Raw genomic sequence first — 115,343 nt, 5'->3', positions numbered from 1 at the left:
CGCAATGCGCGTAACAGTACCTCTCGGCGGAGACTAGAAGTTCCAACCCGAGCTCCACCCGGAAGATCGTCTAGTGAGCCAAAGTAATTGGAGATTAATGCGTCTCGAGGGTCATCCCGTTGTGTTACGCAAGCAAGTTCGAAACCCTCCGGGAATTCCATCGGCACATCTTTTAAGGAATGCACTGCCAGGTCGGCCCGTCCCTCGGTCAGCGCTGCTTCAAGCTCTTTGATGAAGAGCGCTTTTCCACCGACCTTGCTTAGTGTTCGATCGAGAATCTTGTCGCCCCGAGTTGTGATACCCAACAACTCTACATTCCACCCTAGCGATACGAGCCGTGCTCGTACGTAATCCGCCTGCCACAGCGCTAACCGACTCTCACGCGTAGCGATAGTGATCTTCTTCATGGGATATTTCCACTTGATTGCGGCGCAAAGCGATCGTTTCCGCGTGTCAGACGGGAAAATCTTCGATCCGTTGGTAGTGAACGAGTGCTTGCGCACTGGGCACTACAGTTTAGAGAAGCACCTCTCGAGCAATGATGTTTCGCTGGACCTCAGAAGACCCTTCATAGACTCTAAGGATGCGTGCGTCCCGTACGTATCGTTCTAGCGGCAACTCGCGCGTGTAGCCATACCCGCCGTGGATTTGCAGCGCATGGTCAGTAACGAAAGCAACCATTTCAGAAGCGTGTAGCTTGGCCATGGCAGATTGCATGGTGAATGGGAGTCCTGCCTCACGAAGTGCCAAAGCTTGCATCGTCATTCCCCATGAGGCCTCCAATCGAACCGTCATATCCGCAAGCATCCATTGGATGCCCTGCTTCGCGGCGAGCGGCTCGCCGCGCACTTTCCGGTCCTTTGCCCAACTGATCGATGCACTTAGCGCAGCCTCTGCGATACCCAGCGAAGTCGCCGCAACATCGAGACGGCTGTTGTCCAGCACTTTCATCGCAGTCTTGAATCCCGTACCTTCATCGCCTAATCGGTAAGTGGCGGGGATGCATACGCTCTCGAAAGAAACTTCGAACGCATGCGCGCCATGAATTCCCATAAGCTTCTCGTGCGTGGAGACCTTTACACCTTCCGTACTCGTTGGAACAACAAAGGCGCTGACACCTCGTGCTCCGGCATCTGGATTAGTCTTAGCGAAGACCACCAACAAGTCCGCTTCTCCAGCGTTAGATATGAAATGTTTAACGCCATTTAAAATGTAATTGTTTCCTTGGCGTATCGCCTTGGTCCTCAAGTCAGCGGGATTGGAACCGCCGCCCGGTTCTGTAAGCGCAAATCCCGCGAGCCACTCGCCTTGACCGCATTTCGGTAACCAATGATCGCGCTGCGCATCACTGCCTCCCAACAGAATGGCATCGGTGCCAAGATAGTGCGCGCCGATCATGGATGAGGTGGCGGCACAGGCTTGTGATATTGCGGCCAAGGAAAGCAGCATCGCGGTTGGCGAGACCCCGGGGCCGCCGAAGGACTCGGGTAGGTTCATTCCCATGACGCCGAGCGCGGCGAGCCCATGAAGATGACATGTCGCGGACGTTTCAAACTCGTCGATTTCCCGTGCGCGCGGCGCGATCACATCCTGGGCAAAGCGGTCGACGGCAGTGGCGATCGCGTAGTCATCGTCCTTTATGCCAAAACGTTGTGTGATCATTTGATTCACTCCTGAGAGGTAGATGCTTGGCGACCTAAAATGCCCGCCGCTTTCAGTCTTTTTATTTGATCTTCCGGTATGCCAAGCATCGAAAGAATTTCATCGGTGTGCTCACCCAGTCGTGGAGCACGTATGGCGCGATTGCCGGCGGCCCCGCTAAAGCGAATGGGTTGAGTCGGTAGCCGGAGACCTGGGAGAGCGGAATCGTCCACGGGTCTAAGCAGTTCGCGGGCGGCGGCTTGCGGTGACTCAAGTGCCTCTGCAATATTGCAGATCGACGCATTTGGAAGGCCACTTTGCTCGAGGCGGTCCACGACAGTACTTACAGGGAGGTCGGCTGCCCAGGCCTCGATATAAGCTCTCAAAGCCGGTTCGTTGGCAGATCTCAACTCATCGCTGGCAAAGCGCGGATCGCATGAAATTTGCGGTTTGCCAATGGTTTCCGCCAAAGTCACAAAGAGGCGCTCATTGAGCACCGCCAGGGCGAAATGCCCGTCGCGTGCCTTGAAAACGCCGAATGGCGCGGACGTCGGGTGGCGATTTCCAACGCGAGTCGGTACCTTGCCCGTGAATAGGTAGCGTGATACGGAAGTGGTGAGAAAAGCGAGAGTAGTGTCAAACATCGCGACATCGACATGTTGACCTTCGCCACTGCGTTGTGACTGCAGAATGGCCGCTAACGTCCCCCACGAAGCAAATAAACCAGCTACCACGTCCGATACTGCCTCGCCCACAAGCGTAGGCGGCCCATTTGGATCCCCAGTTGATTCCATCAAGCCGCTCATGGCCTGCATAACAATGTCGTACGCTGGGCGATGCGCAAGCGGGCCTGTTTGTCCGAAGCCCGAGATACTGACATAGATAAGCTTGGGGTTAAGCTCCCGGAGAGCAAGCGGTCCGACGCCAAGCCGCTCGGCTACGCCAGGACGAAAGTTCTCCACGATCACGTCCATACTCTCGGCAAGCTGTCGCACGATGCCCACCGCCTCCGGCGACTTCAGGTCGAGGACCAAGCTCTTTTTGTTTCGGTTGACGACGTTGAAGAGCGCGCTCTCACCGTTACGCATCGGACCAATGGCCCTGTAGTCGTCGCCCTGCGGGGGCTCGATCTTAATGACATCTGCCCCGAGGTCTGCCAACAGGGCTGTCGACAAAGGGCCAGAAAGGACACGGGTCAGGTCTAGTATGCGCAGACCGTCAAGGGGAAGCGAAGAAATCTTAGTCACTGCTGGTCCTGTGCGAGCATCAATAAAATGAATGCTCGGACAACCAAAAATCAAAATAAAGAATTTGTTTCTGATAGTCTGGATCAAAATAGTTGATTTAAAGTCCACCCAAGGTGGTTGGCGACTTGCAGACCATGTCGGAACGCGCTCAGTCTTTTTTTAGGTACTTCGCCACGTAATGATCCATATCAATTTGCGTCAGCTTGAATACTTCGTTGCGGCCGCGCGTCATGGCGGTGCGGCCTCAGCAGCCAAGTCTCTGAACGTTTCGCAACCGTCGATTTCGAAGGCTATCGCTGACCTTGAGGAGTTGTGGGGCGAACCCTTATTTGTGCGCTTGCACGCGCGCGGACTGGCGCTGACCTCAGCCGGCGCGGCTCGGCACCGAGAGGCGCACGCGCTACTCGCTCAAGCGCGAATACTGGAGGGTCCGCGTTTGACCGAACTATCCGGATTGCTTCGTGTAGGGTGTCTTTCTACTTTCGCCCCTCGTTGGCTGCCCAGCATTTTGTCGCGGCTGCGCGCAGAGCACCCGTTAATCGAAGTGGAGCTGCATGAAGCAAGTACAGAAGAGCTCGTGCGGATGCTTGAGCGAGGAGCTCTCGATGTCGCGTTGTTGTACGACTTGGGATTGGGACGTCCGGGAGTATCCATGGAACATGTGGCAGATTTGACGCCGTATGTTTTGTTGCCGACGAATCATCGGCTGGCCTCTCGAGCAAGCTTGCCCTTAAACGCCTTAGCGAATGAGCCTCTAGTGCTAATCAATTTGCAACATAGCCGAGAGTATTTCCTTTCCCTTTTCCGAGACGCTGGAGTTACGCCCACTATTGCGTATGAGACAGGGTCACTCGAGATGGTCCGGTCGCTGGTCGCAAACGGGCTTGGCGTTTCGCTATTAACGACGCGACCGACCGTAGATCGTAGCCAAGACGGTCGCCGTATCGCATGTCGACGCTTGCATGGACGTGTGACAACACAGGCTATCGTGATCGCTCAGCCTGCACAAAACAGCTTTCATAGCGCGCTTGCCCCTCCGTTTGCTGTGATCGTTCATGACGTGTTTCAAAGCTTAAAGCAGAGCGACAGCGTTGTTGGGAAATCGCCTTCAAGAGCATCGAAGCAAGCTTAAACGCACAGGCGAACACGACTATCGCCTAGACCAATGACCGAAAAGGAGACTTCATAAGGAAAACGAAAAACCTGGAGGCGGACGGCACGAGGTTCGACAATCTCTTGCGCGGCTCATGCGCGAATGGGCGACGACGTCAATTTAGTGCTGATCGCGGGTGTCACGTGGTGCCCGCAGTTTTCTTAGGCGAAAGCGGACCTCGTTTGACTATGATTTCTCGCGGATCGTCCGTCCGCTTACCCCGGCGGATTCAGCCGGTCGATGCAATAGCATGATGGAATCTTTCAGCTGGTGTCTCGTAATCCAGCGTTTTCCGGGGCCGCTCGTTCAGCCTTCTCGCCACAGCATTGAGTTTGGCCTGCGTATAAGCCGATAGATCGATGCCTTTTGGGAAGTACTGTCTCAACAGCCCGTTCGTTTTCTCGTTAGAGCCGCGTTGCCACGGATGTCTAGGGTCACAGAAATACACGGCGATGTCTGTGGCAATGGTGAACCGTTTGTGCCCCGCCATCTCGGTGCCTCGATCCCAGGTAAGCGATTTGTAGAGCTCTTGCGGAAGCTTGCCGGCGTGTTTGATGAGCGCCTTAGCCACAGTTTCACTGTCCTTGCTGTCAATCTTGACTAGCATCACATAGCGTGTGTGTCGCTCGACAAGCGTAGCAATTTGACTGTTACCGCTGCCGCACAGAAGGTCGCCTTCCCAGTGCCCCGGAACGGCGCGGTCTTCAACCGTGGCGGGACGTTCACTGATCGAAACAGCATCGCGGATACGCCCGTGATCTTCGGTCTTCTGCGTGTGATGACGTGAGCGACGCATGGCACGGGTGCGCCGCAGGTGCTCCAGCAACTCTTTTTTCAGCGCGCCGCGTGCTTGAATAAAGAGCGTCCGATAGATCGTTTCGTGAGACACGTGGAAACCCTCGTTGCCCGGCCATGTTCGCTTTAGCCATCCGGCGACCTGCTGCGGCGACCATTCCAGTTGCAGCTTTGCTGCCACAAGTTTTGCCAGCACTGGTGTCGCGACAAGTTTGCATGTCTTTGGGCGCAGCGCCCGCTGCCAGGCAAGCTCATCAGCGGAGTCGGCCCGATAGCCTTTCTCGCCGCTGTTGCGCTTGATTTCGCGGCAGATCGTAGACGGCGCTCGCGACAGGCGCTGTGCGATCGACTGAATTGACTCATCCGCTGCGAGACCTCTTGAGATTTCTTCGCGCTCGGCAAGCGTGAGCGACCGCTTCGATCGCCGTCGCAGTGGAGGCTGGATGCCTCCAGTTTGCGCCAGTATTCCCGCTACGGATGAATGGTTACGATCGAATAGCTGCGCAATATGCTGCAGCGACTCACCCGCACGCCAGCGCTCCCACATTAGCGCCTTCTGACTCTCACTGTAATAAATTCGGCGTCTCTGTTTCATCGCAACACTCCCGCCGCTCACATGGCGTTATTGTGTTGCATCGACCGGTTGAATCCGCCTCTAATACATGTCGTTGGAACAACGAGGGCTCGACCGTCAGCTACGGGTCTGAGGCGGCGCTCGTCTGCGCACGCCTATGAATCTTCGACGATCGCGTATCGCGCGGTCCGCTATGTGATCAGCAACGGTCGATCGGACTTCGACGTCGGAATCATGCAAGTAAACTTTATGTGGGAGTCGCTAGTGCAGGAGGGGCCGGGCTCAGCACCCGCAGACCGTATTAAATCTATCGCAGTTGCGCCGGAAAAGCGTGACTCGCATGCGCGGCCGGCCCCAAGAGGTTGCTCGGCCCTGCCCAACACGGCGCCGACTATTGCGAAATGATTTTGGCGCTTGCGAGGGCCACCGCCCCTGGCCGTCGGCAATCGGCCCACGATGAGTCGTTCGCCCATAGGCACTATCAGACATTCGTGCGACCGCTTCGCTCAGGTAACGGACGTCATCAGCAGACATTCTGATGCTTTAGTACTACCCGATGCCCCCGTTTAGATTTGTTCGACGCCTGCCCTCGACCAAAGGCTCACGAGCCAACGACAACGCGTGTGGGCAGGCGTTGAATACGGTTTCAAACATCCGGGACTATTTTCATGCCGTCGATGGCCGCTTCCACCAGCGCGCGCGCGTCGCCGAAGTCCGGTGCCGCGCGCGCTACGCTATCCAGCCGGTGGTCGACCAGCAAGGTCGCGAGTCCGTGTACGTAGGCCCACGCAGCGGTAATGGCGATCGCCTGAGCGGTGCCGATTCCGGCGAATGGTCCCGCTTCCTGCTGAGGTTTCGTCACCGCGTCGAATACACCTGCCAACGCACGCGCAGAGATCTGCCGCGCTTCGACGAGCGATCGTCGCTCGGAATCCAGCAGTTCGTTGCGGGACATGAGTCTGAAGAGGTCTGGATGTCCGATCGCAAAGTCGATGTAGCCGTGCGCGGTCGCCTTGCGCCTCGGCTTGCCTGGCGCTGCGCTCCGCGCCTGTTCCTCTATCTCGTTGGCAAGCCGTCTGTGCCCGGCCGCGGCCAGCTCGCTCAGCACTCCTGCGGTATCGCCGAAATGGTGTTGAGGGGCTGTGTGCGATACGCCGGCCTCCCGGGCAATCGCGCGAAGCGTTAGCCCACGCAGCCCGTCCCGTTTCAATACGGTCTCGGCCGCCTGCAACATGGCTTCGGGTAGCGAACCGTGATGATAGGGACGTGCCTTGTCAGCACGGCGAGGACGGGCGCCAGCCGAGGCGGCGCGGGATGCGATTGACTCAGTCATTCAGCTTTTGAATGTTTCCAGTGTAAAAATATATTGACGGATTTTTCGTGTCCAGTCAAAATCTTTCCATCGGAAACATTAATGACATCATCGTCGGTTGTGAATCAACGGAGGTTGACATGGGAATTTTGCTGGCCTTTTCGCCGTTCCTGGCATTCGTAGTTATCGAGCGCACAATTGGCGTGCCGGCGGGCCTCGCAGCCGGCGCAATCGTATCCGCGCTACTGCTGTTGCGGGACATGGTGAGCCCCACGCGAAAGGTAAAGGTGCTCGAAATCGGCAACTTCATTCTGTTCGCTGGATTGACGCTTATCGCGCTGTTGCCAGGCGCGACGGAATGGTCGATTGCCGCGGTCCGCCTGCGTGTGGACACCGGTCTGCTGCTGATCGTCCTCGCGTCGATCGCGATGCGACGTCCATTCACGCTGCAATACGCCCGAGAAGAGGTGTCATCCGATCTATGGGAGAGCCCGGCGTTCATGCGGACCAACTACGTGATTACGGCTGCATGGGCTGCGGCGTTCGCCATCATGGTGATCGCTGATGTCGCGCTGACGTATCTGCCCGCGTTGCCCCGCTCAGTCTCGATCGTCGCGACGGTGTTGGCGCTGGTGGGAGCGGTCAAGTTCACGGGCTGGTATCCAGAGCGGGAACGTAACGCCGTCCCGGGCCGTTAATCAAATGGGAAAATACGACATGACAAAAGATAGGCTGAGCCGGCGCGCATTCCTTTCGGTCGGGGTCGGCTTGATGGCTGCCGGAAGTCTTGGGACACCGCCAGCGTTCGCAACAACCTCCGATGCCGGGGGCGAACCGCCCGTTGGGGCACCTTGGCACAGCGACAATCCGGCGTTAAGCGGCGCATTCGAGCCGGTATTCGATGAGCGCGACGACGCAGACCTGCAGGTTCGGGGCGAGATTCCCGCCGGCCTGAACGGCGTGTTCATGCGCAACGGGCCGAATCCGCGCTTTGAACCCGATGCGCACTATGCGTATCCGTTCGACGGTACTGGCATGATCCACGCGATATTTCTCGAGGACGGACGTGCGCGATACCGAAACCGCTGGGTCGCAACTGATGAGTTGCGTGCGGAACAGCGGGCCGGACACCGGCTCTACAATTCGACGTTCAGTCCGCCGCCGCACGCGAATCTCGCGAATACGAACATCATTCATCACGGCGGCCGGTATCTGGCGCTGTACGAGGGTGGCAAGCCGTATGAGCTTGATAGTGGCATCGGCACGTTGGGGCGGTTCGATTACCAGGGCAATTTGCCTGGCGTGATGTCCGCGCATCCGAAAACCGATCCGGTCACCGGCGAATTGCTGGCGGTTTCATACGCCCTGAGCAACGGCATGTTGACTTACATGCGGGCGAGCCGGTCCGGACAGATCGATCGCGTCGTTCCTTTCCAGGCACCGTGGGCGGCTATCGTGCATGATGTCGCGCTGACCCACAGGCATCTGGTCGTGTTCGTGTGTCCGTTCGTCTTCGATTGGTCGCGGCACGGCCCTCCTGGATTGTGGGAGCCGGAGCGCGGCGCCAAGGTTGCGCTGATTCCGCGCGACGCGCAGCGCGCGGAGCAGATCCGCTGGATCGATGCACCGCCGTTCTTCCACTGGCATACGATCAATGCATTTGCGGACGGCGATCGGATCGAAGCTGTCCTGCCGTGGTATGACTCTTTCTCTTTGACGGGCCATTCGAAGCGGCTGGAGCTTCACCGGCTGGTAATCGACATTGCCAGGGGCGTAGTGCACGACGAGGCGATCGACGACCAGCCGTGCGAGTTCGGACGGGTCAACGACGCGTATCTTGGACGACGCGCGCGGTACGGATACGTAGGGCTGCGCATGCCGCGGCCCGGCGAAACGCGGCAGATCGGTGCGTTCGAGGCAATCGCACGCTACGATCTCGTCACCGGAAGCAAGACGATCCACCAATTCGCGCCCAGCGAGACGGTTTCTGAACCGGTGTTTGTTGCTAACCCGCACGGCCGGCGTGAAGAGGACGGGTTCATCGTGACGTTCGTACATGAGCTGGGTAGCAGCGCCGGACGTTTCGTGATTCTCGACGCGCGGCAGCTCGATCGCGAACCGCTCGCCGTGATCGAACTGCCTCGGCGCGTGCCGGCCGGGCTGCATGGATCGTGGATTCCTGCGTCATTGGCCTGACCCAAGCTGTCTTTTTCGAACCCGATGCACAGCGACGGGCAGGACATACTTGCGAGGAAAACGACGATGACCACAACACTGCGCCGTGAGGGTGTGATCTACGCATTGCACCATATTGGCATCCCCACTACGGAGCGGCGGCCGGGGGAACGATATGCTGCGAAGCCTTGGAGACGGGCTTTGCCACCTGAGGAGTATTGACGGAGTACGAGACCTAGCCACGCTGCGAGATGACGGCCGTTGGAGAACTGTTTTGCATCGCCGATGGCGCCTACGATTGCGGTTGCAGTGAGCGGACCTACGCCTTCGACCGCCGTGATCTTGCGGCATAACGCCGAGTTCTTCACGAAGTCCTTTATCGCAATCTCGAAACATTGATCTCCACTTTCTTCAGCCTACCTCAGACATATGCGACTCCACGATCGGGCAGGTAAGAATCGCCAGTACATCGCGGATGCCATGGCTGTAGTGAGTCCACGCGCCGGCGTTGATCAGGACGGCGTCACAGCGCTCCTCAAAGGCTTGGTGAATGCGCTCGCACATGGCTCCTTCGCTGTTTGTCTGAAACGAGTCCAGCTGTACGCCGAGTTCGGCGCCGAGAGCCTGCAAACGCCCGTCAATTTCAGCCAGCGTGATCGTTCCGTACTGCACTGGATCGCGCTTGCCGAACATGTTGTGGTTAATACCGTGAAGCATCAGAAACTTTTTCATTCGTCTCTGGCGCAGTTATTCAGCAGCCTGCGCTGAGCCCCATTTACGGCGTCACGGTTTCCACAGCGCGAACACGCCCTGCGAGAGTTCCTGCTTGAGAAAATCGATGCAGACACGCACCTTGGCCGACTGCGCCGCGCGTGCCGCGGACATCGCCCAGACGTCCGCTGGCTGCTCCCACGCGGGCAGCACACGCTCGAGCAAGCCTTCCGCAAGCGCCTGTGCCACGTACGACTGCCCGACCATCACAATGCCGTGACCATCGCGGGCCCAGCGCAGCACCACGTCGCTGTGATTCGACGCAAGCGGCCCTGTGACCTTCACCGTGCTCCAGCCACCCAGGCCGAGCAGACGCCACACGCCGAACGGCTCGTCGCGCTCGCGAAAGACGAGACAATCGTGCTGCGCGAGATCGTCGACGCTCTTCGGTCGGCCGTGCGCGTCGAGGTAAGCGGGCGCCGCGCACAGCACGCGCGGGCTGACGGCAATGTGATGCGCGATCAGCCCCGGTTCCTGTATCGCGCCCACCCGGATGTCGAGATCGAAACCCTCGTCGACGAGATTGACGCGGCGATCGACTAGTTCCAGCCAGATTTCGAGCTCTGGATAGCGCTTCTTCATTAACGACACGATGGGCGCAATGTGACTGCGCCCGAGGCGCTGGCTCGAACTGATGCGCAGCGACCCCTTGGGATTTACCCGCATACTGGACAGGTCGTCGCGCATCGCATCGACATCCTGCAGGATGGCGCGCGCCCATCGATTGACCGTTTCGCCATCGGTCGTGAGCGACACGCGGCGCGTCGTGCGGTGCAGCAGCCTCACGCCAAGGGTCTTTTCAAGCAAGGCAATGCGCTTACTGACGTGCGTTTGCGAATTGCCGAACTCGTGTGCGGCCGCCACGAAACTCAACCGGCGCGCGACTTCGCAGAACAGGCGGAGATCGCCGAGTATCGGTTCATTAAGCATGATCTGGTGATTATGGAGTGCCGGATCAAATAATAATAGTTTGAATCAGCGATAGTAACCTCCGATCATGCTTTGAAACGGAGACAAGCATGATCAATGGCAATACCGGACTCATCGCCCACATCGGCTATCCGACGCACGCCTTCAAGTCGCCGATGATCTACAACCCGTACTTCGAACACGCCGGCGTAAATGCCGTCGTCGTGCCGATGGGCTGCAAGCCCCAGCATTACCCGGCTTTCCTTCAGTCGATCTTCACGCTCGATAACATTCGTGGCGCGCTCGTCACGATGCCACACAAGGTGACCACGGTCGGCTTGCTCGACGAAGCCACGCCCATGGTGAAGATCACCGGATCGTGCAATGCAGTGCGGCGGACAAAGGACGGGCGGCTCCTCGGCGACATGTTCGATGGCGAGGGCTTCGTGCGCGGCGTGCGCCGCAAGGGGTGCAAGCTCGAAGGCGCGCGAGTGCTGGTCGTCGGCTGCGGTGGCGTGGGATCCGCGATCGCTGCGTCGCTGGCTGCGGCGGGCGTGGCCTGGCTCGGGCTCTTTGATGCGCGCGACGAATCGGCGCAAGGACTCAAGGCGCGTCTCACGACCCATTACCCGAGGCTCGAAGTCACGACGGGCAGCAACGAACCGGCCGGCTACGACCTCGTCGTGAACGCGACACCGATGGGCATGAACGACGGCGATCCGTTACCGGTCGACGTGACGCGCATCGCGCCCGAGACCTTCGTCGGCGAAGTCGTGATGAAGACCGAAATGACGGCGTTTCTCAAGGCCGTGCAGGCGCGCGGTTGCCGTTTCCAGGTCGGCTCCGACATGCTCTTCGAGCAGATCCCCGCTTACCTCGAATTCTTCGGCTTTCCGACAACGACGCCGGAAGTGCTGCGCTCGGTCGCGAAGCTGAGCTATTGAATCCATCGGAAATCAAGGAAACAACATGACGACGACACCCCAGTTCGGCTGGTGCGGACCGCTGCAAAACGCGGCATTGATGAAAGAGGCCGGGCTCGACTACATCGAGGCGCAACTTGTGCCGATGAAACTCGAAGACGACGCGGCGTTCGGTGACGCCAAGGCGCGCATCGGCGATTTGCCCTTGCCCGCGCTTGCGTTCAGCTATCTCTTTCCGCACGATGCGCGCATCGTCGGCCCAGAGAAGGACGAGCGCCGCAATCGCGCGTACTTCGATCGCGTGGCGGAAGTGCTGACGCTGGCGCGCGCGCGCGTCGTCGTGCTCGGTAGCGGCTGGACGCGCAATATCCCGGAAGGCTGGACTCAGGCTCAAGCCGAAGATGAATTCCTGACGACGCTCGCATGGTGCGCCGATGCACTGCGGGGCAGCGGCGCCACGCTGGTGATCGAGCCGCTGAATCGCAGGGAGTCGAATCTGGTAAATAGCGTCGCCGATGGCGCGCGGCTTGCAAAAGCGCTGAACCGGAGTGAAGTGCGTGGCCTTGCAGACTTTTATCACATGGACGAAGAAGCCGAGCCGCTCGATGCAGTGCGCGAGCACTGCGCATGGCTCGCGCACATTCATCTGGCCGACACGGGACGGCTGAATCCGGGCACGGGATCTTATGACTACCCGGCGTTTTTCGGGCATCTCAAAATGAGCGGCTATCAGGGCCTGCTCAGTGCCGAATGCGGTTTCAAAGGTGAACCGCTGGCATCGATGCGCGAAAGCGCGGCATTCCTGCGCGCGGCGTGGAACGCCGCATAAGGTTTGCCAATTCAACAAGGTTCGCGGCACGCGGACCGACCTCACTGGAAGAAACAATCATGGAAGTCGCCATCGACGGCGCGACGGTGCCGACCGCGCTGTCCAAAAATCGACCAAACGGCTCATACCCTTTTTGCTTCTATGTACGTGCTTGCGTTCCTGGACCGCGCCAATGTGGGTTTGGCGAAACAGGCCTTGCATGATGTAGTCGGCATTTCCGATGCGGCGTTCGCATTCGGCGCCAGCATCTTTTTCATTGCATATGTCTTGCTCGAAATCCCGAGCAATCTCGCCATGCACAAGGTGGGCGCGCGTGCCTGGATGTGCCGGATCATGGTGACGTGGGGCCTCGTGTCGGCAGCTACCATGTTCGTGCAGGGCTCGACGAGCTTCTACACATTGCGCTTTATTCTGGGTGCGTGCGAGGCGGGCTTCTTTCCCGGCGTGATCCTCTATCTTACCTACTGGTTTCCGGACTGGACCCGTGTGAAGGTCATGGGTCTCTTCTACTTCGGCGCACCGCTTGCGTTCATGCTCGGTTCGCCGCTATCGGGTCATCTGTTGCGCTTCGACGGCATGCTCGGATTGCAAGGCTATCAGTGGATGTTCATGCTCGAAGGGCTGGCGGCGACTGCGGTTGGCGTGTGGGCCTACTTCTATCTCGACGACAAGCCGGCCGACGCCAGCTGGTTCGATTCCGATGAAAAGCACGAGCTGCTTGCTTTGCTCGAGGCGGAGCAATCGGCGAAGATTTCACATGGCCCACACGGCGTTGGTTCCGCACTCTCCGATCGGACCGTGCTGTACTTTGGCCTGATCTTCTTTCTAATTCAGATGGGCGTGTCGGTGGTCGTGTTCTACCTTCCGACCTTCGTGGGCAAGCTGCTCGGTACTGGACCGAATGCGCTCGTGGGCTTCGTCGTTGCCATTCCGTGGACCTGCGCGCTCATCGCGACCTTTCCCGTGCCGAGATGGGCGGCACGCGGAAACAGGCTGGTGGTCTATGGCTGCGCGAGCCTGCTGGTCGCTGCGATCTCGATGTTCATCTCGGCGGGCGCGTCACCGCTCGTATCGATGATCGCCTTGTGTCTCGCGGTAGCGGGCCTCTGGGCTGTCCAGCCCATCTTCTGGTCGATGCTCACGAACTACCTCGGCGGCATGGCGGTTGTCTCCGGCGTCGCGATGGTCAACACTATCGGTAACATCGGCAACTTCGTCTCCCCGAACCTGAAGGCGTGGGCCGACGCGAGCTTCGGATCTAGCGTTGCCGGACTGATTCTGCTAAGCGGTGTCGTCGTATTGGCAGCGCTGCTTTTGATCGGCGCGCGGCGTTCTTCACAACCGGTACGTGTTAAGGCGCTCCACACGTGAAGCGATGGAGCGACGCGGCGGCAAGTATCGGACATGATGTGAATGGCCCGGTGCTTTTTGTCGTCGCGTCTTCGCATCCGGCAAGGCTATCTTGAGCAAGTCAACTCCGATAACGGGCGACTGCGCTGCATTCTCGCCTGGTCAATCGTCCGCAGTACCTTTGGAAGCCGTCATCGAAAGGAGCGGAGGTTGGACGGCCGAATTGGGTCGCGAAGACTCATTCAGTTTTTCTGGACGCTAACGTATCGTCACCACCGCACGGCTAACGACCGCAAGGTGACGACCAGCAGCCGCCCGGCTCCTGAAGGTCGAACGACCGCAAAGGCCGATGATCCGACGTCGACGGCGGCGAGCGAATGACCGTTGCACTCAATAAAAAAACACTTAACGCAGCGGCTTTCGCACGGCCGACTTGGGTGAAGACTCGGTCCCAACTCCAAAAATCCGACTTTCAAACGACGGCGTGCCAACGCCCGTTGGAGCGAGGTTCGTCAAGACACCGCGACCGTGCACAGGCGAGCGACGAACAACGAAACGACGTGTCGGCATTTAAAAGATGAGCTGATTGTGTCCAGCCAGTCGAGAATTCACGCGGCCGACCAAGAGCTTGGCATAATGAGATCGACGCATCCTACTATTCCTTTCATGCTCTCATCGACCGGCAGTCGCACAAAGCGAAAACCGTCGCGCGGAACACTCGCCCGCTATCAGGATCGCATTGTCGAGATTTCGGGCGAAGCCCGCGGTCAGCGCGTGATGATTCGATCCATTCACCCCGATGGACGCGAACGGCTGACGGCAGTGAAGATGACAAATCTCCTACCGCTTGAGAGTCAGCTGTTTTGATCAAGCGCCCGTGAGAGTCGCTTGCTCAGCTTTGATTGACGGCATCCTTGAAGCTCTTTCCCGCCGTGAACTTGACGGTCTTGGCTGCGGCGATCTCGATTGTTGCGCCGGTTGCTGGGTTGCGTCCGGTGCGCGCAGCGCGCTCACCGCTGCCGAAAGTGCCGAAACCGATGAGTTGGACGGCGTTGCCCGCAGCGACCTCTTTTGAAATTGTGGCTAACACCGCATTAACTGTTTCCTCCGTGGCACCTTTGTTCGTCCCTGCCTGTGTCGCGACGGCATCGATCAATTCCTGCTTGTTCATTGCGATTCTCTCCAAAGTGGTTGAGCGTCATCATACCGAACCTTGAAGGCGGGCGAACCATAGCTCGCGTATCAATCGATACACATTGGTGAGACATCCACGAGGTGTGGCGTGCTTTTGAACAGCAGTTGGTGCCTCCCTCTCCGCCTAGCTAACGGCAACGGACCTCTAAATTGGCTTGCCGCCGAGCCTCGTTCATTGCAAGCATAGCCTTCAGGCGTCTGGCATACCGCTTGACTACGTTGGGAAGTTTGGTATTTAGCCTCGCGACCCACAAATGGGCGCTCAATCCAAATTCAATGGTGATAAGTCGTATTATCACCATTGCGTTTAATGGCGGTGGCTTGCCACTGGCGACACACGTCGTCGGAGCGCGAGTCCATTCGGTCGGCTGACGGTTCTGCTCCTTAGTACTGCGTAAAGCTTATTGTTCAATAACTCAATGGGCGCCGCGCACCTACGCCACGCGGAGTTCGTCGCTCACGCCGACGTCCACCTGTTTCTGTGCGAGCTCTTCGACGTCAAGCTCAAGTACGGACAGCCGAGCAACTTGGACGGGAAGCAACGCGTAGGCGATGCGAAGCTCATGGAGGCGTGCCTTCCAGTAACGAACGCTTATCGGCAAGGGAGCTGATGCTGTACGTACTGCCGTCACCACTTCCCGTAAATGAGCGAGTTCACGATCAGCTTCTAGGGAGGTTCGCTTGAGCACGTCGGGCGAAGTAGCGGGGACGTGATGTTTTCGGTCAACTGCGATTGACTTCATACGGTGTGCATCTCCTGATCCATTGAGACCAGCGTATCGAGGCTCTCGAGGAATCAAGGAAGGATGCGGGCGCGTAACCGGCCTGGGGGTCTTGGCTGTGAACGATGGGGCCATGCCGGGATCACGCGAAGGCGTGAGCAGAGCAAGCGCTGCATCGGCTGATACCCTTCCTCTTTTTCAGGGCCCGGCGGCTTCCATGCGCGTGTGCAACGCTCGCCCCACCAGCGAATCCGCACTGCGAATCAGGCGTCGCACGCAATCGTCCACCGTTGCTTTCGGAAAGCGACCCGCGAGCGCCGCGGCAACGGGGGCATCTAGGCATCGACGACGTCAATTACCGGGATTTCGTAGCCGTAGCCGGCCTCCATCAATGCAGCGCGGACAGGGCACACTCCATCGCAAACTGCGCCTGCGTCGCCTCGTAATCTCGCGCCGCGCGGATGAGCGTTTTCGGATCGGTTGCGCTGCGCCGACCAAGAGACCAACGACTAATGCATTGGGAGCAGCAAGCAGATACAGTTCTGCTAGCGGTCTGTCAGTCCGGAGAGCGATCGCCTCCGTCGAGAAAAATGGGATGTTGCGCTTCCCATTCCCTACGGGTTTTCGCCAACTCCTCCTCGAGCAATTTTTCGTCGGGAAGCACTGTTTGGTACTCGGCAGCAAGCACCTTGTTGGGCAGGCCGTCGAGCGCATAGCGTGCGATCGCTTCGTTGGTTCTTGCACAAAGGATCAGGCCGACTGGCGGGTTTTCGCCCGGCAGTGTCCAGTGTTCCTTCGCGTAATTACAGTACATGTGCATCTGCCCGACATCCGCATGATTCAGCTCGGTCAGTTTGAGATCAATGATTACGAGACAGCGCAGTCGTCGATGGAAGAAGAGCAGATCTACACGAAACCAGCTGTCTCCGATGCGCAATCGCCGTTGCCGCCCTACGAACGTGAAGTCGCCGCCCAGCTCAAGCAAAAAGTCCTCGAGCCGGTGGATGAGGGCGTCTTCAAGGTCGCTTTCCGAATACTCGTCTTTCAAGTCAAGGAACTCGAGAACGTAAGGGTCTTTGATCGCTTCTTCGGGCTTCATCGTGTCGCCCGGAGCTGCGACGCGGCCCTTGGCGAGCATTACGCGCTTATCGTTGGACATCAACGTGCGGGTGTAAAACTGACTGCCGATCTGGCGTTCGAGCTGTCTCACGCTCCATCCACCACGCAGCGCTTCGCCTTCGTAGAACGACCGCTCTTCCGGCGATCGCGTCCGTCGCATTAGTCGCACGTAATGCGTCCAGGACAATGGAAAACGTTCAGCCAACTGCTGGAGCGAGAATTTCCGAATCGGTGATTCGGATTTTGTTCGCGAGGCGCGGGTCGTAGATTTCCGAATCACCGATTCGGTAATCTCGCTTGGCGGATAGCTCTGGTAGAAGAGGCGCATCAGTTCCAGATTGTCAGCGCCAAAGCCCCTTCCAAACTGCTTCGTCAGATCCGCTGACAGGCGTTGCAAGAGCGCCTGCCCGTACTCAGCTCGCCCCTGCCCGCCCTGCTCCGATTCGACAATCCGACGGCCGACCAACCAATAGGTCGCAGTCATCAGTGCATTGATGCTCCGCGCTGCGGCACCCCGGCCGTCTTCCAGGAGAGCGACCACATCGCTGAGCGTGTCCCTGTAGGCGCCTTCAGGCACGAGCACATCGTTCATCTTTTTTGTTTCCACGCGTCTCTTTGGAGGGGGAGCGAGCCAATCGGTCGTCAATGTTGAGTGTGCACAAAGCTGGAAAGCATACGCGATGAACGACCGTCGCACACCTCAACGCCTCTTTCTCGCCGCACTTCGCCGGACGCGGCCATCCCGTACACCCGAGTCCCTCTAATTTTCTAACGCTATTTATTGCCTATCCTAGGGGACCTCGAACCGTTCGCTGGGTGGCACCGGTTCAAGTCCGTTCCCATGCGTGCGGTTGACCTCGTATTTTACGCGCAGCTCCCGCTGTCCGCGCCGCGTGGGTGATGGTGGCTCGGCAGGCGGACAAAGGCAGCTCGTCGGAGGCGCTTCGAGATCCAGCCGAAGGGAGCACGGTACGAAATTCAGCGAACTCGCCTCTTACGAAGGCCGCTGGCTCGCAAGTGAAGGTCATGCCGGTGAAGCGAGCGGCTCCGGTCATCGATGCTGCACTTTCCGTGTTGCCATGTATGCGTCAGACAGGCCCGTATGCAACCGGCTGAGTCCTTCGCGTAAGGCCACCAATTCTTGCTGGTCGCCTTCATGTTCACGACGCAAAATCTCCCCGAGCAAGGCCGTGGCACGCGACGCAGATAACTCTCGCTGCACGCGCGCTTCCCCCAGCCGACCCACGAGCGCTGGCTTGACAACCAGTAGCCAGGCCGGAAACCAAACATAGTCCTCGATTTCGCCTGTGCCGGAAAACTCAGCGTCGAAGCGCCGACGCAGCGCCTCCAGCGAAGCGTCCTGGAGCCCGGCAATCAATGTGGCGAACCGTGACGGTGCGAGCCACGCCAATTCCGCTAACAGCGGCCACGCCGCATCGAGACCGGCTGCTCGATAGCGCGCCTCGGCCATCCAGGCGAGTGGCGACGGGATGCGCCACCACGATTCGATCGTGTTGACGGCGTCAGTGGCCGCCGCCCAGTCCCCTGCGCGAAGCCATAGCGGCGCGGCGTGACTTTCTGTGTCGGTCCCGCAAAATGCCAGCGGGGCAGCGCGCTGGGCGAGCGAGCGCCAACACGGTGTCGACCACGCATGAGCGTCCTGTGCGGGCATCACCCGCTGGGCCGCAGGCATCGCATGATCCTCGAGGTGTCGCCGCACCACGGCGAGTTCCGCGTGGTCAGTCAGGGGAAGGCTTGAACCGTTCTCGAGTTCGCGAACAAGCACGGTCATCGCAGGCAGCGCACTGTCGTCAGGGTATTCATCGGCGAGATGCGTCAGCGAGGCTCGCGCTTCTACCGCATCGCGACGCTGCAATTGCTCCACGACGTCATTGCGCAGTACCACGTCACGGCTGTCGGCAAATATATCGAGTTGTTGCATGCTTTGCTGCATCGTCGTCGCACTCAGGAATGTCGTTGATTAGGAGCGGTCAGGCTAATCCATTTCCACGCGTCGAGGAAGCGGTCGCCGTTCCTTTTCGGCGGTCTTGGCATGAATCACCTGGTGCCGGGTGCGCCTCACGACAAGTAGCCTACCGACGCGCATCTAGCATCGTGCCTCGACAGCGGCGAGCGCCGCACCGACATGCGTAGAGGCGCTTGAGCGCCGGCGTTCGGCGCCCTTCGACATCCAGCGCGTAGTCGATGAAGATCTCTGCGCCCTCGTCAATCTTGCGTGTCGCCCGGATGAAGACCCGGTCGCCCTCCTGCTCGGCTTCACAGTTGGGCGCGCAACTGTGGTTGATCCAACGCGCGGAGTTGCCGCCTTGTGCGCCATCGATCATGCGTCCGTCGTCGAGCCCGAAAAAGAAGGTATGCCCGTCTTCGGCGGTGGACCGCTCATACCGGCGCTGTGCCTCTTTCGCTGAGATGACTTCGCCTTTGTACTCGAGGATCGGATCACCCACGGAAATCGTCACGGCGGCGAACACACCGCGACCATGAATGGGCGAGTGACGGACTGCAATGCGGCGCATGGTTGAGTTGGTGTGAGAAGGTAACAAAAAACTGCGCTTTTGTGACGACAGGCATAATCGCATCATCATGTCAGCCAGTCTAGAAATGTCCGCTCCGCCTCGTCGCACGAAACTTAAACGCAAGCCGGCGCGCGGCACGTTGGTGCGCTATGAGGATCGGATTGCGGAAGTTCTGGGCGAAGCGCGCGGGCAAACGTGTCATGATTCGCTCCATTCACCCAGACGGACAGGAGCGCCGCACTGCGGTGAAATGGGTGAACCTCATACCGCTCGAGACTCAGCTTTTCTGACCAAGCGCAACCCCATCGAACGGGTGACGCGACGGCAAGCTGGCGCCTACGCCGTTGCGTGTCGCCCGGTTTCCGTTGCGCTCACGCGTGGTTGACGGCGTCCTTAAAGCTCTTCCCCGCGGGTGAAGAACTTCACCGTCTTGGCCGCCGCGATCTCGATCGACTCACCGGTCTGAGGATTCCGGCCGGTTCGGGCGGCGCGTTCGCCGGTCCCGAACGATCAAAAGCCGATCAGTTGAACGGTGTCTCCCGCGGCCACCGTTTTCGAAATCGTCTCAGACACTGCTTTGATCGCCTCTTCTGCGGTGGCATTGCTCGACCCCGACTTCGACTCAACCGCGTCAATCAGTTCCTGCTTGTTCATTGGCGTCTCTTCCTCTCTATTGAAAACGAATGTGATCTCACCGAACCGCTGCGAAAACAGGCGACCGTCGCTGCTACAAGGCTGCGTCGGTCGCATCCAGATCGAACAGATCCGAGGTGGTGCTCTGTGCGGCGAGCAGTTCGGGCAGAGCACCATTTCTAACCTTCGCCAGCGTGTCCGGCGACAGCCAGATTTCCTCCATGGCCTCGATGCCCTCTGCGATCATCCGCTGGAGAAAGAACGATTGTTTCCGCCCCGTGGCCTCGGCCAGCACCCGCAACCGCTGTTCGATGACGGGGTCGATCCGCACCGCGACCACTCGCAGCTTGTTCTCTGCCGATCTTCTCATCTGTTCGCTCCTTTTCCGACCAAGCGCACCGCGCGCCTTCGGCCTTGGATTGCGCCTACCGCAGGCGCGATCCAATCATGATCTACGGGCGAACTTTCACGCTCGCCGTTTTGCCAGCCACGGCCTTTCGGGCGGCTCGCCTGGCGGGCAGACTGGCTTCGGCGGTGGGTACACTTCGTGTTGACGGGCGCGCCGTTGGGCGCAGCGCCTTCAACTGTTCTTGAAGTGACTTCTGTGCCAATTCGAGCGCCGCGAGCTTGCCCTGGAGCATTCCGGTCTGATGGCGCGCGTCACCCTGCTGCTCCTGCAGCGCTTCGACGGTGCGACGATGCTCGGCCTCTCGCTTGTCTGCCCGCTTGGCCGCCTCGGCCAATTCTTTCTGAGCCTTCGCTGTGGCGCTGCGTTCCCGATCGATTTCCAGAAGCGCTCGCTTTTCCGACGCGCGCAAGCGCTCCTCGGCACGGCTCGCGGTCTCGCGAAGCTTCTCCAAATCACGCGAGAACGTGTCGCGCACCTTCTCCAGTTCCCGCTCGCGCGCGAGCGCCTCTTCGCTGAGACGCTCGATCTGCGCCTCGAGCGATTTACGCGTGGCGGCCTCTTGTGCCTCCTGCCGCTCCCGTTCCCGAATCTCAACCTGGGCCGCCAGCAGCGCCGCGGTACGCTGCTCCAGCGCCGTTTCCGTCCGACCGAGTTCTTCACGAGCCGCGACGAGCTTTTGCGTAGATTCCGCGCGCTGCGCCTCGACCTCATCGCGCAGCGACGTGAGTTCGGCCTGCGCGGAGGCAGCCGCTCGCGTCCACAGTGTTCCGACCAATTCGCCTGCAGCGTCGCTCAAATCGGCTGGCAAATCGGGATGCTCAATCCTGACCCGGCTCTTCTCGCGCAGCTCAACCCAGAACTCGCTGAGCACCGACGCGGGCGTGCTCATCGTGCCGCGCCGAACCAGGTTGTAGAGACGATTGGCCGTGGGCGGGACGCCGAAGCGGAAAAACAGCAGCGCGCAGACCTCGCGATAGAGCTCGCGCGTCTTGGGAAATTCGACCTTGAGGCGCTCGATATCGGCGGCGAGGCGCGTTTCGTCGGAAAGGACGTCGGACATTGACGGAGAAAGAGATTAATCCGTTAATAATATAACGTATTTCGCATTAAATCTCATTGTCAAATCGACTTAATTTGACATTAATATCATAATGTTGAGAACCCTATGCTGAGCTGTCGCCAAAACGAACATGACTTGAAAGCCCCCTATGCCAACCTCACCGCCCTATGCGTTGCAACCGACACCGCTCGAAACGATCGTCATCCCAGCGACGCTGAACGGCTCCGCGGGGCTAAATCGGGCAGTGACAGGACGCGCCCAGATTGCGGCCGATAACGACCTCGACGCGATCCGCGCAAGGCTGTCACGCTTTGTCGACACGAAAACCACCTTCGAGAATTACCGCAAGGAAGCCGAACGGCTCCTGCTCTGGTCGGTCGTCGAGATGCGCAAACCCCTCTCTTCTTTGACCCATGAAGACTGCTTGCGCTATCAGCAGTTTCTGGCCGACCCGCAGCCTGCCGGCACGTGGGTGGCCGGGGGCGGCCGCAAGCATCCACGCAGCGACGCGCGCTGGCGGCCGTTCTACGGCCCGCTGTCGCCGTCCAGTCAACGCCAGGCGACTGTCATCCTGAACGTCATGTTCTCGTGGCTGGTGCAGGCCGGCTACCTGGCCGGCAATCCACTGTCGCTCTCACGCCAACGCACGCGCCACGCGGCGCCTCGTATCACTCGTTACCTGGAGCTGAGCGTGTGGCAGGAGGTCAAGGACTTCATTGCGACGATGCCCAAGCAAACGGACCGGGAAAAAGCCCACGCGTACCGCGTCCGATGGTTATTCACCCTGCTCTATCGCGGCGGGCTGCGCATTGCGGAGGTCGGCGCAAATACCATGGGCCAGTTCTTCGTAAGACACGATGCGGACGGCGTGTTGCGCTGGTGGCTGACCGTGAACGGCAAAGGCGACAAGCAGCGGCTTGTGCCGGCCACGCGCGAGATGATGATGGAACTGTCCCGTTATCGGCAGCACCTCGGCTTGAGCGCCCTGCTATCGCCCAACGAAGACACCCCGCTCGTGTTGCCGATCGGCGCCACGGCGTCGAACGAACGCACCGAGACGTGCGCGCCGCTCACGCGCGCGGCGCTGCACGCCATCGTCAAGGACGTGTTCACGGGCGCCGCCGAACGTCTGCGGGAGCGCGACGATACAGCAAGCTCGCGGGCTGATCTGCTTGAAAAGGCCTCCGCGCATTGGCTCAGGCACAGCGCCGGATCGCACATGGCCGACCAAAAGGTTGACGTGCGCATGGTGCGCGACAACCTCGGACACGCCTCGCTAACGACGACCAGCATCTTTTTGCACGTCGACGACGATCGGCGCCATCAAGAGACCGAAGAAAAGCACCGGGTAGACTGGTGACTGAACCGGACATCATCGGAGTCTTGCGCCCGTTCAAGCGGCACGTCTCCCAAACCGGGCAAGGTCATGCCAAACTCGCTTGACCGCGCAACACGATGAACTCGCCATGGAAGCCCTTGACTTTGAAGCACAGATTTCGACTAACCGACGCGGCGTGACCTTCGTCCTAGCGGGAAAGAACGGCGCGGTCGAATGCATGATTGTGCGTGCCGCGCTGGAGGCCTGTTTCTGGCTGCCAACCGATGCGGATGATGCCAAGATGATGAAGACCTTCCACGATGGTGTCCACCGTATTCACGCCGTTGCGCATCGCAAGCTACTCGCGCGTCCCTCGACGCGCCTCGAATTAACGACGGCCGACTTCTCCCGCGGGCTGAGCGAGAGTCCTATCTGGATCACGCTAGTGGCATGTGTTGCTGGCGCAGCTGTGGAGGTCGTTCGCGGGGCAGACGATTAGTTGCAAAATTCTGCGGTCGCCGACCGCCCTCTCGCGGCCGTTCCTTTGGGAGATCGCCGCGCGACGCTCTGTGCCTTATTTTTCGGTGGGTGCGCATTGCCCTTCCCCGTTGGGCGGACATCCGGTGTCGCGGATCGATCGCGTCGCGAAACCGGATTCTTCGCGGCGGGCCAAATTGCCTATATCTTTCGGGATTCAAAACATGAGCAACCAGGTTCCCAAAGTGATCGCGCATGCACCGGGCTCACCCGGACAATTGAGCGAACTCGCCGCACAAGTCAGAGAGGCAACGGGCGCCGCCTGCGTAGCTCTGATAGTCGTCGACGCCGCCGGAAATGGTGGCTACAGCATCGCCGGCCCGCTCGACGCTCAACTCAGCATTCCGCACACGCTCGAAGAGATCGCTCTCGAGCTCCGCTCACAACTTGCGAGCTCCATCCAGTAACACGTGCTCCACGATCGCAGCCGAACACAGGGCGGATTCAACCGGTCGTCGCAACACCTTTAATCGAGGAGGTGTTGCATGGTCCGATGTGCAAAGCAAGTGTATCGGTTGACCGGTAGAGGAGCGATGTACTCGCCGGGCGCGCCATCACTTGGAAACGAGATCGAGCGTCGCTTTTGGCAACATATTGCGACAGGCATTACAAGCGAGAAGGCAGCGGAGGCGGTAGGCGCATCTCAAGCAGTGGGCTCGCGCTGGTTCCGCTATCGTGGCGGCATGCCACTATTCATGTCAAAACCTATCGCTGGTCGATACTTGTCGTTTCCTGAGCGAGAAGAGATAGCATTGCTCTCTGTTCAAGGCCTTAGAGTGCGCGAAATCGCTCGGCGTATCGGACTCAGTCCATCAACCGTTTCGCGAGAACTCACGCGCAATGCAGCAACACGCAGTGGGTATCTCGAGTATCGCGCCTCTGTTGCGCAGTGGAAGGCGGATCGATTCGCCAAACGACCGAAGCCAGCGAAGCTGGCAACTCATGAACAACTGCGTCAATATGTACAGGAACGCCTGGAAGGCAAAGTTCATGACGCTGATGGCCGTGTGATTGCTGGGCCTAGGCAGGCACCGTTTAAGGGTCGAAATAAGCCCCATCGCGGCGATCGAACATGGGTCAATGGCTGGTCACCTGAACAAAATTGCCAATCGGTTGCAGGATTTCCCGGATGATGAATCGATGCGTATTTCCCACGAAGCCATTTATCAAGCGCTTTATATTCAAGGGCACGGCGCACTCAAGCGCGAGCTGGTGGGCTGCCTGCGCACGGGGCGCGCGTTGCGCGTTCCTCGAGCAAGAGCGCGTGCTAAGGCGTGGGCGCATGTCAGTGAGCAGGTGATGATCTCTAGTCGGCCTGCAGAGGCGGAAGATCGTGCGGTGCCAGGCCATTGGGAAGGCGACCTCCTCATCGGTCTGAATCGATCGGCCATCGGGACGCTGGTGGAAAGGTCGAGCCGCTTTACGATGCTTGTGCATTTACCTCGAGAGAAAGGCTACGGGTTGATACCTCGCACGAAGAACGGGCCTGCGCTAGCCGGCTACGGGGCCGTCACGATGGCCAACGCACTTAAGAAGACTGTGACTGACTTGCCCGCTGAGTTATGGCGGTCATTGACATGGGATCGTGGCAAGGAGCTTTCCGATCATGCCCGCTTCACTATCGAGTCTGGCGTGAAAGTATTCTTCGCCGACCCGCAAAGCCCATGGCAGCGCGGTACAAATGAGAACACCAATGGCCTTCTACGACAATACTTTCCAAAAGGTACAGACCTGTCCCGATGGAACGCTCGGGAGATCCAAGCCGTTGCTAATACGTTGAACTCAAGGCCGCGGAAAACTCTTGGATGGAAAACGCCTGCGAAAGCCCTAAACGAGTACCTGAAATCTATCCAACAATCCGGTTTTGCGACGACCGGTTGAATCCGCCCAGTACGCAAGCCATGACTTCCAGCGCAAGCTGGCGGAATATGACATGCGCTGCTCGATGAGTCGCAAGGGAAATTGCTGGGACAACGCGCCGACGGAAAGCTTTTTTAACAGCCTGAAAAACGAGCGCGTCCATGCGACTCGCTACCGGACGCATCAGGAAGCGATGGCAGACTTGTTTGAATACCTGGAAGTATTTTATAACCGCAGTCGTCGTCATTCGTCGCTCGGCTTCGTATCGCCGGTTCAGTTTCTGCAGAACTGGATCAACGCTCAGCAGACCACGGATGCTGCTGCATAACTCGGGACCCGTGGAAGGCGAAAAACCGAGGGAAGCTCACGTCTCCCAGCGCCGTAGCGCTGCTTCGTGCCAGATCTGCGGCGGCGGTCCTGAACGTTCTTCTCGACGATGCCTTTCTCCCAGCCTGCCGCCCGGTTACAGAAATCCGGCTCGAACAGGTAGTGACTGCACATCGCTTCGAAGCGCGCGTTGACTCTTTGGGAGGCCATACGCCGGCAATGTCGCGCGAGAAACGCTGAATGTAAAGACCTCGGACGATGTTCAGGCTTAGAGCAAACGCTTGTTGACCATACTCCTTGCCGCTGCGCCGATAGCTTCGGCGGGCATTCTCGGTGCCCATCCAAGGATCCGTCGCGCCTTCTCGTTTGAAGTCTTTTTCGAATAGCCAAGGTCCGGGACAAACGCTCGAAGTTCCGGCTTAAAAAGTGCTAAAGCACGCAGAACTGGATCGGGGATAGTGCGTGTGGGTACGCGCTTTCCGCTCGCACCAACGCTGTCCCTGACGACGGTGCCGATCTCTTTAAGCGCAAGCGCCGGCCCATTCGAAAGCAGGAAACGCTCTCCCGCAGCGCTGGCATGCTCCATGGCGAGGATGTGCGCCCGCGCCACGTCACGAACATCGACAATGGGAATGAACAGATTGGGTACCGCCGGCATGGCACCATCGAGCATTCTCTGAATGATATGGTTGGCGCCAGAGATTTCCCTGCCCATCACCGGACCCATTACGGCTACGGGAAGCATCGTAGTGAGCTCAATAGTACCGCCCTCCGCGGCAATAAAATCCCATGCCGCGCGCTCAGCAAGCGTTTTGCTTTTACCGTACGCATCAACCCCCGAACCATCCAGGTTCGTCCAGTCTTGCTCGGTAAAGACACGATCATCGTGGCCGTGCCCCCAGCCCACTGCGTGAAATGCCGAAGTCAGAACGACGCGCTTCACGCCGGCGGCACGTGCGGCCCGCAACACCCGCAACGTACCTTCGCGCGCTGGAACAATCACGTCGCCTTCTTTCTCGACATGCCCTGGCCGCACCGGCGATGCGACATGGAGCACCGCTTCGACATCGTGGACGGCTTCTGCCCAGCCCTGATCAAAGAGTAAATCGGCGGCGAAGAAACTCAGGTTGTTGCCACGAATCATGCCGGCGTTCGCGAGGACAGTCCGCACAGCCGCTTCCTGCGCCAGTGACCGGATCGTGCTGCGAACGTCATACCCGTGTTCCAGGAGCTGGAGAATGCAATGTCCGGCAATAAAGCCCGAACCACCCGTGACGAGAACGCGCTGACGATGTTTCATTGGTTTTCCTTTGTTGCAGGTAGAGAATGCCCAGGCTGGTGCTCACGCCAACGCTGCGGAGTGGTCCGCTCCCACGAGCGGAAGGCCCGGGCAAAGGAATTGGGCTCTGCAAAGCCGAGCAGCAGGGCGATGGCGATCTCATCGAGATCGGTGTTGACCAGTAGACGACTTGCTATGGTGCGTCTTACTGACGCGAGCTGTTGCTGGTAGCTCGTTCCGGCGGCGGCGAGCTGGCGTTGAAGCGTGCGACTGCTAATGCCGAGTCGGCGCGCGATTTCACGGATGCGGGGATAGTGCCCCTCACGTAACTGCTGCGCGATGGCGACGCGCGCTTCACTGACGATCAACGGGAATCCTTCGCCTTGGGCGATGCGCGCCTCGAACCCGTTCAGCACGCGTGCAAAGGCGCCGCCATCAGCGGTCATAAAGGGCGTATCGAGCGCCGCCCGCTCGAATACCATCGCGTTGTCCGGCGCGCCAAAAACGATCGGGCATTCGTAGTGACGGCGGAGGAGCACTTCGTCCGCGGGCCTGCGCGTCAGCTCCACACGAAGGGGCAACACTCGTCCTGCAGTACCTTGGTGTGCCAACGCCCTCAGGGACGCCATGGTTGTATCGACCAGGAGGCGCGGCACGTCGCCTGTTGCCTGGAGCCAGCGATAACGTACGCTGACCTCGTCGTCCTTCGCCGCTACCTCCACGAGTTCAGGACAAGTGAGACGTTTATATCGGGCCAGCGCCGAGAGTGCATGTCGAAAGTCAGGAGCGTGGAGTGCCACGATCGCGGCAACTGCGTAACCGCGCGCGACGCCTTCTGCACCGAAACGCAGCCCCGCGGACCGATCACTTATCGCCTCGTCGGCGGCATCCCACAGCCGGAAAAAATCGCTCGTCACCCAGGTATTGGATACCGGGACACCCGCGCGCGCGCATAGCCGCTCAAGTGAGAGATCGAGGGTCGCGAGCGCGCCTGGCGGAATGGAAAAAGTGTTAGGGCCAGTCATAACTGCAGAATAGACGTTCCTGACAAATCAGAAAAATCCGATCGCGCCAAAGTGACTCTGCTCGGGACGCGTCCTGATTACATCGGCGGCTTGACCACTTTTTATGTTTTCCTTAATGGGGTTAGGCGTTTGCGCCTGCATCCACGGCAAACGTGGACCTGGTGACCAACCATGCTGCGGCGCTGGCCAGAAAAGCAGCAGCCGCGGCTCAAGACTTCCGACGGATCTTTGCACGCACTTTCACCTCGTCGGCGATTGACCATGCCTCGATTTCACATACAGCAGAAATTTGCTAATTTCTGTTTGTACGGAGGTTCTAATGTCAGAGAAGCTAGTGCCAAAGCGGCAGTACACAGACGAGTTCAAGGTCGAGGCCATTAGGCTTGCCGAATCAGTTGGGCAGCACAAAGCCGCGCGTAGGCTTGGGGTGCCCGTAGCAACCTTGGGCAATTGGAGTCGACGCAGTCGCAATGCTAAAAGTATCGGCGAAGTCGACAGTCACGAAGTGAAGAGCACGCGATCGACGCGCCCGATCAACGAACTTGAGGCGGAGAACAGCCGACTTCGGAAAGAGCTCGCCAGTGCGAGACTCGATATCGAGATCCTTCGAAAAGCGACGGCGTACTTCGTGAAGGGGTCGCGGTGAAGTACGCATGGATCGACGAGCACCGCGGCCAGTACAGTGTTACTCGGCTGTGTCACGTCTTGACGGTGTCGCGCAGCGGATATTGCCAGTGGCGTAAGCGCGTGCCAAGTCAGCGAGCGCAGGCCAACGCCGCGCTTGATCGGGAGGTGGCAGCGATTCACCGGGCCAGTCGTGGCAGCTACGGCCGTCCTCGGATCGTAAGGCAATTAAGGATCCAGGGCCAGCCGGCGAGCGCCGAACGCGTACGCCGTAGTCTGCAACGCCTAGGGCTGCGGCCGGTCTATAAACGCCCGTATCGGGTGACGACGGATTCGACACACCGCTTACCGGTTGCCCCCAACCTGCTTGATCGTCGTTTTGACGGCTGGCAGCCCGATCAGGCTTGGGTCAGCGACATCACGTTCATCAGGACCGGCGAAGGTTGGCTATACCTAGCTGCCATTCTGGATCTGGCAAGCCGACGCATCGTAGGTTGGTCAATTTCAGAGCGCATCAACGCGGAACTGGTCTGCCAGGCACTGCGCAGCGCGTGCTGGCACCGTAAGCCCGCGCTGGGGTTGTTGCTACATTCCGATCGCGGAAGTCAATATGCAAGCCGGGCGTACCGAAAACTGGCCGCTGACTTCAAGATGAACGTTTCGATGAGCCGTCGCGCTAATGCATGGGACAACGCGGCAATGGAAAGCTTCTTCAAAACCCTGAAAGTCGAGCGAATCTATCAGGTTCGCTACGAAACGCGCGCGCAGGCTCGTCTGGATATCGTCGACTGGATCGAGGGCTACTACAATCGACAACGCCTGCACACCTCTATCGATTTCTCCACTCCCGTCGATTACGAGGCTAGGATGATCGCTGCATGACTTGCTGTACGTGGAAACGAGGCAGGATCACGCCCTACGACTAAAAACGGTCAGCCATGCCGGAGTAGCGCCGTTAAGCCAGCGTGATTATTCTCATCCCATGCTATCGCGCGTTAGAAGCGAGCCGACGAAGCGCGAACAAACCGGCTAGCGTCAGCCCCGTCCCAAGATGTCGCTCAATCTGTTCGAAGGCGCGCACGACCACGTCGAGACGCGTCTCCCTAAGCTGGCGGTCGTACTCGTTGATCACCGCTGTTGCAACGGCCATTTCATCGTCGCTCAATCCCCAGCCGCTCAAATTTCCACGCGCAAGTACGTCGGTGAGAGCAGCTTCGGCGGCAACGAGGTATTTCTCGTCGAGCTCGCTATACCCGGCTGCGGCAATCAAGCCGGTTAGTGCTACTGCTTGTGAAAGGCAACGCAAAGTCGCCGCGTCTCCTTGCCGAGCGCGAGCGACTTCCAGCGCCATTCGGACTTGAATGGAGACCTTGGCGATCGAATCCGGATCGAGCGGGAGGTAAAGGACTTTTTTATGTCTAGCCGCTTTTGCCACGCTGTGGAGCGGCTTCCGCGTCTGTTTCGGTTTGGATACCATTGGTCTATATCAGACGGAGCCAAGATTTGGGAAGATCGCACTACGCGCGAACCGCAGGCTCTCATCGCCGTCAACCGTGATCAGGCGCATGGCGCCCTGTCATGGGACGTCAACTGTGCCCCGATGGGCAGTTCAAACTCCTCCACCTGTGGGCGGCTAAATTCCCCCAGGCAGGACCAGCGGATTATGCGTCGGATTCCTCAGTGACGGCAAGCCTGGTCGCTGCTTCCCGGAGGCGATAACTCTTTCCTTCAAACTCAAGAAGTTTGGAGCGATGCAAGAGACGGTCAAGAATCGTCGAGGCCATGGTGTTTTCGCGAAGGTAGCGTCCCCAATCCTGGACGATGCGGTTGGATGTGACCAGAATGCTGCGGCGATGCTTGTATCGTTGGTGAACAAGGGTCTGCAGCAACTCGGCCGCGGCATCGGGGATGCGTTTGGCGAGGAACAGATCATCAAGCACGAGGAGTTCGGGTTCAACGAGGGCCTTGAGCAGACGGTCCTGATCGGCCCGCGTTTCCACAGCATAACCATCACGAAATCGAAGTTTTATAACCAGAGCAACTTGTATCTACCGATAATGCTGTTCTATCAATAGTCGAAGCCTGATAACGTCATATTATCGGGATAGCGTTTGAGGGGTAGAATTGGGCTTTTACCAGTTACCTGAGAGGCTAACGCCAGGTGGCACAAGGCAACGACGGCTTTTCGGACCGTGAAGGCGCAAGGGCGGTTCTTCAGCTAGATGACACTGTGACGCTATGGCGTCGCGCAGCGAGTGCATCGCTCTCCAATCTGGCCGCCGTGCCGGCGCTGCCGATTCGGCCGAGCGGCGTCGAGCTCGCGGTGCTAACGGCGCTCGCCCAAAGCTACGGTCACGCGATCGTGGAAGACCAGCGGTTTTTACCGGTGCTCGACTTCATTGCGGAATGCGGTGGCGTCACGCTTGTGCAGCGGGCGCTGTGGGGCGAACAATTTGAAGACCTATGGCTTGCGGGGCAATTGTGCAAAGCGCGCCTGGCGTTCGAGATACTTTGCGGGACGTGGCCGGACGTGTTCATGCGACAAGCCCATACGACATTGACGCGACTCGGTCTACCGACGCTCGTTGCGCCGATGTTTCGTGATTTACCTCGCGCGCCGAGCGCCGGCGCAGGCGAGGGCGTCGATGAGGCGGGTCACGATGGTTGATGCCTCGAAGCCCCGCGCCCTGGAAAAGCTCACCTTCGAGCGGGGCTATACGACCAAGGATTTAACGGCGCTGCGCGCTTACGTCCAGCGTATCGAGCCGGCTTTCATCGCCCGCACTTACTACGATCGCGACGACGATCCGCACGCAGCGACCCCTGGTGCGATTGGAGCGGCATCTCAACATGATGCTCGATACGCTGGTGACGCTCGCGCTGGCACACGGTTCGACCGCACTGGCCGAGCATCTGCGGGCGTCCCTTCGACAGCACGGGCACGCCAAGCTCACGGCGGTGACCTTCCGGATGGTCACGGAGGCGGCGCAGTTAGCCGCACTCCCGCCACGTCCTGATCACGCCATCGGTGCATGGATGCGTCCGCGCATCGCCCGGCGTTTGAAAGGCGAGGGCATCACCACACTGGGCGAGCTGGTCGCCTTCTGCAATCGCCGCGGCGGCAGTTGGTGGCGGTCGATCCCGCGCATCGGTCCGGGTGGCGCCCGCGCGATCGTCAGTTGGCTGCGGCGTCAGCAGGCCGCGCTGCAACTGACGATCGAGGCCGATGTCAATTCGGCCGAGCAGCTTGGCGTTCCGTTGGTGGCGGCTGAACTCATTGAGGTGGCGCCGGCTCTCTCTTTGGACCAAGAAGCAATTCAGACCGCGAGCCGCCTCACACTCGCGCCACTCGAACGGTTGGCCGTGCCGCACGCGCTCTCCGGCGCCGATGGCAAAAACCGCTTGACCGCCTTCTGCTATATCCAGGCGAGTCACGATTTGGATGCGGTGCGCGCCTATCTGAATCGCTACCGCGATCAACCCAAGACGCTGCGCGCCTACACCAGGGAAGTTGAGCGGTTTTTACTGTGGGCGGTGGTGCTGCGCGGCAAGGCGCTGAGCGATCTGCGCGTGGAGGACTGCGAGGCGGACAAGGATTTCCTGAAAAGCCCTGATCCGCGCTTTGTGGGGGAGCGCTTTGCGCGCCACTCGCCGCGCTGGCGACCGTTTGCCGCGACCGCCAACGGCTCGGCAGTACTGTCGCCCGAATCCCAGCGCTACGCGGTTCGATTGCTGCGCAGTGCCTTCGCGTGGCTGGTGGATGTGCGCTACCTTGGCGGCAATCCATGGACGGCAGTCAATGATCCGCCGGCGGTGCGGCGCGTGAATGGCATGAAGATCGATCAGGCGTTACCGGTCAACCTTTGGCGGCGATTGCGCAACGAGCTCGATGTGCGATGCGACGACCCGCTCGCAGCACAGCCGCACGGATTCGGGGCAATAGGACAGTGGCGTGCCGTGCTCGCGGCAATCCTCTTGATGGGCGATTCGGGTTTGCGGCGCGAATAGGCCGCCTCAGCGCGTCGCGAATGTCTTAGACCTTCGGCGTACGGGACGCTTGCGCGGCCCGTGTGGGAACTCACAATCGTTGGCAAAGGACAGCGCGAGCGCACCGTCCCCGTCAGCGCCGCGACATTTGCTGCACTACGCGCGCATTGGCAAGATCGCGGCAGATGTTTGACGCCAAGCGAATCGACGGGGCACCGGGGACAATTCCCTACGGGCCGTTGCTGGCACCTGTCGTGATTCCATGGACAGACGCGTCACGCCGACGCCATCACCATGCGGGAACCGGTGACCGGCATCCCCTAATCAGCCGATTATCAACCGTCAACACTCAAACCTATTTTTGCCAACCCAGCGCCCAGCCGGAAAACTTGTCGGTCAAAGTGCACAAGAAAAACCCGCGAAGCGCGGGTCAGGTCCAACCGGCCTTATCAACTCAAATATCGCCTCCCCTCCGCACTTGGCTGGAAACAAATAGCAACCGTCCAGGGAAGAACGCGATCATCAGTGTCAGCGGGTTTTGTGATAGCGGAACAGTGATTGCTTGTCTTTCTCTATCGGATACCTGCTAAAAGTCGAACTTCCGGACCGATTGAACTCAACGCCGCTCAACCTCGAGACGATGTCATGGAAGAAAATGCTGAGAAATCCGTCAACTCCTTGGTCACCGAAAGAAGTGGGAGTGCTTACCCGTTCCCTGTCGGTGAGGAAGATGCCCCACCACCGAGAAGCGAATCTTCGTCGGCAGGCAGCGAAGGAAGTTTCCGCGATGCGTCGCAGTCTTGGGACGCTGACGCCAACACCCCTCCGTCAGCCGCGCAAGGCGTCGGAACGAAGAAAAAGCTTTCCGACGTCCAAGATGCGTTGGTCCAAAGATATCGAGTCGCGAGTGAAACAACCGATGATTTCGTGCACGACAGTCCTTGGAAAGCGATCGCCATGGCTGCATTGGGTGGTGTAGTAATAGGAATGCTGATCTCGCGGTGAGCCGAACCGATGCGCGGCCTAACGTTCCGCGCAGATCCATCATCGAAAGGCAGCCGTCTTTCATTGCGAAAGCCAAGTTGCCAACAGGTCACCGTGCTCGTTTGAGTCGTGCATGGGTGTGCACCTGGACTGTCAAGAAGGGCTTTCATACGGAAGAAGTCGGCATGCTTACCGCAAAGATTTTCGGGATTTTGGCCCTATTCTGCTCGGTTGCTGCGCTGGCGGACCAAAATGAAAGACCCAGAAACGCCGCAACGGTCGTTGGCGAGCCAACCAGAAATGAGCCTTGGCCTTTACAAGATAACGCTACCGATGTAACGACGTATTTGCACTCAGACAATCGATATCCGTCTAACCCTGCGATTGGACCAAGCATAAAGAACGACGTCTCCGGATCGGGGCAGGAACGACCTTCGCCACCAAACGAGCCTGCTTGGCCAGGCAGTGGAATGAAAAAACCATATTAAAACTATGGGGCGCGGGATGGGGCTCATTCTTCCAGCCCGATTGCAACGACGGCCAGCAACAACGTTTCGCTCCGCATCTTGATAGTGCTTGGCGGTGCCTTCCGCACCATGCCTAATCAAAGTCGGGCGATCCAATTGAGCCGCTCGCCATGACCGCTGCAGGTCTCCGAACCGAATGCGAGCGAGGGTCGCTCTTTCCTGGCTCCCGGTCCTAGATAGGCATCGGGAATGCTGTAGCCACACATCACCGACGCAAGGAGCCAGCAATGAATTCGAGGTCCCTTTTAGGCCGGGCGAGCGCATGGCCCATTCGGATGTTTAAACGATTTTCCGCGGATCGCTGTGCATCGATGGCAGCCAGCATTGCTTTGATCCTGCCTCGTTTCCACGTACAGCAAGTCATGCAGCGATCATCCTAGCCTCGTAATCGACGGGAGTGGAGAAATCGATAGAGGTGTGCAGGCGTTGTCGATTGTAGTAGCCCTCGATCCAGTCGACGATATCCAGACGAGCCTGCGCGCGCGTTTCGTAGCGAACCTGATAGATTCGCTCGACTTTCAGGGTTTTGAAGAAGCTTTCCATTGCCGCGTTGTCCCATGCATTAGCGCGACGGCTCATCGAAACGTTCATCTTGAAGTCAGCGGCCAGTTTTCGGTACGCCCGGCTTGCATATTGACTTCCGCGATCGGAATGTAGCAACAACCCCAGCGCGGGCTTACGGTGCCAGCACGCGCTGCGCAGTGCCTGGCAGACCAGTTCCGCGTTGATGCGCTCTGAAATTGACCAACCTACGATGCGTCGGCTTGCCAGATCCAGAATGGCAGCTAGGTATAGCCAACCTTCGCCGGTCCTGATGAACGTGATGTCGCTGACCCAAGCCTGATCGGGCTGCCAGCCGTCAAAACGACGATCAAGCAGGTTGGGGGCAACCGGTAAGCGGTGTGTCGAATCCGTCGTCACCCGATACGGGCGTTTATAGACCGGCCGCAGCCCTAGGCGTTGCAGACTACGGCGTACGCGTTCGGCGCTCGCCGGCTGGCCCTGGATCCTTAATTGCCTTACGATCCGAGGACGGCCGTAGCTGCCACGACTGGCCCGGTGAATCGCTGCCACCTCCCGATCAAGCGCGGCGTTGGCCTGCGCTCGCTGACTTGGCACGCGCTTACGCCACTGGCAATATCCGCTGCGCGACACCGTCAAGACGTGACACAGCCGAGTAACACTGTACTGGCCGCGGTGCTCGTCGATCCATGCGTACTTCACCGCGACCCCTTCACGAAGTACGCCGTCGCTTTTCGAAGGATCTCGATATCGAGTCTCGCACTGGCGAGCTCTTTCCGAAGTCGGCTGTTCTCCGCCTCAAGTTCGTTGATCGGGCGCGTCGATCGCGTGCTCTTCACTTCGTGACTGTCGACTTCGCCGATACTTTTAGCATTGCGACTGCGTCGACTCCAATTGCCCAAGGTTGCTACGGGCACCCCAAGCCTACGCGCGGCTTCGTGCTGCCCAACTGATTCGGCAAGCCTAATGGCCTCGACCTTGAACTCGTCTGTGTACTGCCGCTTTGGCACTAGCTTCTCTGACATTAGAACCTCCGTACAAACAGGAATTAGCAAATTTCTGCTGTACGTGAAATCGAGGCATGGTCATTAGAACGGTGACGGGGAATGGCATATGGCACAAGCAACGAGTGACACGGTCGATTCTCAAACATGTGACGAATTGGCGCCTCATTAGACGCCCATTGCATATACATGTGCAATCGAAAGCGGGTGGCGCGTGCAGTAGGTCAAAGTCGGTTTTATTCTCTGTCCAAAAATTCGAGAGGGCTACATGACACTGTCGGACTTCATTGAAGCCAGTCTCGATACGCTCGTCGGCGATTGGGCGGAATTTGCCGGGCAGATATTGCGCGAGGGCGCGCTCTGACGCTTAAGGAACTGGAAGACTCAGCCCGCCACATGCTTGGACGAGTCGCCGTTGATATGCGCCTAGCTCAAACGGGCAGGCAGCAAGAAGAGAAGTCGCGCGGGGAACAGGGCGGCGGCACGACAGAAGTTCGCGACGCGGCAGTGGAGCATGCAGACGATCGCCTCGATCAAGGCTTCACGCTCGACAACATAGTGGCGGAGTTTCGCGCCCTCAGGGCCACGGTGTTACGCCGCTGGCAGCAAATCTGTGTCGATCCTTCTACTGCGCTGAACGAAGCCATCCGCTTCAATGAAGCGATTGATCAGATACTGACCGAGTCAATCCGCCGTTATTCGGTGCGCGTGAGCCACACCCGGGAACGATTCGCGGGGGTGCTTGCGCATGATTTGCGTTCGCCACTTGGCGCAATCGCCAACTCGACAGAGTTTCTTTTGCTCGACGAGACGCTATCGGCCTCCTCTGTAGAAGCAGTCGTGGCCATCCAACGTGGTGCTACCCGCATGAGGCGCATGGTCGACGATCTTCTAGACTTTGCCCGTACACGCCTGGGCGATACCTTGCCGTTAAGTGTCGCCCCTCAGGATGCTGGACGACTGTGTCGCGACGCTTGCGACGAGGTCTGCGCCGCTTTCCTAGGGGCAAACATCGCCGCACAGCTCGACGGCGACCTTGCAGGAAATTGGGATGCTGACCGCATCAGTCAGTTACTCATTAATTTGCTCGTCAACGCCGTTCAGCATGGCGAAGGCCTCATCGATATTTCTGCGCGGGACGATGGAGATCGAGGTGGTGGTGAGTGTCTCAAATCAGGGAAAGCCCATACCGCCCCAAGTAGCGGCGCACATCTTCGACCCGCTGACTCGAACCTCTTCTCCGCCGGAGCGGCGCGGCACGGCAGCTGGCGTGGGGCTCGGTCTTTATATCTGCAAATGTATCGCATCATTCACGACTGAGTGCTGAAGTGGCAAGAAAAGCATTTATGGGTACACAACTTGCGCCTGTGCTAACGTGCCCGGCGTACTGAACCCTTAGCCGCACAAGGCAGGATCTGACTGGGAGACACTGACATAAGGCTCGCTGCATGCTTTTAACTTGCGGAGGAAACATGGAAACGAATAAGGCGGAAGGAACGGTGCAGCAGATTACCGGTAAGGTGCAAGATGCGGTTGGTTCAGTAATGGGCAACACGGGAACACAGGTCGCCGGGAAGGCGAAAGAACTCGGCGGCAAGGCACAACAACTGTACGCCGACACCGCCGACATTGTGCGCGATAAGACAACTGATAGCCCGTTCACCGCGCTTGCGATCGTGGGCGGCCTAGGTTTCTTATTCGGCGCAATTTGGGCAAGTGCAAGCTCGGCGCCGCCTCGCCGCAACACGGCAAGATATCGCGGGGACGTAGATAATTACTGATCCTTTATAAAAGTCAGCACCACGCAGCGCGGCGGCAAGGCGTCATCCCCTTGCCACCGAACAGGGGCGAAACAAATGTCAGTCCACTCTAAAATCATGCGTTGGCGCAACGTTGGTCGGTTCTGCACAGCGAGGGTGGCAGACTACAGCGAGCTGTTTCTCAGCGAACTTCAACAGGCTAAAGCCAAGGTTATGCGTGAGCTCATCGCAATGGTAATGCTTGCCATAGGGATCTTGTTCACGCTGTCATTCCTTTGTTTCGCAATTATCGCAACCGCTTGGCAGACACCCTACTTTCTTGCTTCGGTTTGGGGAATCGCCGGTCTTTGGCTGGTCGTTTCAATCGCCGCATTTTTCGTGATGCGGAAACAAAAACCAACAGCGCCATTTAGGTCGCTTCGGTCCGAAATGCAAGCTGATATCGCGGCTGTTAAGGAGTCGATGAAGTGAGCGCAAACGACGTTAGCACCTCCCAACAAACGGTTCTCGTCCGAATGGGCGCGACACGGGCTGAATTGATCGCGGCCAACCATATCAACTCGTCGATTGCCGAAGCCCGGCGCGGCGAGCGCGCACGTCCAGTTCAACAGGGACCGGTGATTCTTCAGTCGCCGTATGCGCAGCTGATTTCTGTCGTCTTGGTCGCAAGCGTTGTCCTGGGGCCGAAGCACGTGGTGAAATCGTTGTTCGGCGGAATACTCATTCCTCGGATGACATACTCGTTAAGGAACTTGTTCCGTCGTTAAGACGGAACCTGCGTCGCTAGGTATGCGCCCGCGAGAATTGAGTTGTCGGCCGACTGCCAGTGCAGGACGAAGCAAGCCGGCCCGTCCAAAGAGTTAGAGCGGTGTTTTCTTGATATCAGGGGTAGTCGATGACGCGCCTTCGAGGCCCGCGGTTCGTTCGACCTCCACCTCAGTCCCACGCACCGTGTCGTTGATGGTCTCGGTCCGATTGGATGCCTCTTTACCGACGACCACTTCCTCGACGACGCGCGCCGTCTTTGCAACCACAGGCTGTTCCGCCGTTTCCTTGATCTCGACAAACCCTTCCTTCAAGTCTGCCGCAGTCGCAGGCCGATCGACCGCCCGCCGTTCAATGCTTGCGTGCTCTTCGTGTAGCGAAACGGACTCACTGACTGGCGTCTCCGTCAGCCGTGAGTACACTCGCACTCCGCCCGTCTGGACGACGCGCTTGCCAACCTCCAGCGACTCCTGAACAACTGGGAACGCCTGTCGTTCGGCCGCGACCTGGTCGGCGGTGTAGGCTGGAGCGCTCCGATCGTAGCCGGTGTAGCCGGCACCGCGCCACTGGGCGACGCGCGAATCGATATCAACAGCGCCTGCCGCATACAGTGCGTCGCGTACACGCTCGCTTGCGGATTCGTCTTGCACGTCCACCGACAAGAGCGCGCCGCCGCGACGAACCGCTTCTTGATAATGGCCGACTTCCTCGGGGCGATCGTCGTCGCCAAAAAGATTTTTGAAGAAGTGTTCGATGCGTCCCATCGCTCCTTCGTGCTGCTCGCCGGTAGCGCCCGTCGTCACACCGTGGGTGGCTGTGTCAGTGCTAAAAGAAGAACCGGCATCGTTCGCGTGCACGCTCATGTCGGAGCGGGCGACACCTTCTGCTTCGAGGCGGGTCTGTGCAGCCTCGGCATCTTGAAAACTATCGAATATCCCAATGATGGTTTGAGTCATAGCAGCATCTCCAAAGTAAGGGCCTACGCTAAGCCAGGAATACCGCGCGTGCCGTGCTTCCGCAACCGGTGTTCCTGCGTGTGTCAATTCACGTTCGGGTCGCGTCTCCACTCGCCTTCCGCACCTTCGCGTCGTTCCACGATCAGCTCCTCGGTGTTGATGAGCACTTGATGCACCACGTCCCTTTGCGTTTCGGTGGTCTTGATGTGTACCTCTTCCTTCAAGGTCAGTTGCATCCTGACCACAGGAACGTATTCGTAGACAGGGATGATCAAGGTGTCACCCTCCTGCCGTGGTTCGCTGCGCTCGTCTACTGCACGGTTGACCGCGACGCGGCTGACTTCGACCTGTTCGCTCCTCAGCCGCATGGCGACCGGTTGCGTTTCCTCATGCACGACCTTACGCACCCGCACTGCGCCGGTTTCTGTTTTTCTGACGCCCACCGCAAGTTCTTCCTGCACAGCAGCGAGGCGAACCTCGTCAGACATGACAGCAGGTGGCGGCGGAGCGTTTGGAGGCAGTTTTGAGTTCATCGAAATTTCCATCAAGTACGATGGCCCGCTTGAACCGTGCGGGCGCGTGCGGGGGCTATATCACGATCGATTGCCGACCCGCCGCCTTCTTCAAACGGGGGCTGATGGCGAAAGCCGGTCGCGCCCGAAACGATGGCGATGATCGCGCCCACAATTAGCGCGGCGAATGAGAACCAGCTCGCCCGGGCAACGCCGCGCGCGGCGGCATCCGCTACCGCCCGCGCATTCTGCTTGGCGTCCGGGCCGGATGCCGCCGATGCAGCCGACGCCACTGCCGCCTGGAGTTGTTGTTTGGCCGAGTCGACCATTTGATTGCCGCTGCCGGACTGATTTGCAGCTGTCGCACCGACCTGCGCGCTTGAAGCGGCAACACTGCCGGCCGTACTGACTGCTCCAGAGATGAGCGAAGTCATGCCGTAGACGACCAGGAGTGTCATGACTGCCCACGAGAGCAGGCCATGCAGCCAGCCAAGCACCGGTGCGCAGCGCCCCGCATAATAGGAACCGACGAAAACCGCAATGACGGTGGTGACGATTACCCACACCCCAGAGCCAAATCCAAAGCCGTGCAACGCATCGGGCTTAGACATCGGCGAGACGAGCGAGGCGCCGACCGCCGCGCCTAGGACGCTCATGATCAAATAAACGATCATTGAAAGGATGACGCCCGCGATGATGGCCCCCCAAGACAAGCGTGGTAGTCCATCGCTGGTTGTAAGCAGTTTCATAATTGCCTCCTAATGTTTTATTTTGTCCAAGCCTAAGGGAACCGCAAACGCCGTGCCGCGTGTTGAGCGCAGGCATTCAGATCCAAGATCAAGAATGGAGGTCGCCGTGAACAACGGAACCCTGGACATGAATTCGGAGCGATCTCACATAGCGGATGAACGCCCGCCTTCAGCTTCGCGGGCGTTTTTTAATGTCGATGCCAGGGCAACACGTTGTCCTGTCCATTGCGTTATGTTGGAGGTGGAGGATCCCCCCTCCTGACTTGGCCACTTTTAACCGAGACTCCAGCGCTGACATGACACAAGATCCACGGGCCGACAACAGCACCGCCACGAGCATTTCTGAAGCGATTCACGAAAATCTGGAGAAGGTGTCGCAGTTTGCGCAGCGCGAGGATGCAAAGCGCACCGTGCTCCAAAGAGTGATTGAGCAAGTCAGCGTGTTCTTTGGTGAACCACGGTTTTTACTGACTTTCCTATGCGCGAGCGTGGCATGGATTGCCAGTGACGTCTTTTTGCATCATCTGGGCTATCGCTACTTCGACGAACCACCATTTTCATTGCTACAAGGCATTGTCACTTTCATCGGCGTCCTAATTACGATGGCGGTGCTTATTCGGCAAAATCGCTAGCGCGTATCGAGGAAGATCGCACGCATCTCGAACTCCAGATCAATCTGCTGGCCGAGCAGAAAACCACCAAGATCATAATGTTGCTTGAAGAGCTTCGACGCGATCTTCCTCACATACCTGGCCGGCACGAGCAACATGCGGAAACCCTGCAGGCGGCGAGCAATCCGGATGCCGTTCTAGAAGCGATTGAGCAACGAAAGGAGCAACGCGAATGAGTCGCTCTAACCGGTCCCGGTACCGCGTCTCATTGCAATAACGGTTCAATCGAGCAGGCACGGGAACGCCTTCGTCGAAAAGCGTTTCCGAGAGGCCACGACAACTGAGCATCTCTATGCGATGTTGTTGTAAAAAGATCGCCCAATCGAGGCACGTTATGTCTTTCTTCGCCGAGCAAAAGCGGCCTTACCGCGAACTCAAATTCGTACTTGCCGTTCGTGAAACAGTGCAGGCGTAGACGAACCACACCTTCGTTAGCCCAATGTTTTTGAAATCACGCGCAGCAGTTTTCCCACGGCAAAAGGTTTTTGTAGCAAGGCGATCAATCGCAATTCCGAAACAGGAGGTGTCGCGCTTATGGCGATCACGGGAATATGGCGAAGTCGGTCGTTCGATTTGAGATGATTGAGTAGCTCGTCGCCGTTCATCTCCGGCATTTGCCAGTCAGAAACGATGACGTCTGGCAACCAGCCTTCAGCGATTTTTAAAGCCGCAATTCCATCATGCGCGACTCTCGTTTAGTATTTGGCGTCATCGAGAATCATCAAGAGCACTTCAGCTATTGCCGGTTCATCGTCGACGAGCAAGATTTTCGGCATGTGATACTTCCTGCTATTACGGTGGACCATGCGGCTCAATTTTTTAAAGCAACAGTCAGTCCCGATTTATGCCAGCAGCGCGAGTAGACGATCGTAATCGACTGGTTCCGCCAAATGATGGTTAAAGCCTGCATCGAATGCCGCCTGACGGTCCGCTTCCTGGCTCCAGCCGGTAAGCGCGATCAGTAAGAGGGTTTCGCTCGGAGACTCGAGCCGCAGTTTTCGGGCGACTTCAAAGCCGGATATGTCCGGCAGGCCAATATCGATGAGCAGAACATCGGCTCGAATATCGGACACTCACCGCAAAGCAGCCTGGCCGCTACTTACAGTTGCGGTCACGTGTCCATCAATTCCAAGCAGCATCGAAAGGCTAACCGCTGCGTCTTCACTGTCGTCGACGATCAAAACGCGGCGCTATTCGTTGCCTGGACCTCCTGACCATGGGCGGCAAAGTACCTCACCAAACTCACTCGCCGCTACTGGAGATGCTTGGGTCCGTCGCAGATACCCCTTCCCGAACGTCGGCGCGTAAGTGCGCGACATGTTCTGGTCGCCGAAGCCATGTGCGAAAACGAGCGTGACAGGTCCCGCTCCGCCGATATGGACATTGTTGTAGCAGCCAACAGAGCGAAGGTAATGAAAAGAGTGGATAAAAATTTGCCAATCAGATGAATCAACGTTTGGCTTATATGGTTTTTTTCGGAAGTCTTAAATTCCTCAAAAACATTCATAGCTGCCAGAAGGTCTCGGCACGTTGAAAACCCGCAGCAACTCGTCCCGAAAGTCTGAGATGTCGAGCACGTGCTAAGCGCGCGTGAGCGCGACTTACAGCAGCCGCATTTCGTCTTCGTTTAACGTCAGCCGGTCGCCGAGCACCTTGAGTCGGAAATCGGTGACGATTTGCCCACATAGTCGCTTCGGCCTCAGACCTGCGGCGTTAATCGAGCGACCGCAGGTAGTCGGTGCCCCGGTCGTCGACGATCTCGACAACCGGCAGCAAGCTCCGCTCGACGGCGCTCCAGGCGAAAGGTTGCACTTCTCACCTGTTCTTGAAGAGCGGCAAGGCTTTGGGCCGGAACGCGCATCGATGGGCGCGAGTTCCGCGTTCCTTCCGGTGATGGTTGGCATCTCGATCGAGCCGAAACCGTATCGGCCAGTTCGTGCAGGGGCCGTCATTGCAATCGGGCTGGCGAATGAGCCCCATCCCGCGCCCCAATAGTTTTAATATGGTTTCTTCATTCCACTGCCTGGCGAAGCATGCTCGTTTGGTGGCGAGCGTCGTTCTTGCCCCAATCCGGGGATGTCGTTCTTTATGCTTGGTCCAGTCGCAGGGTTAGACGGATATCGATCGCCCGAGTGCAAATACGTCAACACATTGGTAGCGTTATCTTGTGAGGGCGAAGGCTGGCCCACGACGGTTGCCGCGTTTCGGGGTCTTTCATTTTCGTCCGCCAGTGCAACAACCGAGCAGACCAGGACCAAAATCCCGAAAATTTTTGCGGTAAGCACATCGACTCGTTGAGCATGAGAGCCCTTCTTGACAGTCCAGGTGCGATACGCCCGCACGTCTCAACGAGCCCGCTGACCTGTTGGCAAATTGGCTCTCTTAATGAAAGACGCCTGCCTTTCGATGATGGATCTGCGCGGAACATTCGGCCGCGCATCGGCTCGGCTCACCGTGAGATCATCATGCCTATTACTACACCACCCAATGCTGCCATGGCGATCGCTTTCCAAGGACTGTCGTGCACGAAATCGTCGGTTGTTTCACTCGCGACTCGATATCTGTTGACCAACGCATCTTGGACGTCGGAAAGCTTTTTCTTCGTTCCGAAGCCTTCCGCGGCTGACGAAGCGGTGTTGGTATCAGCGTCCCAAGATTGGGACGCATCGCGGAGACTCCCTTCGCTGCTTGCCGACAAAAATTCGGTTCTCGCTGTTGAGGCGTCTTCCTCACCGACAGGAAACGGGTAAGCACTCTCACCTTTTTCGGTGACCAGAGAGTTGACGGATTTTTCAGCAATTTTGTCCATGACATCGCCGCGAGGGTTAAACAGCGTTGAGTTTTAATTGGTTCGGAAGTTCGACTTTTCGCGGTTCCATTTGAGATGCAATCGTTGTTCCGCCTTCGGCGTTTCTAGAGGGAATCGTGCTGCGACCAAACGTACAACTGTTCACAGAATGTTCGCAAGCCGAAAATTTGATCGGCCGCAAAGTGCAATGATTGAGAAGGACCGGTTCTCGCCCTTCGGCTCACGTCAACGCTCACCCCCGCGCGCTGCAACAATTGCTTCAATGCGATCTAGCGCGAGTATGGGACGTTTGAGGACAACATCTGCACGCGCGATGACGAGTGCGCCAACTATTTCCAAGTTTTGCGGGTCAAGTCGGCCAATATCAGTGATTAGCTCAAGTATTCGCATCGCCACGGCCGCGTCGTTCTTAAATTCGTTTGCAACGATGGCTCTGCGCAGCGCTAGCACCATAACCAGGCCGTCCTCTGTCCTCATTTCCACCCTCTGTCGAGTAGTCGCAAAAAATAAAATCGTCAGCGCGTTTCAGCACATCCTCCTCGCTTCGCGGGAGTGACAGTCCGCTTCCCAAGACGAATATGAAGTGCAGATAAACACAAAAACGCATTGCTCGCCATCAATTAGTCATCCACACTGTTCGTGACCTGTCTAACGCACTCTTGCGATCGAACGGTTCGTAATGGCTGTCTTGACCCGAAACATCTGATTATAAAATCATAAAGCGACGCCCAATCTGCTGTGTCCAAACTGTTCGACCGTATGGCCGCTCAAAAAACTGGATTGCGCGCTCGCCCTTACTGCCCGGGGACGACCAATGAAAACGGTCTGCGATGTTCTCGGCGTGGCGCGCTCTGCCTTGGCAGTCAGAAAAGCCCGCTCTCCAGACTGGCAGGACGGCCGCCGCGCCCGACAGACCGACGACACGGAACTGGTCGCTGCAATCCACGAGCATGTGGCGGGCTTGCCGACTTATGGATACCGACGAGTCTGGGCATTGCTGCGACGTAGTCACGAATTGACCGGTGCGCCGTGCGTGAACGCCAAGCGGGTCTATCGCGTCATGCGTGACCATCAGTTGCTGCTCCGGCGCCTTGGCCAGCGACGCGATACCCGCCGACATGATGGACGCATTGCCGTTGACCAGAGTAACGTCCGCTGGTGCTCGGACGGCTTCGAGTTCCGTTGTGACGATGGCTCGCCGTTGCGCGTGACGTTCGCGCTGGACTGCCATGACCGGGAAGCTATTAGTTGGGCAGCGACTACTGGCGGCCATAGCGGCGACGTCGTGCGCGATGTGATGCTCGCAGCGGTCGAGCAACGCTTCGGCACGCCGCAGGCAGGCGCACCCATCGAATGGCTGTCGGACAACGGCTCTGCCTACATCGACCACCGTACGCGCAGCTTTGCCCGCGAGTTGGGTCTGGAACCGTTGACGACGCCTGTTCGTTCGCCGCAGAGTAACGGTATGGCCGAGTCGTTTGTGAAGACAATCAAGCACGATTACATTGCCTTTATGCATAAGCCTGATGTGGGGCCTATCCGCAATTCTGTGGGCGAGGCATATTATGAGAGGTAAAAGTCATGGATATGCCGATGAAGTAGAAACGCACCGTCGCTTCTCAGGCAGCGGCTCGAGGGCCGCTGCCTGCCCTTCCGGAAGGTCTGCTGGATGACCTGGTCAAAGGCCCGATGACGCCCACCGAGGTCCAGGACCTGATGCTGGCGTTCAACAAGGCACTCATCGAGCGCGCGATGGGCGCCGAGATGAAGATGCATCTGGCTACCTGGCGGGGCAGCCGAAACCCGACGGCCAGGGCAACGAACGTAACGGCGCCAGCGGCAAGACGCTCATCACCGATTATGGCCCGCTCAGGGTGAAGCGCACCGGGTATTCCGGAGACCTTTACTCCTGAGAGAATAGGGTTATGGAAAACCTCGACAAAGCAAAATGGAAGACGGCGCCGAAATATTCGGCGGAAGTGCGTGAGCGCGCGGTTCGTATGGTGTTCGAGCATCGTGCGGAGTATGCGACGCAATGGGAAGCAATCCAGTCGATTGCCGCCAAGATGGGTTGCTCACGCGAAACGTTAAGAAACTGGGTTCGTCAAGCTGAGAGCGATCGTGGTCTGCGTGCGGGCCCCAAGACGCAGGAGCATGATCGCATCCGCGAGCTTGAACGCGAAGTCCGGGAACTGCGTCAGGCCAACGAAATCCTGCGCAAGGCCTCGGCATATTTCGCACAGGCGGAGCTCGACCGCCGACCGAAGTGATGATTGCCTTCATTGACGATCACCGGTCGGCGTATGGGGTCGAGCCGATCTGCAGGGTGCTGCCGATCGCCCCGTCGACATATTACCTTCATTCGTCTCGACGCGCTGATCCGCGTCGGCTGCCGCCGCGCGCGCAGCGCGATGCACTGCTGTGTCAGCATATCCGGCGTGTATGGGAGGAGAACTTTCGGGTATATGGCGCGCGCAAGGTTTGGCGGCAGCTGTTGCGCGAAGGATTCAAGCTCGCACGGTGTACTGTCGAGCGACTGATGAAGCGGCTCGGGCTGCAAGGTGTGCGGCGCGGCAGATCGATTCGAACCACCGTCAGCGAGCGAAACACACCGTGCCCGCTTGATCACGTCCAGCGGCAGTTCAAAGCGTCACGGCCGAACGCGCTGTGGGTGTCAGATTTCACCTTCGTGGCTACCTGGCAAGGCTTCGCTTATGTTGCCTTCATCGTTGATGTGTTCGCGCGACGCATTGTAGGCTGGAGAGTGTCAAGCTCAGCGCGTACTGACTTCGTGTTGGACGCGCTGGAGCAGGCGGTACACGAGCGCTGACCAGCCGAAAGTAGCCGTTTGGTACTTCATTCGGACCGCGGGTCGCAATACGTTTCAGTTCGGTACACGGAGCGTCTAGCCGAAGCAGGAATCGAACCGTCAGTCGGCAGCGTCGGAGATTCATACGATAACGCACTCGCCGAAACGATCAACGGCCTTTACAAGGCAGAAGTTATTCATCGTCGCGGACCATGGCGTTACGTGCAGGCGGTTGAACTCGCCACGCTTGAATGGGTGGACTGGTTCAATCATCGACGCCTACTTGAGCCGATCGGCAACATCCCGCCGGCCGAAGCGGAAGCCCGCTACTATGAGCAAATCGCTGGAATGCCGATGGCAGCGTAACTCCAGCAAAAACGTCTCCGAAGTTCCCGGTGCGCTTCAGTGTTCAACGAACTGAAGACCCGGGGCTGCCAGGACATCCTGATCGCGGTGGTCGACGGCCTGAAGGGACTGGCTGAGGCGATTGGCACGGCGTACCCGCGCACGGCCGTGCAGACCTGCATCGTGCATCTGATCCGCAACAGTCTGGAGTACGCCAGCTACAAGGACCGCAAGAGCGTGGCCGCAGCGCTGCGCCCGGGTCTATGCCGCCGCGAGTGAACAGGCCGCTCAGCAGGCCCTGGAGGCCTTTGCCGAAGGCCCGTGGGGTGCGAAGTATCCGACTATCGTGCAGTCGTGGCGACGGGCGTGGGAGAACGTCACACCGTTCTTCGTGTTTCCGCCGGACTGGATTTGCCCCCGTAGTTCCGGACACCATCTCACACCAAGGTTGATGAATCGGCTTTACGTCGGAACTCGCGCGGCGAGCGGTATTTCAGCGCGCTATGCGGGTGTTTGTCGTTGTAGTGTTCGAATGCGACGGCCAGATTGCGCACGGCGGTCGCCGCGTCCGGCTTCGGCATGAACGCAACGTAATCGCGCTTCATCGTCTTGACGAAGCTTTCTGCCATGCCATTGCTCTGCGGGCTGCATACGGGCGTGGTCAACGGCTTGAGACCAATATCTGAAGCGAACGCGCGGGTCTTTTCGGCAATGTAACCCGAACCGTTGTCGCTGAGCCATTCGATTTGCGCGGGCGTTTTGCGAACGTTCCCGAAACGATGTTCGACAGCCGCCAGCATGACATCGCGCACAACGTCGCCGCTATGACCGCCTGTCGTCGCTGCCCAGCTGATCGCTTCGCGGTCACAGCAATCGAGTGCGAACGTCACGCGCAGCGGCGCGCCGTTGTCGCAACGAAACTCGAAGCCGTCAGAGCACCATCGCTGATTGCTTCTGGGCACCGCCACCGTACCTTCATGCCGACGCTCGATGCTCGGCCTCGCAGGCCTCCTGTGAAGCAACAAATCGTGCTGGCGCATCACGCGATAAACACGTTTCGCATTCACTGGAACCTCACACCGCAATTCCCGCTCGCTTCGCAGCAGGCCCCAGACGCGTCGATAGCCGTAGCTGGGCAAGTCAGCAACGAGCAAACGAATTTCGTCGACAATGCCAGCATCATCCGTTTTGCGTGCGCGCCGGCCATCCTGCCAGTCAGCAGTCCGGGCGAGCTTTACCGACACATTTGAGCGCGCTACACCGAGAACGTCACAGACCTGCTTCACTGGCCGTCCCCCGGTAATGAGGGTGAGCGCGCAATCCATTTTCGCGACTTCATGACCTCCACGGCTTCCCGGAGAATCTCGTTCTCCATGGTCTTCTTGCCCAGCAGGCGCTGGAGCTCCTTTATCTGCTTCAGCGCGTCGCTCAACTCGGACGCCGGCACAACTTCTTCTCCAGCGCTCACTGCCGACAGGCTGCCGTCCTGATGCAGCTTGCGCCACTGAAACAGCTGATTCGGATTGATGCCGTGCAGCCGAGCCACCATCGAAACTGTCTTGCCGGGCTCGAACGTCTCCCGAACCATCGCCAGCTTCTCATCAGCCGACCAGCGCCGTCGGCGCTCAGGTCCCGTCAACACTTCCATTACTTCGTTCTTGTTGTTAGTCATATACACAGTCTTATGCCTACCCGCTATTGTAAGTGGGAGACTGTGTCCGGTCTTTCACCGGGCTGTTCCATGTGCTGCGGGGATGTCATGCGGAACGACTACTTTCGCTGGGAAGCGAATGCCCCGCAGACATTCCCAATTGCCCTAACTACGCTGCATTAGCGAATTAGTGCACCCAGTAGCAGAATTAACGCACTTCTACAACGGCCCAGTCGAGTCCCGCCTGGCTAGCTTGCGCGGCGAACTTCGACACGTCCCCGAAGCTGATGCCGATGGCGCGGCTGATCTGCCGATGCGTCAGGCCCACTTGAGTCGCAGGACTTCCTTCGATTTGCGCATGCTCATCCGAGGTGTCGGCATCGGCGCTTCTCCCGCAAAAAAGGGAGCAGGTTCCAGCCTGATGGCACGCAAGTGTTTCCTCGCTTTTGCAATAGCCACGATCCGCAAATACCGTGAGCTTCTCAACCCCCATCTCCGCACGAGCAAGCTTGGGTGTCGACGCTAAATGATCGCGGTCAAACCCGTCATTGGTGACGACATGCGCGACAATTAGATGGTGCTTCGTGTCCACCGCTGTTTGCACGTTGTCGCCAACGACTACGGTGCCTCGCGTCTTCATTGATCGCGCATCGGGATCCGTGAGCCATACTTGTCCGTCGCGTGCCCTTGAGTTGGACCGCAATCTTCTTGAGAACTTGCATTTATTCCTTCAAGGCTGCGATCTTGTCTTTCAGCCGCTCTGTTCTGGCCTTCACGATCGCAGGCTCCTGACGATCAGCCGTGTCGAGCGCTTGGAGATATCGAGCAATACTCGACTCGATATCACGCATGCGCCGTTCGAGCTTGGCGTTCGTGAAGTTGCGGTCGCGATGGTTCACCGCCTTGAACTTGCTACCGTCGATCGCAACGATTACTTTAGAGAAGAGGTCCAGACGCTGGCATAGCATTACGAACTGACGGCAAACATCGCGAATACGTCTGCTGTTGTCGTCCGGAACCGAGCTATGGTTTTGAAGTCGGGCGCAAGTCGACCCGTGATCCACATAAGTTCGATGTTTCGCTGCGCCTCACGTTCAAAACGACGACTGGACTGAATGCGATTAAGATAGCCGTAGGTATAGATCTTACGCAGCACCTCAGGATGATAAAGACGGCCTGCCGGTCGACGCAGATTGAATGCGATCGAACCCGAGAGCATCAAAATCAAGTTCATTTACAAAGACATCGATTACGCACACTGGATTCGTGTCCGTCACGTAGTCCTCAAGTGCTTCGGGCAGCAGAAGCTCTGGTTACGATCGTCGCCTTGAACGAACCGCTTCACTTTGCGCACTCCCTTTGGTTACACAGCAAAAATCTAGCGTCTCAAAATGCGTTTTGACACTATCTGGACCGATTGCAGAGGTTCACGGTCCAACACCCGGAGCCAACCCCTAGCGGACTCGTTTCCTTCTGCTTTCCGCGGATGGCGTAAACGTCATGGCTGCTTTTCCCAACCTTGGAAGTTTGCCACTGGAAAGAACTAGCGTGAAAACCGCCCCCTCGCGCTCTTCCAAGCCTTTACATCATCGTCGTCGATCCAGCTTGCGGCGAGTTAACGAGCCGCGCTACAGCCGCAACGACTACGTTACCATCGTTGATCTTTACTTTGATTCGTGGCCGTCTTCGGCTGCGACCTCCATGTTGCTCGGACGGGAAAACGAAATGCCCGTTTTCCACAAGCATTTGTATCAAGTCGTCATGAGGGTTCAACGGATCGAACCGTTTGAGGTTCATGGGAACCACGCGGTCCGCATCCAAGAACGCGGCGAGTCCCGCACGCAGGTTGACTTCTTGGTCATTTGAACCGCTATAAGACGCATCTTTTCCATCCGAGTTGTTCGCTCAGTTCGGGAATAAGACCCGCTTTCGCATTGTGCAGGGACATGGTATGGTCCGTGGCGCGATCGATAACTATAGAAATAGCTACCGAGCGCGTCATCTTGACGCCCGGCAAAACGGCAAAATCATGAGACAATTAGTTGTCTTTAATCAAATAAACAGCCGCCATGTCCGACGCGATCCGCGCGCGGCGCGATCCCCCACGGTGCTCCGCCTGTGTAGTGCGCCATCTCTGTGTGCCAGAAGGGCTTAGTGCTCGTGACATCGGTAAGTTCGAACAAGTGATCTCGGCCGCGCACCTGGTACGGCGCGGCGAAGCGCTCTTCCGCGCGGGCGACGCATTTAACGCGCTCTTCGCGGTGCGCTCCGGCTCGCTCAAAACCGTTGCGATCCGTGACGGCGGGCGCAAACAGGTCACCGGCCTCATGCTTGCAGCCGACCCACTTGGGCTCGACGGTATTGGCGACGGCCAGCACACCTACGACGCAATTGCGCTCGAGGATAGCTCTGTGTGCGTCATTCCGTATTCGCTTTTTGAGCGCATATGCCGCGAGATGGAGACGCTGCAAAAACGCGTGTTACGGATGCTCGGACAGGCGATCAATCGCGAGTCGGATCACGCCCTGCGTCTCGCCATGTTGCGCGCGGACGAACGCGTTGCGCGCTTGCTGCTCGATTTGTCCGCACGGCTCGCCAAGCGCGGTTATGCAGCGGATGAGTTCACACTCCGAATGACGCGCGACGATATCGGAAGTTACCTTGGTTTAACCCTCGAAACCGTGAGTCGCACGCTGTCACGTTTTGACAAGATCGGCCTCATCGATGCGAAGGGCAAAGCCGTTCGCATCCGGGATTTCGAACGCCTGCGCAGTATTGGAGCTGGTTAGCGCCGACTGTCATAATGAGCAGGAAAATGCCGAATAAACGATTTTGGCGCTCAGCGATACTTTCACTTCGATCGGTGCTTTTCAGCGCTCATCTCTCATTGCGTTGCGCACAGGTCGATTCGAGAGCGCAAGATGATCCGGACGTCTCAAAAAATGATTGTCGCGATCACCGTATCGCTATAACTGCCTGGCGGCGGTGTCGGTTGCGGCAGCACGCGCGAATACACCGGAATGGTTTGCGTCGCGCCGTTGCCAGTGCCGCTTACGGTCGTCGATCCCGACGTGCCATCGCCCCAAGGTACCGAATACGATGGGCTCGGATACAGCCCGTAGCCGATCTTGTCGCTGCCGCCGGCGAGCGTCATGTAGCGCGTCGCGGATGTCGCGTTGACGCCGTTTCCCGCCGAAAGCGAAATGGCATACGCACCCGCATTGGTGCAGGCCACGGATAAGCTGCCCGCCGCCGTCAACGTCGAGGAGAGTAGACCCTTAGAGCCGAAGTCAATATTCGACGCCGAGATCGTGCAGTCGTTAATGACGTTCGCCGTCACGGGAAACGAGAAAGACCCGGATAAAACCGGTAGCGCGAGGCAGTCGAGAAACGTGCCGGTGGTCGGCAGCGTCTGATAGCCGACAATCGCCGTGCTGCCGAACGTGGCGCCGAAGCTGCCCGCCTGCACGCTCGATTGTGACGGCAGTATCTTGCCGTACACAGTCACGGTCGTGTTCACCGCGCCCGCGTTCACCGGTAAATCGTAAAACGCGGGAGCATAGGGACCAAAGATCGAGCCGACCACGCTTGTGCCCGCCGAATCGCTATAGAGGTTGTATTGCAACGTGCTCACGCCGTTCGTCATGTACCGCGGCGCATAGCTCGTCTGCCCGACGCCCGGCCCGAGCGCGACACACACGCGCAACTTTGCGAGCAGCCCGGAGCATTTGATGGCGATGGTCGCGCTCGCGCTCGGCGTTCCCGTCACCGGACTGTACGAGCCGAAGCTCATGCCCGTCGATATAGCCGTGCAGACCTGCGCTTGCGCGTTGCCCGCGGCCAGTGCGCAAAGCACGAACACGATCAGCGCAATCACATGACGAAGCAGTTTCATCGCGTCACCGCATGGCAGACGAACGGCCCGAGCGTTTCGAGCGACTGAGCGGTTTGCGGCGCGAACGCGATATCGGCTTCGCAGGAACCGGCATTCCATTGAGCGAACACATGATTTTGCGCCTTGAGATCGTCGATGAAGGTGAGGCCATCATAGCCCACGAGGTATTGTTTGCCGCTTGCGCTCACGATGGCGTGCGCGCCCGGCTGCAAGGGCTTGCCGTTGTCGTCGACGAGCTTGAGCTGCGCGCCGCTGAAGTGCTCGATGGAAAAGCGCGCCAGCACGCCCGCGCGCGCTTGCGGCGCGATGTTCAGGCTCGTCGCGCTGATCGACGTGGTCGCGGGCAGTCCGAGCGGGTCGATGGCGAGATGGTTCGAATCGTAGGCGAGCAGGTTCGGCACCAGCAGATGACCCGCGCCATTGGTCTTGCCGATCAGCCGGTTCTCGTGCAGCACGGGAACGTTTGCCACGCCGTTCGTATCGACCACGGCGAAGGCGTCGTCGATGCGGCGGCCCGCGAGCACGTCGCCTGCCATCAGCACGATGGAGCCGGAGCCGTCGAGCTCGGTCGCCGTGCGTCCGCGGTTCTGATACACCGAGCCGATCACATCGCCATAACGATTGCGATACGTGCCCTGCGCGAGTCCCTGCACACTGCCGTTCTGCTGGCCGCCCTGCACTTGCCAGCCGAAGCCGCCGTCGTAATCCGGCGTGCGCGAGAGCGAGGCATTCATGAGCGGCGAATGCTGGTCGAAACCGCCGCTCACGCTCGCGTTCATGCTGCTGCCGATTGGCATGCTGAGCGCGATGAAGAGCCCCGCATTGCGCGTCGTGCCGAAGTCGCGATAGACGCTTGCCGAGAGCGCGACGCGCCCGCCTATCGACGACGAATACGCGAGCGAGCCGATGCGCGCGCGGCCCGAGTAACTATCGTTGACGCCGACGTATGTCATGCTCACTGCGCCCGGCTGGCCGACGATCTGCAAGGGCACGGCCACCGTTGCGCGGTCGGTCGATGCCGGCGCGGGCGCGCCTTCGCTCGAGGCCAGATCGCCGTAATGCGACGTTGCGCGCTGCACTTGCATGTCGACGGACAAAAGCGGCGCGCGGTACTGCCAGCCTGCGCTGAACTGCGCGCCCGCGCCGGTGGTGGTCGATCCCGCGACGGGAACGCCGCCCTCGTAGCCGATGGTCTGTACCGTGCTCTTGCCCGTGCTTGCCGCCACGGAGACGTTGACCACGCCCGCTGCGCCCGCGCGGATCAGGCCGCCCACGCCCAGATTGACGATGTGACGCGTCGCTTCGGCATGTGCCTCGACCGTGAAACGTTCGGAAACACCATGGCGAAGCGACGCGGACAGCGACGGCTCGCCCGAATAGCCGAGCGATTCGAAACCATAGTTGCGGCGCAGAAAGCCGCCTTCCATCGAAAAATCGGTGAGACCGGTGGCGAGCAGACGCGCGTCGATATAGAGCGGCACCGTGGTCATCACGTTGCGGCCGAGTGCATCGCGCGTGACGATGGTTGCCTCGCCCGCGCCCGTCACCGCCGGCACCGCATTGATGACGAACGGGCCGGATGGCGCCTGACCGCTGTATTGACGCACGTTGTTCACGTAGAGATCCACGGCGGTGGGCACGGCCGCCGAGCCGCCGAGCGTCGGCACCGGATAAGTCACGAGGTCGGGACGCAGCGAAAAGTCGCGCGATACCTGCACGCCGCCGAGACGCACCGCGCGCGTCCAGGAGAGCGACGAGCTGATCGTGTCGCCAATGCGGGTGGTGATCATCGTGTCGGGGTTCGAGCGCCGCCACGACGTATCGAGGCGCGTGTAGCCCGTGCGTTCGCCGTATCGGTAAGCGGTGCCGGTGTTGCTGAAGGTGCCGCCCGGATAAAACAAGCGCTCCTCGCTGAAGAGCGCGTAGCGCGACTCGTATTGGGGCTGCGCGGTGAATTCATAGTTGATAAGCGCGCCGGTGGCCGTGGAGGTCGTCGGGCGGCGCAACGAGCCGTCGTTAAGTGTGGACGGCACACGGCGCGCGTCGCTGACACGGATATCGATGCGCTGCAGTTCCGGCCGGTACGCATACGACAGCCCGGCGATGGTCGCAAGCGCCACGCGGCCTTGCGCATCCACGGGCGTCTCCCCCGCGAGGATGCCGATCTCCGCGAGCTCACGCGGCATGGCGTGGAGCGCACCGTCCACCATGAAAAACTGCGCGACCTGATCCGTGGAGATGTCGTTGATGACCACTTCCAGATAGAGCACGCCATCGCGTTTGGGGTTCGCCGCGCTGGCCGCGCTGGCAGCACTGGCAGCACTGGCGCTGGCGGATGCCACGGGCGACGTCACCATCTGCGCGGCCCACGCGGCGCTCACCGCCATGCTGAGACTGGCGCTCGCCGCGAGCACGAACGGCAGACGCGCACGCGCGCGCCTGCCGCCGCGCCTTTTGCGGCTCTCGACATGACCGGCCTTCACGTCACGTCACTTCGCCGACGAGACGACGAGCGGGCTAGCGAGCGAGATCTGCGTCGAGACGGGCGTGCCGTTGATGGTCGCGTGCACGGTGGCGGTGGTTGCGGTGCTGGCGGCATCCGCAACAGGCCATTGGCGTGTCGCGTGCGCCAGCGCGTAACCGAGGAGTCCCGGCGCCATTTCGGTGACGCGGCCGTCCGGCCATTCGATCCGCACCTGGCTCAGTTGCGCGTGCAGCGCATCGGCATTGGCGGCGCGCAACATCAGGCGCGCGGGCGCGGCTTTCGGATCGGCGCCGGCGCTTGCGCGCTCCAGCGTGAAATCGACCTTAGGCGTGGCGGGGCCGGACGTGGCGTTCGCGAAGACGGGCACCGAATAGCGCAACTGCATGCGCACGCCAGTCGTGCGGGCGGTTTCGGCTTGCGGAATCTCGTCCACCAGCAGGCGATACGTCTCCTCGCCGCGCGGCGCTTCGCGGCTCGTGCGCAAGATGCGTACGGTTTGCTCGCCACCGGCAGGAATGCTGATGATCGGCGGGCTTGCAACGATGCCGCGCGCTTCGTCGAGACGGTCTTCGTCGAGCGTTTGCGACCAGCCGAACACGCGCACTTGCGCGGTGATGGTCTCGCTGCCGCGGTTCTGCAGCTTCATGACGGCGGCGGGTTGTTCGGGCGAAAGATCGACGCGGATGGGCGAAACCTGCAGCGCACCGGCATGCGCGGGCACGGCGAGCGCCACGGCAAGCGCCCCGGCCGCGAGCTTGAAAGAACGGAAAAAGGACATCGCCGGGGCCTCAGAATGTAACCGTCGCCGTGATGGTCGACGTGTAGGCGCCCGCCGCCGGGGCGGTTTGCGTCGGCACTCGGCCATAGACGGTGAGGGCTTGCGAGGAGCCGGTGCCGGTGCCCGAGAGCGTATCGGTGCCGATCGTTTGGCCCCAATTCTGAGTGCGCGCCGAGTCGCGATAGAGGCCGAAGTTGACTGTCGGATTGGGTGAACCCATGCCGCCCAGAAGACGCGTCGCCACGGCCGAGCCGCTTACCGAGCCCTGATCCAGCCCGATGTTGTAGGCCGTGCCCTTCGTGCAGGTCACGTTGACCGTGGTTGTTTGGTCGATGTTTGTCTGGATAATGCCCGTCGAGCCGAAATCGAGCGAATTGGCGGTGATGTCGCAATCGGCTTGAATGGTCAGCGACACGGTGAACGTCGCCGTCTTAGATGTCGCGCCCTCTGCTGCTAGGGGTAAACCGCTTGCCAGTGTGAGGACGAGCGCGATCTCACCTGCGCGACGGACCAATCGCGCGGTTCTCTCAATATTTTTCCGCATTATTTCTCCGAATATGCGTGTGTGTGCGGAGCCACCAGATTAACGGCCGCTCCCTGCTTCCTTAACGGCCAAGCAACAATCCTCTTAAGTCCGAAGCCATCGAAGTTTTCTATCGAAACTTCGTTTGCGTTACCAAAACTTGACTGTCCTAGCACTGCCGAGAGCACGCTCGCCCCCGCGTTGACCAGATCGAAGACGCTCGAAGTCAAATACCCTACGAAGCACTCATCTACTGAAGCCTCGTTGCATTAGCAACGCCGACGAGTGAGGTTTGGCAAACAACTTCGAAGCTAGCCATTACCCTAGAATGCGCCTCAGGGGCAGGAAATGAAATGGCCGTTCGGATTTTGGGAGCACGAGGCATGGCTGGGGCATTTTCCTCCATCCACTAAGTCGCTGGTCCTGACCGTCTGATCATTTTAAAGTTTGGAGCGTGGACACCCCAGCGAGCAATTAACGCTCGAACCAACTATAATCGCAACCTTCAGTGAACGACTTATCAATTTGATGAGCAAGACATTTTTATATCTGGCGATATAGGTTGTGCGCCAATTATAGGCTGGGTTATCGCTCCGAAGAGAGCAACAAAACGAGAATCAAATGGTTTTCTCTTTTAGGGTCCAAACACATCGAATTTCCGCGCGCGCATAGAAGAGGTCGTTCATCAATACGGCGATCTCTGCCAAGTTATCATGGCACTTGCTCGCGAACGCGATGTCCCGTTTCTGGTAGATGAATATCAAACGTTAAACCGTTGTCTTGACAACGCAATCGCAAAGGCGGTTATGGAGTTCGCTTATCAGCGCGGTAACGCCGATCGTAGCGCTCAAGGAAAACAGGACCGAGAAGACACAGCGGCACTTGTTCACGAACTACGCAACGCGTTGTCGAGTGCGACTATAGCGTTCGAAGCGGCGAAGAAAGGTAACTTGAATCTTAACGGCGCAACAGGCACAGTCCTCCAGCGCGGACTTGATAGTCTACGCAGCCTGATCAATCGGTCACTTGACGAACTTAAAGGAGAGACGGACAAAGGGCTTTCGAGTGAGAAGTTTCAATTGGCGGGATTTATTCAGGATGTGGCGCACGCCGCAACGTTGGCCGCGCACGTTCGTGATGTTGCTTTTACGGCTCTGCCAATCGAACAAGGTCTCGCCGTTTGGGCAGACCGCGACGAATTATATTCCGCAGTGACTAGTCTAGTGCAAAACGGTTTTAAATTCACAAAACCGATACCGAGGTGGAGCTCGTCGCCTACGCGGCAGGAGACCGCATTTTAATCGAAGTACGTGACCACTGCGGCGGACTTCCTCGTGGCAGCGCCGCAACCATGTTCCAACCTTTCACGCAACAATCGAAAGACAAAAGTGGTTTAGACATGGGGCTCTCAATCACTAAAGGGATCATTGAATCGTTTGATGGTAACTTGACGGTAACTAATCGGCCCGGTGTCGGATGCATATTCACGATTAATTTGCCGCACCATAGCATCTGAGTCAAAGAACCTCATCCCTACTGCGAACAGCACGTTGCGCTTTTCCACGACCGCAGCGCGCAAAACCTTTTCGTAGATTGTCGGAACGCGCTCCAAAAATAATCGAATAAATCCCGAGCGCGCAGGTTGGCTGTCCCCTTTGGCTGGTAAGGCCGTCAAACCAAATGAAGTGGATACCCTTAAGTTTTAGTGTCCAATGCCGTCATTGAATAAAGAGTTCCATTTTTGGCCGTGACCGGATATTGCGGTCATCTAACAATCTCCGAAACCGAGGGAGCAGCAGCCCGATCGCTTACTTGGAACAGCCGATTTCCATATGGGTGATAGAGCGATACTCCGCTGGCATGAGCAACCAATGATCGCACCGCCCTATCCTCTCGATGAAGATGCTCGACTGAGCACGCTGCGCTCTGCGTGTATTTTGGATACACCGCCCGACTCTGTTTTTGACGACATCACCCGACTCGCCTCCGACATTTTTGAAGTGCCAATCTCGCTGGTGACCCTAGTAGACAAGGACCGTCAGTGGTTCAAATCTCGTGTTGGTATGCACGTCACCGAGACGGCCCGGGAAACGTCGTTTTGCGCACATGCGATTTTAGCCCGTGAACCAATGGTGGTGCTCGATACCCACCACGATGACCGATTTCATGACAATCCATTGGTCACCGGATCGCCGTTCATCCGCTTCTATGCTGGTGCACCGCTTGTGACACACAACGGCCACGCCGTCGGAACGCTGTGCATCATTGGTACGACTCCCCGAGCGTCTTTCGGCGCTCAAGAACGATCCCATCTGTCAGCGTTAGCCAATCTGATTGCGCAGCGTATTGACACGTTGCGCTCGACGGCCTGTCGCGACAGAGTGACGGGACTGCCCAATCTGACGCGTTTTCTAGACGATTTGGCGCTCCGCGACGAACAGCACGGCGTGGCTGTACATGCGTCGACGCAGGCGGTGTTGATCGATGTCTGTACGCTGGACTATATCAACCGCATGGTCGTTGCCATCGGATTGGAGTCGATCAACGCCGTAGCGGTCGAGACAACCAAACGACTGACCGACGCGCTTGGTCCGGGCATAACGCTTTATCGAATCGGCTATGCGCGATACGGTCTCGTCACAGAAGCGTCCTGTACCGGACTTGGGAGGCTCGTTGACTGCATCACGGGCGCGTTCGAACGGCCTTTAGCTGCGGGCGTGGACCTGCCGATCGATGTCACGCCGTCTATCGGTGTCGTTCGACTTAGCGACGCCGTAAATCCACCCGACATGATCGCCGCGTTGATTTTCGCATCAGAGCGCGCTCGCGAAACTCAGACACGTGCGGTGTATTACGACTTGGAAATGGGACGTCATCGAAATCGTGCGTTCATCCTGATCAACTCGTTCAAGGATGCACTTTCAACAAATCAATTGCGTCTCGTCTATCAACCTCGCGTCCGGTTAAGCGATGGTGTTTGCGTGAGCGCGGAAGCGCTTGTGCGCTGGCGTCACCCCCAGCTTGGAGAAATCTCTCCGGGCGAATTTATTCCGCTCGTCGAGAACACGGCGCTTGTCAACGCATTGACCGATTGGGTGCTCACTGCGGCGTTAAGACAGCTTGCGATGTGGCAATCGAGTCATCCGACACTCCGTGTATCAGTGAATGCTGTCGCGTCAGACTTGACGCGCGATAATTTTGTGCCGTTGGTCGAATCGACACTTAAATCGTGCAATGTTGGCGCTCAACGACTGGAGATCGAAGTGACAGAGGGGTCGCTCATGCGCCATTGCGATCGCACCGCGTTAGCAGTCGGTCGGCTTCGCGAGATTGGCGTGGCGCTTGCAATCGACGACTTTGGATCCGGATTCAGCAACCTTGCGCAGCTTAGCCACCTCGATGTGGCAACCGTGAAGATCGACCAGGCACTCGTCAGAGCAATATCAGTCAGCCCGCGTGACGCAACAATCGTTCGGACGGTGATTCGCCTTGTCCATGAATTAGGTTACACCGCCGTAGCAGAGGGAGTTGAGACCGCCGAAATACTCGGGCAGGTCAAAGCGTGGGGGTGCGACGAAGTTCAAGGCTATTTCACTGGCCGGCCGATGGAGGCAGACATATTTTCGGCTTGGCTCGACGTCGAGCAGCATGTCATGCCGCTGTAGCAAGCTGACACGTGTGACTTCGAGTGTTGCATGCTCAGTTCCCTTCGTGATGAATCGTCAAACATAAATGTCGTCAGCTTCAATGTGCATCGATGAGTACTTAGGGCGTTAAATGGAACGGTCAGTCGAACAAGTTTTATTAACTCGGATTCGAAATTACTACGAATCTCTCTCGCGGCCGACAGCGCGAGAGAACGACGCTATCCAAGAACAGCTGTTCCGTACGCTCGTCGGACGAACGGAGATGATTGTACTTGGAGGAGTCAGCGTCGTCAGTCTCGATCTGACCTACGCCTTCTCCGATTTCCTGACGGGCATTATCCTTTTTGCTATTGCGGTGTGTGGCGTAGTGAATCGCATCGTGGTTACGCGTTGGATTCATCAAAATTTCAGCGAAGGCGTCTACACACGGCATCGGATCATATCCTCGGGGCTGATATGGTCCGTGATCATCGGGTCGACTGGCTGCGTCACAGCCATGTCAGGAGATATGTTGCTTACCGTGATGAGCGCATGTGTCATGACCGGCCTAGCTTTCGGCGCAACTTTTACCAACGCCGGTGCCCCAAAGTTTGCAAAGCTACAGGTTGTTTTGATCGTCGTCCCGTTCCTCGCGGCCTGTGCGATCTCGCCTGCACTGCATATGAAGTGGATCGCTATCCAAGGCCCCGTCTGGATTGTCGGCATGTTTATTACCGTCGACAAGGCTTATCGAGCGGCCGCGGCGCTCATCCATGCGCAGCTACGAATTGTGTTTCTTGCAACCAAAGACTCGCTCACGGGATTGAACAACCGTGCCAAGATAATGGAAATTATCGACACGCTTTCAAAGCGCCGTGTCGATGATAGCGGCATCTCAGAGGAAGTGTTTGTGCTGTTCCTAGAGCTCGACGGATTTAAGGCAGTGAATGATACTTTCGGCCATGGTGCGGGTGACGAGCTGCTGCAAGCGGTAGCAAATCGCCTGAATGCCCTTGCTGGAATTGACGACCATATCGGGAGGTTGGGCGGTGACGAGTTCGCCTTCGTTTTGGATAACAAAACTTGCTCGCAGACGTATCAGCTTGCCAATCTCATTGTCGAAGCCATTTCGACTCCATTTACTTGAGAAATAACAGCTTGGTTAAAATAGGGGTGAGTGTTGGTGGGGCGTCTCTTACGACAGGCTCTGCTGCCAGCGCGTTTGAAACAGCCGATCGGCTGCTTTACGTCGCCAAACGCGCCGGAAAAGGAACAGTGCGACTCGAATGCACGGCTTAGGGACGAGACAACGAATTTTGCGATGGGTATCCGTCAGCGCAACCCGTCTTGATTTTCCGCATGCATGATGCGAAGGTTTGGCCATTGTAATGGTTGGAGTGATGCGATGGACGACGACGCGGTGGGCCGAGCTGCTGCGCGAACGCGCACGCGACGCCCTCGCCAGGGCGAAGCGTTCTGGCGAGAGATGGTTGCAGCATGGAAGATGAGCGGCGTTGGCACTCGACATTTTTGTCGCGAACAAGGCATTGCCGTAAGCACTTTCGGATTGTGGCGCAAGAAGTTTGCGGGCGAAACGGCAGCAATGAGTCCGCTGGCCGTGACGGCCGACGCCGCGTTTGTCATTGCTCGCCTCGAAGGTGAGCCTGCAGCGACACAATCATCTGCGTCAGTCGATACGCCAGCATCGTCGACGCGTGATCGCGTGACGTTATCGATCGCCGGCGTTCGCATCGAAATGAGTGGCGTGCATGCCGAGCGCATCGTGCGCTTCGTGCTTGGCCAGCTTTGCGGTGCACGGTGCTGATCGCCGCTGATGTTCGAGCCTACATCTGCCGCGAGCCGGTCGACATGCGCAAGTCGATCGACACTCTGTCGTATCTGGTCGAACCGCTGCTTGCGCAGAAGCCGGCTTCGGGCAACTTGTTCGTGTTCGTCGGGCGTGACCGCACGAAGGTGAAGTGCCTCTATTGGGACCGTACCGGATTCGCGCTTTGGTACAAACGACTTGAACACGGACATTTCCCATCACCGGCCTCGCTCGCACAACGCGGCTTCACGCTTGCGGAACTCAATGCGTGGCTCGAAGGTATTGAGATTCCAGCGCGCAAGCCTCATCGCGCCGTCGCGGTGACGCGCGTGGCTTAAACGCTGCCCTGAATCGCGCACAGCGCTCACCGAAGCTTGTAAAACGTCGCGCGAGTTGGGCATCATGCTTGACATGCTGCCCGCCGCCGTCACTGCCGGGATCTGCCACTAGAGCTGGAGGCTCTGCAAGCCTTTGCACTCGAACAGAACCGGCTCGCGTGCGTGTTGTGGGAGCAACTGGAGAGCCTTCAGCATCAGATTGCACAACTCAATCGCGCACGCTTCGGCGCGAGCTCTGAGCGGCTGGCCGGTCAGGCCGAGCTGTTTGACGCCGCCATAGATATTCCAGTTCCTCCCGAGCCAGCGAAGTTTCAAGTCACAGGGCACGCCCGCCGGGGACGCCCTGGCTGCCAAAGGACTTACCACGCACGCGCATCGAATATGACCTGCGCGACGAACAGAAGGCCGCATTCGACGCGCTTGAGCGCATCGGCGAAGGGCGTAGCGAGACGCTGCATTACGAGCCGTCAAGGCTCACGGTCATCGAACATATCCGCTTCAAGTATGCAGCGAAGAAGGATGGCGAGTCGACCATCGTGATGGCGAGCGCTCAGCCCTCGCCGCTGCCCAAGAGTAACGCGAGCGCGAGTCTGCTCGCAAACATCCTAGTGAGCACCTACGTCGATCATCTGCCGTTGAATCGGCAAGAGATGCGCTATGCGCGCCGTGGTATTCACCTGCCGCGGGCCACGCTGTGCGAATGGACGCTGGCCGCAGCAATTGCTCGCTGCGCTTCTGCCGCCGCTGCGCGCGCACCAGTTGCAGGCGCCGCGCATGCACGTTGACGACACGACGCTACTGACCTGCCCCGGTAACTTGAGACCGAACTGATCTAGGATAACGGCGCATCCATACGGAGCGCGTCATGAAGAAGAGTCGATACAGCGATGAGCAGATTGTTCGGATCTTGCGGGAGGCGGACAGTGCGTGAAGTAGCCCCCTGAATCTCAGGACACGAAGACTCTCTTAAATTTGGGATAGTCTTGTGACTAGCTTTACGACTAGGCATAACGTGGAACACATCGAGATTCTGGCTGAACCGGAACGCCGCAGGCGGCGGACGGTGCAAGAGAAAGTCGCCATCGTGCAGGAGACACTGGCTCCCGGCGCGTCGGTATCGGCAGTAGCGCGGCGGCATGGCGTGAACCCGAACCAGGTGTTCGCGTGGCGCAAGCAATATCGGGAAGGCAGTCTGGCAGCGGTGAAGGCAGGCGAGACAGTTGTTCCGGCGTCTGAGCTGGTCGCGGCCATCAAGGAAATCAAGGAACTGCAGCGGCTGCTTGGCAAGAAGACAATGGAGAACGAGATTCTCCGCGAGGCGGTCGAGTGGGGACGGTCAAAAAACCTGATTGCGCGCTCGCCCTTGCTGCCGGGGGACGACCATTGAAAACGGTCTGCGAAGTTCTCGGCGTGGCGCGCTCTGGTGTGGCGGTAAAACGGGGCCGTGCTATCGATTGGCAGGATGGTCGCTGCGCCCGGATGCGCGATGATACGGGCTTGCTCGATGAGATTCGAATGCATGTGACGGGTCTGCCGAGCTACGGCTACCGCCGTATCTGGGCGCTGCTGCGGCGCAGCCGCGAGATGACCCGTGCTCCGTGCGTCAATCACAAACGGGTCTACCGCGTGATGCGCGAGCACCAGTTGCTGTTGCGTCGGCCTGGCGTGCGAAACGACAATTGGCGACATGATGGTCGCGTGGCCGTTGACCGTAGCAATGCGCGCTGGTGTTCGGACGGCTTTGAGTTCCGATGCGACGATGGTCAGCCGCTTCGCGTGACGTTTGCGCTGGACTGCTGCGGCCATAGCGGCGACATCGTGCGCGATGTGATGCTCGCAGCGGTGGAGCAACGCTTCGGAAACACGCAGCCCGCGCAGACCATCGAATGGCTGTCGGACAATGGCTCGGCCTACATCGACCATCGCACACGCCGCTTCGCGCGCGAGCTAGGACTGGTGCCACTGACTACACCCGTTCGCTCGCCGCAGAGCAACGGTATGGCCGAGCGGTTCGTGAAAACGATGAAGCACGATTACGCGGCCTTCATGGACAAACCTGATGTGCCTACGGCGCTCACACATCTGGCCGCTGCCTTCGAGCAATACAATGAGCGCCACCCGCACAAAGCCCTGAAATACCGCTCACCTCGTGAGTTCAGGCGGGCTGCGGTATCAGCAACTTAACGACGTCTGAGTGTCCTGAGATACAGGGGCAACTACAGTCGGGCGTTCCGCTCCCAGTCCTAAAGTTTGACAGCATCGCGTCGTTATACAAACACTGGTTGGGCACTCTCAGGTCCAACCCTCGGTTAGGGCGCGCTTCGGTGCGCCCTTTTTTTGCTTTAATCACTTCGCAGCGCCCTCCGCTATCTACGTTACATCTTCACGCAACCTCCGCTACATAAAGTCAGCGGCATCCATAAGCCCCCCTTCCAAAATTTGAAAAACTACGCTTTGGTACTTTAATAACAAGGGGCACTTCTTAAATAACACCGTGGCGACACGGAAAGAGGATCGGCCAGCGACGGCTGAAAAGTATTGGTTGACTATGGAAGGCATTTCCCCTGCTAACGGACGACTCAAACTGTTCCCGAAGCAGGTATCGTTATCAATCTTTCGCGATCTCTGCTATCCAGATAAAGTTACTTCTCCCTGTGATGCTGAAGCTTCAAAGCGAAAGCCGCGCTCTAGAAACGTTTTCGTGTGCCGATATCTTAGGGATCGACAAACCAAACCGGACGGTAAAAACATGAACAACGATCAACACGATATTGAACAGCGGGTGCGCTTGGCAGGTAGCAACATGTTTGAGTTGTTGCTATTTCGCCTTGGTGCTACCCGCGGTACAGGCGCCCGCGAACTCTACGGAATCAATGTCTTCAAAGTTCGAGAAATCGTCGCAATGCCCAAGCTCACCGAACTGGCAGGGTCGTCTGACAAGATCCTTGGCGTCGCGGATGTTCGTGGCGAAATCATCCCCGTCATCGACCTTGCGAGAGTCACCGGATGTACCCCGCGCGAAGGAAATCGCATCCTGCTGGTGACGGAGTTCGCTCGCACGACCCAAGGCTTCGCTGTGGAGGAGGTCGACGATATTGTTCGCCTGGAGTGGAACCGCGTCCTCTCGGCCGAAGGACATTCGAGCGGCAAAACCGTGACCAGCATAGCCCGACTTGACGCACACGCTGGCGGTAGACTCGCGCAGGTGCTCGACGTTGAGCAAATTCTGCGCGATGCCCTGCCTGCCAGTGAACCAGAAATCAACGAACAGAATACGGGCCGCCTTACTCTGCCGCCTGGTGCGCGGGTGCTGGCCGCGGATGATTCCGGCGTCGCGCGAGCCCTTATCGAAGAAAGTTTGAAGTCGATGGGGGTACCCTTCATCATGGCCAAGACCGGACAAGAGGCGTGGGATCTGCTGGAGAAAGCAGGCGAGAAAGCAGTTAAGGAAGGCAAGAAAGTCACGGACGACATCGCGTTGGTACTGACGGATCTCGAAATGCCGGAGATGGACGGGTTCACGCTTACCCGCAAGATCAAAGCTGCTGCTGGACTGCAGATGATCCCAGTTGTCATCCACTCGTCGCTGTCGGGCTCGGCGAACGAGCAGCACGTCAGAAAGGTTGGCGCCAACGCTTATGTGTCGAAGTTCGTTGCGGCAGAGCTCGCTGCCGTCATGCGTCAGGCAATGTCCAAGGTTGCAGCGTGAACGACATGTCTGGCAACCGACCCATGCGACCGTTTCCAACCGGACTCGGTGCGAGTGCGGTTTGGCAAGTCGGCGACGCTCGCAAGCTCACCTTGTTCGTCGTCGATCAATCCATTCCGTTGTATAACGTCGTAATCGGAAGCTTGCGCTTCTTTGCCAATGCTGACCAAATAATTGAATTCGTCGATTGGCTTGACGCGGCGCCACAGGAACCACCATCGCACCCGACGTGGAAATGGGTGTTTGAAAGTGGCTTTGATCAATCGATCGATGGGTCACGATCCAAAGGTTGGCGTTTGAAGCACAATTGAATGCAGCCCGCGTGGGCTGAGACCTCGGAATTTCGCCGCAACCGCGTGTTAGGACTTCTACATTGCGGGGTGAGCGGTCGGACCCCACTCATCTACTGCGCCAGCACTCCGCGCTTAATGCGCAGCGTGAGGCGCGTTTGTCGCAGTTACCTAGCGCGTCATATCCGGCTCAAAAGCTTAAGTCGCTGCACTCCACTGCAAGAACGCCTCAAGACGCCTGGCTAAAAATACGATTCATCATTCTTGGCCATAAGAGCTCAGGGAGCGCATCAAGTTCCATTTACGTCTCCGAGACGCGCCCCCGCTAAAAGCGTACCGCTCGTACACAATCAGCTCACCAATCTTAAAAAGTAGTTGGCGGTTAACGTCACGTCCGTGAGTGCGAGACAAGTGTAGCTTTGTAGGAAGCGACGCCAGTCGTTACGCGATGGATAACACCTTTGGAGGCAGCACATACTTTCCACCATGACTGCTCTCAATGAAAAAACGATACGGCATCCGTGAGCTTTCGACCCTGCCCATCCAGCGACTGCGCAGCAGCGGCTGCTTCTTCGACCAGCGCCGCGTTCTGTTGCGTTACGACGTCCATCTGCGTAATAGCCAGGTTGACTTGTTCAATTCCCTTACTCTGTTCAGACGAAGCACTGGCGATCTCCCCCATGATATCGGTGACGCGTCTCACGGCGTGCGTGAGTTCGGTCATAGTCGTGCCGGCGTCGTTCGCATGGTCTGCGCCATCAGCGATTTGAGCAACGGACATGGTAATGAGATCCTTGATCTCCTTTGCGGCGGTTGAAGAACGCTGTGCGAGCGTTCGCACTTCACCTGCTACGACTGCAAAACCACGGCCCTGCTCACCTGCACGAGCCGCTTCAACGGCCGCATTAAGTGCCAGAATGTTGGTCTGAAATGCAATACCTTCGATGATGCTGGTGATAGCAGAAATCTGCGACGAGCTTGAACTGATTGTGCTCATCGTCTGAATCACCTGGTCGACAGCCTGATTGCCCTTATGCGCTATTTCTGAAGCGTGAGCGGCAAGCGAGCTAGCCTGCTGCGCGTTCTCGGAATTCTGCTTTACCGTCGAGGTCAGTTCATCCATGCTGGACGCAGTTTGCTGAAGCGCCGATGCTTGCTGTTCGGTTCGGGACGATAAATCAATGTTACCCGTGGCAATCTCAGTTGAACCGGAAGCGATATTGTCCGCCGCTGACCGGACCTCACCAATCATCTTGACGAGACTACCCTGCATGGTATGCATGGACGACAGCACGCTTCCATCGGCTGATTTATGGGCACCATCGATCGCGCGTAGATTTCCCTTCGCAACCCGTTGCGCGATGTTCGCCAGCACGCCAGGCTCGGCGCCGAGCGCGCGCAAGATACTGAGGGTGATGATCGCACCCGCAAAGATTGCGATCGACAAGGTTGCAATGGATAGTGCTATCAGCAGATTGCGCTGATGCTCGAATCGAACCTGTGCCTCATTGACCATCTCTACCGCGCGCGCATGGGTCGCATCGGTGTAGGCGTTGGTCGCGCGCTTAAGATCCGCCAAGAGCGGACGACATTTATTGTTGATATCAGCGATGGCGGCCTCACGTTGACCGTCCATGGCAAGCCGGACAATCTCAAGGGCGACGGGCCGGTAGAGCCGTTCGATGCGAGGAATTTCAGTGGCGAGCTCATGAGCTTGCGCAGGCATGTCTGTAGCGGCAGCAACCATCCGATTGAATTCGACGAGACGAACCTCGATTGTCTGCTCTGCCTTCAGAACAGCCTGGTGCTCAAGCTCGATGTCCGCAGGTGTCGTGACAAGCGCTAGATTGCGTACTGCCTCTGCGCGGTCATCGACTGCGGCGCGGATGGCCGTGGCCATTTCCGCGCGAGCATTGATGCCGTTGATAAATCCCTCGAATCGCGCGTTCGCATCGTTAAGCGAGCTAAGGGCCATACCAGCGATCATAAGAACGATCAGGCTCAGAGTTCCGAATGACGCGGCCAGTTTTGCCTTGATTGTCCAAGTTCCTTTTTTCATCTTTTTTCCGAAATGCATGAGTGGGAAACAAGGGTCATTCGGCACGAACGCACCCTCCGATATCTTTCGGCTTAACGGCGAGAAACACAGGTTCCTTGAGCCAATGCGTCGCCATCCCGTGACGGCATCTGCTATTGCACGCAAAGGGACATGTTGTCGGAAAGAAATACTGTCAACAAATCGCTCAACTAATAGCAAATTTCGAGTTTTCAGTATCAGCTTCAGAGGGTATCGGTCGTTAAGCATATTCGGGTACGGCCGCGGGCCGTATTGCGAGAAAGTGGCAAATAACCGCCTATATTAAGTATTTTCCCTGAGAGAAAAGATGCTCCACAATCTAAATGTCAAAAGTAAGCTGGCGTGTGCGTTCTCTGTTCTGACTGTCATAGTGATCTGTATTTCGATCAACTCCATTTACGCGCTCAATCAGTCACGACAAGCATTCGAGTCTTATTTGGAAGGTGTTAATGCTCGCGCAAACGTTGCCGCACAACTACGCGCGGCGGTCGACCGACGCGCCATCGCCGCGCGCAATATTGTGTTGGTCACCACCGCGTCTGATCTTGCACTGGAGAAGACAGATGTCGTCGCGGCCCATTCCGACGTTCAGGCACATCTGACGGAACTCAAGCGGCTGGTTGCGAGACCCGATGCATCGGATCAGGCCCGCGCACTCGTTGGTCGTATTGATGAGATTGAGCAGGCTTATGCTCCTGTCGCTACTGCGATCTTGGAGCTTGAGAATGCAGGTCGTCGGGACGCGGCGATTGCGAAAATGAACGCAGAGTGCCGCCCCTTGCTTGCCAAGCTGACCCATGCCACAGACGAGTATGCGGCGCTCACGCGACAAAAAGAAGCTGAGATCGCAGCCGATTATGATCAGCAGTATGTCTTGACCCGCAATATCCAGCTCGGCGTTTGTCTCGCCGCCATTCTGCTGGCGATCGGTGCAGCAGCGGCCATCACGCGCTCGATTGTCGAGCCTCTTAAGCGCGCGGTTCGGACTGCCAACGCGGTCGCGCAAGGCGACTTACGAACGACCTTGCATGTTTCAGGTCGCGACGAGACGGCGTCGCTGTTGCGGGCGCTCCAACAGATGAATGATCGATTGACCGCAACAATCGGCCAAGTACGAGAAAGCAGCACCGCTGTCGAATGCGCTGCAAGGGAGATTGCCACCGGCAACACTGACCTCAGCCAACGCACCGAGGAGCAGGCTGCATCGCTGGAAGAAACCGCTGCCAGCATGGAACAACTTAATTCGGCCGTTAAAAGCAACTCCGAAAGCGCCTCACATGCGGCATCGCTCGCGGGCAACGCTTTCGACATCGCTCGACGAGGAAACGCAGTGGTTGGCCGCGTGGTTGAAACGATGAACGGCATCAGCGACAGCTCGACCGAGATCGCCAACATCACCGCAATCATTGAGGGCATCGCATTCCAGACGAATATCTTGGCGTTGAATGCGGCAGTAGAAGCGGCGCGTGCCGGCGAACAAGGGCGCGGCTTTGCGGTCGTCGCCAGCGAGGTCCGAACACTCGCTCAACGCTCGTCGAGCGCCGCCAAGGACATCAAGACCTTGATCGAGAACTCGGTCCAAAAAGTTCAGGACGGAGCGCTCCTTGCAAGCGATGCGGGGCGGACGATGGCTGACGTGACCGCTGCTGTGACCAAAGTGACTGACATCATGCAGGAAATTGCTGCGGCGTCAGGCGAACAAAGTCGCGGCATCGAACAAGTGAATCAGGCCATCGCGCAAATGGATCAGGTCACCCAGCAAAACGCCGCTCTGGTTGAGGAGGCGGCGGCGGCCGCTCAGGCGCTTCATGATCAAGGGATACAGCTTACCGGCGCGGTCGCTTTCTTTTCCATCGCCGAGGCCTAAACTGTTTTGGCGCGCCGATTTGCATCGTAGACCTCTTCGGTAGACTTCCGCCATTCGCTCAGTGTAGGAAGTCACCGTCGATCTTGGTGTCACCGCAATGCTCGACAAAACGCCTCTTTTGAGTTTTGAGTGGGTGGGTTGGCGGGTCAAGGACGGGCGTAAGCCCGGCGAAGCGAATCCTTGAGGCGCCCAGAATTGATAAGCTGAGCCATGACAAAGCAACCATGACGAATGAACTGTTCGAATCCGCTCTCGGTATAACCGCGCCCTGGTACGTTCAAGGCGTTGACTTCGATGCCGCTCAGCGTCAACTCACCATTGCCGTGGACTTCGTCGCGGGCACCCGGTTTTCCTATGCTGGAGTTGCCGGTGAGCATCCTGACCACGACACGCAAATCAAGCGTCTGCGTCACCTGAATTTCTTTCAACACGAATGTTTTCTGGAAGTGCGGGTGCCGCGTGTGCGGTTGGTCGAACCTGATTGGGTCGGTCAACTCAGCGGCTTTACGCTGCTGTTCGAGGCACTCGTACTGATGCTCGCCCAGCAGATGCCGTTTGCCGCTGTCGCGCGTGCGGTCAACCTGTCGTGGCATCGAGTACACGCCATCTGTTCGCGGTATGTGGAGCTGGCACTCGCGGGGGCTGACCTGTCTGAGGTGAAGGCAGTGGCGATTGACGAAACCTCGTATCGGCGCGGTCATGAGTATCTGACGCTGGTCGCCGATATGCGAGCGCGGCGGGTCGTGTTCGTCACGACCGGCAAGGATGCCAGCACGATTGAACGCTTTGCGGCCTACCTGGGCGAACACGGTGGCACGTCCGAGCAAATCAGCTCGGTCAGCATTGAAGCGCACCGGGTTTTCCGGAGACCTTTACTCCTGAGAGAATAGAGTCATGGAAAACCTCGACAAAGCAAAACGGAAGACGGCGCCGAAATATTCGGCGGAAGTGCGTGAGCGCGCGGTTCGTATGGTGTTCGAGCATCGTGCGGAGTACGCGACGCAATGGGAAGCAATCCAGTCGATTGCCGCCAAGATGGGTTGCTCACGCGAAACGTTAAGAAACTGGGTTCGTCAGGCTGAGAGCGATCGTGGTCTGCGCGCGGGCCCCAAGACGCAGGAGCAGGACCGCATCCGCGAGCTTGAACGTGAAGTCCGGGAACTGCGTCAGGCCAATGAAATCCTGCGCAAGGCCTCGGCATATTTCGCACAGGCGGAGCTCGACCGCCGACCGAAGTGATGATTGCCTTCATTGACGATCACCGGTCGGCGTATGGGGTCGAGCCGATCTGCAGGGTGCTGCCGATCGCCCCGTCGACGTATTACCTTCATTCGTCTCGACGCGCTGATCCGCGTCGGCTGCCGCCGCGCGCGCAGCGCGATGCACTGCTGTGTCAGCATATCCGGCGTGTATGGGAAGAGAACTTTCGGGTATATGGTGCGCGCAAGGTTTGGCGGCAGCTATTGCGCGAAGGATTCAAGCTCGCACGGTGTACTGTCGAGCGACTGATGAAGCGGCTCGGGCTGCAAGGTGTGCGGCGCGGCAGATCGATTCGAACCACCGTCAGCGAGCGAAACACACCGTGCCCGCTTGATCACGTCCAGCGGCAGTTCAAAGCGTCAAGGCCGAACGCGCTGTGGGTGTCAGATTTCACCTTCGTGGCCACCTGGCAAGGCTTCGCTTATGTTGCCTTCATCGTTGATGTGTTCGCGCGACGCATCGTAGGCTGGAGAGTGTCAAGCTCAGCGCGTACTGACTTCGTGTTGGACGCGCTGGAGCAGGCGGTACATGAGCGCCGACCAGCCGAAAGTAACCGTTTGGTACATCATTCGGACCGCGGGTCGCAATACGTTTCAATTCGGTATACGGAGCGTCTAGCCGAAGCAGGAATCGAACCGTCAGTCGGCAGCGTCGGAGATTCATACGATAACGCACTCGCCGAAACGATCAACGGCCTTTACAAGGCAGAAGTTATTCATCGTCGCGGACCATGGCGTAACGTGCAGGCGGTTGAACTCGCCACGCTTGAATGGGTGGACTGGTTTAATCACCGACGCCTGCTTGAGCCGATCGGCAACATCCCACCGGCCGAAGCGGAAGCCCGCTACTATGAACGAATCGCTGGAATGCCGATGGCAGCGTAACTCCAGCAAAAACGTCTCCGAAATTCCAGGTGCGCTTCAATCAGCGCGAGGGACGCGGCCAGTCCCACAGTTCTGGCGGGAACAAGCGCTCAACGCACCCCTTGACTCATCGCCGCCGGCGGCACGGCCTCGCGCTCGGAAGCCTCTTTTTTGACGCCATTCACTTTCGGCGCCCACTTGCGCCGCATGAGCACAATCGTGCTCATTGCGCCGACCAGCAGGAACACGAAAACAGCCATCATCGGCAGCGTGTAGCTATGCCCCACATGCAGCAGCCAGCCCGAGAGACTGGCGGACACGCCGCCGGCGAGGCTCGTCGCCACCTGCTGCAAGCCGGTGTTCAAGCCCACCGCCTGCTTCGGAATCAAAGTGAGCTTGACGAGCGCGAGGTTGTTCGTCGTGACGAGACCCACCAGGGTCAACGACAACACGTTCCAGAACAGCGCCATCTGCACGCTCGGCGCGTAGGCCCCGAACAGCACCGTCATGCCGCCGATGAAGCCGACCACCATGAACGACTTGCGCACCACGACGGCATCGTGACCGCGGGCAATCAGCCGGTCCGCCAGCCAGCCGCTGAGCGCAGCCGTAACAGCCACGCCGCAGAAGCTGAAGGCCGTGTACAAGCCCGACTGCTGCAATGAAAGCCCCCGCTGCTCCACCAGATACGCAGGCATCCACGTCATGCAATAGAACGCGAAATAGGCGTAGCAGAAGTTGGTCAGCAAGCCGCCCCACACCACTGGGCTCGCCAGCAGATTGCGCAGCGGCACTGAGGCGGCGCGCTGCTTTCTCGATGCGAGTTCTGTCGCGTCGGGGAAGTCGTTGCGCACCATCAGCAGCCAGGGCAAGAGCCACACCAGCCCCGCGAGACCCGTCACGATGAACATCATCTTCCATGACGTGCCCGCGATCAGCCACGCAGCGGCCGGCGCACCGAGGGCCGGACCCATCTTGCCGCCGACCGAATAGATGCCGAGCGCCGTTCCCTTCTGCGTTTCCTCGAAGCGATTGGCAATATACCGATAGGTCGCCGGCACGACCACCGCTTCCGCCGCGCCGATCAGCACCCGCACGATGATGAGCGCCGACAGCGTGGTGACGATCCCGGTAACCGCCGCCGCGATGCACCACAGCAGGAAGCAGATTGCGTAAGGCCATTTGACGCCGTAGCGGTCGACGAGCCAGCCCATCGGCAGTTGCAACAGCCCGTAGGCCCAGAACACCGATGAGCCCAGCCAGCCGCGCTGCACCGACGTGAGCGTGAAATGCTGGACGAAATGATGATCCGCGAGCGCGGCCGACATGCTAGTGCGATCCATGAACGCGATCATCAGGCCAAAGGCGAGCAGGAATACGATGCCCCAACGGTTCTCGAGGCGCGCTGCTCTTCGAATAGTCTCCATCACTTCGTCTCCGTCTGATTTTTTATTATCACTGCGCGCCCGTGCGCGGGTCTATCCGAGGCTGCCGGTCACCTCGTCGAACAGCTCGTCCACGGAAAAGCGGCGCGGGATGATCTTCTGGTCGAGCGCCCAGTCGATGGCGAGCTGGATGCCCTTGCGGTTCGCGTCCAGCCCGAACGGCGGGATCACGGCAGGCACGCCCTCGCCCAGTGCGCGGCTCTCCACGATCATCCGGTACAACTCGCGCACGATGTCCGGCCGCTCCTTCGACAGCCTCGCATGCACGACGAACATATGATTGATCGGCACCACGCCTTCGCGCGCGAACCAGTCCTTTGCGACGGCCTGGGCATCGGGCACCAGGGTCTTCACGCGCGGGTCCTTCGGCATGTCCTCGCCCGCCAGCACCGCCGCGAGTTCGCCGTCCAGCATCATCTGCCCGACCGACGATCCCTTCGGTAGCCGCTGGCAATTGGCCGGGTCCGTGTACTCGGCGAGATGCCCTTCGCCTTGCGTCATCCACTTGACCTTGTCGAGATCGACGCCGTATTCATGACGCAGGATGCCGCGAATCCACAGGCCTGTGGTCTGCGCATAGGTGCGCACGCCGACCCGCTTGCCCTCGATGTCCTTCGGGTCGAGATGACCCAGCTCACCGTTATAGCCCGCGCAATGATGCTGGAAGCGTCCCGAGATCGGCGCCGGAAGCAGCACGTAAGGCTTGCCGTAAGCCTTCGCTTGCAGATACGTGACGATGGCCAGTTCGCCGGCATCGAAGGCATTCTCGCGCAGCATCGGCTTGAAGCCGTCGTGCGCGCGCGCCGGGCCGCAGTAGTCGAGATTAACCACGCTCGACGACACGCGGCCGTCTCTCATCGCCTTCGTTGCCGCGTAGTCGGCCAGGTTCACCCGCAGCGTCGGCAGGTCGGTTTGAATCGTCGCCATCTGGTTGTTCCTCATGCTTCGTTCACTGGATATCTGTCGCCACGCCGCTCAGGCCAGCGCCGGATACAACTGCTGCGCCGTCTTGCCGAAGATCCACGCGCGGTCGTCGTCGTTCAGGCAGCGCAGGCCCGCTTCGGCCGTCGCGAGAATCTCGGGCAACGTGCCTGTCGAACTCGGGAAGTTCGAACCCCATGCCAGACGCTGCGCGCCGAACACTTCAATCAGGCGCGGGAAGAAAGTCTCTGCATTCGCTGCGCCCTTCTGCATGTCGTCGAAGATGCGCGGCGTCAGCTTCATGTAGATGTTCGTGAGCGGTGCGAGATCGAACATGGTCTGCGCCTTTGCGTAAGGCGCGCCGTCCGTCACGTCGGGGCGGCCGAGGTGATCGAGAATGATCTTCACGTTCGGGAAACGCCGCGCCAGATCGGCAACCTGCGGCAGGCCAATCGGACCTGTCTGGATGCACATCGGCAGATTCAGTTCCGCACAGGTTTCCCAGGCGGGCCACGCGCGCGGATCTTCGAGTTCGCGCGGATCGAAATCCTTCGTGCTGCCGCCCGTGAACATGCGCAGGCCCGCAAGGCCGCGCTCCACGCAGGCGCGAATGGTGCGGGGCGCATCGGGCAGCGTCACGTCGACGGAACCCACTGCAACGAGACGGTCTGCATAAGCCGCGCACGCATCGAGCACGTAGCTGTTGTCGAAGCCATATGTGGTCGATGAATGCACGACGGCGGCCTTCGCCACGCCGGCCTCGTGCATTGCCGCGATCAACGATTCGACCGTGGAAGGACGTTCCTTCGACCAGTCGGAACGCTTGCCGCCCAGCGGCGCGACGGGATAGCGCGCTGTATCGTCGCAGATGATGTGCGGATGAATATCAACGATGGATGCCATGAGTCGTTCTTTGATTCGATTGAATGGTTATTCGGTGGGGGCTTTGGATCAGGCAAGCGGATCGACGAACAGCTCGTCCATCGACATCCGGCGCGGCGTGAGCCGCTGCTCGAAGGCGGTCGCTTCCAGTGCCTCGATCGTCTTGCGATTCGCGTCGATTCCGTACGGCAACGGATCGTGCCCGACGATCTTGCGCAGTTCGAGATACGTCTTGTCGCTGGCGTTGGTGGGGTCGTTGGTGTCGAGATCGGCGAGCCATGCTTGCTTGGCCTGCTCGAATGCGTCGTAGAGCGACTTCGCCACCCACGGATGCTCGGCAAGCACCGAATCCTTCACGACGATCGTGCCGTGCATCGGATACACGCCCGTGCGGCGGTAGTAGTCGGCTTCGAGTTCGGCCGCGTTCGGCAGCAGGTGGGGATAGTCGGCTTCCACTTCCTGCCAGCCACCGTTCGGATTGCCGGTGCGACCGATGCCGGCATTCGCGGCAAAACCCGCCGCGAGTTCGCCCGACGCCATCAGGTCCGCCAGCGACTTGCCCTGCGGCGCGTGAATCACATTCGACGGAAGCTCGAGTTGCGTGACGTGTTCTTCGTCGTCGACGACCCAGGTGACCTTCGACGAATCAAGACCGAACTCGTCGATCAGCACCTGGCGCGTCCATACGCCGGTCGTGACGGAATACGCGCGCACGCCGACCTTCTTGCCTTCGAGATCCTTGGGTGTAGCGATGCCCGCATCGGGGCGCACGAGCAGGCCGCCATGATGAAAGCGCCGCATGACGAAGATGGGCAGCGCGACGAACGGCGCGCCATAGGCTCGCGCGATGATGTAGGTGGTCGGCGCCAGCTCGCACACGTCGAACTCGACATCGCGCACCATGCGGCGAAACGCGCCGATCTGCGGCTTGACGGTGACGATCTCCGCATCGACGCCTTCAATGGGAATCGAGCCGTTGCGAATGGCCGACGTATGCGGGTACTGGGCAATGGCGATCTTGAGCGGGACTTTCCTGGTCAACGGGGTCTCCTGTTGGATTCGAATGATGTTCGGGGACCGTCCAGCGATCCGGTCAAAAGATCATCGAATAGCGTGTCTTTCCCGTCTATTGAAATAACCCGTAGGTGCGTTAACCAATTGGTAAATGCTTCGGGATCCGACCATGTGCGTGTCTGTCAGCGCAACTGCGCAACATAGCGCGCCACGTCGCGCACGTCGTCATCGTTCAGGACGTGCGGATACCGGCGCGGCATGATGCCGGAGGGTTCGCGAATGCGCGCTTCGATGTCGCTCGTTCCATAGCGGCTCGCGATGCCGCGCAGCGCCGGTCCCACACCGCCTTCGCCGCCCGCGCCATGACATGCCGCGCAATTCGCCGCGTAAATGGTTGAGCCGTGTCCCGGTGCCACCGAGGCTTGCGGCGTCGGCGCCGCGCCGTCGTTGAGCAGCGCGATGCGCTCGGCTGACGGATTCGGCGGCAAGGAAGCGAGATAGGCGTGGATGCGGGCGATCTCGTCATCGGAGAGAATCCGCTTGCTGTAGACCGGCATTTCGCCCTTGGGATCGTGCACAGACGCCTGCATCGCCGACAACGCGATGGGATGCGGCGCGAGCGCCGGCCCGGTCGATGCGCTGCCTTGTCCCAGCACGCCATGACATTCGTAGCAACCCTTCTGCATGAAGAGCGCACGGCCGGTTTCAATATCGGCGCGAGCATCGGCGTGTGCTTCCGGCTTGGCGAGCACGATGAACGCAAGCGCCGCGATCAGCGAACGTGAATAGGGGGTCATCGCGGCAATCGTCATCGAGGTTGAGTCAGCACGTCGAGCAGCGCGGGCTTGCCGCTTCTGACCTGCGCCATCGCGCGTGTCAGGGCCGGCCCGAGATCGGCGGGATTGGAGATCGGGCCTTCCGCCCACACACCCATGCTCTTCGCCATCGACGCGTAATCGATCGGAGGATCCTGCAACACGGTGCCGATACGCCCGCGCTCCGGATGACGATCGCGCCGTCCCGCCATGCGCTGGATATGCATGGTCTCCTGATGCCACGCGCGGTTGTTGTGCATCACCATCAGCAAGGGCACTTGATGATGTGCCGCCGTCCACAGCACGCCGGGCAGCACCATCAAGTCGCCGTCGGTCTGGATGCTGACGGCGATGCGCCCGGCGTCGCGATGCGCGATCGCCGCGCCCACGGCGGCGGGTGCCGCATAGCCGACGCCATAGCCCCCGCCCGCGCCGATGAACTGATACGTCTTCGTAAAGTCCCACAGGCGATTGGGCCACTGGCTGCATGCGCCCGGCGGCGAAACGAGCGCCCAGTCGTCATGGCGGATGACGTTCCACACTTCCTGCGCGAGACGCGCCGTGCTGACCGGCGTGCCGTCCCATGCGCGCGTGGCGGCTTCCCGGGCGGCGTGCTGCATGCTGTCATGCGAGGCGCGCAGCGTCGCCGCGCGCGCTTCGACGGCCGTGCGTTGTGCGGCTGTCATCGTCGAACGGACAGCCTGTGTCAACGCGGGCATCGACGCCTCGGCATCCGCGCCGATGGGCGAGGTCGAAGCGTAATAACGCTCCGCATCCTGCATGTTCGACTTGCCGCAGAGATAGGACGTCGAGATGCTGATGACACGCACGTCCGGCTTCGCACGCCGCTTCGATGTGCGGCCGATCGTATCCGGCACGCTTTGCGTCAGTCCCCAGACATCGCCTACTTCGAGCGCGAGGATTACGTCCGCATCGGCCAGCAGGCGCGCCTGCATCGACGAATGATTGAGGGTGTGCCGTGTGGGAAAGTTCATGCGGCCGAGCAGGTCGATCACCGGCGCATTGAGCGATTCAGCGAGCGCGACCAGCGACTCCAGGCCCGCTTGCGTGCGCACCGCGCGATCCGCGACGATCACGGGCGCCTTCGCCGCGCACAGCATCGTGGCGGCGGCTTGCAAGGCATCCGCGCTTGCGGCGGGTGGCGACGCCTGGCGCAGCGGCGGCACCGCGATGTCATGCGGGTCCGCAATGGGCTGCTCCTGCAACTCGGCATCCGCGACGATCAGCACGGGCGCCATCGGCGGCGTGACGGACATCGTGCAGGCGCGCATGAACGATTCGGCGTAATGCTGGAGCGACACCGGATAGTCGTCGTACTTGGTGTAGTCGCGCACCAGTGCACCGAGGTCCTGCGCCGTGTGATACCACTCGACACCGGGCCGGCGCTTCGTTGCGTCGGCGATATTGCCGGCGATGACCACCATCGGCACGTGATCGCACCATGCGTTGTAGAGCGCCATCGACGCATGCTGCAAGCCCACCGTGCTGTGCACGAGACAGGCCATGGGCTTGCCCGCGACTTTCGCGTAGCCGTGCGCAATCGCCGCCGACGCTTCCTCGTGGGTGCATACGATCATCTGCGGATGCGTGTCGCCCGCGTAGTTCACGATCGACTCGTGCAGACCGCGAAAGGTCGAACCGGGCATCGTCGAGACATAGTCGATGCCCGCGATGCGCAGCAAATCCACCATGAAGTCGGAACCGGGATTGCCGATGTGCGCGGCATCCGTGGCAGGCGCTTCGTCGAGCGACGGTGCAACGACATCGCTTTGCGCTTCCGCCGCAATTAGCGCCGACGAGGGCCGGCTCACCGAAGACCGCTGAGGCGCACTGGATGTCGGCGTGGCCACCGCAGGCTTGACGAGCGCCGCCGCCGTGCCGGTGATGAGCGCGTCTTTCAGAAAGGTACGTCGGCCTGTCATGCAGGATCTCCTTTTTATAGTTTGTATCGTCGTGTATTGGCAGTGCGCGCAGGCATATGGAGACCGGCCGCGCATGCGCGCGGCGGAGATGAACGCTGGATGACGGGAACAGGAAGCGCCTTCGGACAGCGAAGGCTAGCGTCGCGGCTGGCTCAGATCGTCCATGCCGAAGATGTGGATTAACACCGGGAACTGTCCGGGCCACGCCCGCGCGAGTTCCATCGTGTTGCGCGCCGCCGTGCCGCACCATGCGGCCGCGCGACGCCATACGCTCATCATGGGGATGGGCATCCGTCTGTCTCCTGTTCGGTCAGTCGCCGGCGCGTCAACGCGCTCTTGATGCGAGTTCGATGAAGCCATCATCGCGCCGCATGCGTGTCCAGTCCATTGAATAAAAGGGCAGATGCCTTAACCTTCCGGTTAAGCCCCTTGACCGGACCCGGCATGCTCCGCCATCGCGGCAAGGTCGGCTTCATCCCTGACATCGGTCGGCGGACATTCGCGTTCGAGACATTGCAGCAGCAGCATGGCGCTCGGCGCGAGCGGCTTGTCGGCGCGCCAGATCACGCCCAGCGGACGCGTCGCGAGGTTCATGTCGAGCGGCAGCACATGAAACGGGCTGGCACCCGAATCGGGATAGATCATGTCCACGGTATGCAGCGCAATCGCGTCGTTGATCTGGATATAGGCGCGGATCAAGTGCGTCGAAAGGGTCTCGATGGTGTTCGACGGCATCGGCAGGCCATGGCGCGCCAGCGTGTTTTCGATCGGCTCGCGCAGCAGCGAACCCGAAGGCGGCAGGATCCACGGATAGTCTTTCAGGTCCGACCATTGCACGGTGCTTCGGCTTGCGAGCGGATGCTGCACGCCCGTGACGAGCTTGATCGGCGTGTTGATGAGCGCGCGTTCATGCAGGCCCACGGTGTCCGCGCGATTCGGCAGGCGGCCCACGATCATGTCGAGGTCGCCGCGCCGCAAGTCCTGCAACAAGGCGTTCATGCGGCCTTCGAGGATCGAGACGTTGGTCTGCGGCGCTTCCTGTTTCAGGCGCGCGAGGGCGCGGGGCATGAGGGTGGAAATGAGCGTCGGCAGTGCGCCCACGTGCACCTTGCCGGCGCTGCCGGTCTGCAGCGCCTTGATCTCTTCGGCAGTCTGGTTCAGGCTGCTCAGCACGGCGCGGGCGTGCCGCACCACGCATTCGCCATAGGCGGTGGGACGCAGGCCGTTGACGGTGCGTTCGAAGAGTTTGACGCCCAGCGCGCTTTCAATTTCGCCTAGTGCCTTCGATACCGCTGGAACCGTTATGTAAGAATTCGACGCCACTTGCCGCAGGTTGCGGAAGTCATAAATGGCGACGAGCAGGCGCAGATGACGCGCCTTCATGTTGACGCTCAAATACCAGTCCAGCTGACTCATAGTGTCTCCGATGCGCCCCGCGCATCGGACGATGACACGTTTCGGCGCTAGTCGTTCTGCGTGCGGCTTTCTGATCCCGCTGCCGCGTGATTCTTATGCCGCAGTTGTTCTGCGATGGCAAAGAATAACGCAGCAGGATAATGGAAACGACAGGGAACGTGCAGAACCAGCGCCGTAGATGCGCTGATCGGCATATCAGAAGCCATGGTTGATCCCCACGGTGAACGCGAGCTGATGCGGCTGCTGGGTTGCATTCAAGGTCTTGTTGGTGATGTAGGAGCCGGAGAACTCCGTGTAGTCGAATTCGGCGTAAAGCACGGTCTGCTTCGACAGCGAATAGGCAATGCTCGCCAGTCCCTGACTGCGCTTGCCGCCCGTATTCGGCAAGTCCGTGATGTAGTACGCGGCGCCCAGGCGTGTGTACGGCGTCAACTGATAGGTCAGGCCGCCCCAGTAGTTGAGCGTGCGCACGTCGCGGTTCGGCGCGGCCACGTCGAGGTTATCGTTCATGTAGCCGCCAGCGAACCGCAAGTCACCAAAGGTGAGTGCCGCGCCGAGCGTGTAGTAGTTGTCCGGCTGATAGGTCGTGCCTGAGAGCACCGAGCGATGGATATAGACACCGCCCACGTTCACCGGTCCCATTTTGTATTGCAGGCCCACGCCGCGCGCCGATCCCGCGTTGAAATCGCCCGCTACGCCGCCGAAGGAATTCTCCGCGCGGAAGCGGAACGGTCCATATGTACGGCTGTACTTGACGTCGTTGTTGAAGCGCGTGCCCGCGGTCGCGGGCGTGAGCGGCGTGATGCCGGGGTACTCGAAGTTGAAGGGATCGTAGTCATAGATCACATCATGCGCGATGGTGTACTGGCGGCCGAAGTCGAGCGACCCGAACCATCCGCCCAGGCCGACATACGCGCCCCGGTTGAACGCCACGTTATTCGTGTTGTCGTATGCGCCGTTGCCGAGATTGAAGCCGCTTTCGAGCCTGAAGTGCGCGTTATAGCCGCCGCCGAGATCTTCCTTGCCGATGAAATCGAGCCGGTTCGAGGTGAAGAAGCCATTCGAGTTCATCGAATACTGGCTGCCCAGTCCGGTGTGCGTATAGCGAATGCCGCCGTCTACCACGCCTGCCAGCGTGACATAGGATTGCGCGTGAGCCACGCCCGCGAACTGACAGGCGGCGAGAGCGAATATTAATTTCCCGATCATGGGATCTCTTCGATGAGGTGCGGTATTGCGTTCCCCACGCCGTCCATGCGACCTGGCCGGCCATGGAGCCGTCTGTCAGCCTTTCGGCGTGCTGCTCCGCTCTCTCTCGCGATGATCCTGTAAAGGTCTCGTGCGCTTGCTTGCATGCATGGCTTGTCTCCAATATGGCGCCTTGTTTCAGGCTTCTTTTTTTGCGGGCGTGAGTGCCCCTCACCGCCTTGTCGGGCAGTGAATCCTGCGTTGATGCGTGATGGGGATGCGAAGGCCAAGTGCCTCCGCGAGCGCACGTGTCAAGTCGTCAGCGTGCGATCGTGCGAAGCCCGTGCTTGTCTGCTCGTGAGGCTGCAACCGCTACATCCATGGGCTCGTGGCTCAAGACACGGACTTGCAACGCGGCTTGCAGCAAGTCGTCTGCGGCTTTCGATGCTTGCATCGTCTCATCGCGACCCGGCAGCGTCCATTGAATAAATTTCTCGACGCGTTAACCTTTGAGTAAAGGCATATGCCGGATTTGGTGCGGCACGTGGACGATCGCGCTTACGCGGGCAGCGCGCATTCTTCCCGCAGGCACTCGATGAACGCCTGCTGGACCGCGGTACCGAGCCAGTCGCTTCGCACCGTGTAGCCCACTGCGCGATCCGCCTCGGGCGTCGTCAATTCGAGCGCGACCATGTCGCTGCCGGGATAGGCCTCACGTATCTGCGAACGCGACAGCAAGGTAATGCAATCGCTCTCGACGAGCATCGCGATCATCATCGCGAGCGAGCTTGTTTCGACGACGAGCGGCGGCGTGGCGGGCAGGCGCGCGAAGAGGCGGTCGATCACCGCGCGGCGCGGCACATTGCGCTGCGGTACGACCCAGTCGTAGTCGGCGAGATGGTTGGGCATGATCGACTTCTGACGCGCAAGCTTATGCCCCTTGCGCACCGCGACCACATACGGGTCCGCGAACAGCTCGGTTTCCTGCACCGCGCCGGTGAGACGGGGCTCGCGCAAGCCGCCGACGATGATGTCGATGCCACCCGCGCGCAGATCGCGCAGCAGCGGTGCGTGCGAGCCTTCGTCCACGGTGATGCGGGCCGCTGGATAACGTGTGCGCAGCCGTTGAATCACGCGCGCGACGAGCTGCGGCGGCAACAACGGCAACACGCCGATGGCCACGCGCCCGGTGCGCTGGCCGCGCGCATAGGCGAGATCTTCGCGGGCCTGCGCGATCTCATACAGCGCGAGACTGAGCCGCCGCGCGAATTCGACGCCCGCTGGATTCGCCGCGACGCTGTGCACGCGCCGTCGATAGAGCGACACGCCGACGGTCTGTTCGATCTGCCGCGCCGCGCGATGCACGGCCGGCTGCGAGATGCCGAGCTGCTGCGCCGCCTCCGCCGCCGAGCCGGCCTGCGCAATGGCGATGTGGCAACGCACCTGCGCATCGGTGAGATGCCGGCAGATCGTCGCGCTCTGCGGGGAAGGTTCGTCATGGCCGGTCAAAGACGCGACCGCGCGCTCCATCTGATCGAGCATGCGCCGCGTGCGCCGTTGCAGGATGCGCCCTTCCACCGTCAGTTCGCTGCCGCCGAAGCCGCGGTCGAACAGTTGTCCGCCGAAGCTTGCCTCCAGCTTGGCAATGGCGACGCTCACTGCGGGCTGGGTGCGTCCGGCGCGCGCCGCCGCCTGTCCGATACCACCCGATTCGCAAACGGCATCGAACAGGAACAAGCGGCGCAAGCGCGTGAGATCGTCATTTGATGGGTCGTCTTCGCGGTTCGCCATGGCGTTCAACACTATGTGAAAACCCTTAGCTTAACCAGAATTTATGCCCAAGCGCAAAGTTCATATTGAGGGATTCGCTCGCAAGCGGCTTACAGTGACGTCCATTCCATTGCAAAAAGACATCCCTGGAGCCGCTTCATGTCCGTTGTCATCGACACTCACACTCACGCCATTTCCCCGGATACACAGCGTTTTCCGCTCGCGCCGGTGGGCGGCCACCAATCGGAATGGTCCGCGAAGCGCCCCGTCAGTTTCGAAGGCCTGCTGGCCTCGCTCGACGAAGCCGGCATCGACCGCGCCGTGGTCGTGCAGGCATCGACTGTGTACGGCAACGACAATAGTTATGTCGTGGAAGCGGTGCGCAGTCATCCGGATCGCTTCGCCGGCGTGTTCTCCATCGACGTGCTGGCGAACGACGCCGTCACGCAACTGAAACGTTGGCTCGACGCCGGCCTCTCCGGTTTGCGTCTCTTCACGACGGGCAGCACGATGCCGGGGCAAGCGGGCTGGCTCGATGACGAGCGCTCGTTCCCGGTGTGGGAATACGCGGAACGTCATGGGGTGTCGATCTGTCTGCAAATGACGGCGCAAGGCATTCCGGCGCTGCTGAACATGCTTGCGCGCTTTCCGAAGATCCGCGTGTTGCTCGATCACCTGGCGCGACCCGACCTCGCGGGCGGCGCGCCGTATGAGGCGGCTGCGCCGCTGTTCAGCCTTGCATCGCACGAGGGTGTGTATCTGAAGCTCACGAACCGCACGATCGCGGAAGCGTCGCGTGGCGCATCGACGCCGGCGGCCTTCTTCCCGCGCGTGCTCGACGCTTTCGGTGCACACCGTATCGCGTGGGGCTCGAATTTTCCCGCTGCGGAAGGCGCGCTGCCGCAACTGCTCGCCGATGCACGCGCCAGCCTCGCGATGTTGCCCAGCGATGCACAGCAAGCCATCTTCGGCGGCACCGCGCTGACCGTCTATCCGGCGCTGGCCGCCTGAATCCGCTTTCCGTGGGTCATAACATGCAACCGTTGCTGCTGAAAACCGCCCTGAAGACTTACCCGCACACGCGCGCGCTGAAGCGTGGCGAACTGACTGATCCCGCCGTGCAACTCGTGTTCGACGAGGTCGAGCCGATTCACGACGCGTTCGCGCCCATGGCGCGCCGCCAGGCTTATGACGTGAGTGAGCTGGCCATCGTCACGTATTTGCAGGCCAAGGCTTATGGCAAACCGCTCATCCTGCTGCCCGCCGTCGTGGCTGCGCGGTTCCAGCAAGGCTGCATTATTTATAATGCGCGGCGCGGCAAGCTCGATATCGAACATTTGTCGGGCAAGAAGATCGGCGTGCGCACTTATACGCAAACCACCGGCATGTGGGTGCGCGCCATTCTCTCGGACACGTACGGCGTGCCGGTCGAAGCGAACGAATGGATCACCATCGAAGGCGCTCATCTCGAAGAGTATGCGGATCCGTCATTCGTGCAACGCGCCGCGCCCGGCAAAAAACTGCTGCCGATGCTGCGGGCCGGTGAACTCGATGCCGCCATCCTCGGCAACGACCTGCCCGACGAAGCGGGTCTCGAACCGCTGATTCCGGATGCCGCGACGGCCGATCTCGCGTGGTACGCCGCGCATCGCTACGTGCCGATCAATCATGTTGTCGTCGTGACGCAAGCGCTGGCCGATGCGCATCCGCAAGCCGTGCGCGCCGTGTACGACCTGCTGTGCCGCGGCAAGGCCTCGGTGGCCGCGGAGAATGCGGGCAAGCCCGACAAGCTGCTGTTCGGTTACGACGCATTGCGCGCACCGCTCGAGGAAACGCTGGCCTTCTGCGAGGAACAAGGTCTGCTGCCACGCAAGCTGACCGTCGATGAAATCTTCGCGGACAGCGAACGCATGCTCGGCGACGCGGGACGCTGAACCGCATCGCACGCCGCCTTTCTATTTATTTCATTCCTAGAAGCGAATTTCAATTCGCCACCTGCACCGCAAGGAGACATTGATGAGCTTGCCCGGCAAGGCCGTCACGCAATCCAGGAAACGCCGGCCGTTCTATCACGACCTGTCCTTCCAGGTCCTCGCCGGCATGGCGCTCGGCATCGCCACAGGCTATCTGTTCCCGAAGTTCGGCATCAATCTGCAACCGGTCGGCGACGCCTTCATCCGCATCATCCAGATGCTGATCGGCCCGATCATCTTCTGCACGGTCTGCAGCGGCATCGCGGGCGTTAAGGACTTCAAGAAGGTGGGCCGCGTCGCGATCAAGGCGCTGTTCTACTTCGAAGTGGTCACGTCCCTCGCGCTGGCGCTCGGACTGGTCGTCATCAACGTGCTGAAGCCGGGCGTCGGCATGAACGTGGACATGCACAGCGTGCACTCCGCCGCCGTCGATGCGTATGTCGCCAAGGCCCATCATGTCGTCACCACGAGCGAGTTCCTGCTCAACGTGATTCCGCACACCGCCTTCAGCGCGTTCTCGGGCGGCGACGTGCTGCAGGTGCTGTTCTTCTCGGTCCTGTTCGCGTTCGGCCTCGCGGCTATCGGCGACCGCGCGAAGCCCGCGCTCGATTTCATCGACTCGGTCTCGGGCGCGCTGTTCTGGGTGATCGGCCTGACGATGAAGATCGCGCCCATTGCGGCATTCGGCGCCATCGCGTTCACGGTCAGCAAGTTCGGCTTCGGCACGCTGCTCTCGCTCGGCAAGCTGATCCTCGAGTTCTATCTGACCTGTGCGCTGTTCATCGTGCTGATCCTGTGGCCGATCGCCCGGCTGAACGGCTTCAGCCTGCTGCGGCTCATGCGCTATATCGGCGCGGAGTTGTTGCTCGTGATCGGTACGAGTTCCTCCGAAACCGTGTTCCCGCAATTGATCGACAAGCTGGAACGCCTGGGATGCGAACAGTCCGTGGTCGGTCTCGTGCTGCCGACGGCCTACACCTTCAATCACGACGGCACCTGCCTGTACTTCGCCGCTGCCGCCGTGTTCCTCGCCCAGGCCACCAACACGCCGATGGGCTGGCACGAACAACTGGTCCTGCTCGCGGTGCTGCTGCTCACCTCGAAAGGCGCGGCGGGCGTTTCCGGCGCGGCCATCGCGGTGCTCGCGGCGACGCTGGCCGCATCGAACACGATTCCTGTCGAGTCCATCGCACTGATCCTCGGCATCCACAAGGCCATGTCGAGTGCGTTCGTCTTCACGAACATCATCGGCAACAGCGTGGCGACGATTGTTGTCGCGAATTGGGAGAAGGCCCTCGATCGCGTGGCCCTGACGCGCGAACTGAAGTCCGGATTCCGTCCGTCCGACGTGCAGATCGGACCGATCAAGCAGGCGAGCGGCAGCTCTGCCGGTCACTGACTGACCACCGCCGGCATCGACTCGATTCCGGCGGATTATTTTCGGAAAGGACAGTTCCGAAAATAGTTAGTCATACCAATCGCAAAAAATTCTAATGAAGATGGAGGCACGTTGTGAAAAAGATAGCTTGGAAAAGGCTAGGACTGGGTATGTCCGCAGCCGCCGGAATGGTCTCGGCATTGCCCGTGCATGCGCAGACGAGCGTGACGCTGTACGGCACCGTGGATGGCGGCATCCGTCATCAGACCGACGCGGCCAAGGGCGGCGGCTCCGTGACCACGATGAATTCGAACGGTTACTACAGCTCCAACAAACTCGGCTTTCGGTTGAAGGAAGATCTGGGCGATGGCTGGAACGCGCATGCCCAACTGGAAAGCGGCTTCAACCTCGGTAACGGCCAGTTCGACAACACGGCCAACCGCGAATTCAACCGGCAGTCGTTCGTCGGTATCGGGCATCGGACTTACGGCTCGATCGATCTCGGCCGGCAGTACACGATCGCGCACGACATCATCAGCATTTACGATCCCTTCGGTTTTCACTTCACGCCGATCCTGCCGCTCACCGTCGCCTCCGACGGCACGCGCAACGACAACGACGTGAAATACAAAAACCGGATCGGTTCGTTGCTGTTTGAAGCAGACAACTCGTTTGGCGGGGTCGCGGGGAATTTCAGCAGCGGCGCGGCGCGTGCCGTGGGCATGAGCTACGCGGCGGGCGCCGTGGCCGTGGGCGGCGTGTATGGACACCGCAATGTGCTGAACGGCACGCGTTACCTGGGTGACAGTTACTACATGCTCGGCACCAGCTATGCGATCGGACCGGTCAAACTGTCCGGCGGCTTCATGGCAGAAGACCTGCAAGACCCCGCTGCGCCGCATACAGTGACGAACAATGCGTTCGGCGGGCTGTCATGGACGGTGACGCCCTTTATCGTGTTTCGCGGCGGCTATTACCAGACCAACGTCTCCACCGACAAGGCCGGACGCCGCAGATTGTCTGTGCTGTCGCCGGCCTATCTGCTGTCCAAGCGCACGACGCTCTATGCCGAAGCCGACTACACGTCCTATCGCCACGCTGTGGTCAGCACGCTGAACCCGGCCGGGGCGAACAGTCAGACTGCATTCACCATCGGTATCGATCATCTGTTCTGAAGTGACACGCGCTGTTAACGCCGGATGCGGGACGCCGCATAGCCGCCTATCGATACGGCGGCGAACCCTGACAGCGCGCCGATCCCCAATGCCCAGCGCGGCCCCAGGTGGTTGGCGACCCACCCGACCACGGGCGCGCCAACAGGCGTACCGCCCAGCGCAATGGCCAGCCGCAGCGCCATGACGCGCCCCCGCATCGCGGGTTCGGTCGAGATCTGCATCAGACTGTTCGTGGTGTTCGTAAAAGTGAGCGCCGCCACGCCGATCACGACCAGCGCACCAGCGAACAGCCAGTAAGTCGGCGCAATGGCGGCGAGCGTGCAGCCCACGCCGAACATGCCTGCTCCGGCCAGAATGGCGCCGAAGCGCGGCCGGCCGCGCCCTGCCGCGAGCAAGGCGCCCGATATCGTGCCGATCGCCATGAACGACGAGAGCAGGCCGTAGCCGCGCGCGTCGGTATGGAAAACGCCGACGGCCATCGTCGAAATGAAAATCGGAAAGTTGAGACCGAAGGTGCCGATCAGGAACAGCATGACGAGAATCGCCTTCAGATCCGGGCGTGACCACGCATAGCGGAAGCCTTCGGACATGCCCTTCCGGGCGCGCCCGGCGCGCGCGCTTTCGCGCAGCTCGGACGTGCGGAACCACGACATCGAAACCAGCACGGCGACGAAGCTGACACCGTTGACGAGAAACGCCCAGCCCGTGCCCACCGAGCCGATGACCAGCCCCGCCACCGCCGGTCCGATCATCCGTCCCGCGTTGAACGACGTGGAGTTGAGCGCCACTGCGTTGTGCAGGTCCGCGTCGCCCACCAGCGAGCCGACGAAAGTCTGCCGAACGGGCCCATCGAAAGCCGATGCACATCCGAACAGCAGCGCGAACACATACACATGCCACAGCACGACGACGCCGGCAACTGTCAGCACGCCCAGCGCCAGGGCCAGCGCGCCCATGGTCGCCTGGGTGAACATCAGCAACTTGCGCTGGTCGTAGTGATCCGCCGCATAACCCGTCCACGGCAGCAGGACGATCTGCGGCCCGAACTGAAGCGCCATCACGGTGCCAACCGCCGACGCGTTGTGATGGGTCAACTGCGTCAGGACGAGCCAGTCCTGCGCGGTGCGCTGCATCCAGGTGCCGACGTTCGATACGAGCGCGCCGGCCGCCCACAGGCGATAGTTGAAGACCTTGAGGGAACGGAATGCCTGCACTGCTTGAACCTCACGTCCGCGTAGTCATCCGGCCACCGTGGAAGCGGCCAAAGTACGTGGCCAGGAACAACCCGATGGCCAGCATGCCGAGGCCGAATGCCAGGGCGTCGACGGTGTTATGAAAATCGAAATGACCGACGTGACACACCAGCCCATAGCCGATGACGAGATTGAAGAAGCCCCACACCACATTCACCGTGGATGAGGAAAGCCCTTGGCCGGGTGGTGTGGCAAAGGGACTCTGGAACGGTTCGCCGCGTACGCCGCTGAGCAGATGTGGCAACGCGTTGCAAAAAAAGACGCCACCGAAGAACCAGGCGATGAGATCGAACCATTCCATTTTTTTCGAACGCCTTGTGTGGTGAGAGGGGCCTTCCGGAGACGCATGAAGACAAGCAGGTTCACTCGTCCACCAGCCGCGCGAGCAATGCCACGGCGGCGGCGATTTGCGCCTGCTCGGTGGAGGACAGCCGCGCGCGGATGGTGCGGGACAACCAGTCCTGCCGCGCGCTGCGCCCTTTGCGGATCATCGTGAGGCTGGTTTTGGTGAGGGACAGGTTGGTGCGGCGTCCGTCGTCCGGGTCCGGCGTGCCCGCGATATGCCCGCCCGCAACCAGCGCCGCAACCGCCGTTCCCATGGATTGCGTGCGAATGCCCTCGGCTTGTGCGAGTTCCGATACGGAGGCCGGGCCATCTCGCTCCAGACGCAGCAGAACGGCAGTCTGCGTGCCGGTCAGATCGCCGTAAGTCGACTGTGCGCGCATGTTGCGTTTCAGCCTGGAGACGACGGAACGCAGCGCGGACGCGAGTTCGTCGGCGCTGTCGGGTTGTGAGCTTGCGGGTTGTGCGGCCATGTCGTCACTCTGACACATGCAAAGCAGACTGCCAAGATAACTTACCAATTGATGCCGGCCAGAGACCTGAACGCCCTTAACCAAACCGTCAACTCACACACCGAAAAATTCAATAGAGTAGGTAATTACCCTATGGTGAAATACGACCTGTCGCCGCCGAACAGTCATGCGGCTCTCATCAAGCAGAAAGGTCAAATCATGAAACTCGCCCTCCACGCCGTATTGGTCGCCGCCGCCATCCTCGTTCCCGCAGCCGCCTTCGCTCAGTCGAGCGAGCCTCTCACGCGCGCTCAGGTTCGGGCAGAACTCGTGCAACTCGAGAAGGCCGGCTATAACCCGCTCAGCAACTGCGACGGCAATTGCCCGGACAGCCTCCAGCGCGCCGAAGCCACCCTGATGCGCAGCCGGAATGACGCGGCTGCCGCTTACGGCCCGGCGTTCGACGGCACGCAGCAAGCCGGCCGATGAGCCCGGCGCTGCGTTCAATGCAGCGCGTCGCGCGTGGCGAGCGGCTTGAACAGGCGGCTCCACGCGAGGCTCACGAGTATCGTCGCGACGCCGCCCGCGACCACTGACCCGATCACGCCCAATCCTGTCGCCGTGACGCCGGATTCGAACTCGCCGAGCTGATTGCTTGCACCGATGAACAGCGTATTCACCGCCGTCACGCGACCGCGCATGCGATCCGGTGTTTCCAGCTGGATGAGCGTCTGCCGCACGACCACGCTGATGGTGTCGGCACCGCCCGAGACGGCCAGCAGGATGAGCGACAACGGAAACCATGTCGACAGCCCGAAGCCGACTATGGCAACGCCATAGACGCCCACCGCACCCAGCAGCTTCTTGCCGACACCGCTGGCAATGGATCGTCGTGACAGGAATACGCCGACACACAATGCGCCGACGGCGGGCGCCGAGCGCAGCAAGCCGAGGCCTTGCGGTCCCACATGCAGGACTTGCCGCGCATAGACCGGCAGCAACGCGGTAGCGCCGCCGAACAGCACGGCGAAGAGATCGAGCGAAATGGCGCCGAGCAGAAGCTTGTGGCTCCAGATGAAACGCAAGCCTGCAAGGATCGAATCGGCGGTGACGGGTTCACGCGGCGGCGGCGTGTAGTCATAGCGCACGAAGCTGTACAGCAGTGCGCTGAAGCAGAACAGCGCCGCACTGGTTAGATACACCGTGACCACGCTGACAGCGAACAGCACGCCGCCCAGCGCCGGCCCGGCGATGACGCAGGTCTGCTGGACCACGGTGCTCAGCGCCATCGAACGGGCGAGGAGTTTGGGCGGCACGAGCATCGGCAAAAGCGCCTGCTGGCCTGCCATCTGGAATGGCCGGATGGCGCCGAGGCAAGCGACAGCGCCAGCAGCGCGTCACGCGTGACATGGTGCGTGGAGGTGGCCGCCGTCAGCAGCGCTGCCGCAACGGCTTGCAGAGCGAGACACGCGGCGACCATCCGTCCGCGATGCAGGCGGTCCGCGCAATGACCGGCGACGAGCGTCGTGGCGAGCCCCGGAGCGAACTGGAACAGGCCAACGAGCCCGAGGTCCCACGTTCTCGATGTCAGGTCGTGCATGGTGTGTGCTCTTTCGTTGCTTGTACCGTGCTTGTGATGGATTCAGAGGCGCACTTCGATCAGGCAAGGTCCGTCCGCGTGCGTCGAATCGGTCAAGGCCTTGTGGAAGCCCTCGGCCGTCTCGACCGCCACCGCCGGCACGCCCATGCTCTTCGCCATCGCCAGCCAGTCGATACGCGGCTTGTCGATGTCGATCATCGACAGTGCCCGCTCACCCGGCGCACCCGCACCCATGTTCGCGTACTCTGCCTTGAGAATCGCGTAGCTGTTGTTGGCGAAGATGATCGTCGTGACGTTCAGGCTTTCGCGTGCCTGCGTCCACAGCGACTGGATGGTGTACATCGCGCTGCCGTCGCCGACCATGCAGAACACGCGGCGTTCGGGGCACGCCAGCGAAGCGCCGGTGGCTACCGGCGTCGCATAGCCGATCGAGCCGCCCATGTTGTTGATGAGATCGTGCGGACGCGCGCCCATCGTGAGGTTCATCGACTCGCGCCCGGTCGTCAACGATTCATCCACGACGATGCAATGCTCCGGCAAGGCTGCCGCCAACGCATGCGCGATGCTGGCCGGATTGAGCGCGCCCGTGGGAGCCGGCGTTTCGATGCGCGCCTGCAGCAACGGCGCCGTGCCGGATGCACCGAGTGCCTGCAACAGCATGTCGAACGCAAGCTCGCTGTCTTCATCGCCGTCGACGAGCGCATGCACTAGCGTGCCTTCGGGCTTGAGCAAACTCGACTTTTCCGGATACGCGAAGAACGCTACCGGCTCGCGTGTCTCCACCGTGATGATGTGCTGGAAGTCCTTGAGGAAGGCCGTGGCCTGCGCGACCGCATAGGGAATGCGCGCGAGCGGCACGCGCCCCGCGCCGCGCTCGATGCGCGCCGTGAAGAACTGCGACCCCAGCACCGCGCCGGTCGCGGCGGCGACACGGCCTGCCTTCTCCAGCGCCACGCCGCGCGTCGCCCTGTTCGCGAGCACGATCAGCGCGGGTTCGCCAGAACGCAGCACGCGCGCAATGTGTTCGATGCGTTGCGCCGATGGCGTCTTGCGGCCCGCCGCACGCGCGGGCAACGCTTGCGGCACGGCGCTGGTCTGCTGCCAGGACGTGTCGCCTGGAAGAATCAATGTTGCGATCTGCCCCGGATGCTCGCTTGCCTTCGCAACCGCCTGCGTGGCGTCCCATGCGATGGTGTCCGTGGATTCGGCACGGCGCACCCAGTGACTCAACGGCCGCGCGAGCCCTTCGATATCCGAGGTCAGCGGCGGGTCGTACTTGAGATGCGACACCGAATGCTCGCCGACTACATTGACCATGCCCGAGGACGCACGCTTCGCGTTGTGGATGTTCGCAAGCCCGTTCGCGAGACCCGGTCCGAGATGCAGCAACGTGGACGCGGGCGTGTCCTTCATGCGATACCAGCCATCGGCGGCGCCCGTGGCCACGCCTTCGAACAGGCACAGCACGCTGCGCATGCGCGGGTTGTTGCCGAGCGCGGCAAGGAAGTGCATCTCCGAGGTGCCCGGATTCGCGAAACAGATATCGACGCCCTGATCAACCAGCGTCGCGACGAGACTTTCGGCGCCGTTCATCAGTAACCTGCCAGTTCGCGTGCGAGACCGACGACGCCATACGTGCGTGCCGGCGCGGACATCAGGAAGCGATAGCCTTCTTCCTGCAAGCGGCGATGATTCTTCGCGGTTACGTGCGGATTGCCGACGACCACGTTGTGCTTGTGACAGGTCTCGGCGATCTGACGCATCGCGGCGACCACTTCCGGATGTTCATACTGACGCGGCAGCCCCAACTCCTAGCTCAAGTCGCCCTCGCCGATCAGAATAAAACCGATGCCCGGCACGTTGGCAAGGATATCGTCGAGGTTCTCAATAGCCTGCGTGCTTTCGCACATCAGGCCCACGAGGATCTCGCCTTGCGGCGCGAGCGGCCAGACATCGGCCTTCTCGTAGTATTGCTGCAGCGACAAGCCCCAATAGCGCGCAGCATTCGCGGGACCATCGCCGCGCACGCCCTTCGGTTCGTACAACGGCGCGTTCTTCGGGCGTGCGTACCGGCACGAGGCCACGGCGTTATAGGCCTGCTCGACCGTCGCCACGTGCGGCCAGATCACGCCATATGCGCCGCGGTCCAGCACCTGCTTGGCGAAGCTCTGGTTCATTTCCACGCCGTTGGCGGGAATGCGCGCCAGCGGCGTTACCTTCGGCGCAACCGAGCCGGAATCGGCGATCTGCTTGCGACTCAACATGTACTGGAAGGCATCGCCGAGCGCGGTCACGTCGTACGGGTTGTGCTCCATCTCGAAGACGATGCCGTCATAAGGCGAATCGCTCATTTCGATGGCGGTCTGCTTGTCGAGCTTCGCAAACGCCGCGTGCGCGGCCTTGCCCGATTCGAAAGCGCGGATAATGCTGTTCAGGCGAGTGTCTGACATGATGGTCTCCGTTATTTGCTTAATGCCGGATAGAGCTTCTGCGCGGTCTTGCCCAAGATCCATGCGCGATCTTCTTCGCTGAGGCACGCGAGCCTTTGCTGGGCCGTTGCGAGAATCTCGCCGAGCGTGCCGGGCGAAGTCGGGAAGTTCGAACCCCACGCGAGGCGTTGCGCGCCGAATGCCTCGACCACGCGCGAAAAGAACGTTTCCGCGCTGGCCTTCTCCTTCTTCACGTCGCCGAAGATGCGCGGCGTGAGCTTCATGTACACGTTCGACAGATCGCGCAGCGCGAACAGTCCCGCAGCGTTTGCATAGGGCGGGCCGTCGAGCACATCGGGCCGCGCGAGGTGATCGAGCATGATGTTCACGCCGGGAAACTTCTCCGCGAGCATGCGCACTTGCGGCAGTCCGACCGGACCCGTCTGGATGCACATCGGCAGCTTCAGTTCGGCGAGCATCTCCCACGCCTTGAACGACTCCGGATATCGAGTTCGCTCGGGTCGAAGTCCTTGATGGAACCGCCCGTGAAGATGCGCAGGCCCTCAAGACCTTTATCGGCCCAGCCCTTGATGACGGCGGCTACATCGTCGGCCAGCATGTCGACGGAACCCACCGCGATGAGTCGGTCCTTGTACTGCTTGCAACCGTCCACTACGTAGCTGTTGTCGAAACCATAGGTCGTCGACGAGTGCACGACGGCGGCCTTCGCGACGCCTGCCTGATCCATCGCCGCGATCAGCGCTTCCACGGTGTTCGGCTGTTCCTGCGACCAGGCCGAGCGCTTGCCGAACAGCGGCGCCGGCGGATAGCGCTTCTCGTCGTCCGAGATGATGTGCGGATGAATGTCGATGATGTTCATGTCTGCCTTCCTCGTCCGGTCACAGGCCGCGCGCCTTGAGCTGGTGGTCCAGGCGCGGATAGACGCGGCGTGCGTTGCCTTCGAAGATCGCGTGGCGGTCCGCGTCGCTGAGCGCTTCGCAGGCGTCGATATAGCGCTTCGTATCGTCGAAGTACTCGCCCGTGTTCGGATCGCGTCCGCGCACCGCGCCGATCATCTCCGAACCGAACATGACGTTGCTCGTCGGCACGACCTTGGTCAGCAGTTCCACGCCGGGATGGTGATAGACGCAGGTATCGAAGAAAATGTTGTTCAACAGACCTTCGAGCGGACGCTTAGCGATCTCCAGCGACATGCCGCGATAACGTCCCCAGTGATACGGCACCGCACCGCCGCCATGCGGAATGACCAGGCGCAGCGTCGGGAAGTCCTTGAACACACCGCCTTGCAGCAACTGCATGAACACCGAGGTATCCGCGTTCAGATAGTGCGCGCCCGTGCCGTGATGGCACGGATTGCACGAGGCCGCGACGTGGATCATGGCGGGCACGTCGAGATCGCACAGCGCCTCATAGACCGGATACCATTCGCGGTCCGTCATCGGCTTGCCGGTCCAGTAGCCGCCGCTCGGATCCGGATTCAGATTGCAGCCGACGAAGCCCATCTCCTCGACACAACGGCGCAACTCAGGAACCGAGTTCTTCGGCGGCGCTTTCGGCGATTGCGGCAGCTGGCACACCGGCGCGAAGTTCTCCGGGTACAGGTCGCATACTCGCCGCACCAGATTGTTCGATACCTCGGCCCATTCGAGGCTCGTGCGCTCGTTGCCCAGGTGATGGCTCATGAGGCCCGCGATGGGCGAGAACAGCGTGAGGTCGCCGCCGCGTTCCTGTTGCAGACGCAGTTGACCGTTGCCGACGCCTTCGCGGATCTCGTCGTCGGACACATGCGCGCCGGAGAGCGGCGGCGCGTTGGCGGGGTCGTCGGCGGCAGCGATCTGCTTGGCGCGCCAGTCGCGGAAAGATGCGGGAACGGTCGTGAAGTGACCGTGACAGTCGATGATCATGTTCTTGGCATTACGTGTGGTTTAGACGCGGGGATCGACGAACAGCTCGTTCATGGACATGCGGCGCGGCGTCAGGCCTTGCTTGAACGCGGTCGCTTCGAGCGCTTCGATGGTCTTGCGGTTTTCTTCCATGCCATACGGCAGCGGATCGCGACCGACGATCTTCTGTAGCGCGATGTACTTCTGGTTCTTTCTGTCCGTCAGTTCGCCCACGTTGAGTTTGACGAGCCAGTCCTGCTTTGCCTTGTCGAAGGCGTTATAGGGCGACTTCGACACATAAGAATACTAGGCCAGCACCGAGTCCTTGACGACGATGGTACCGTGCATCAGGTACACGCCAGTGCGGGCGCGCATGGCGAGTTTAAGATGGATTTTCTTGGTCACTTGGGTCTCCTGCAAGGACTGATCGTGCGAGTTGTGCTCGAGTCGGTGCCGACATGATCTTTCGAGAGGCCCTGCTCCGTCTATTGAATAAAGAAGCGAAGGGCTTAACCAATCGGTAAAGAGCGGCGTGCCCGTCTTAGAAGCGAGATATGGTCAAGTCTGGTGAACCGCCTCGGGAATCGTGGAGTCTGGTTCGTTTAACTTGATGCCAGCACAGCGATGGGATTGCTGAATTGCCGGTAGTAGTTTGCCTCAGCTTCGGCGGGCGGGATATAGCCGAAAGGTTCCATTAGCCGATGATGGTTGAACCAGGCTATCCAAGCGTTAGACGCCGCGGATCATTGATCGTCGAGCACTTTCGACATTCTGACCGGTTTGGACAAGCCACCAGCCAGACAGATCTGAATGTCCGGTGTTAGGCAACCTGGCCGTCTGTTGTGGGTTTGGAAGCGAGCGTCCAACCGTGTCCTGCGATGACCTGATCGCATATTCCGGGACTCGAAATATAAAGTCGACGGATCTAGAAAGCTTTCTAGCAGTCATCAATAAGGACTGCACATGAAAACCCGTCAACGATAATTATGTCAAATACGATCTGCGGTTGAGCCTGTCTTCTTGTCGGTCAACGCGGCCGACCATGTCGATTGTTCGCAATTTGCGCTTGCCTGCGCGCGAGCCGAGCCTTCTCCTGACTTGCGCCGTACTCCGCTTCAGCAGCGGATACAACGCCGGTGATTGCGCCGGTGAGATCCACGCGCATATTGCCTTCGACGAGACAGGTCCAATAGCGTTGGCCACGGCACCAGAGCTTGACGCCATTACGAGCGTCTCGCTCGCTCAGCGCAAGCGAAGCCGCTTGGACAAGCACATCCTTGAGAATTCCAACCTTGAGAGGAACCTTTGGTGCGGGACTGCACGGAAAGGCGTGCGGAAAATGTCGTTGCAGCGTAGTGACTGCGCGCGTGGCCGCGTCAGCAGATGTTCCCGGACGCTTCGGCGGCTGCTTAATTTCCCTTTCGACGCCTACTGGCGCCGACGTCCGGCCCGATGCGGCCTTTTTGCCCTTCGCGTCCTGGTTCTGCTGCGCCTTAAGCGCAACGAGCTGTTCGAATCCCATGGTGCATGCCTGCAATCAGTCGCCAGATTTTACCAGTCGCCTTCAAACGTCGCCGTTCAGCGCCCGTGGCGATTCTCCAAGGCGGCAGTGCCGAACGCGGCCGCAACTCTAGCTCAAACCCGTTTGCGAAAAACAAAATGAGTGCCGGTCGCGCGGCGACGACACGTTGTCATACGTCGTTTCGAGCGGCCCGCCGCAACAACCGCGGATCAGTTTCCCATTCATCGCGGGCCCCAATCGCGATTTGCGCGAAGTCTGGATGACTGGGGTTGAGCACATAGTTAGTTTCGGCCGGGACGACCGCGCTCGGCACCGCAAGCACCGCGCTCGTTCGCTTCTGCGCCCACATAGCACCAATCTGTTGCAGCTCGGTCCTTGCACTGAGCTCTCTCCAGTCGGGCGGCAAATTCGCAGCATCGACGCGCTCGATCAAGGTCTCAGGAATGCGCGCCGGGATCATCACATACCGGGCCCGCAGCGGTGAGTCCTGCACGAGCATCTCGAGGAGCGCAAGCGATTGTGTCTGTGCTGTATATACGAGCGCGACCCCTTTCGGGTTCCACCGCCCACCATAGAGGCGCGCACCTTCGCCGGAAAAGGCGCTATCAGCATACCGCTCTGTCACTACCCGCCATGCCGTCAAGTTCATGCAAAAACACCATGCTCGATGCGCCCAAGCGTATCCATCACGCTATCGGCGCCAATGTCCGTATCGAGAAGACTGAGCGGAGTAGCATCGCCTAGTGCCGCTGCTGGCGCCTTGAGCCACGCGATCGCCAGATCGAGATCTTCGAATACTTCCGCCGCGCGCGCCGCGACACGCGCGAGTCGTAGTAACTTGGCCGACTCCTCGCGGCTGAAGACGCCTTCGCGCTTGCGCCGCGCCAAGGTGCGCTCGGGAATATCGAGCGCCTGCGCCAATTCTGACTGCGAAATCGCGATGGATTTGAGCATTGAGTCGAGCGCCTGGGAGGAGATGCCGTGACGGACGATATCCACCCATTCGAGGCCCGACCGCGGTGCGCGGGGCAAGACCGAGCGTCCGCCCAACAACGAATCCGCCGAAATTTTGTCGATGACGGTCATAGCGCCTCCTGCCATTTGGCATCTATATTACACCAAATTGGCAGCGTCGGCCGCTGGCGCACTTTCGCCGCTCAGAACGAGTTGACCGAGGCCGCGTGCAATCCGTAGGTATGGTGATTGCGTGGCAGCCCTCGCTGTGCCGACAACTTTTGGGAGACTGGAAATGGACACGACCGAGGCGAAAGGAATGTTGAAGGAGGCAACAGGCAAGGTACAGGAGGCCATCGGCGGCGGTGCCGGCGACGCGATGAGTCAAATCAAAGGTAGAGTCGGGCAAGTCGCCGGGACCACTCAAGAGTTCGCGGGCTGCACGGTGGACATGGTTCGAGATCAGACCGGCGAAAATCCGCTGGCCGTGCTGGGCATCGTTGCGGTCTCGAGCTTTTTGCTAAGTCTGTTGATCGGCGGTGCAGGCGCGTCGAAACAATTATTTCGGTGAGGGCCCTCGCTCACGCATTGATTGAGTCAAAGGGGTGGCGCGGCGCTCGCCTCGCGAGTACAGTCCGCATGCTCGCTGTTTGAACTATGCCATGCAACCGAACGGCCTACGCGCGACGCAGTTTGGGTCATCAACCGATCGTGACCGTCCGTGAGGCTCCTCTGTGTTCGCCGAACCCGAAGATGCACCAATTGGCTGTTGCTAGAGGAAACATCTAGGACGACCCTCTCTTCTCATTCTAGTCTGTGTGACGGTTTCTCGGAACACCACTAGCCTGCCAATCCGATCGCGTCCGCATCTTACGTTTGGGAATGCGAACGATCACGCTACTTATGTAAAATTAATCTACACCGTCTGATGCGTTGGGACGACCTGTACTTGCAACCTTCTACGGTCTACTCGTCATCGGGCGCAAGCGCTGCGATACTGGCAGCTCTCACCGCTCTTCCGCCGGCCAGAAGGCCTGCCACATGGAAACCTTGTGGAGGCGCGGTGCCGGACTGGTAGTTGAGGCAGGCGTCGCGCCTGTTTTTCCTCCTTGGCAACGCCGTTCTACCATGTGGCTGCCGCGACGCGATGCGCATTTACTGCTTCCGCTAGCTGGACTGTTCACCCCTTGCCGCGACGCGGATATACGATGCCGCCCGAAAAGCGTGGAAACTGAATGCCGTCGACAGCGTCCGATACGCCGAGCGATTTTGCGTACTCCAAGGCCTTGGGCAGAAAGCAATGCTATCCATTCTTGCTCAGCGAACGACAAGTATCGACCAGCGATAACTTTCGACATGGATAGTGGCATTCCGCCACGATAGCGGAAACCAGCGTGAGCCCACCGCTTGAGATGCGCCTACCGCCGGCGAGTACATCGTAAATCGCTGCTCGCCCTGTCAACGGACATAACCGCTTGACACTTCGCACAATGCAACACTACCTTGACCTGCCTGATTTCTTCGGCCCATTTCAGTCTTGAAGAATGGCCTCGGTTGCTTCAATTGAACAACACCGCTGCTTGAACGCTTGAACTCGTTGAGTGCTAGATAGGCCAAGCTTGAATGTGGTCGAATGGCATTGTAGTGGCGCCGCCATTGCTCGATGACGACCTTGGCTCCGACGCGCGTTCGAAACCATTCCAGGCCGAGGCATTCGTCGCGGAACTTGCCGTTGAAGCTTTCATCGGCACCGTTCTGCCGTGGCTTGCCGGGATCGCTTAGTGCCATATCCATGCCGTTCTGCGCCGCCCACTTCAGGATGGCGCGCGAGACGAATTCCGGCCCGTAGTACATGCAGAATGCCAGCCATCGGTGTAAGGAGCATCCTCCGGATTGTCTGTTCACCACCGGAGAGAACGAAATGGCTGAGGAACTCCCCTTGAATCTGGTTGCAATTGATGTCGGTCGCTACTGGAATGCTGTGCTGATCGAACCAGCAGGAGGCAAGAAGCAACGCTTCCGGATGGCACTTCCCGGAATTGGTTCGGTGATCGCCATGACGATACTCGCCGAGGCTGGCGATATGCGTCGCTTTGGCCACCACCGGCAATTCCTGAAGTACTGCGGATTTGACCTTGCAAAAACGCAGTCGGGCGTGCAACGCGGGCGCGAGCAGCTTTCAAAACGAGGAAATGCGCGCTTGCGCCTGGCATTCTGGCTTGCTGGTGTAGTTGCCGTTCGCATGAGAGAGAACTCGTTTCGCTCGAAATACGAACGCTATATCCGCGCTGATCCGGGGAACGCTGACCTGAGGCGCAAAGCGCTGACGGCCGTCGCCGCCAAGATGGCGCGGGTGGCCTACAGTATGATCAAGAGGAACCAGCCGTATCGGCAATTCTTCGAATTCGGGTTACCCAGTAGATCGATCCCTCTCTCGGCTGCCGTAGGGGCGCAGACGACCCCGTAGACAATGCTCGGACCTTCCGCTGGGGCTTCTATGCTGTTTTAGGTACGGTGAAGATCACGCGCGTGCGCGATGAATCTTGTGTCCACTATGGTCAGCAAGTCCCCCCGATTATGCGGAAGACCACTGGTTGATTGCTCTTTGTAATCGCGGCGAACGGCATCGGCCGCGCGCCCGGATGCGCTTTACCTGTTTTGGCTGTTCTGCTTGACAGTTAGTACGTTGTCCGAGCGCAGGTAGCGTGGCGCGCCATGGAGGCTGATGAACTGTGACAGCACTTCGATCACCCGGACCGAGCGAATTGACCCCGCCACATCGATGGCAAGGCATTCGCGCGTGTATTCGTCGATCTAGCCAGCGCAAAAACGTGGGCATCGACTCGTGTCAAGGATACAGGTTTTTGCCCACCCCCTAGTACCTACCAGTACGGCTGGCTTGCAAGCCCAATCCATGTGAGTTGGTCGGCCTCCTCCTTCTTCCTTTGGCCGTTTCGATAACCTTATTGTGTGGCCTGGATGTTCGAAACTGTCACAGGGATCGTCGCGGTGTTTGCTGCATTATCAGTGACGATAAAGGTATATGTTCCATTCGCGCTCACCGAGTACGTCGTATTCGACCCTTGCACGATAGAGCCGCTCGGCGTAGTGATGGCCGCGACACCGCTCAGATCGTCGTAAGCTGAGACGGTTATCGTTACGGGCCCGGTCGTTTTAGCGGTTGTCGATAACGAGGTTATCGCGGCGGGCGGAACCGTATCAGTGGTGGTCAGGCCCACGAAGCCGTTCAAGAGCTTTAGAGAGGTGGTTACCAGCTCCTCTGCACCGCCTTCGGAAAATCCTGTCTTTTGCGCTTCAACAGTCAATGGCGCCGTATAAGCCGCCGCGTGCGGCATGTATTTCGAATCACCGGCGAGAAAGGAGTCGAGCATCACGTGGGCAAATCCCAACTTTGCAGCTGCGGCCTGCACCTGTTGCTCGGTCACGGCATCGATCTCGGGTTTGAATCCAATAAATGCAGAATCGCCGAAACGGATGGCATCCACTTGCAGCTCCGTTAGCGCGTCGCCCGCCAGATCCGGCCATTGAAATGTCGTGACATCGTAGGAAATTGCCGGGTTGGCTTGTTTAGCGGAGATGTTCTTTGCGATCGAGATGGCGTCGTTACCCATCTGCGTGCCGAGGGTCATCATTTGTTGGTTGATGTAATCCATGCCGACCAAGTTAAAAAAGTCAACATTGTCTGCCACTTTCCCATTCCCGCTATCGACAGCACGGTAAGCGTCGTACTTAGGAATTTGATCGCCGCTTGCACCCATTAGGAACAATGCCGGTGCACCAAATTCCTTCTCCATCATATTGCACGCAACACCGGGTACATCGGAGGAAATTTGCCGCACTCCCGCAGCCTGCCCCGCATTATCGATCGCGGTCGGCTTGATCCCATAGCTAAGGATGAATCCAATCGGCTTGCCGGACGACTCAGAGTTGACTCTAAGAATGGTCATATTTTTGTTAGACGCAAGCGTGCCGCTCAAGCCGATGTGGTATTTGCCGTCCGACATCAGGACATTTCGGTTCACGTTCACATCGCTCGTGCCTGTACCAAATCCCGCTGTGGCCGGTTGGAAAGAAGCTTGCGCTTGTTTCGCGGCTGTCGTGATCGCGGTCTGCAGCGCACCCATCCATACGTTCTTCAGAGCAGCATCACTCGGTTCATGCGGGGTAGTAATGGTGTGGTTCGAATGCACCCATATATTGTTTTTAGGTGTGCCAGTGTATTGACTGACGACCTCTTTGACGAGTGCGACTCCATCTGCATCAGTTCTAACCAGTTCCAGGGAAACTATTGCAACCTTGTTATTCGTCTCGAGAACCATCACTCGGGCATGGGGGTTGTCATGTATCGTCCCGCCAAAGCCTTCAATTGCGCTTGGATTCGCGAACATCGTGCTCGGAAAGACGATTTCCGCGGCGCCCGCTCCCACGCCCAGCTTGCTGGAAGTTAGAGACGAGTTGGTTTGGGGTGCCGTGTCCGTATGATCGCCGCCACCACAGCCGACGAACCCGACTCCGAAAAGAGCGCTCGCGGCGGCCGAGATCGTGTATCGTTTAACTAACCTAAATGAATTCATGGAGTCTCCGTTCTATTTTCACGCCCGCCTAGCGTTCATAACTTGCGATCAGCGCCGCTCAGCAAACGTGACAAGACCGGGTATGTGTCAATAATCCGGAGTTGATTGTTGGCGATGATTCAATTAGCAAATGGCAGCATTCAAATCCTAGATAGGAGAACGCTGCCTAAACTCAGAACGTAATTGCAATCTAGTACTGAACGCTGCTATAACCGTTCGTCCCCTGCCCAGTCGAGTAAAGACCATTCAAGGGCAGTTTGCCGCGAGCATCCTCCGTTTGCTTGGTTTGACTGAGAAGCCAATTGTAGCTATCGGTAATATTATTGGCGTAAACCCAAGTCAACTTATGGCTGCCGTTAGCCAATGCGTTCCAGTAGATCCCCAACTTGTTAGGCGTCGCCAATAAAGCGTCAAGCGATGCATTCTGCTGCGCCTGGGTGGTCGTCGTCGGATCCCAGGTCACATAAGGGATGGTTACGCCAGTATATTTACTGAGGATCGTCTGAGTTTCATTCCAGTAGCCGGTGGCTCTGGGATCGCCAGTCATGTTAGTCGCGAGAACGTTATCGTCGGAAATCGCGTAGTACCAATTCTGCCATTCGGGATTGGTTATGATTTTTCCGTCAGTCGGATACGTAAAGGTTTTACTATAGTTGTTGCCCCATTGTGAGGCGATCGCCCAAATTCCGGCGAAGTAATTATCTCGCATGGAAGCCATGTACAACGTCTGCATCCCGCCCATGGATTGCCCGGATCCGTAGATACGATTGGAATCGATGTTATACTGGGAGACGATCGAATCGAGAAGCTGCCATACTGCAGGAATATATTCGTTGCCCGACAGATTATCGGCAACATCCTGGCCTGAGTTAGGTATCTGGGGAATGACGACGATCAGACCGCCATAACCCTGCGCCTTGGCAAGCCCTTGGACCCGATCTGAAGCATAGTTGGCGGCTTCCTGAGCTTCTGTCAGGCTGTCCAAAGGATCATCGCCCAGACCACCAGCGTCTGGGGTGTGCAATACAACCATGTACTTCTTGCTCGGGTCATAATCAGCCGGGACAAAGAGGCTGTATTTCAAACTGACGTTATGGTACTTGCCATCGTACTCGCTAAAGCAGTTAGTGGCTTGAAATGGGGCACCTGCAACCATAGACAATATTGTCGCATTTGGGTATGTAGTCTTAACGCCATTCGGTGACGTACCCGTATAAGATGCCAAGAGATCGTCCGTGTACAGTTTGTACCCGGAAAGGTCCTTAAGGGTATAAGTTGTTTCATCTAGAACCGTGTCAAGATAGACAGAGTTATTACTGCCGTCCGGCGCAAAATTATAATAATAGTCCGAGACGTAATTTCCTTTTATTGTTGTGCCAGGGCTGATGACTTGATTTTCGCTTACGGTGATCGCCGCTTTCTGTTTTACGCCGCCTGCCACACCTGCTCTCCATGAAGGGACTGTGTTCGCCAGAAGATAATTGGTGTTCAGTTCGATGACGACGTAATTGCCGCTAGCACTACCCGTATGATTGGTCGAGTCAATCGTCGGCGTCGAGCTCACGTAAACGTATGTAGGGGCGCCCGGCGTCCCCGTTTGGTTCGCAAATGCCGGGTACGGCCCGTTCAAACCGTTTCTGGTGGCGGCTGCGGAATCGTCGTAAGTCTGTGCGAGGTTCGCATAGCTGTATGCATCGTATGTATTTAAGTTTACGGTGCCTGCTTTCAGCGTGTTGTTATATTTGATGACGATTGCTTGGGTCTTAGGACCATCAAGGTCAACAAAGTCGATCGTTGAAACGCTCGCAATCGCGTTGTCAGCGCTCGTAGTCGTGACGGTTGGCGCGGTGCTGGCATCCCCCCCACAACCGGCGAGTCCCAAGCCGAACGCCATCGATGCGGCGAGAGCGCCGTATGTCTTGCCACTTAAAATGACTTTCATTGCTTGTCTCCAATTATAGGCTGACCGCCTTCTTGCGAGTTCATAGCGAACAAAAGAATGCGGTTGGCTGCACAAAGTACCAACTTCAACGATCATCCGGAACCGTCAAGCGTAAAGATGGGCTTCACCGCTGGCGCTCAAAAATGAACTTCTGCAACGAACATCGGTAGCGACGTAATCGTGCTAACAGCCGCATTCGTCGGTGTTCCGTACATGTGATACCAATATTCATATCCGACACCCGCATAGACGACGCGGGGATGACCTGCGAACGAACCAAGGTCTGCAAGGAGAGAAGCCCGCGTGAGAAACTCTGTTTTTGTCTCAACACCGAATCCGTCTTTGCCTTTGGGACCGGTGACGCTCGCGAAGCCCCGGAAGATCAAAGGAACTGGCCCGACTCTGAACGGGAAGAGCCATGAGCTTTCAACGTGCCACGCGGTACGGAAACGAATGTCGACGCCCGTAATGCCGTTATGGTTGCTTTCCGTTCGGATCCCGGGCGTGATGTTCCAGAATCCCCGCGGTACCGCGAATTCGATCGTGGGGCCAAACACGAGCATCCGGGCACGCTGGGCATAAGCATCGTTTTTTACGCCGAACTCGTACCCGGCCGTGAATCCGAAATCACGAATTGGACCTAGTCCAACAGATCGACCGAGAATTTTCTCAGCACTCAGTTCGACACGACCAACGCTATAGATTTCTTGCGCTCCGCCCGACGAAGGGCCTCCGGCTTCCGGATTCGCCGAATTGGAGACTAGATAATCAACATTAAAGGCGTAACTGCCGAATCTGAATCCACCGATGGTCGTTAGATACCCGATGTTTTGTACTACGCTGCCGGGGACGCCGGGATAATGGAAGTCGCTGCCGAAGCGGTAGCCGATATACGTGTCATTCCAGGAAACAGGCGGTGCCCCGGGCGTCTCTCCGGACTTTATGCTAGGTGCGCTCAGAGGCGCGGCTATGCCATTAGGCTGTAGCGGAACGGTCTCTTTTGCGGGTGTGGGGACGGATTCATTGGGGGCCGTGTCAACCTGTGCGAGACTAACCTCGCTGAGACAGCAAAGGCTTGCCGCGACCAAGGTCGATCCGACCGATTTTTTAGAAACCTTCTTCATGTCTCCGCCTTAATATTTTTTGAGATACTGTTAGATAATTACATTAGGTATCCAGACCAAAAATACCCGATGTTGTCGTTGGAACCATTGGACGAACGTCACATTCGCTTGCACTTTTGCGTGCTCATCCGGGCGCAATCGGATCCTGCTGGCGCGCGTGCAGAGACGAACGGAAAGCTAGTTCCATGAATCAGCATCGATGTCGTGGCTCATCAATCGCACGACATCGATTCAACAGGGCGATCAGTGGTTGGGGATATATAAGGGCATCGCTTCTTCCCACAGCGTGTCCGTGATTGAGTGCTGGTCGGAGCCGTCAGCGTTCATCACCCAGTTCTGTCCGTCGGGTTGGAAGCTGTTGTCGTAGAGAGCAAGCTCATCCCTGAAACCATAAGTACCCGAGCTGTAGGCAATGCGGCCGTCCCAGGTCCAGACTGCGTGGCCCTGATTCGATCCATCCGAAGTCAGACGGGCCAGACCTGTGCCATCCGGTTTGACGGTGAACACGTCATAGTTGAATTTGTTAAGATCGCTCGGATTCACCTGTTTCCGTGTGAACACGATCCGACTACCATCGGGCGACCATCCCGGAAGATTGTCGGGCTCGCTCGTGAGGACCGTAGTCTCATGCGTTTCCAGATCTAGAATGCGTAGCCCCTGCACCTTCGGGCTCCATACGCGGTAGACGATCTTTCTTCCATCCGGCGAATAGCTCGGGTAGCCCGCGTTGATGGAACCATCCGTCAGAATCTCGGGATGGCTATTCATGCTGCCGTCGGCCTTGATTCGTGCAATTCGGCCGGGTCCCGCACCTCGCGTGAAGAACCAGTCGCCAATCCCAAAGGCTACCCACTCGCGATCCGGCGACCACGTAGGCTGGAATGCGCCAGCCAATCCCTTCTTGATCATGTCCGCATCCAGACCGCTCGTCGATGCATCGTAAATGCGCGTATAGCCGGTGAAATCGGGATTGACGACGGCGATCGAAGAATTCAGGGCTTTTTCCGTGTACACCAACTTCTTCCGATCTTGCGAAAGTTGCGGGAACACGTCGGTGTATTCGTAGTTCCAGTCTTTGTCGAAGCTGAACAGCGGCGTGCCGTTCGCGTGAGCCGGACGAAAGCTCACTTTCTCGTACACGACCTTGGTTCCATCGGCCGAGTAGTGCGGCGAGCGGATTCCCGAATTGGCCGTCGAGCGGAACGTTCCTGCCGTCGTATAGATGCCTTCTTTTTCGCCGCCCTTGACGTGATATGCCACATTCGTCGGCCCGACGAACTGCGGGAACACCTTGAAGCCCGGAGACGATGTGAGCGCCGCCTTCTCTAGATTCGCCACGTCCACCGAGACGATCTGTGAGCTAACCGAATTAATGCCTTCCGGGCGATGCGCGCCCCACGTAGATTCCGCCGGCGTCTCATAGAAAACCACGTGCTTGCCGTCTGGCGACCAAGCGGGCGATCCGTCGTCAAAGCCGGGATTGCTGGCGATTTTCTTCCATCCCGAGCCGTTAGGCTTGATGAGGTAGACGCTGCTTTCCTGCGTGCGCTCCCAGCCCACAGGAAGATTGTGTCCACGCCAGTCGGAGCCGATATCGGACGACAACGCTAACCACGCCCCGTCAGGCGACCATGAAGGCCGGAAAAAGCTGTGGGGCTTGTCTGCGTCGAACTTTATCGAGCCGGTGACGTTTTTAAGCGCTCCGGTTGCGATGTTCAAGGTCCACACGTTCGTGGTACCGAAATCTGCCTTCCCTCGGCGTGACGACACGAACGCAATCACATTCAGGTCGGTCGGCGAAAATTCGGCGGCGTCATCGACAGCGATGTGATCGGTGAGGCGCTGCAAGTCCGTACCGTCCGTTTTAACGCGATAGAGATTCGATTCGCCGAGCCCGTCGCGTTCGGACGTGAAAACGATCCACTTTCCGTCCGGAGAGAAGGATGCGTGGTAATCGAATCCCGAAGTGGGAATGAGTTTATGCTCGTCGGTTCCGTCTGCATTGGCCACGTACAATTCGGACGTCACAGGTCCGACGCGGTTAAGCAACATCGTTCCACTCGATGCGGCATTCGCCATGACCGGAACCAAAATGCAGGCGCCTCCGTAGGTTAGACAGGCTAGCAGCTTCCTGACGCAGGGATATGAATACACAGACAGTCTCCGATTGTTCTCGTTCTGAGGCGGTGTTTTTGGCACCTCATGAGCGTGCACATCGCCACCCATGGCGACGCTTGATTCATGCGATCACTTCAGCGCGGCCGTCACATCGTCGAATAGCTCATCCACCAATAGGCGATGGGGAATGATCTTCTGATCCAGCGCCCAGTCGATCGCCAGTTGCAGGCCCTTGCGGTTCTCTTCGACGCCAATGGGCGGAAATACGGCTGGAATGCCGCCTTCTGTCAGCGCACGGCTCTCAACGATCATTCGATACAGTTCGCGAATAATGTCGGGACGCCGCCTGGACAGATCCTTGTGAACAACGAACATGTGGTTGATCGGTACAACGCCTTCGCGCGCGAACCAATCCTTGGCCGCGTTCTGGGCATCAGGCACAAGCGTGCGAACACGCGGGTCTTTCGGCATGTCCTCTCCGAGGAGTGCCGCGCTCAGCTCACCGTCTAGCATCATCTGCGGAATTGACGATCCGACGGGCAGACGCACACAGTTCTCCGGATCGAGATATTCGGCGAGATGGCCGTCGCCGAGTGTCATCCACGTTACTCTGTCGAGATCGACGCCATATTCGTGCCGCAGAATGCCGCGAATCCAGAGCGCCGTGGTTTGCGTGTAGGTGCGCACGCCGACCTTCTTCCCCTCGATGTCCCTCGGATCCAAGGGACCGAAGTCGATGTTGTACCCCGCGCAGTGATGCTGGAAGCGGCCCGAGATCGGCGTTGGCAGCAGCACGTAGGGCTTACCGTAGGCCTTGGCCTGCAGGAAAGTAACAATCGCTAGTTCGCCCGCGTCGAACGCATTCTCGCGCACCATCGCCTTGAAGCCGTTATGCGCCGGGGTGGGGCCGCAATAGTCCAAATTGACAAGTTCCGAACTCACGCGCCCGTCCTTCATCGCTTTCGTGACCGGATAGGTAGCGAGGTTCGTGCGTAGCACAGGCTTTTTGCTTTGCGTCGTTCCCATGGTGTTTTGTCCTTTCGCTCTAAATTTGGATCGAATTAAAGGCGGACCTCGATGAGGCACGGACCGGACTCATGCACCGAATGAGTCATGGCTTGGTGAAAGGCGTCCGCGCTGTTGACGGCGACGCCCGGCACGCCCATGCTCTTCGCCATCGCGAGCCAGTCGATGCGCGGCCTGTCGATATCGATCATGGCAAGCGCCCGCTCGCCCGGCGCGCCCGCACCCATGTTGGCGTACTCGGCCTTGAGGATCGCGTAGCTGTTGTTGGCGAAGATGATCGTCGTCACGTTCAGGTTTTCGCGGGCCTGCGTCCATAGCGACTGGATCGTGTACATGGCGCTTCCATCACCGACCATGCAGAACACCCGACGATCCGGACACGCGAGTGCCGCGCCCGTTGCGACCGGTGTGCCGTAGCCGATCGAGCCGCCCATGTTGTTGATGAGATCGTGCGGCGCTGCGCCCACAGTCAGCCCCATCGTTTCGCGTCCTGTAGTGAGGGATTCATCGACGAGAATGCAGTTCTCGGGCAAGGCCGAAGCGAGCGCCTGTGCGATGCTTGCAGGGTTCAACGCACCAACGGGCGCGGTCGCGTCAGCGCGCGTCTGGTGGAGCACTGGCGCGTGCTGGGCACCGAGCGCATCGACGAGCATTTCTAGTCCCGCCGTGCCGTCTTCACCCACCTCTGCCAACGCCTGAACCGTCGTGCCCGGCGACTTCAGCAAACTCGGTTTGCCCGGGTAACTGAAAAACGCGATCGGCTCGGTTGTTTCGACGGTGATGATGTGCCTGAAGCCCTTGAGATAGTCGATCGCAGCATCGACCGCATACGGAATGCGCTCCAGCGTGACACGCCCTGCCCCGCGTTCGATGCGCGCCGTGAAGAACTGCGTCGCAAGCCGGCAAAGCGTGGCGCTTTTAAGCCTGCCCGCCAGTTCGAGCGCGCGGCCACGCGTCGAACGGCCCGCGAGCACGATCAGTGTCGGCTCGCCCGAACGAAGCACCCTCGCGATATGTTCGACACGCGCGGCATCCGGCGTCTTCGCGTAAGCGACTGCTTGCGGAACGTCGATGCGTGCGCTCGTTTCCTGCCAAGACGTATCGCCCGGCAAAATCAACGTGGCGATCTGGCCAGAATGCTCGCTTGCCTTGCTCACGGCGGCGGCGACATCCCATGCGACCGCATCAGGCGATTCGACTCGCCGCACCCAATGACTGAGCGGACGCGCGAGCCCTTCGATATCGGACGTGAGCGGCGGATCGTACTTGAGATGCGCTGCCGAATGCTCACCAACGATATTCACCATGCCCGACGACGCGCGCTTCGCATTGTGAATATTCGCGAGACCATTCGCGAGGCCCGGCCCCAGGTGCAACAAAGTGGACGCCGGCGTGCCCTTCATCCGGTAATAGCCGTCTGCCGCACCGGTGCACACGCCTTCGAACAGGCACAGCACGCTCTTCATTCGCGGGTTTTCGAGCGCCCTCAGAAAATGCATCTCCGACGTGCCCGGATTCGCAAAGCAAATGTCGACGCCCTGCTCGGTCAGCGTCTGGACGAGGCTTTCGGCACCGTTCATCTTTCAGTACCCCGCGACTTCACGCGCCTTGCCGACGACGCCATAACTCTTGAGCGGCGCGGACATCAGGAAGCGATAGCCCTCTTCGAGCAGGCGTTCGTGGTTCTTCGCGTTCACGTGCGGATTGCCGACGACAACCTTATGCTTATGGCAGGTCTCAACGATTCGCCGCATCGCATCGGCCACTTCGGGATGCTCGTAGTCCCGCGGATGGCCGAGTTGCTGGCTGAGATCGCCTTCACCTATCAGAATAAAGCCGATACCGGGCACGTTCGACAGAATGTCATCGAGGTTTTCGATCGCCTCGGTGCTTTCACACATGAGTCCGACGAGGATTTCGCCTTCTGGCGCCAACGGCCACACATCGGCCTTGCGATAGTAATCGGCCATGCTCAAGCCCCAGTAACGTGCCGCCGTTGCGGGTCCGTCGCCGCGGACTCCTTTGGGCTCATACAAGGGCGCCGTCTTCGGGCGCGCGTAGCGGCATGAAGCCACCGCGTTGTACGCCTGCTCCACGGTCGATACGTGCGGCCACACCACACCATACGCGCCGCGATCGAGCACTTGTTTGGCAAAGGCCTGATTCATCTCCGCGCCATTGGCCGGGATACGGGCGATCGGCGTCACACGAGGAGCGACCGAGCCGGATTCAGCGATCTGCTTGCGGTTGAGCATGTACTGCAACGCATCGCCCAGTGCAGTGACGTCATAAGGGTTGTGCTCCATCTCGAAGACGATGCCGTTGTACGGCGCATCGGTCATCTCGATGGCTGACTGTCTGTCCAGCTTGGAGAACGCCGTATAGGCGGTCTTGCCGGATTCAAAGGCGCGGATGATGCTGTTAAGGCGTGTATCGCTCATGATGCTTCTCTCTCGCTGGTCTTGTGAAATCAGTCTTCGGCTTTCCAGTACATGAAGCCCATTCCCTCGCCCGTTCCCGCAGGCGTGCGCCAGCACGGCACATAGTCCACCAGCGTCATTTGGGCTCGAGTTTCCTGCACGGCCTTCATCACACTCACGTAAAGCTTGATTTCCGAAGTGCCGGATTGATAAGAACGGTCGTCTACCGCGGCCAGCCCGTCATAGTCGTAATTGGCCAGCATCTTCATGATGTCGCGGTCGAATTCCTCGTCATTGACGAAGTGCGACAGGCCGCCAGAGGCAAAGATGCCCACTCGCACGTCCTCGGGCCACGCGGTGATGGCATCGCGCAGCACACGTCCGAATTCGATGCAACGGGACATCGAAGGCTGCGTCGGCGGATAAAAGCAATTCAAGATGATCGGCACATGCGGCGGCGGATTGTCGCCCATGATCTGGTGATAAACGAAGCTGTACGCATGCGGGGCGACAGGGTACTCGGGCAATGGCTTCATCCACGCGTTGTCAGGCCATGCGAACAAATCGGTCAGATCGAAATTTTCACGCTGAAAGTGCTTGAGGAGGTAGGTCGCCAGCTCCGGATGACAGTGATGCGTCACGTGATGGTCCGGCGCGTACACCGACCGTTGCGGCGGCCCGTTATGCACTTCCGCGCCGCTATAGATGGCAATCGATGGCGAGAAGTCAGTGAAGATTTCTTTCTGATCCTTGCCGAGAATGATCGCCACGTCGACGTTCGCTTCGCGGTAGGCTGCAGCCATTGCGTCGAGCGCTATGCGGCAACGCGCGGCGCGCTCGGTGCGTTCCTCGATTGTCAGAAACGGTTCGAACGCTGCGCCCCGGTGCGCTTCCAGTTCGGGATACGTCCACGTCCGGTTGCGAAACCAAAGTTCTGGGTTGAGGCGATCCCGCTCGCCGTTCTTCAGCCAGTCCTCCGGTGCCTGGCCGAGCATGCCGCTGTGCGGCACAGCCATGCCGAATACGATCTTCGCCATTTAGGATATCTCAATGATGTTACGTGTTAAATGAACTCTTCAGCCCCACTGCTGCCGGAAGAATCAAGCTTGCCGCATCTTGCCGTGTACTCCGGTCACCCTGGGAGCCCATTCGGAGCGATACAGGATGATCGTCGCCAGCGCGCCTACGACCAAGAAGCCGAGAATCACCACCATGGGGAGTTGATAGCTTCCGCCAACATGCAGAAGCCATCCCGACAGGCTCGCCGACACGCCGCCCGCGAGACTCGTCGCGAGTTGCTGGACGCCTGTCACGAGTCCGATCGCCGGCTTCGGAATCAAGGTCAGGCGCGACAGTACCAGGTTATTGGCGGTAACGAGGCCGAGCAGAGACAGCGAGAGCACATTCCAGAACAGCGCCATACCGAGCGAATTCGCGTAGGCTCCGAGTAGCACGGTGCAACCGCCCGCGAAGCCGACGACGGTGAACGCCTTGCGCACGCGAATGGGATCGAACCCGCGGGCAATGATGCGGTCGGCGGCCCATCCGGCGATTGCAGCCACGATTGCGATTCCGGCGAAGCTGAAGAACGTGAACAGACCCGAGCGCGAAATCGAGAGATTGCGCTGCTCGACTAGATAAGCGGGCATCCACGTCATGCAGTAGAACGTGAAGTAGCCATAGCAGAAATTGGTGATCAACCCGCCCCACACGACCGGGCTGGACATGATATTGCCGAGCGTCACCGAGCGAGCGTTGAGATTCGCCTCCGTGATTTCCGACTTCGCCGGTAAATCGCTGCGCACCATCAGAAGCCAAGGAATCAGCCACAGCAGACCGATCAGGCCCGTGGCGATGAACATGACTCGCCACGAATAGTTGACGAGGAACCATGCGCCCACCGGCGCTCCGAGCGCGGGACCGAACTTGTTCCCCATCGCAAGGATGCCGACCGCGAGTCCGTTCTGGCTTTCGTCGAAGTTGTTGCGAATCCACCGGTAGCTTGCGGGAATGACAATGGCTTCCGCCACACCGATGATTAGCCGCAACATGACCAGACCGGCAAGCGCGGTCACCGCACCCATCAGGGCAGTCGCAAGGCACCAGAGCGCGAAGCTGATGGCATAGGGCCATTTGACACCGTAGCGGTCCGCTATCCAGCCCATCGGCACCTGAAAGACACCGTAGGACCAGAAGAAGGCCGCGTTGATCCATCCTCGATCGACACTCGATAACGCGAAATGTCGAATGAACGCCGGGTCTGCCAGCGTCGAGGAGATGCTGGTGCGATCCACGAACGAAATCAGCACGCCGAGCGCGAGAAGCCCGAGGACGGCCCATCGGCCTCCGATCCCGGGCCGTTCAGATTTGCTTGTCTCCATCCGCATTCTTGTTGTCCGTTCGTTTGATTCGCGCGTGCCGGCGCTCTGATGCGAACCGGCACGAATAGCTGCAACATCAGGCCAGCGTCGGATACAGCAGTTGCGCGGTCTTGCCAAAGATCCAAGCGCGGTCTTCTTCGGAAAGACACACAAGGGACGCCCGCGCAGTCGCCAGGATCTCGGCCAGCGTCCCCGGCGACGTGGGATAGTTGGATCCCCACGCCATGCGCTGCGCGCCAAATGCGTCCAGCACGCTCGGAAAGAACGTATCCGGACTGGCGCTGCCCTTCTGCACATCGCCAAAAATACGCGGTGTGAGCTTCAGATAGATATTGTCGAACGCGGCCAGATCGAAAAGACTCTGCGCCTTTGCATACGGCATTCCGTCGCTGACTTCCGGGCGTGCGAGGTGGTCCAGAATGATCGACACGCTCGGAAAGCGCTTCGCCAGACGCTGCACTTGCGGCAAGCCGACGGGTCCGGTCTGAATGCACATGGGCAAGTTCAGCTCGCCGCACAGCTCCCATGCGGGAAACGACCTTTCGTCATCGAGTCCGCTTGGATCAAAATCCTTGGTGCTTCCGCCCGTGAAAAGGCGCAATCCGGCGAGCCCGCGCCCGACCCACTCGCGGATGCGTTCCGGCGCATCCGGTTGAAGCACGTCCACGGAGCCGACCGCGGCGAGGCGATCCGCATGCTCGGAACATGCTTCCACGACATAACTGTTATCGAAGCCATATGTCGTCGACGAATGGACCACGGCCGCCTTGGCGACGCCGGCCGCATCCATCGATTCGATCAGCGTCTCAACCGTGGTCGGACGCTCCTTGGACCATTCCGAACGCTTGCCGAACAAAGGCGCGGGCGGATAGCGTGTTTCATCGTTGGAGATGATGTGCGGATGAATATCAATGATCTCTTGAGCCATGTTCATCTCCTTCCTTATTTGCCGCGCGCTTTGAGACGCTTGTCGAGGCGCGGATAGACGCGGCGCGCGTTGCCTTCGAATATCTTGTAGCGGTCTTCATCATTGAGCCCCGGACAAGCGTCGAGGTAACGCTTCGTGTCGTCGAAGTATTGGCCGGTCGCCGGGTCTTTGCCCCGAACCGCACCGATCATCTCCGAACCGAACAGCACGTTGTCGGACGGAATGACCTTCGTCAGCAATTCAACGCCAGGCTGGTGATACACGCACGAGTCGAAGAAGATGTTGTCGAGCAGGCCTTCCAGTGGACGTTCGCGCATTTCAAGCGACATTCCGCGGTAACGCCCCCAGTGGTACGGCACCGCTCCGCCACCGTGCGGAATCACGAGACGCAAAGTTGGAAAATCCTTGAAGAGATCCGATTGCAGAATCTGCATGAACACTGACGTATCCGCGTTCAGATAATGCGCGCCAGTACCGTGAAAACAGGGGTTGCAGGAAGCCGCCACGTGAATCATCGCGG

General features: G+C 59.2%; 100 protein-coding genes, 22 pseudogenes and 2 other annotated features (2 of these 124 cut by a window edge). Of the genes and pseudogenes, 48 read left to right on the top strand and 74 right to left on the bottom strand.

The window, feature by feature from the left end; all coding sequences use genetic code 11:
* From hemC to ACYQ47_RS17115, 3 genes are all read right to left on the bottom strand, one after another.
* On the bottom strand, positions 1-407 hold the 5' portion of the coding sequence (gene hemC, locus ACYQ47_RS17125; protein ID WP_459906114.1) for a hydroxymethylbilane synthase. Its footprint begins 508 nt before the window's first position; 407 of the gene's 915 nt are visible here — the first part of the coding sequence; it begins with the start codon at positions 405-407; its stop codon lies off the left edge, out of view.
* Positions 408-516: 109 nt separating this feature from the next.
* Complete coding sequence (locus ACYQ47_RS17120) at positions 517-1,662, bottom strand: acyl-CoA dehydrogenase family protein (protein WP_459906113.1); 1,146 nt, start codon at positions 1,660-1,662, stop codon at positions 517-519.
* Between the two features lie 5 nt (positions 1,663-1,667).
* On the bottom strand, positions 1,668-2,912 hold the full coding sequence (locus ACYQ47_RS17115; RefSeq protein ID WP_459906508.1) for a CaiB/BaiF CoA transferase family protein: 1,245 nt from the start codon (positions 2,910-2,912) through the stop codon (positions 1,668-1,670).
* A 154-nt stretch (positions 2,913-3,066) separates the two neighbouring features.
* On the opposite strand from ACYQ47_RS17115, the gene ACYQ47_RS17110 reads away from it, so the two are divergent.
* Positions 3,067-4,020, top strand: coding sequence for a LysR substrate-binding domain-containing protein (locus tag ACYQ47_RS17110; protein WP_459906112.1), 954 nt, complete (start codon positions 3,067-3,069; stop codon positions 4,018-4,020).
* Between the two features lie 250 nt (positions 4,021-4,270).
* On the opposite strand, the gene ACYQ47_RS17105 is transcribed toward ACYQ47_RS17110, so the two are convergent.
* The gene (locus ACYQ47_RS17105; RefSeq protein ID WP_459906111.1) at positions 4,271-5,431 is read right to left on the bottom strand and encodes an IS30 family transposase; all 1,161 of its coding nucleotides are present in this window, start codon (positions 5,429-5,431) and stop codon (positions 4,271-4,273) included.
* A 625-nt stretch (positions 5,432-6,056) separates the two neighbouring features.
* Complete coding sequence (locus ACYQ47_RS17100; protein ID WP_459905950.1) at positions 6,057-6,644, bottom strand: TetR/AcrR family transcriptional regulator; 588 nt, start codon at positions 6,642-6,644, stop codon at positions 6,057-6,059.
* 146 nt (positions 6,645-6,790) lie between these two features.
* Between ACYQ47_RS17100 and ACYQ47_RS17095 the strand changes: the two genes are divergently transcribed.
* Complete coding sequence (locus ACYQ47_RS17095) at positions 6,791-7,420, top strand: hypothetical protein (protein ID WP_459905951.1); 630 nt, start codon at positions 6,791-6,793, stop codon at positions 7,418-7,420.
* Between the two features lie 4 nt (positions 7,421-7,424).
* Positions 7,425-8,918, top strand: coding sequence for a carotenoid oxygenase family protein (locus ACYQ47_RS17090; protein ID WP_459906110.1), 1,494 nt, complete (start codon positions 7,425-7,427; stop codon positions 8,916-8,918).
* A 98-nt stretch (positions 8,919-9,016) separates the two neighbouring features.
* On the opposite strand, the pseudogene ACYQ47_RS17085 reads toward ACYQ47_RS17090, so the two are convergent.
* From ACYQ47_RS17085 to ACYQ47_RS17075, 3 genes and pseudogenes are all read right to left on the bottom strand, one after another.
* Positions 9,017-9,262, bottom strand: a pseudogene (locus tag ACYQ47_RS17085) (transposase); the annotation flags it as partial.
* A 52-nt stretch (positions 9,263-9,314) separates the two neighbouring features.
* Positions 9,315-9,629 (bottom strand): annotated as a pseudogene (locus ACYQ47_RS17080) (type II 3-dehydroquinate dehydratase); the annotation flags it as partial.
* A gap of 51 nt (positions 9,630-9,680) precedes the next feature.
* A complete protein-coding gene (locus ACYQ47_RS17075; protein ID WP_459906109.1) occupies positions 9,681-10,598 on the bottom strand; it encodes a LysR family transcriptional regulator in 918 nt (305 codons plus the stop codon).
* Between the two features lie 89 nt (positions 10,599-10,687).
* Here ACYQ47_RS17075 and ACYQ47_RS17070 point away from each other — a divergent pair, with 89 nt between their 5' ends.
* The 3 genes and pseudogenes from ACYQ47_RS17070 to ACYQ47_RS17060 all read left to right on the top strand — a co-directional run bounded on the left by ACYQ47_RS17070 (position 10,688) and on the right by ACYQ47_RS17060 (position 13,700).
* The gene (locus tag ACYQ47_RS17070) at positions 10,688-11,521 is read left to right on the top strand and encodes a shikimate dehydrogenase family protein (RefSeq protein WP_459906108.1); all 834 of its coding nucleotides are present in this window, start codon (positions 10,688-10,690) and stop codon (positions 11,519-11,521) included.
* Between the two features lie 25 nt (positions 11,522-11,546).
* Positions 11,547-12,329 (top strand): sugar phosphate isomerase/epimerase family protein, encoded by a 783-nt coding sequence (locus ACYQ47_RS17065; protein ID WP_459906107.1) that lies wholly within the window; start codon positions 11,547-11,549, stop codon positions 12,327-12,329.
* Between the two features lie 124 nt (positions 12,330-12,453).
* Positions 12,454-13,700, top strand: a pseudogene (locus ACYQ47_RS17060) (MFS transporter).
* Positions 13,701-14,571: 871 nt separating this feature from the next.
* Here ACYQ47_RS17060 and ACYQ47_RS17055 read toward each other — a convergent pair.
* From ACYQ47_RS17055 to ACYQ47_RS17020, 8 genes and pseudogenes are all read right to left on the bottom strand, one after another.
* Positions 14,572-14,850, bottom strand: coding sequence for an HU family DNA-binding protein (locus tag ACYQ47_RS17055; RefSeq protein ID WP_459906106.1), 279 nt, complete (start codon positions 14,848-14,850; stop codon positions 14,572-14,574).
* A gap of 457 nt (positions 14,851-15,307) precedes the next feature.
* Complete coding sequence (locus ACYQ47_RS17050) at positions 15,308-15,616, bottom strand: hypothetical protein (RefSeq protein ID WP_459906105.1); 309 nt, start codon at positions 15,614-15,616, stop codon at positions 15,308-15,310.
* 535 nt (positions 15,617-16,151) lie between these two features.
* On the bottom strand, positions 16,152-17,306 hold the full coding sequence (locus ACYQ47_RS17045; RefSeq protein ID WP_459906104.1) for a PDDEXK nuclease domain-containing protein: 1,155 nt from the start codon (positions 17,304-17,306) through the stop codon (positions 16,152-16,154).
* 459 nt (positions 17,307-17,765) lie between these two features.
* Positions 17,766-18,656 carry a hypothetical protein gene (locus ACYQ47_RS17040; RefSeq protein ID WP_459906103.1) on the bottom strand — a complete coding sequence of 297 codons (891 nt, stop codon included), beginning with the start codon at positions 18,654-18,656 and terminating at the stop codon, positions 17,766-17,768.
* Positions 18,657-18,807: 151 nt separating this feature from the next.
* The gene (locus tag ACYQ47_RS17035; protein WP_459906507.1) at positions 18,808-19,251 is read right to left on the bottom strand and encodes an SET domain-containing protein; all 444 of its coding nucleotides are present in this window, start codon (positions 19,249-19,251) and stop codon (positions 18,808-18,810) included.
* 371 nt (positions 19,252-19,622) lie between these two features.
* Positions 19,623-19,905, bottom strand: a pseudogene (locus ACYQ47_RS17030) (HU family DNA-binding protein).
* 73 nt (positions 19,906-19,978) lie between these two features.
* Positions 19,979-20,254, bottom strand: coding sequence for a hypothetical protein (locus tag ACYQ47_RS17025; protein ID WP_459906102.1), 276 nt, complete (start codon positions 20,252-20,254; stop codon positions 19,979-19,981).
* Positions 20,255-20,336: 82 nt separating this feature from the next.
* Positions 20,337-21,353, bottom strand: coding sequence for a DNA-binding protein (locus ACYQ47_RS17020; protein ID WP_459906101.1), 1,017 nt, complete (start codon positions 21,351-21,353; stop codon positions 20,337-20,339).
* A gap of 148 nt (positions 21,354-21,501) precedes the next feature.
* Here ACYQ47_RS17020 and ACYQ47_RS17015 point away from each other — a divergent pair, with 148 nt between their 5' ends.
* From ACYQ47_RS17015 to ACYQ47_RS16995, 5 genes and pseudogenes are all read left to right on the top strand, one after another.
* Positions 21,502-22,713, top strand: coding sequence for a tyrosine-type recombinase/integrase (locus tag ACYQ47_RS17015; RefSeq protein WP_459906100.1), 1,212 nt, complete (start codon positions 21,502-21,504; stop codon positions 22,711-22,713).
* A gap of 106 nt (positions 22,714-22,819) precedes the next feature.
* Positions 22,820-23,170 (top strand): DUF1488 family protein, encoded by a 351-nt coding sequence (locus tag ACYQ47_RS17010; protein ID WP_459906099.1) that lies wholly within the window; start codon positions 22,820-22,822, stop codon positions 23,168-23,170.
* A gap of 202 nt (positions 23,171-23,372) precedes the next feature.
* The gene (locus ACYQ47_RS17005; RefSeq protein WP_459906098.1) at positions 23,373-23,615 is read left to right on the top strand and encodes a hypothetical protein; all 243 of its coding nucleotides are present in this window, start codon (positions 23,373-23,375) and stop codon (positions 23,613-23,615) included.
* Positions 23,616-23,693: 78 nt separating this feature from the next.
* Positions 23,694-25,089 (top strand): annotated as a pseudogene (locus ACYQ47_RS17000) (IS30 family transposase).
* Positions 25,090-25,093: 4 nt separating this feature from the next.
* Positions 25,094-25,396: pseudogene (locus ACYQ47_RS16995) on the top strand (IS3 family transposase); the annotation flags it as partial.
* A 267-nt stretch (positions 25,397-25,663) separates the two neighbouring features.
* Here ACYQ47_RS16995 and ACYQ47_RS16990 read toward each other — a convergent pair.
* Complete coding sequence (locus tag ACYQ47_RS16990) at positions 25,664-26,695, bottom strand: SDR family oxidoreductase (RefSeq protein ID WP_459906097.1); 1,032 nt, start codon at positions 26,693-26,695, stop codon at positions 25,664-25,666.
* The gene (locus ACYQ47_RS16985; protein WP_459906096.1) at positions 26,692-27,699 is read right to left on the bottom strand and encodes an AraC family transcriptional regulator; all 1,008 of its coding nucleotides are present in this window, start codon (positions 27,697-27,699) and stop codon (positions 26,692-26,694) included. The genes ACYQ47_RS16990 and ACYQ47_RS16985 overlap by 4 nt, the downstream gene beginning before the upstream one ends.
* Before the next feature lie 319 nt (positions 27,700-28,018).
* On the opposite strand from ACYQ47_RS16985, the gene ACYQ47_RS16980 reads away from it, so the two are divergent.
* A protein-coding gene (locus tag ACYQ47_RS16980) for an IS3 family transposase (RefSeq protein ID WP_459906095.1) occupies positions 28,019-29,205 on the top strand; the annotation gives its coding sequence in 2 pieces (ribosomal slippage) (positions 28,019-28,313 and positions 28,313-29,205; 1,188 coding nt in all).
* A gap of 103 nt (positions 29,206-29,308) precedes the next feature.
* On the opposite strand, the gene ACYQ47_RS16975 is transcribed toward ACYQ47_RS16980, so the two are convergent.
* Both ACYQ47_RS16975 and ACYQ47_RS16970 read right to left on the bottom strand, forming a co-directional pair.
* Positions 29,309-29,800, bottom strand: a complete 492-nt coding sequence (locus ACYQ47_RS16975; protein WP_459906094.1) for a hypothetical protein — start codon at positions 29,798-29,800, stop codon at positions 29,309-29,311.
* A 184-nt stretch (positions 29,801-29,984) separates the two neighbouring features.
* Positions 29,985-30,305 (bottom strand): annotated as a pseudogene (locus ACYQ47_RS16970) (ATP-binding protein); the annotation flags it as partial.
* Positions 30,306-30,484: 179 nt separating this feature from the next.
* On the opposite strand from ACYQ47_RS16970, the gene ACYQ47_RS16965 reads away from it, so the two are divergent.
* From ACYQ47_RS16965 to ACYQ47_RS16955, 3 genes are all read left to right on the top strand, one after another.
* On the top strand, positions 30,485-30,991 hold the full coding sequence (locus ACYQ47_RS16965; protein WP_459906093.1) for a hypothetical protein: 507 nt from the start codon (positions 30,485-30,487) through the stop codon (positions 30,989-30,991).
* 182 nt (positions 30,992-31,173) lie between these two features.
* Positions 31,174-32,331 (top strand): phage integrase family protein, encoded by a 1,158-nt coding sequence (locus ACYQ47_RS16960; RefSeq protein ID WP_459906092.1) that lies wholly within the window; start codon positions 31,174-31,176, stop codon positions 32,329-32,331.
* 537 nt (positions 32,332-32,868) lie between these two features.
* Positions 32,869-33,315, top strand: coding sequence for an ElaB/YgaM/YqjD family protein (locus ACYQ47_RS16955; protein ID WP_459906091.1), 447 nt, complete (start codon positions 32,869-32,871; stop codon positions 33,313-33,315).
* 866 nt (positions 33,316-34,181) lie between these two features.
* Here ACYQ47_RS16955 and ACYQ47_RS16950 read toward each other — a convergent pair.
* A protein-coding gene (locus ACYQ47_RS16950) for an IS3 family transposase (protein WP_459905946.1) occupies positions 34,182-35,368 on the bottom strand; the annotation gives its coding sequence in 2 pieces (ribosomal slippage) (positions 34,182-35,074 and positions 35,074-35,368; 1,188 coding nt in all).
* A gap of 375 nt (positions 35,369-35,743) precedes the next feature.
* On the opposite strand from ACYQ47_RS16950, the pseudogene ACYQ47_RS16945 reads away from it, so the two are divergent.
* The 5 genes and pseudogenes from ACYQ47_RS16945 to ACYQ47_RS16925 form a co-directional block, all read left to right on the top strand.
* Positions 35,744-36,244 (top strand): annotated as a pseudogene (locus ACYQ47_RS16945) (histidine kinase dimerization/phospho-acceptor domain-containing protein); the annotation flags it as partial.
* Between the two features lie 154 nt (positions 36,245-36,398).
* On the top strand, positions 36,399-36,674 hold the full coding sequence (locus ACYQ47_RS16940; RefSeq protein ID WP_459906506.1) for an ATP-binding protein: 276 nt from the start codon (positions 36,399-36,401) through the stop codon (positions 36,672-36,674).
* A gap of 145 nt (positions 36,675-36,819) precedes the next feature.
* Positions 36,820-37,128, top strand: coding sequence for a CsbD family protein (locus ACYQ47_RS16935; protein WP_459906090.1), 309 nt, complete (start codon positions 36,820-36,822; stop codon positions 37,126-37,128).
* Between the two features lie 75 nt (positions 37,129-37,203).
* The gene (locus ACYQ47_RS16930; protein WP_459906089.1) at positions 37,204-37,578 is read left to right on the top strand and encodes a phage holin family protein; all 375 of its coding nucleotides are present in this window, start codon (positions 37,204-37,206) and stop codon (positions 37,576-37,578) included.
* On the top strand, positions 37,575-37,874 hold the full coding sequence (locus ACYQ47_RS16925; protein ID WP_459906088.1) for a hypothetical protein: 300 nt from the start codon (positions 37,575-37,577) through the stop codon (positions 37,872-37,874). Before ACYQ47_RS16930 ends, ACYQ47_RS16925 begins: the two co-directional genes overlap by 4 nt.
* Before the next feature lie 93 nt (positions 37,875-37,967).
* Here the strand turns inward: ACYQ47_RS16925 and ACYQ47_RS16920 are convergent, their stop codons facing one another.
* From ACYQ47_RS16920 to ACYQ47_RS16910, 3 genes are all read right to left on the bottom strand, one after another.
* Complete coding sequence (locus ACYQ47_RS16920) at positions 37,968-38,828, bottom strand: YsnF/AvaK domain-containing protein (protein ID WP_459906086.1); 861 nt, start codon at positions 38,826-38,828, stop codon at positions 37,968-37,970.
* 83 nt (positions 38,829-38,911) lie between these two features.
* A complete protein-coding gene (locus ACYQ47_RS16915; RefSeq protein ID WP_459906085.1) occupies positions 38,912-39,361 on the bottom strand; it encodes a YsnF/AvaK domain-containing protein in 450 nt (149 codons plus the stop codon).
* 11 nt (positions 39,362-39,372) lie between these two features.
* On the bottom strand, positions 39,373-40,089 hold the full coding sequence (locus tag ACYQ47_RS16910) for a YrzE family protein (RefSeq protein WP_459906084.1): 717 nt from the start codon (positions 40,087-40,089) through the stop codon (positions 39,373-39,375).
* Between the two features lie 296 nt (positions 40,090-40,385).
* On the opposite strand from ACYQ47_RS16910, the gene ACYQ47_RS16905 reads away from it, so the two are divergent.
* Positions 40,386-40,721: a DUF1003 domain-containing protein gene (locus ACYQ47_RS16905; protein ID WP_459906083.1), complete on the top strand. Its 336-nt coding sequence runs from the start codon at positions 40,386-40,388 to the stop codon at positions 40,719-40,721.
* Here ACYQ47_RS16905 and ACYQ47_RS16900 read toward each other — a convergent pair.
* The 4 genes and pseudogenes from ACYQ47_RS16900 to ACYQ47_RS16885 form a co-directional block, all read right to left on the bottom strand.
* Entirely contained in the window at positions 40,718-40,858 is a 141-nt protein-coding gene (locus tag ACYQ47_RS16900) for a hypothetical protein (RefSeq protein WP_459906082.1), read from the bottom strand. The two genes, ACYQ47_RS16905 and ACYQ47_RS16900, sit on opposite strands and share 4 nt — an antisense overlap.
* Positions 40,859-41,191: 333 nt before the next feature.
* Positions 41,192-41,437, bottom strand: a pseudogene (locus ACYQ47_RS16895) (response regulator); the annotation flags it as partial.
* A 165-nt stretch (positions 41,438-41,602) separates the two neighbouring features.
* The gene (locus ACYQ47_RS16890; RefSeq protein ID WP_250469521.1) at positions 41,603-41,833 is read right to left on the bottom strand and encodes a response regulator; all 231 of its coding nucleotides are present in this window, start codon (positions 41,831-41,833) and stop codon (positions 41,603-41,605) included.
* 1,376 nt (positions 41,834-43,209) lie between these two features.
* Positions 43,210-43,569, bottom strand: a complete 360-nt coding sequence (locus tag ACYQ47_RS16885; RefSeq protein WP_459906081.1) for an ElaB/YgaM/YqjD family protein — start codon at positions 43,567-43,569, stop codon at positions 43,210-43,212.
* Positions 43,570-44,338: 769 nt separating this feature from the next.
* On the opposite strand from ACYQ47_RS16885, the pseudogene ACYQ47_RS16880 reads away from it, so the two are divergent.
* From ACYQ47_RS16880 to ACYQ47_RS16865, 4 pseudogenes are all read left to right on the top strand, one after another.
* Positions 44,339-45,100, top strand: a pseudogene (locus tag ACYQ47_RS16880) (IS3 family transposase); the annotation flags it as partial.
* Positions 45,101-45,210: 110 nt separating this feature from the next.
* A pseudogene (locus ACYQ47_RS16875) lies at positions 45,211-45,449 on the top strand (transposase); the annotation flags it as partial.
* Between the two features lie 45 nt (positions 45,450-45,494).
* Positions 45,495-46,744, top strand: a pseudogene (locus ACYQ47_RS16870) (IS3 family transposase).
* Positions 45,797-45,913: a sequence feature (AL1L pseudoknot), on the top strand. Its footprint overlaps the pseudogene before it by 117 nt.
* A 39-nt stretch (positions 46,745-46,783) precedes the next feature.
* Positions 46,784-47,126: pseudogene (locus tag ACYQ47_RS16865) on the top strand (transposase); the annotation flags it as partial.
* 34 nt (positions 47,127-47,160) lie between these two features.
* Here the strand turns inward: ACYQ47_RS16865 and ACYQ47_RS16860 are convergent.
* The 3 genes and pseudogenes from ACYQ47_RS16860 to ACYQ47_RS16850 form a co-directional block, all read right to left on the bottom strand.
* A protein-coding gene (locus ACYQ47_RS16860; RefSeq protein WP_309852655.1) for an IS3 family transposase occupies positions 47,161-48,371 on the bottom strand; the annotation gives its coding sequence in 2 pieces (ribosomal slippage) (positions 47,161-48,053 and positions 48,053-48,371; 1,212 coding nt in all).
* Between the two features lie 220 nt (positions 48,372-48,591).
* A pseudogene (locus ACYQ47_RS16855) lies at positions 48,592-48,755 on the bottom strand (IS21 family transposase); the annotation flags it as partial.
* A gap of 31 nt (positions 48,756-48,786) precedes the next feature.
* Positions 48,787-49,719: pseudogene (locus ACYQ47_RS16850) on the bottom strand (transposase); the annotation flags it as partial.
* A gap of 155 nt (positions 49,720-49,874) precedes the next feature.
* Between ACYQ47_RS16850 and ACYQ47_RS16845 the strand changes: the two are divergent.
* Positions 49,875-50,240 carry a hypothetical protein gene (locus tag ACYQ47_RS16845; protein ID WP_250495433.1) on the top strand — a complete coding sequence of 122 codons (366 nt, stop codon included), beginning with the start codon at positions 49,875-49,877 and terminating at the stop codon, positions 50,238-50,240.
* Between the two features lie 203 nt (positions 50,241-50,443).
* Positions 50,444-51,163 (top strand): helix-turn-helix domain-containing protein, encoded by a 720-nt coding sequence (locus ACYQ47_RS16840; RefSeq protein WP_459906080.1) that lies wholly within the window; start codon positions 50,444-50,446, stop codon positions 51,161-51,163.
* Between the two features lie 146 nt (positions 51,164-51,309).
* Here ACYQ47_RS16840 and ACYQ47_RS16835 read toward each other — a convergent pair whose 3' ends face one another.
* From ACYQ47_RS16835 to ACYQ47_RS16820, 4 genes are read right to left on the bottom strand one after another with little or no spacing between them, the layout of a single operon-like run.
* Positions 51,310-52,269 (bottom strand): Csu type fimbrial protein, encoded by a 960-nt coding sequence (locus ACYQ47_RS16835; RefSeq protein ID WP_459906079.1) that lies wholly within the window; start codon positions 52,267-52,269, stop codon positions 51,310-51,312.
* Complete coding sequence (locus ACYQ47_RS16830) at positions 52,266-54,752, bottom strand: fimbria/pilus outer membrane usher protein (RefSeq protein WP_244832086.1); 2,487 nt, start codon at positions 54,750-54,752, stop codon at positions 52,266-52,268. Before ACYQ47_RS16830 ends, ACYQ47_RS16835 begins: the two co-directional genes overlap by 4 nt.
* Positions 54,753-54,758: 6 nt before the next feature.
* Entirely contained in the window at positions 54,759-55,532 is a 774-nt protein-coding gene (locus ACYQ47_RS16825; protein ID WP_244832087.1) for a fimbrial biogenesis chaperone, read from the bottom strand.
* A 10-nt stretch (positions 55,533-55,542) separates the two neighbouring features.
* Complete coding sequence (locus ACYQ47_RS16820) at positions 55,543-56,076, bottom strand: Csu type fimbrial protein (RefSeq protein ID WP_370652301.1); 534 nt, start codon at positions 56,074-56,076, stop codon at positions 55,543-55,545.
* A gap of 692 nt (positions 56,077-56,768) precedes the next feature.
* On the opposite strand from ACYQ47_RS16820, the gene ACYQ47_RS16815 reads away from it, so the two are divergent.
* From ACYQ47_RS16815 to ACYQ47_RS16765, 11 genes and pseudogenes are all read left to right on the top strand, one after another.
* A complete protein-coding gene (locus ACYQ47_RS16815; protein ID WP_459906077.1) occupies positions 56,769-57,356 on the top strand; it encodes a sensor histidine kinase in 588 nt (195 codons plus the stop codon).
* Positions 57,317-57,571 (top strand): sensor histidine kinase, encoded by a 255-nt coding sequence (locus ACYQ47_RS16810; protein WP_250470141.1) that lies wholly within the window; start codon positions 57,317-57,319, stop codon positions 57,569-57,571. Before ACYQ47_RS16815 ends, ACYQ47_RS16810 begins: the two co-directional genes overlap by 40 nt.
* A 355-nt stretch (positions 57,572-57,926) precedes the next feature.
* Positions 57,927-59,720: a sensor domain-containing phosphodiesterase gene (locus ACYQ47_RS16805; RefSeq protein ID WP_250470142.1), complete on the top strand. Its 1,794-nt coding sequence runs from the start codon at positions 57,927-57,929 to the stop codon at positions 59,718-59,720.
* A 112-nt stretch (positions 59,721-59,832) separates the two neighbouring features.
* A complete protein-coding gene (locus tag ACYQ47_RS16800; protein ID WP_459906076.1) occupies positions 59,833-60,828 on the top strand; it encodes a diguanylate cyclase domain-containing protein in 996 nt (331 codons plus the stop codon).
* A gap of 258 nt (positions 60,829-61,086) precedes the next feature.
* Positions 61,087-61,506, top strand: coding sequence for an IS66 family insertion sequence element accessory protein TnpA (gene tnpA / locus ACYQ47_RS16795; RefSeq protein ID WP_250470144.1), 420 nt, complete (start codon positions 61,087-61,089; stop codon positions 61,504-61,506).
* Positions 61,507-61,550: 44 nt separating this feature from the next.
* A complete protein-coding gene (gene tnpB / locus ACYQ47_RS16790; protein WP_250470145.1) occupies positions 61,551-61,847 on the top strand; it encodes an IS66 family insertion sequence element accessory protein TnpB in 297 nt (98 codons plus the stop codon).
* 162 nt (positions 61,848-62,009) lie between these two features.
* A pseudogene (locus ACYQ47_RS16785) lies at positions 62,010-62,129 on the top strand (transposase domain-containing protein); the annotation flags it as partial.
* 257 nt (positions 62,130-62,386) lie between these two features.
* Positions 62,387-62,632: an IS66 family transposase gene (locus ACYQ47_RS16780; RefSeq protein WP_459906074.1), complete on the top strand. Its 246-nt coding sequence runs from the start codon at positions 62,387-62,389 to the stop codon at positions 62,630-62,632.
* A gap of 236 nt (positions 62,633-62,868) precedes the next feature.
* Positions 62,869-64,031, top strand: a protein-coding gene (locus tag ACYQ47_RS16775; protein WP_459906505.1) for an IS3 family transposase whose coding sequence is annotated in 2 segments (ribosomal slippage) — positions 62,869-63,184 and positions 63,184-64,031 — 1,164 coding nt in all. Because the reading frame shifts where the segments join, the coding sequence is not laid out codon by codon here.
* A gap of 565 nt (positions 64,032-64,596) precedes the next feature.
* Positions 64,597-65,556: a chemotaxis protein gene (locus ACYQ47_RS16770; protein ID WP_244832080.1), complete on the top strand. Its 960-nt coding sequence runs from the start codon at positions 64,597-64,599 to the stop codon at positions 65,554-65,556.
* Complete coding sequence (locus ACYQ47_RS16765) at positions 65,553-65,867, top strand: hypothetical protein (RefSeq protein WP_250470214.1); 315 nt, start codon at positions 65,553-65,555, stop codon at positions 65,865-65,867. The genes ACYQ47_RS16770 and ACYQ47_RS16765 overlap by 4 nt, the downstream gene beginning before the upstream one ends.
* Before the next feature lie 475 nt (positions 65,868-66,342).
* Here ACYQ47_RS16765 and ACYQ47_RS16760 read toward each other — a convergent pair whose 3' ends face one another.
* Complete coding sequence (locus ACYQ47_RS16760) at positions 66,343-67,905, bottom strand: methyl-accepting chemotaxis protein (protein WP_459906504.1); 1,563 nt, start codon at positions 67,903-67,905, stop codon at positions 66,343-66,345.
* Between the two features lie 325 nt (positions 67,906-68,230).
* Here ACYQ47_RS16760 and ACYQ47_RS16755 point away from each other — a divergent pair, with 325 nt between their 5' ends.
* From ACYQ47_RS16755 to ACYQ47_RS16745, 3 genes and pseudogenes are all read left to right on the top strand, one after another.
* On the top strand, positions 68,231-69,790 hold the full coding sequence (locus tag ACYQ47_RS16755; protein WP_459906073.1) for a methyl-accepting chemotaxis protein: 1,560 nt from the start codon (positions 68,231-68,233) through the stop codon (positions 69,788-69,790).
* A 224-nt stretch (positions 69,791-70,014) separates the two neighbouring features.
* Positions 70,015-70,653, top strand: a pseudogene (locus tag ACYQ47_RS16750) (helix-turn-helix domain-containing protein); the annotation flags it as partial.
* A 31-nt stretch (positions 70,654-70,684) separates the two neighbouring features.
* Positions 70,685-71,934 (top strand): IS3 family transposase gene (locus ACYQ47_RS16745; protein ID WP_459906072.1). Its coding sequence is split into 2 segments (ribosomal slippage): positions 70,685-71,000 and positions 71,000-71,934, totalling 1,251 coding nucleotides; the frame shifts between segments, so codons are not numbered across the junction.
* Positions 70,987-71,103: a sequence feature (AL1L pseudoknot), on the top strand. It overlaps the preceding gene by 117 nt.
* An 89-nt stretch (positions 71,935-72,023) precedes the next feature.
* Here the strand turns inward: ACYQ47_RS16745 and ACYQ47_RS16740 are convergent.
* From ACYQ47_RS16740 to ACYQ47_RS16695, 10 genes are all read right to left on the bottom strand, one after another.
* Complete coding sequence (locus ACYQ47_RS16740) at positions 72,024-73,340, bottom strand: MFS transporter (protein WP_459906071.1); 1,317 nt, start codon at positions 73,338-73,340, stop codon at positions 72,024-72,026.
* A gap of 51 nt (positions 73,341-73,391) precedes the next feature.
* Positions 73,392-74,285 (bottom strand): type 2 periplasmic-binding domain-containing protein, encoded by an 894-nt coding sequence (locus tag ACYQ47_RS16735; protein ID WP_459906070.1) that lies wholly within the window; start codon positions 74,283-74,285, stop codon positions 73,392-73,394.
* A gap of 48 nt (positions 74,286-74,333) precedes the next feature.
* Complete coding sequence (locus ACYQ47_RS16730; RefSeq protein WP_459906069.1) at positions 74,334-75,182, bottom strand: amidohydrolase family protein; 849 nt, start codon at positions 75,180-75,182, stop codon at positions 74,334-74,336.
* Between the two features lie 48 nt (positions 75,183-75,230).
* Entirely contained in the window at positions 75,231-76,202 is a 972-nt protein-coding gene (locus tag ACYQ47_RS16725; RefSeq protein ID WP_459906068.1) for an ABC transporter substrate-binding protein, read from the bottom strand.
* A gap of 155 nt (positions 76,203-76,357) precedes the next feature.
* The gene (locus ACYQ47_RS16720; protein WP_459906067.1) at positions 76,358-76,972 is read right to left on the bottom strand and encodes a c-type cytochrome; all 615 of its coding nucleotides are present in this window, start codon (positions 76,970-76,972) and stop codon (positions 76,358-76,360) included.
* An 11-nt stretch (positions 76,973-76,983) separates the two neighbouring features.
* Positions 76,984-78,933: a thiamine pyrophosphate-binding protein gene (locus ACYQ47_RS16715; protein ID WP_459906066.1), complete on the bottom strand. Its 1,950-nt coding sequence runs from the start codon at positions 78,931-78,933 to the stop codon at positions 76,984-76,986.
* A 135-nt stretch (positions 78,934-79,068) separates the two neighbouring features.
* On the bottom strand, positions 79,069-79,224 hold the full coding sequence (locus tag ACYQ47_RS16710) for a hypothetical protein (protein ID WP_250469741.1): 156 nt from the start codon (positions 79,222-79,224) through the stop codon (positions 79,069-79,071).
* 129 nt (positions 79,225-79,353) lie between these two features.
* Positions 79,354-80,349 (bottom strand): LysR substrate-binding domain-containing protein, encoded by a 996-nt coding sequence (locus ACYQ47_RS16705; protein ID WP_459906065.1) that lies wholly within the window; start codon positions 80,347-80,349, stop codon positions 79,354-79,356.
* Between the two features lie 195 nt (positions 80,350-80,544).
* Positions 80,545-81,558 (bottom strand): porin, encoded by a 1,014-nt coding sequence (locus ACYQ47_RS16700; protein WP_459906064.1) that lies wholly within the window; start codon positions 81,556-81,558, stop codon positions 80,545-80,547.
* Positions 81,559-82,095: 537 nt separating this feature from the next.
* Positions 82,096-83,328, bottom strand: a complete 1,233-nt coding sequence (locus ACYQ47_RS16695) for a LysR family transcriptional regulator (protein ID WP_459906063.1) — start codon at positions 83,326-83,328, stop codon at positions 82,096-82,098.
* 138 nt (positions 83,329-83,466) lie between these two features.
* On the opposite strand from ACYQ47_RS16695, the gene ACYQ47_RS16690 reads away from it, so the two are divergent.
* The 4 genes from ACYQ47_RS16690 to ACYQ47_RS16675 all read left to right on the top strand — a co-directional run bounded on the left by ACYQ47_RS16690 (position 83,467) and on the right by ACYQ47_RS16675 (position 87,833).
* Positions 83,467-84,318 carry an amidohydrolase family protein gene (locus tag ACYQ47_RS16690; RefSeq protein ID WP_459906062.1) on the top strand — a complete coding sequence of 284 codons (852 nt, stop codon included), beginning with the start codon at positions 83,467-83,469 and terminating at the stop codon, positions 84,316-84,318.
* Positions 84,319-84,341: 23 nt separating this feature from the next.
* Positions 84,342-85,241, top strand: coding sequence for a substrate-binding domain-containing protein (locus ACYQ47_RS16685; protein ID WP_459906061.1), 900 nt, complete (start codon positions 84,342-84,344; stop codon positions 85,239-85,241).
* A gap of 82 nt (positions 85,242-85,323) precedes the next feature.
* A complete protein-coding gene (gene dctA, locus ACYQ47_RS16680) occupies positions 85,324-86,679 on the top strand; it encodes a C4-dicarboxylate transporter DctA (RefSeq protein WP_459906060.1) in 1,356 nt (451 codons plus the stop codon).
* Positions 86,680-86,828: 149 nt separating this feature from the next.
* A complete protein-coding gene (locus tag ACYQ47_RS16675) occupies positions 86,829-87,833 on the top strand; it encodes a porin (RefSeq protein WP_459906059.1) in 1,005 nt (334 codons plus the stop codon).
* A gap of 14 nt (positions 87,834-87,847) precedes the next feature.
* On the opposite strand, the gene ACYQ47_RS16670 is transcribed toward ACYQ47_RS16675, so the two are convergent.
* The 3 genes from ACYQ47_RS16670 to ACYQ47_RS16660 form a co-directional block, all read right to left on the bottom strand.
* Positions 87,848-89,047: an MFS transporter gene (locus ACYQ47_RS16670; RefSeq protein WP_250469733.1), complete on the bottom strand. Its 1,200-nt coding sequence runs from the start codon at positions 89,045-89,047 to the stop codon at positions 87,848-87,850.
* Positions 89,048-89,057: 10 nt separating this feature from the next.
* Positions 89,058-89,387, bottom strand: a complete 330-nt coding sequence (locus ACYQ47_RS16665) for a hypothetical protein (RefSeq protein WP_459906058.1) — start codon at positions 89,385-89,387, stop codon at positions 89,058-89,060.
* Positions 89,388-89,448: 61 nt separating this feature from the next.
* Positions 89,449-89,901 (bottom strand): MarR family winged helix-turn-helix transcriptional regulator, encoded by a 453-nt coding sequence (locus ACYQ47_RS16660; RefSeq protein ID WP_459906057.1) that lies wholly within the window; start codon positions 89,899-89,901, stop codon positions 89,449-89,451.
* Between the two features lie 132 nt (positions 89,902-90,033).
* Here ACYQ47_RS16660 and ACYQ47_RS16655 point away from each other — a divergent pair, with 132 nt between their 5' ends.
* The gene (locus tag ACYQ47_RS16655) at positions 90,034-90,369 is read left to right on the top strand and encodes a DUF4148 domain-containing protein (protein WP_459906056.1); all 336 of its coding nucleotides are present in this window, start codon (positions 90,034-90,036) and stop codon (positions 90,367-90,369) included.
* A gap of 14 nt (positions 90,370-90,383) precedes the next feature.
* Here the strand turns inward: ACYQ47_RS16655 and ACYQ47_RS16650 are convergent, their stop codons facing one another.
* The 11 genes and pseudogenes from ACYQ47_RS16650 to parS all read right to left on the bottom strand — a co-directional run bounded on the left by ACYQ47_RS16650 (position 90,384) and on the right by parS (position 98,421).
* Positions 90,384-91,229, bottom strand: a complete 846-nt coding sequence (locus ACYQ47_RS16650) for an MFS transporter (RefSeq protein ID WP_459906055.1) — start codon at positions 91,227-91,229, stop codon at positions 90,384-90,386.
* Complete coding sequence (locus ACYQ47_RS16645; protein ID WP_459906054.1) at positions 91,160-91,480, bottom strand: hypothetical protein; 321 nt, start codon at positions 91,478-91,480, stop codon at positions 91,160-91,162. The genes ACYQ47_RS16650 and ACYQ47_RS16645 overlap by 70 nt, the downstream gene beginning before the upstream one ends.
* Before the next feature lie 42 nt (positions 91,481-91,522).
* On the bottom strand, positions 91,523-93,073 hold the full coding sequence (locus tag ACYQ47_RS16640; RefSeq protein WP_459906053.1) for an acetolactate synthase large subunit: 1,551 nt from the start codon (positions 93,071-93,073) through the stop codon (positions 91,523-91,525).
* A pseudogene (locus ACYQ47_RS16635) lies at positions 93,073-93,930 on the bottom strand (HpcH/HpaI aldolase family protein). Before ACYQ47_RS16635 ends, ACYQ47_RS16640 begins: the two are co-directional and overlap by 1 nt.
* Positions 93,931-93,941: 11 nt before the next feature.
* Entirely contained in the window at positions 93,942-94,388 is a 447-nt protein-coding gene (locus tag ACYQ47_RS16630) for an amidohydrolase family protein (RefSeq protein WP_459906052.1), read from the bottom strand.
* Entirely contained in the window at positions 94,373-94,789 is a 417-nt protein-coding gene (locus ACYQ47_RS16625; RefSeq protein WP_459906051.1) for an amidohydrolase family protein, read from the bottom strand. The genes ACYQ47_RS16630 and ACYQ47_RS16625 overlap by 16 nt, the downstream gene beginning before the upstream one ends.
* A gap of 19 nt (positions 94,790-94,808) precedes the next feature.
* On the bottom strand, positions 94,809-95,834 hold the full coding sequence (locus ACYQ47_RS16620; protein WP_459906050.1) for an amidohydrolase family protein: 1,026 nt from the start codon (positions 95,832-95,834) through the stop codon (positions 94,809-94,811).
* A gap of 21 nt (positions 95,835-95,855) precedes the next feature.
* Positions 95,856-96,110, bottom strand: coding sequence for a hypothetical protein (locus ACYQ47_RS16615; protein ID WP_459906049.1), 255 nt, complete (start codon positions 96,108-96,110; stop codon positions 95,856-95,858).
* Positions 96,111-96,840: 730 nt separating this feature from the next.
* Entirely contained in the window at positions 96,841-97,335 is a 495-nt protein-coding gene (locus ACYQ47_RS16610; RefSeq protein WP_459906048.1) for a ProQ/FinO family protein, read from the bottom strand.
* Positions 97,336-97,504: 169 nt separating this feature from the next.
* Complete coding sequence (locus ACYQ47_RS16605; RefSeq protein ID WP_459906047.1) at positions 97,505-97,984, bottom strand: RES family NAD+ phosphorylase; 480 nt, start codon at positions 97,982-97,984, stop codon at positions 97,505-97,507.
* Entirely contained in the window at positions 97,981-98,421 is a 441-nt protein-coding gene (parS, locus tag ACYQ47_RS16600) for a type II RES/Xre toxin-antitoxin system antitoxin (RefSeq protein ID WP_459906046.1), read from the bottom strand. Before parS ends, ACYQ47_RS16605 begins: the two co-directional genes overlap by 4 nt.
* A 163-nt stretch (positions 98,422-98,584) precedes the next feature.
* On the opposite strand from parS, the gene ACYQ47_RS16595 reads away from it, so the two are divergent.
* The gene (locus ACYQ47_RS16595; RefSeq protein ID WP_459906045.1) at positions 98,585-98,860 is read left to right on the top strand and encodes a hypothetical protein; all 276 of its coding nucleotides are present in this window, start codon (positions 98,585-98,587) and stop codon (positions 98,858-98,860) included.
* Positions 98,861-99,536: 676 nt separating this feature from the next.
* Here the strand turns inward: ACYQ47_RS16595 and ACYQ47_RS16590 are convergent.
* A pseudogene (locus tag ACYQ47_RS16590) lies at positions 99,537-99,714 on the bottom strand (helix-turn-helix domain-containing protein); the annotation flags it as partial.
* 106 nt (positions 99,715-99,820) lie between these two features.
* Positions 99,821-100,134 (bottom strand): annotated as a pseudogene (locus ACYQ47_RS16585) (integrase core domain-containing protein); the annotation flags it as partial.
* Positions 100,135-100,318: 184 nt separating this feature from the next.
* Between ACYQ47_RS16585 and ACYQ47_RS16580 the strand changes: the two are divergent.
* A pseudogene (locus ACYQ47_RS16580) lies at positions 100,319-100,756 on the top strand (transposase); the annotation flags it as partial.
* 218 nt (positions 100,757-100,974) lie between these two features.
* Here the strand turns inward: ACYQ47_RS16580 and ACYQ47_RS16575 are convergent.
* From ACYQ47_RS16575 to ACYQ47_RS16520, 12 genes and pseudogenes are all read right to left on the bottom strand, one after another.
* Positions 100,975-101,103 (bottom strand): annotated as a pseudogene (locus tag ACYQ47_RS16575) (IS3 family transposase); the annotation flags it as partial.
* A gap of 149 nt (positions 101,104-101,252) precedes the next feature.
* Complete coding sequence (locus tag ACYQ47_RS16570; RefSeq protein ID WP_459906043.1) at positions 101,253-102,884, bottom strand: hypothetical protein; 1,632 nt, start codon at positions 102,882-102,884, stop codon at positions 101,253-101,255.
* 190 nt (positions 102,885-103,074) lie between these two features.
* Positions 103,075-104,826 carry a prolyl oligopeptidase family serine peptidase gene (locus ACYQ47_RS16565; protein ID WP_459906042.1) on the bottom strand — a complete coding sequence of 584 codons (1,752 nt, stop codon included), beginning with the start codon at positions 104,824-104,826 and terminating at the stop codon, positions 103,075-103,077.
* A 137-nt stretch (positions 104,827-104,963) separates the two neighbouring features.
* Positions 104,964-105,950 carry a hypothetical protein gene (locus ACYQ47_RS16560; RefSeq protein ID WP_459906041.1) on the bottom strand — a complete coding sequence of 329 codons (987 nt, stop codon included), beginning with the start codon at positions 105,948-105,950 and terminating at the stop codon, positions 104,964-104,966.
* 243 nt (positions 105,951-106,193) lie between these two features.
* Positions 106,194-108,029 (bottom strand): hypothetical protein, encoded by a 1,836-nt coding sequence (locus ACYQ47_RS16555; protein ID WP_459906040.1) that lies wholly within the window; start codon positions 108,027-108,029, stop codon positions 106,194-106,196.
* Positions 108,030-108,197: 168 nt separating this feature from the next.
* On the bottom strand, positions 108,198-109,094 hold the full coding sequence (locus tag ACYQ47_RS16550) for a phosphate ABC transporter substrate-binding protein (protein WP_459906039.1): 897 nt from the start codon (positions 109,092-109,094) through the stop codon (positions 108,198-108,200).
* 35 nt (positions 109,095-109,129) lie between these two features.
* Positions 109,130-110,674 carry an acetolactate synthase large subunit gene (locus ACYQ47_RS16545; RefSeq protein WP_459906038.1) on the bottom strand — a complete coding sequence of 515 codons (1,545 nt, stop codon included), beginning with the start codon at positions 110,672-110,674 and terminating at the stop codon, positions 109,130-109,132.
* Between the two features lie 3 nt (positions 110,675-110,677).
* Complete coding sequence (locus ACYQ47_RS16540; RefSeq protein WP_459906503.1) at positions 110,678-111,535, bottom strand: HpcH/HpaI aldolase family protein; 858 nt, start codon at positions 111,533-111,535, stop codon at positions 110,678-110,680.
* 29 nt (positions 111,536-111,564) lie between these two features.
* Positions 111,565-112,551, bottom strand: a complete 987-nt coding sequence (locus ACYQ47_RS16535) for a DODA-type extradiol aromatic ring-opening family dioxygenase (protein WP_459906037.1) — start codon at positions 112,549-112,551, stop codon at positions 111,565-111,567.
* 63 nt (positions 112,552-112,614) lie between these two features.
* A complete protein-coding gene (locus ACYQ47_RS16530; protein WP_459906036.1) occupies positions 112,615-113,895 on the bottom strand; it encodes an MFS transporter in 1,281 nt (426 codons plus the stop codon).
* A 76-nt stretch (positions 113,896-113,971) separates the two neighbouring features.
* Positions 113,972-114,823, bottom strand: coding sequence for an amidohydrolase family protein (locus ACYQ47_RS16525; protein ID WP_459906035.1), 852 nt, complete (start codon positions 114,821-114,823; stop codon positions 113,972-113,974).
* 14 nt (positions 114,824-114,837) lie between these two features.
* On the bottom strand, positions 114,838-115,343 hold the 3' end of the coding sequence (locus ACYQ47_RS16520; protein ID WP_459906034.1) for an amidohydrolase family protein. The gene runs 520 nt beyond the window's last position; the window shows 506 of its 1,026 coding nt (coding positions 521-1,026); its start codon lies beyond the right edge, outside the window; it ends in the stop codon at positions 114,838-114,840.

This window comes from Caballeronia sp. HLA56, from assembly GCF_054655155.1.
Note: the sequence above shows the minus strand (reverse complement) of the source record. Positions and strands in the feature narration are given on the sequence as shown.

Coding starts and splice junctions, on each gene's coding strand:
- ACYQ47_RS16545 (WP_459906038.1), bottom strand. CDS start 110,674: ATGAACGGTGCCGAAAGCCTCGTCCAGACGCTGACCGAGCAGGGCGTC.
- ACYQ47_RS16975 (WP_459906094.1), bottom strand. CDS start 29,800: ATGGTATCCAAACCGAAACAGACGCGGAAGCCGCTCCACAGCGTGGCA.
- ACYQ47_RS16985 (WP_459906096.1), bottom strand. CDS start 27,699: ATGACTGGCCCTAACACTTTTTCCATTCCGCCAGGCGCGCTCGCGACC.
- ACYQ47_RS16905 (WP_459906083.1), top strand. CDS start 40,386: ATGACACAAGATCCACGGGCCGACAACAGCACCGCCACGAGCATTTCT.
- ACYQ47_RS16845 (WP_250495433.1), top strand. CDS start 49,875: ATGGCTGCTTTTCCCAACCTTGGAAGTTTGCCACTGGAAAGAACTAGC.
- ACYQ47_RS16595 (WP_459906045.1), top strand. CDS start 98,585: ATGGACACGACCGAGGCGAAAGGAATGTTGAAGGAGGCAACAGGCAAG.
- ACYQ47_RS16540 (WP_459906503.1), bottom strand. CDS start 111,535: ATGAGCGATACACGCCTTAACAGCATCATCCGCGCCTTTGAATCCGGC.
- ACYQ47_RS16715 (WP_459906066.1), bottom strand. CDS start 78,933: ATGACAGGCCGACGTACCTTTCTGAAAGACGCGCTCATCACCGGCACG.
- ACYQ47_RS16625 (WP_459906051.1), bottom strand. CDS start 94,789: ATGAACATCATCGACATTCATCCGCACATCATCTCGGACGACGAGAAG.
- ACYQ47_RS16675 (WP_459906059.1), top strand. CDS start 86,829: ATGTCCGCAGCCGCCGGAATGGTCTCGGCATTGCCCGTGCATGCGCAG.
- ACYQ47_RS16650 (WP_459906055.1), bottom strand. CDS start 91,229: ATGGCAGGCCAGCAGGCGCTTTTGCCGATGCTCGTGCCGCCCAAACTC.
- ACYQ47_RS16920 (WP_459906086.1), bottom strand. CDS start 38,828: ATGACTCAAACCATCATTGGGATATTCGATAGTTTTCAAGATGCCGAG.
- ACYQ47_RS16740 (WP_459906071.1), bottom strand. CDS start 73,340: ATGGAGACTATTCGAAGAGCAGCGCGCCTCGAGAACCGTTGGGGCATC.
- ACYQ47_RS16660 (WP_459906057.1), bottom strand. CDS start 89,901: ATGGCCGCACAACCCGCAAGCTCACAACCCGACAGCGCCGACGAACTC.
- ACYQ47_RS16780 (WP_459906074.1), top strand. CDS start 62,387: ATGGCGAGCGCTCAGCCCTCGCCGCTGCCCAAGAGTAACGCGAGCGCG.
- tnpA (WP_250470144.1), top strand. CDS start 61,087: ATGGACGACGACGCGGTGGGCCGAGCTGCTGCGCGAACGCGCACGCGA.
- ACYQ47_RS17005 (WP_459906098.1), top strand. CDS start 23,373: ATGAGCAACCAGGTTCCCAAAGTGATCGCGCATGCACCGGGCTCACCC.
- ACYQ47_RS16770 (WP_244832080.1), top strand. CDS start 64,597: ATGAACAACGATCAACACGATATTGAACAGCGGGTGCGCTTGGCAGGT.
- ACYQ47_RS17055 (WP_459906106.1), bottom strand. CDS start 14,850: ATGAACAAGCAGGAATTGATCGATGCCGTCGCGACACAGGCAGGGACG.
- ACYQ47_RS17120 (WP_459906113.1), bottom strand. CDS start 1,662: ATGATCACACAACGTTTTGGCATAAAGGACGATGACTACGCGATCGCC.
- ACYQ47_RS16805 (WP_250470142.1), top strand. CDS start 57,927: ATGATCGCACCGCCCTATCCTCTCGATGAAGATGCTCGACTGAGCACG.
- ACYQ47_RS16935 (WP_459906090.1), top strand. CDS start 36,820: ATGGAAACGAATAAGGCGGAAGGAACGGTGCAGCAGATTACCGGTAAG.
- ACYQ47_RS16605 (WP_459906047.1), bottom strand. CDS start 97,984: ATGAACTTGACGGCATGGCGGGTAGTGACAGAGCGGTATGCTGATAGC.
- ACYQ47_RS17010 (WP_459906099.1), top strand. CDS start 22,820: ATGGAAGCCCTTGACTTTGAAGCACAGATTTCGACTAACCGACGCGGC.
- ACYQ47_RS16560 (WP_459906041.1), bottom strand. CDS start 105,950: ATGAAGAAGGTTTCTAAAAAATCGGTCGGATCGACCTTGGTCGCGGCA.
- parS (WP_459906046.1), bottom strand. CDS start 98,421: ATGACCGTCATCGACAAAATTTCGGCGGATTCGTTGTTGGGCGGACGC.
- ACYQ47_RS17070 (WP_459906108.1), top strand. CDS start 10,688: ATGATCAATGGCAATACCGGACTCATCGCCCACATCGGCTATCCGACG.
- ACYQ47_RS16710 (WP_250469741.1), bottom strand. CDS start 79,224: ATGCCCATCCCCATGATGAGCGTATGGCGTCGCGCGGCCGCATGGTGC.
- ACYQ47_RS17025 (WP_459906102.1), bottom strand. CDS start 20,254: ATGAGAAGATCGGCAGAGAACAAGCTGCGAGTGGTCGCGGTGCGGATC.
- ACYQ47_RS17015 (WP_459906100.1), top strand. CDS start 21,502: ATGCCAACCTCACCGCCCTATGCGTTGCAACCGACACCGCTCGAAACG.
- ACYQ47_RS16900 (WP_459906082.1), bottom strand. CDS start 40,858: ATGTTGCTCGTGCCGGCCAGGTATGTGAGGAAGATCGCGTCGAAGCTC.
- ACYQ47_RS16525 (WP_459906035.1), bottom strand. CDS start 114,823: ATGGCTCAAGAGATCATTGATATTCATCCGCACATCATCTCCAACGAT.
- tnpB (WP_250470145.1), top strand. CDS start 61,551: ATGCGCAAGTCGATCGACACTCTGTCGTATCTGGTCGAACCGCTGCTT.
- ACYQ47_RS17110 (WP_459906112.1), top strand. CDS start 3,067: ATGATCCATATCAATTTGCGTCAGCTTGAATACTTCGTTGCGGCCGCG.
- ACYQ47_RS16825 (WP_244832087.1), bottom strand. CDS start 55,532: ATGTCCTTTTTCCGTTCTTTCAAGCTCGCGGCCGGGGCGCTTGCCGTG.
- ACYQ47_RS16550 (WP_459906039.1), bottom strand. CDS start 109,094: ATGGGAACGACGCAAAGCAAAAAGCCTGTGCTACGCACGAACCTCGCT.
- ACYQ47_RS16685 (WP_459906061.1), top strand. CDS start 84,342: ATGCAACCGTTGCTGCTGAAAACCGCCCTGAAGACTTACCCGCACACG.
- ACYQ47_RS16885 (WP_459906081.1), bottom strand. CDS start 43,569: ATGGACAAAATTGCTGAAAAATCCGTCAACTCTCTGGTCACCGAAAAA.
- ACYQ47_RS16645 (WP_459906054.1), bottom strand. CDS start 91,480: ATGCACGACCTGACATCGAGAACGTGGGACCTCGGGCTCGTTGGCCTG.
- ACYQ47_RS16665 (WP_459906058.1), bottom strand. CDS start 89,387: ATGGAATGGTTCGATCTCATCGCCTGGTTCTTCGGTGGCGTCTTTTTT.
- ACYQ47_RS16800 (WP_459906076.1), top strand. CDS start 59,833: ATGGAACGGTCAGTCGAACAAGTTTTATTAACTCGGATTCGAAATTAC.
- ACYQ47_RS16695 (WP_459906063.1), bottom strand. CDS start 83,328: ATGGCGAACCGCGAAGACGACCCATCAAATGACGATCTCACGCGCTTG.
- ACYQ47_RS16640 (WP_459906053.1), bottom strand. CDS start 93,073: ATGAACGGCGCCGAAAGTCTCGTCGCGACGCTGGTTGATCAGGGCGTC.
- ACYQ47_RS16700 (WP_459906064.1), bottom strand. CDS start 81,558: ATGATCGGGAAATTAATATTCGCTCTCGCCGCCTGTCAGTTCGCGGGC.
- ACYQ47_RS17065 (WP_459906107.1), top strand. CDS start 11,547: ATGACGACGACACCCCAGTTCGGCTGGTGCGGACCGCTGCAAAACGCG.
- ACYQ47_RS17075 (WP_459906109.1), bottom strand. CDS start 10,598: ATGCTTAATGAACCGATACTCGGCGATCTCCGCCTGTTCTGCGAAGTC.
- ACYQ47_RS16940 (WP_459906506.1), top strand. CDS start 36,399: ATGCTGACCGCATCAGTCAGTTACTCATTAATTTGCTCGTCAACGCCG.
- ACYQ47_RS16610 (WP_459906048.1), bottom strand. CDS start 97,335: ATGGGATTCGAACAGCTCGTTGCGCTTAAGGCGCAGCAGAACCAGGAC.
- ACYQ47_RS17040 (WP_459906103.1), bottom strand. CDS start 18,656: ATGCAACAACTCGATATATTTGCCGACAGCCGTGACGTGGTACTGCGC.
- ACYQ47_RS16570 (WP_459906043.1), bottom strand. CDS start 102,884: ATGAATTCATTTAGGTTAGTTAAACGATACACGATCTCGGCCGCCGCG.
- dctA (WP_459906060.1), top strand. CDS start 85,324: ATGAGCTTGCCCGGCAAGGCCGTCACGCAATCCAGGAAACGCCGGCCG.
- ACYQ47_RS17105 (WP_459906111.1), bottom strand. CDS start 5,431: ATGAAACAGAGACGCCGAATTTATTACAGTGAGAGTCAGAAGGCGCTA.
- ACYQ47_RS17050 (WP_459906105.1), bottom strand. CDS start 15,616: ATGAAGTCAATCGCAGTTGACCGAAAACATCACGTCCCCGCTACTTCG.
- ACYQ47_RS17020 (WP_459906101.1), bottom strand. CDS start 21,353: ATGTCCGACGTCCTTTCCGACGAAACGCGCCTCGCCGCCGATATCGAG.
- ACYQ47_RS17090 (WP_459906110.1), top strand. CDS start 7,425: ATGGGAAAATACGACATGACAAAAGATAGGCTGAGCCGGCGCGCATTC.
- ACYQ47_RS16760 (WP_459906504.1), bottom strand. CDS start 67,905: ATGAAAAAAGGAACTTGGACAATCAAGGCAAAACTGGCCGCGTCATTC.
- ACYQ47_RS17045 (WP_459906104.1), bottom strand. CDS start 17,306: ATGAACGATGTGCTCGTGCCTGAAGGCGCCTACAGGGACACGCTCAGC.
- ACYQ47_RS16820 (WP_370652301.1), bottom strand. CDS start 56,076: ATGCGGAAAAATATTGAGAGAACCGCGCGATTGGTCCGTCGCGCAGGT.
- ACYQ47_RS16815 (WP_459906077.1), top strand. CDS start 56,769: ATGGCACTTGCTCGCGAACGCGATGTCCCGTTTCTGGTAGATGAATAT.
- ACYQ47_RS16840 (WP_459906080.1), top strand. CDS start 50,444: ATGTCCGACGCGATCCGCGCGCGGCGCGATCCCCCACGGTGCTCCGCC.
- ACYQ47_RS16565 (WP_459906042.1), bottom strand. CDS start 104,826: ATGAAAGTCATTTTAAGTGGCAAGACATACGGCGCTCTCGCCGCATCG.
- ACYQ47_RS16630 (WP_459906052.1), bottom strand. CDS start 94,388: ATGCTCGCCGAACTGAAGCTGCCGATGTGCATCCAGACGGGTCCGGTC.
- ACYQ47_RS16705 (WP_459906065.1), bottom strand. CDS start 80,349: ATGAGTCAGCTGGACTGGTATTTGAGCGTCAACATGAAGGCGCGTCAT.
- ACYQ47_RS16730 (WP_459906069.1), bottom strand. CDS start 75,182: ATGGCATCCATCGTTGATATTCATCCGCACATCATCTGCGACGATACA.
- ACYQ47_RS16835 (WP_459906079.1), bottom strand. CDS start 52,269: ATGAAACTGCTTCGTCATGTGATTGCGCTGATCGTGTTCGTGCTTTGC.
- ACYQ47_RS16915 (WP_459906085.1), bottom strand. CDS start 39,361: ATGAACTCAAAACTGCCTCCAAACGCTCCGCCGCCACCTGCTGTCATG.
- ACYQ47_RS16930 (WP_459906089.1), top strand. CDS start 37,204: ATGTCAGTCCACTCTAAAATCATGCGTTGGCGCAACGTTGGTCGGTTC.
- ACYQ47_RS16910 (WP_459906084.1), bottom strand. CDS start 40,089: ATGAAACTGCTTACAACCAGCGATGGACTACCACGCTTGTCTTGGGGG.
- ACYQ47_RS16690 (WP_459906062.1), top strand. CDS start 83,467: ATGTCCGTTGTCATCGACACTCACACTCACGCCATTTCCCCGGATACA.
- ACYQ47_RS16530 (WP_459906036.1), bottom strand. CDS start 113,895: ATGGAGACAAGCAAATCTGAACGGCCCGGGATCGGAGGCCGATGGGCC.
- ACYQ47_RS17035 (WP_459906507.1), bottom strand. CDS start 19,251: ATGCGCCGCATTGCAGTCCGTCACTCGCCCATTCATGGTCGCGGTGTG.
- ACYQ47_RS16555 (WP_459906040.1), bottom strand. CDS start 108,029: ATGGCGAATGCCGCATCGAGTGGAACGATGTTGCTTAACCGCGTCGGA.
- ACYQ47_RS16735 (WP_459906070.1), bottom strand. CDS start 74,285: ATGGCGACGATTCAAACCGACCTGCCGACGCTGCGGGTGAACCTGGCC.
- ACYQ47_RS16655 (WP_459906056.1), top strand. CDS start 90,034: ATGGTGAAATACGACCTGTCGCCGCCGAACAGTCATGCGGCTCTCATC.
- ACYQ47_RS16960 (WP_459906092.1), top strand. CDS start 31,174: ATGATGCTCGATACGCTGGTGACGCTCGCGCTGGCACACGGTTCGACC.
- ACYQ47_RS16720 (WP_459906067.1), bottom strand. CDS start 76,972: ATGACCCCCTATTCACGTTCGCTGATCGCGGCGCTTGCGTTCATCGTG.
- ACYQ47_RS16620 (WP_459906050.1), bottom strand. CDS start 95,834: ATGATCATCGACTGTCACGGTCACTTCACGACCGTTCCCGCATCTTTC.
- ACYQ47_RS16755 (WP_459906073.1), top strand. CDS start 68,231: ATGCTCCACAATCTAAATGTCAAAAGTAAGCTGGCGTGTGCGTTCTCT.
- ACYQ47_RS17100 (WP_459905950.1), bottom strand. CDS start 6,644: ATGTTGCAGGCGGCCGAGACCGTATTGAAACGGGACGGGCTGCGTGGG.
- ACYQ47_RS16990 (WP_459906097.1), bottom strand. CDS start 26,695: ATGAAACATCGTCAGCGCGTTCTCGTCACGGGTGGTTCGGGCTTTATT.
- ACYQ47_RS16535 (WP_459906037.1), bottom strand. CDS start 112,551: ATGGCGAAGATCGTATTCGGCATGGCTGTGCCGCACAGCGGCATGCTC.